Consider the following 115,343-nt stretch of genomic DNA (forward strand, 5'->3'; position numbering starts at 1 on the left):
CGGCCGTCGGCACCGTGACCGGGATCAGGCTCGCGAACCATCCCACCGTCATCGTGTCGACGCCCGGGGTCCGGGTGTCCCGAGCGGTGAACCCGAAATAGGTGTTCTTGCCGGTCAATTCGCGCTCTGCCAGCGCCGTGCAGGCCAAGACGCCTCCGATGAACCGGGCACCGGCCCCGCAGCAGGCGGCGTCGAAGGACTCCGTCCCCGCGGCGTCCAGCAAGTCGACCGTGATCAGGTCACCCTTGCAGCTGGCCCACGTGTCGCCCAGCGGCAGCGGAAAACTCGGCCAGTCACCGTCGGTCTCGCGCGCGAACGCAATCCAGTCCTTGATCTCCGGGGAGGACAGGGACAGGCTCGCCGCCGTCTCGCGCTGCCGCACGGTGTAGTCGCGGTAGCTTCTCACCTCGGGGGGCGGGGGAAGTTCGACACCGGGCGCACCCAGCACCAGTTCCTGGTACGTGAGGTGGATGTCGAGGAAGATCAGCGCGGCGGACACACCATCGATGTGCAGGTGGTCGACGCTGGCGTAGAAGGTGAAGTGGCCCGGTCCCTGGATGACTCCGTAAGTGAAGCAACCCCATCCGAGCGTCTCGGGTGTCGTCGTCAGGACGTGCGCACGCGCCTGCTCGGGGCTCATCGTTCCGAACGCCGTCGGAGCGAATTCGATGACCCCGGGGTCGGCGATCGCCCGGCGGACGATGGCGCCTTCGACGATGTCGAACCAGCTGTGGTAGGTGTCCTGCCCACGGACATGGGCATTGATCGCCGCCGTCATCGCCGGGATGTCACACGTGCCGGGGATGTCCCACGCCACGACCATCAGCCGGGGGAGCTGTCTGTTCATCGTGTTGCCGAGGTGGGCGGTCCAGAGGTGTTGGGTCTGCTGATAACTCGGAACCAAATCGCTCAACGGCGCGGTGCGGGCCGCTTCGTGCGCGGCGGGAGTGGCCGTCCACGTGGTCAGTGGGCCGTGCGGCGGTTCCCATTCGTAGATGTTTCCGAGTGCGACCATTGGTTGATCCTCGCTCTGTAAGGTGCTGATTCCGTTGTGCGGCAAAGAGGTACCGGAAACCCAGTCCGCGAATGGGTTTATGCGCGATATGAATTCAATGTCGTACCAGGGATCTTCGCGAACCGATTTCCGTAGCTGCCGTTGCCTCTACGGTCGTCGCTCGTACCCCCGAGTCGCTGTTGTTGGACGTTAGTACAGGAAAGCGGGGATTACGCGGTTTTTGCCGAGATTCGCAATCCCCCGCGTTCTCGCGGTGACGCCGGTAACCTCTTCTACCCTGACCGCACCACGGCAGGGACTCACGGCAACAGCGGTAGCTGCCACATCCGCATCCCGGGATCCAGCAGCCAGAACCGCTCCATGGTCAGGCGCATGAGCCGCAGCGCGCTGACGATCATAAAGACCGCCAGCGGCAGCTCGACCAGCACCGCGGTGGCCACCGACAGCCAGAGGTCCCTGGGGCCGGCGGTCATCAGGTCGAACCATGCGTCGCAGATCAGGAGCACACCGGTAGTGAACGCGGCCGGGATCAGCACCTGACGGCGCAGGTAGCCGAACGCGGCCGTCGCCGCCATGAAGATCATCAACAGCGCGTCGTAGCCCATCCAGGTGAGGGGCCAGTTGTGCACGACGTAGTTCTCCGGCAGCGTCGTGGACAGATAGCCCAGCCAGGGGATCATCACCGCCGAGCCACCGGCCGTCAGGCTCAACCGGATTCGCCGCACGCGGGCCAGGAATACCGGGTCGACGATGTCGCTCACGGGTTGTTCCAGCCGGGTGATCAGGTCACGCCGCTGGCCGGGCGTCAGGGCCGCGATCTGGGCGTCGGACAGGATGCCGTCGGTCACGGCCGGCCGGCCGGCACGGCGGGCCGCCGGTCGGCCGCAGTCCTCGGCACCGTGCTCGCGTCGCGGGGGCCGAATTCCTTGACCCAGCATGCGAATTCGAGCGTGATGCCGTCGGGGTCCTGGAAGTAGAACGAACGGACGTACACCCCGGGATGCACGGTGGCCGACACCTGCATGGGGCTTTCATCGTGGTTGAGCACCGGCCCCACCCGCACGCCCTTCTCCTTGAGCCGCTGGCGGTAGGCGTCGAACTTCTCGGCCGGCACGTGGAATGCGAGGTGGTTCATGGTGCTCACCGCGCTGGTGATGTCGCCGATGCCGGGGATGGCGGCCGGCGACGAGATGCCCGGCACCCGGTCGGGGGCGTCGGCGAACCAGAAGAAGGCGACGCAGTCGCCGTTGCCCGCGTCGAAGAAGAAGTGCTGGCCCGCGCCCCCGGGCAGGTCCAGCGACTTGATCAACGGCATGCCCAGGACGTTGGTGTAGAAATCCACGGTGCGGGCCATGTCCGAGCAAACCAGCGCGACGTGGTTGATTCCGCCGAGTTCGAATTCCGTGTTGGTGTTGTGGGGCTTGATCATCGCGCGGCTCCCCTCCGTCCCGGCGTGGGAAATCCTGGCCAAGATGTAATTGAAGAATCTAACATCAGCTTCAGTTTTCTCCGAGATCTCCATCGCCAGCAGGGCTGCTGAAATGACTGTTCACACCGGTGCCGCGGGAGTGGTCCGCGAGTTCGTCGGCTTGCCGTCGCCCACCGCCGGGCGCGCCGGCGCGGGCGGGCATCCCTGCCAGGGCCTGTACCACCGCGGGGTGGGGCGCAAGCCCAAGGTGGCGATGATCGCCACCCACTACCAGATCGACTTCTCCGAGCACTACCTCGCCGACTACATGGCGGCCCGTGGGGTGGGCTTCCTCGGCTGGAATACCAGGTTCCGTGGCTTCGAGAGCAGCTTCCTGCTCGACCACGCACTGGTCGACATCGGCGTCGGGGTGCGTTGGCTGCGCGAAGTGCAGGGCGTCGAAACGGTTGTGCTGCTGGGCAACTCGGGCGGCGGATCGTTGATGGCCGCGTATCAGTCGCAGGCCGTCGAACCGAACGTAGCCCCATTGGAGGGGATGCGGCCCGCGACGGGCCTGACCGAGCTGCCCGCCGCCGACGGCTACGTGGCCACGGCGGCCCACCCGGGGCGGCCCGACGTGCTGACGGCCTGGATGGATGCCGCCGTCGTCGACGAGAACGACCCCGTCGCCACCGACGTCGACCTAGACCTGTTCAACGAGCGCAACGGCCCGCCGTTCGCGCCGGAGTTCCTCGACCGCTACCGCCGTGCGCAAACGGCACGCAACCACGCCATCACCGACTGGGCCGAGATGGAGCTCAAACGCGTTCGCGCGGCGGGGTTTTCCGACCGTCCGTTCTGCGTCATGCGCACCTGGGCCGATCCGCGCATGGTCGATGCCAGCATCGAGCCCACGAGGCGTCAACCGAACATGTGCTATGCCGGCGTCCCGGCCAAGGCCAACCGGTCGGCGCACGGGATCGCCGCGGCCTGCACCCTGCGCAACTGGCTGGGCATGTGGAGCCTGCGGGTGGCGCAGACCCGGGCCGAACCACACCTGGCCCGCATCAGCTGCCCCGCCCTGGTGATCAACGCCGAGGCCGACACCGGTGTCTTTCCGTCCGACGCCCAACGGATCTTCGCCGCGCTCGCCGGCCCCGACAAGACGCAGGCGTCGATCGACACCGATCACTACTTCACCACCCCGGGCGCCCGCGGCGAGCAGGCCGACATCATCGCCAAGTGGATCGCCAAGCGCTACCACTGAGAGCCCGCACCGCCCGGCGGCCCCTGTGGTCAACCAACCGACCGGTTGTTAGTTTGGAAGGCGCTTGGCCGAGACGGAACCCGAACGCATGGGAAGGCGACCAATGCCGATCGCTATCACTCCTGAGCATCAAGACCTGGCCGATTCGGCGCGGTCCCTGGTGGCGCGCATCGCGCCGTCCGAGGCGTTGCACGCGGCCATGGAAACACCGATCGACAATCCCCCGCCGTACTGGCAGGCCGCCGCGGACCAGGGCCTGCAGGGCCTGCACCTGGCCGAGTCCGTGGGCGGGCAGGGCTTCGGGATCCTCGAGCTGGCCATCGTGTTGGCCGAGTTCGGCTACGGCGCGGTGCCCGGGCCTTTCGTGCCGTCGGCGATCGCCAGCGCCCTGATCTCCGCCAGCGATCCGCACGCGAAGGTGCTCTCCGAGCTGGCTTCGGGCGCCGCCATCGCCGCGTACGCGATGGACTGCTGCGGGCTGACCGCCACCCGTCAGGGTGACACGCTGGTGCTGCGCGGCGAGGTCCGCGCGGTACCCGCGGCGGCGCAGGCCTCCGTGCTGGTGCTCCCGGTCGCGATCGACAGCGGCGAGGAATGGGTGGTGGTGCGCGCCGAGGAGCTCGAGATCGAGCCGGTGCGAAGCATCGACCCGCTGCGCCCCATCGCCCATGTGCGCGCCAACGCCGTCGAGGTGGGCGCCGACGCCGCGCTGGGCAACCTGAGCATGGCGACCGCGCACGCGTTGATGACCACCCTGCTGTCGGCGGAGGCGATCGGGGTGGCGCGCTGGGCGACCGACACCGCGTCGCAATACGCCAAGATCCGCGAACAGTTCGGCCGGCCGATCGGGCAGTTCCAGGCCATCAAGCACAAGTGCGCGGAGATGATCGCCGACACCGAGCGGGCCACCGCGGCGGTGTGGGACGCCGCCCGCGCTCTCGACGAGGCACGCGAAAACGATTGGGACATCAGCGGTCCCAAAGTGGAGTTCGCGGCCGCCGTCGCGGCGACACTGGCGCCGGCGGCCGCCCAACGGTGCGCGCAGGATTGCATCCAGGTGCACGGCGGGATCGGCTTCACCTGGGAGCACGACACGAACGTGTACTACCGCCGGGCGCTGATGCTGGCCGCCTCCTTCGGGCGCGGTTCGGAATACCCGCAGAAGGTGGTGCACACCGCCACCAGCACCGGGCTTCGGGCGGTCGACATCGACCTCGACCCCGACACCGAGAAGCTGCGCGACGAGATCTGCGCCGAGGTGACCGCGCTCAAGGCGATGGAGCGCGACCAGCGCAAGGTCGCCATCGCCGAGGGCGGCTGGACGCTGCCGTACCTGCCGAGACCCTGGGGCCGCGCCGCCAGTCCGATCGAGCAGGTCATCATCGCCCAGGAATTCACCGCCGGCCGGGTCAAGCGCCCGCAGATGGGCATCGCGACGTGGATCATCCCGTCGATCGTCGCCTTCGGCACCGAGGAGCAAAAGCAGCGGTTCCTGCCGCCGACCTTCCGCGGCGAGATGATCTGGTGCCAGCTGTTCTCCGAGCCGGGCGCCGGATCGGACCTGGCCGGGCTGAGCACCAAGGCAACCCGGACGGACGGCGGCTGGCGAATCACCGGTCAGAAGATCTGGACCACCGCGGCGCAGCTCTCCCAGTGGGGCGCGCTCCTGGCGAGAACGGACCCGAACGCCCCGAAACACAACGGCATCACCTACTTCCTGCTGGACATGCGCAGTGAGGGCGTCGAGGTGAAGCCGCTGCGCGAGCTCACCGGGAACGCGATGTTCAACACCGTCTACATCGACGACGTGTTCGTGCCCGACGAATGCGTGCTCGGCGAGGTGAACCGTGGGTGGGAAGTCAGCCGCAATACCCTCACGGCGGAACGGGTTTCGATCGGCAGCAGCGAGGCCAACTTCCTGGCCACCCTCGGCCAGTTCGTCGACTTCGTGCGCGACGGGCAGTTCGACCCGGTCGCGCAGCACCGGGCCGGTCAGTTGATTGCCGAGGGCCACGCCGCCAAGGTGCTGAACCTGCGCTCGACGTTGTTGACGCTGGCCGGCGGCGACGCCATGCCGTCCGCGGCCATCTCGAAGCTGCTCTCGATGCGCACCGGGCAGGGATACGCCGAGTTCGTGGTGTCCTCGTTCGGCACCGAGGCCGCGATCGGGGACACCAATCAACCGCCCGGCAAATGGGGCGAGTATCTGCTGGCGAGCCGGGCCACGACGATCTATGGCGGCACCTCCGAGGTGCAGCTGAACATCATCGCCGAGCGGTTGCTCGGCCTTCCGCGCGATCCCTAACCGCCGGTTGGCCATTCGGCCTTGGAAGAGGGCCATGCCGACCTGAGGGGTGGTCAGGCCGGCATGGTTTCCCCCCCATCCCGTGGGCCGGTCAGCCTAGAGTGGATCGGCACGTCGAGGCTGGCCGGCTAACACGGGGAGGCTGGTTCACCACCACCAGTTCCACCAGTGCCCGGGGGCCCAGAATCCGCGGTTCCCCCAACCCTGGCCACGGTGCCCCCCGTTCCATCCGTGGCCACCGCCCCATCCGCCATGACCCCCTCCTGGACGGTCGGGAAGGATTCCGGGCCCACCGGGCGCCCCGTGCGGGCCGGCGGTGGTGAAGCTGTTGCCGGTTCCCGGTGCGGGGGCCGCCTGGGCGACGGCGCCGCCACCGAACAGCAGCGCTGCGGCCATGGCCGACGCACCGGCCGCGCTTGCGGCCGCGCGGCGGAGCGATCGCGAAGAGTTCGTCATCGCAGGGCCCCTTCCAGAATTTGATACCGACAAGAAAAACGTTAGCTAGGAGTTTCCCGGCAAACAACCAAACTACACTGAAATTGCGCTGTGAATTATGTAACAACGCTATTTCGCGCACTCATTTAGGCCCGGAATTACCTTATTTACTGAACCTCTGATTTCAGGAAACTGCGCAATACTGATCCGCGCAGCCTACGGATATGTCCTGCTAGAACACGCTTTACTGAGATACTGGCTTACGCGGCCGCGTACCCGCATATTGGCTGAATTAGTCGGTGCAGAATTCTCGTCATTTTCCCGCACGCCGCAATGAGCCCCCTTATGCGTCGCGGCGTCCAGCTACTAACAGTGATTTGCTGCCGAAATCCCCCGGCGGCGGGACCGCCGCCGGGGCGGCCGGGCGGCGGCCCGGTCACGCGACTTACGCCGTAGACGGTGGAAGAATCAGTATTGACACACTCGAGCGCTGATTTACTGATCGGCCACTCATCGGAGGACGACCGCCGCAGTGAACTTCAACCGCAGCCACATCGGACCCGGCGTCGGAGGCTTCCGGGGCCCCGCGCAGTCGGGCGCCGCGGCGGGAGATGCCGCGCCGACCGAGCGCCTGACCGGGCTCGGCCAGCAGTCCCCGCAGCGGATGGTCAGCCCGCCGGCAACCAACCAGGCGGGACGGGTTCAGCGGACGCGGCGCACCGTCGACCTGCCGGCGGCCACCCACCGTGCCCTGGACATCTGGCAGCGGGAGGCGGCCGACCGGTTGGGCGTCGCCCGGGTGACCGGCCAAGAGGTTCTCACCGCGCTCATCGACCAGCTGCTGGTCGACCCGAAACTCGCGGCACAGATCACCCGGGCCATCAAAGACCGGCGCTGACGCCGGGCTAGTCGACCTCCATCTCGCGCAGCTCGCGCTTGAGGATCTTGCCGGTCGGGTTACGCGGCAGTTCGTCGAGGAAGACCACCTCACGTGGCACCTTGTAGCGCGCCAGGTGGTCGCGGACGTAGTGCTTGATGGTGTCCTCGTCGACGTCGGAGCCGTCCTTCTTCACCACGAAGGCCCGCAGCCGGTGGCCCCATTCCTTGTCTTCGACGCCGATCGCGGTCGCCTCGACCACCTCCGGGTGCCCGCTGATGAGGTCCTCGACCTCGGCGGGGAAGACGTTTTCCCCGCCGGAGACGATCATCTCGTCGTCGCGGCCGCTGACGTACAGCAGGCCGTGCTCGTCGAAATACCCGACATCACCCGAGGACATCAGGCCGTCGATGATCTGCTTGTGGCCGCCGCCGGTGTAGCCCTGGAACGGGAACGCGTTGCCGACGAAGATCCGGCCGACCTCGCCCTGCGGCTTCTCCTTGCCGTTGTCGTCGAGGATCTTGACCTTGACACCCTTGACCACCGGTCCGACGGTCGCCGCGTTGCGTTCCAGATCCTGCGGTCCGGCGATGGTGGCGAACGCGATCTCGGTGGAGCCGTACATGTTGTAGATGACCGGGCCCAGATCCTTCAGCGCGCGGCTGGCCAGCTCGGCGCCCAGCTGCGATCCGGAGATGAAGACGATCCTCAGGCTGGACAGGTCGGGCTTTTTGTCCATCTTCTCGATCGCGTCCAGGATCCGCGACAGCATCACCGGCACCACCACCATGGCGGTCACCTTGTACTTCTCGATGTCTTCGAGCACGTGCGGTGGCTTGAACTTGCGGCGCAGCACCAGGGTCGAGCCCAGGAACATCGCGATGGTGCCGTGCAGGTAGCCCAGCGCGTGGAACATCGGGGCGGGCAACGAGGTCACCTCGTTGGCCTTGAACGGAACGTGCGAGAGGATGCCGCCGACCGGCGCCAGGGTCGGCGGGGTGCTGCGGTTCGCACCCTTGGGGGTGCCGGTGGTGCCGCTGGTGAGGATGATGATCGACGCGTGCTTGGACGCCTTCGGGGCGGGTTCTTTGCTGCTGCGCTCGATCAGGTCGGCCAGCGTCTCGTCGGTGCTGCCGGACGGCTCATCCGCATCGGGGTTGGTGCCCAGCGCGCGCAGCTTGCCCAGTTCCGGCTCGGCTTTGCTGACGGCCTTGGTGTACTCGTCGTCGTAGATGATCAGCTTGGCGCCCTCGCGCTCCGACACCTCCTTGATCTGCGGGCCGGAGAATTCGCTGTTGAGCAGGATGATGCGGGCACCCACCCGGGCGGCGCCGTAGTTGGCGATCAGGAACCAGCGGGTGTTGCGCGCCAGGATCGCCACCCCGTCACCGCCCTTGACACCCATCTCCAGCAGGCCGTTCGCCACCGCGTGGGCGGCCTCGTCGAGTTGGGCGAAGGTGAACTCGCCCTCCTCGTCGATGCACGCGGCCCGGTCGGGGTGGCGCCGGGCGTTGAGGGAGGGCAGCATGCCGAACTCGCCCCACTTGTAGATGTCGTTGGCCATCGCGGCGTAGTTCAGCGGCGGCTCCAGCCGGAAGGCGCCCGCCTCGAAGATCTTGCGCACGTAGTGCAATTCGGCTGACCCGCGTTCCAGGTACTGCTGAACCTTGGCAACCGCCTGCCCAGGCAGGCCAATCAGATTAGGCATGAATCCCACCCTATGTGACGTCCGTCGCATTCCGAGGGGTAAGTACCCATCGACTTACGATGATGAACATGGGCCCGGTTTCGCTGGAGGTGGCCGGGCGCAAGGTCACGATCACCCACCCGGACAAGGTGGTGTTCGACGCCCACGGCGGCTCGGGAGCGCACACCAAGCTCGACCTGGTTCGCTACTACCTGTCGGTGGCCGAGGGGGCCCTGCGCGGCGTGGCCGGCCGGCCGATGATCCTGAAGCGCTTCGTCAAGGGCATTTCCGAGGAGGCGGTGTTCCAGAAGCGCGCCCCGAAGAACCGGCCCGACTGGGTGGACGTCGCCGAATTGCGCTACGCGCGCGGCACGTCGGCCGCCGAAGCCGTCATCCACGACGCCGCCGGCCTGGCGTGGGCGGTCAACCTGGGCTGCGTCGACCTCAACCCGCACCCCGTGCTGGCCGACGACCTCGAGCATCCCGACGAGCTGCGGGTCGACCTGGACCCGATGCCCGGGGTCGACTGGCGGCGGATCGTCGACGTGGCGCTGGTGGCCCGCGAGGTGCTGGAGGACTACGGCCTGGTCGCGTGGCCGAAGACGTCGGGCTCGCGCGGCTTTCATATCTATGCCCGGATCGCGCCGCGCTGGGAATTCCGGCAGGTGCGCCTGGCCGCCCAGACCGTCGCCCGGGAGGTCGAGCGCCGAGTGCCCGGCGCCGCGACCAGCCGCTGGTGGAAGGAAGAGCGCGAAGGGGTGTTCGTCGACTTCAACCAGAACGCCAAGGACCGCACGGTGGCGTCGGCGTACTCGGTGCGGGCGACGCCGGACGCCCGGGTGTCCACGCCGCTGTTCTGGGACGAAGTCACCGAGCGCCGCCCCGAGGAGTTCACCATCGACACCGTGCCCGGGCGGTTCGCCGCCATGGGTGACCCCTGGGCGGGGATGGACGATGCCGTCGGCGAGCTCGACCGCCTGCTTGCGCTGGCCGAGGAGATGGGGCCACCCGAGCGCGCGCCGAAGGGATCCGGCACGGCCGACGGCCGGCGCCGGTCGGTGATGCCGCTCATCGAGATCGCCCGCACCAAGACCAAGGACGAGGCGCTGGCCGCGCTGGACACCTGGCGCGGCCGCCACCCCGCCGCGGCGGCCCTGCTGCAGCCGGCCGACGTGCTGGTCGACGGGATGCGGGGACCGAGTTCGATCTGGTATCGGATCCGGATCAACCTGCAGCACGTGCCGGCCGACCAGCGCCCGGCGCAGGAGGACCTGATCGCGGACTACTCCCCTTGGGACGGATACGGCGGCAGGCAGAAGCCGTCACGCTGAATCCGGCTACACCCCGACCCGCGCTCGCACCTGGTAGGGGCTCTTCTTCCGCAGGTAGCAGTGCCAGGTGACCGCGAGCAGGACCAGGAAGAAGGCCACGTAGAACCGCAGCGCGGGCTCGATGCTGCCGAAGTGCGACCTCGACCAGGCGTACGCCAGCGGCACGATGAAGCCGCCGAAGGCGCCGATCGACGAGATCACGCCCAGCGCGCCCGCCGCCTGGCGGCGCATGTGCACCATGGTGTCCGGGTCCCCACCGGCGAGCTCGCCCTTGATCACGAAGATCCTCGAGATCATCCGGTAGGTCGAGCCGTTGCCGATGCCGGTCGCGACGAACAAGAACATGAAGCTGGCGAAGAACACCGGCAGGCTTTTGGCGTTGACCGACCACAGCGCCGCCGCGGCGCCCACGGCGAGCATGACGAAGCTGACGGCGGTGATCCGGGCGCCGCCGATCCGGTCGGCCAGCTTCCCGCCCAGGGGCCGGATGACCGAGCCGATGCCCGCGCCGAGGAAAGCCCACGTCAACGCGATGTCGCCCCGGCCGAACACGGTCTTGAGCAGCGTCGGGAAGGCCGCCGAGTAGCCGATGAACGATCCGAACGTGCCGATGTACAGCAGCGACATGACCCAGGTGTCGGGATGCCGCAGCGACTGCCACACCGGCTTCACGTCGGCCTTCGCTTCGGACAGGTTGTTCATGAATCCAAACGCGCACACCGCGGCCACCACGGCCAGCGGGATGTAGAAGAGGCCGGCCCGCGACAGCGCCACGCCCCCGCCGGCGACCACGATGGGCGGGATGATCTTCTGCACCACCGCGACGCCGATGTTGCCGCCGGCCGCGTTGAGGCCCAGCGCCCAGCCCTTGTCCTTCTCCGGGTAGAAGAACGAGATGTTGGCCATCGACGAGGCGAAGTTGCCGCCACCGAAGCCGGCGGTGGCCGCGATCGCCACCAGCACCGCGAACGACAGGCCCGGATGGCTGACCGCCCAGGCCAGCAGGACGCACGGAATCAGCAGCAGCGCCGCCGAGATGGTCGTCCAGTTGCGCCCGCCGAAGAGCGGCACCGCGAAGGTGTAGGGCAGGCGCAGGAAGGCGCCGACTCCGCTGGGCACGGCGACCAGGCACAGCGCCTGGCTGGCGGTCAGCGCCCAACCGGACGCGGACGGGTGCCCGTGGGAACCGGCGGTCATCTGGACCACCACGATGCTCCACAACATCCACACGCTGAACCCGACGTGCTCGGCGAAGATGGAGAAGATCAGGTTGCGCCGGGCGATCGGCTTGCCGGTCGCCTCCCAGAACGCGGGGTCTTCGGGCCGCCAATCGTCGATCCAGTGCCCGCCCCGATGACTCGGGGGCTGCGGACGCGCGGGGGCGAGGACGGGAGCGGTCGACTCTGGCGTGGTCGTCGTAGTCACGCCCCGACGTTAAGAAGGGACTGTTACCGGGCCGCGTGGGCGCAGTTACGTCGGCGATACGTGGATCTCGCAACGGCGGTTCGTCGCTTGTCAGAACTTTTTACCCCCCGAGTGCGGGAGAATTGCCGCATGCCGGCGACCGATCAGCCCCTGGGGCTGCGCGAACGCAAGAAGATCAAAACCCGCCATGCCCTCCGCCGCGAGGCGTTCCGCCTGTTCGACGCGAACGGCTACGCCGCCACCACCATCGAACAGATCGCCGAGGCCGCCGAGGTGTCGCCCAGCACGTTCTTCCGCTACTTCGGCTCCAAGGAGTCGTTGCTGCTCGCCGACGACCTCGACCCGCTGATCCTGGCGGCGTTCGACGCCCAGCCACCCGACTTGTCGCCGAGCCAGGCGATCCGCCGCGCCTACGCGACGACGATGGCCGGCCTGACGCCCGAGCAGCTGGAGTTCGAGAACACCCGGCAGCGGCTGATCTTCTCGATACCCGAGCTCAAGGCCGCCCTCTACGACGAGTACCACCGCACCGTCAACGTCATGGCGGAGGCGATCGGTCGCCGGATCGGCCGTCCCGCAACCGATTTCGAGGTCCGCGTGTACGTCGGCGCGATGGTCGGCGCCATGATGGCCGCCTACGACAGCGCGCCGAAGACCTCCGACACCATCTATCGCGCCCTGGACTTCCTGGACGCCGGCATGCCGCTGGGCTGAGCGGCGCAACCGCGCGGCGATGTCGTCGCGAGCGCGGAACGCGATAATCTCACGCGATGCCACAGGGTTGGAATCGACGGGGATTCTTGCAGCTCGCAGGGGCTGCGGCCGTCGCTGCGGTCGCCGGCTCCCCGGCGGCGTGCTCGTCGCGCAAACCGTCCCCGGGCACGGGCGGCGGCAAATCCGTGACGATCGACCACCTCTTCGGTCAGACCGTGATCAAGGAGCCCCCCAAGCGCGTGGTCAGCGCCGGTTACACCGAGCAGGACGACCTGCTCGCGGTCGGCGTCGTGCCGATCGCCGTGACCAACTGGTTCGGTGATCAGCCGTTCGCGGTGTGGCCGTGGGCACAGCCCAAACTCGGCGGCGCCCAGCCGGTGGTGCTGAGCCTCGACAACGGCATCCCGGTCGACCAGATCGCGGGGCTCAAACCGGACCTGATCGTGGCCACCAACGCCGGGGTGGACGCCGACACCTATCAGAAGCTCTCCGCGATCGCCCCGACCGTGCCGCAGTCGGACGGCGACGCTTTCTTCGAGCCGTGGAAGCAGCAGGCCACCGTCATCGGCCGGGCCGTGTTTCAGGCCGACCAGATGAAATCGCTGATCGACGGCGTCGACCAGAGATTCACCGCCGTCGCCAGGGAACACCCGAACTGGACGGGCAAGAAGGCGTTGCTGATGGAGGGCACGCTCTGGCAGGGGACCGTCGTCGCGACCATGGCGGGCTGGCGCACCGACTTCCTCAACCAGATGGGGTTGGTGATCGCCGACAGCATCAAGCCCTTCGGCAGCGACCACCGCGCCGTCATCCCGCGCGATCACGTCATAGCGGTGCTCGACTCCGCCGACGTGGTCATCTGGACGACCGAGAGCCCCGACGACCAGAAGGCGTTGCTCGCCGACCCCGACGTGGCGGCGTCCCAGGCCACCGCGCAGAACCGGCACATCTTCACCACGAAGGAGCAGGCCGGCGCAATCGCGTTCTCCTCGCCGTTGAGCTACCCCGTGGTCGCCGACCAGCTGCCCCCGCAACTGGCCAAAATCCTCGGTTAGATGCCCGCCGCGCCAGCGGCGTTTGAGTGTTTGCTAAGGCAGCTCTGGCAGTGTTCGAAAATCCGACGCTCGCCCCTCGCCCGGCCCACGATCGTGCGGTTACCGTCGAGTAATGAGCGTGACGGACCTTACCGGCAACATGGCCAAGGAGCTGCCGACGGAACTGGTCGGCAACACGGTTCTGGACTTCGGCGACAGCGCGCTGATGCTGCAATGCGGCGGCACCGCCGAGGTACTGGCATGGGCGGCGCAGTTGCGGGCCGCGGCGTTGCCCGGCGTGGTCGACATCGTCCCGGCGGCCCGCACGGTGCTGGTGAGGCTCGACGGGCCGCGCCACCAAGGCGTGGTCCGTCAGCGACTGCGCAAGATGCGGGTCACCGCCGAGCGGGACACCGCTGCGCCTCGCCGCGCCGACGTGGTCATCGACGTCGTCTACGACGGCCCGGACCTCGCCGAGGTGGCCGGGCACGCCGGACTGACCATCGCGCAGGTGATCGACGCCCACACCGGTTCGCTCTGGAGGGTCGGATTCAGCGGGTTCGCCCCGGGCTTCGCGTATCTGGTCGACGGGGACCCGCGCCTACAGGTGCCGCGCCGCTCGGAGCCGCGCACGTCGGTGCCCGCCGGCTCGGTCGGTCTGGCCGGCGAATTCAGCGCGGTATACCCGCGCCGGTCGCCGGGCGGCTGGCAGCTGATCGGCCGCACCGACGCGGTCATGTGGGACCTCGCACGGCCCGCACCGGCGCTGCTGATGCAGGGCATGTGGGTCCAGTTCCGGGCCGTCTGAGGTAAGGAGACCGCCGTGGCAACCCTGGAGATCCTCCGCACCGGACCGCTCGCCGTCGTCCAGGACCTGGGCCGGCCGGGGCTGGCCCACCTGGGCGTGAGCCGGTCGGGGGCCGCCGACCGGCGCGCGCACCAACTGGCCAACCGGCTGGTCGCCAACCCCGGTGACCGCGCCACCGTCGAGGTCACGTTCGGCGGTTTCGCGGCCCGCGTCCGGGGCGGCGACGTCGACATCGCGGTAACGGGGGCCGACACTGACCCGACCGTCGACGGAAACAGGTTTGGCACCAACAGCATTCAACACGTTCGCGACGGCCAGGTGATCGCCTTGGGCATGCCCCGCGCCGGGCTGCGGACCTATCTGGCGGTGCGCGGTGGCATCGGTGTGGAGCCGGTGCTGGGCTCGCGCAGCTACGACGTGATGTCGGCCATCGGCCCGGCGCCGCTGCGGGCGGGAGACGAGCTTCCCGTCGGTGAGCACACCCCCGACTACCCCGAGCTGGACCAGGCCCCGGTGGCGGCGATCACCGGCGACCTGGTCGAACTGGCCGTGGTCCCCGGGCCGCGCGACGACTGGTTCGTCGACCCGGATGTCCTGGTGCACAACCATTGGGTGGCCTCCGACCGCAGCGACCGCGTGGGGATGCGCTTGACCGGCCGCCCCCTGCAGTACTGCTACCCGGACCGCCAGCTGCCCAGCGAGGGCACCACCCGCGGGGCAATTCAGGTGCCGCCCAACGGTTTACCGGTGATCCTCGGACCAGATCACCCGGTCACCGGCGGTTACCCGGTGGTGGGCGTGGTCGTCGACGTGGACATCGACAAGATCGCCCAGGTGCGCCCCGGCCAGTCGGTGCGCCTGCACTGGTCTCGCCCCAGGATCCTGGTGGGCGCCCAACCGCGGTCCGGCGCCGCGGGTTGGCCGTTTTCCTAGCAGATCCGGGCCGTTCCCCGGCGAAACGTATTCCAGCTCACACAAAGCCGCGCGACGGCCTCGAATCACGGGAATTCGTCGGTTATTTCGCCGTGGGTCGGCTACAGCGATTTACCAGATAACTGGTAATCAACTTACAGCCGATTCGGACCAAATTGAGTTGACCCATTCCCGCCCCGAATGTGAGCATCGAAATACACGGCGGGGAAAGCCCCTTCATTCGGGGCACCCACCTTCCTTCCCGCCGCGCGGCCCCGGCGTAACGATCGCCAGTGCGGCGGCTGCCGGGTACGCCGGCCAGTGGAAACTGACGAGAGGGAACCGTTATGCGCGTCACCTTGCGGGGTGTCCTGTGCGCGTCCGCGGTTGCCCTTGTTGACGCATCCGAACGCGCGCAACCTGATCCGCCGTCGGGCGGTCGATGATGAGCGCCGCGCCGAGCCGTTCCACAGAAGCATCGCAGTCGACGAAAGGCAACGTTCGGATGGCCCGCAATCACCGCATCGCGGACTGGAATCCAGAAGACGTGGCGGCCTGGGACGCGGGCAACAAGAAGATCGCCCGCCGCAACCTGTTGTGCACCGTCGCCGGCGACCACGTCGCCTTCTCGGTCTGGACGCTCTGGCCGGTCATGGCGTTGTTCATGCCGGAGCAGGTCTACGGCTTCTCCGCCAGCGACAAGCTGCTGCTGGGCGCCGTCGCCACGCTGGTCGGCGGCCTGGCCCGGATCCCCTACACCCTGGGCATCGCCACCTTCGGCGGCCGCAACTGGACCGCCTTTTCGGCCTTCGTGCTGCTGATCCCGACCGTCGGCACAATCGTGTTGCTCGCCAACCCCGGCCTGCCGCTGTGGCCCTTCCTGGTGTGCGCCGCCCTGACCGGGCTGGGCGGCGGCAACTATGCGGCTTCGCTCGCCAACGTCAACGCCTTCTATCCCGAGCGGCTCAAGGGCTCGGCACTGGCCATCAACGCCGGCGTCGGCAACCTCGGCGTGGCGGTGATCCAGTTGGTCGCGCTGCTGGTGCTGGCCACGGCCGGCCACGAGGCGCCGTACTGGGTGTGCGCGGTGTACCTGGTGGCGCTGGTGGTCGTCGGGCTCGCGGCCGCGCTGCTCATGGACAACGTCAGCCACGGCACCGAGCTGAACACGATGCGCTCGATCCTGTTGGAGCGCGACACCTATGTGATCTCGCTGCTCTACATCTGCACCTTCGGCTCCTGGATCGGGTTTTCCTTCGCGTTCGGCCAGGTGATGCAGGTCAACTTCCTGGCCAACGGCGAAGGGGCCAGTCACGCGGCGCTACACGCCGCGCAGGTCGCCTTCATCGGCCCCCTGCTGGGCTCGCTCGCCCGCATCTACGGCGGCCGGCTGGCCGACCGCAAGGGCGGCAGCCGGGTCACGCTCGGCGTGCTGGCCGGCATGACGCTGGGGGCCGGATTGCTGGTCATCATCAGCACCATCGACGATCACAGCGCCGGGGACCGCTCGACCAGCATGATCGGCTACGTCGTCGGCTTCATGGTGCTGTTCGTCCTGTCCGGGATGGGCAACGGTTCGGTGTTCAAACTGATCCCGTCGGTCTACGAGGCGCGCAGCCGCGCCCTGCCGATGGGCGAGGACGAGCGCCGCCACTGGGCGCGCGCCAAGGCCGGAGCGTTGATCGGCATCTGCTCCGCGGTCGGCGCGCTGGGCGGCGTGGGCATCAACATGGCGCTGCGCCAGTCCTACCTGGCCACCGGGGAGGAGACGTCGGCATACTGGGCGTTCCTGGCCTCCTACGTCGTGGCCGCGCTCGTCACGTGGGCGGTGTACGTGCGCCGGCCCGTGCCGCCCGCCGAAGCGGTGGACGGTGAGACGGCAGGCACGCTCGCCGGCGTGTGAGCGCCCCCTCATGGCGGGCAATGCGCAAGCAATTGCCAGGTAACGCAACCGAAATCTGATGGGCATACACAGGTGATATGGGCCAGCCGGACTCCCAGCCGCTGACGGGCTACCGCATCGCGGTGACGTCGGCGCGGCGCTCCGAGGAGCTGTGTGCCCTGCTCAGCCGCCAGGGCGCCGAGGTGTGCAGCGCGCCGGCGATCAACATGATCGCGCTGCCCGACGACGACGAACTGCACCGTAACACCGAGGCGTTGATCGCCGAGCCACCCGACATCCTGGTCGCCCACACCGGCATCGGCTTCCGCGGGTGGCTGGCCGCCGCCGAGGGCTGGGGGCTGGTCAACCCGCTCTTGCACGCGTTGTCGTCGGCCCGCGTCGTCTCGCGCGGACCGAAGGCGACCGGCGCGCTGCGCGCCGCAGGCCTGCACGAGGAGTGGTCCCCGGAATCGGAGTCATCCCAGGAAGTGCTGGAATACCTGCTCAAGTCGGGCGTGGACGGGCTGCGGGTGGCGGTCCAGCTGCACGGCGCCGCGGACGCGTGGGATCCCTTCCCGGAGTTCCTCGGCGGGCTGCGCATGGCGGGCGCCCAGGTGGTGCCCGTCCGGGTATATCGCTGGAAGCCAACGCCGTTGGGCGGCACGTTCGATCAGCTCGTGACGGGCATCGCCGCGCGCCAGTTCGACGCGGTCACCTTCACGTCGGCGCCCGCGGCCGCGGCGGTGCTCGAGCGCAGCCGCGAGCTCGACGTCGAGGACCAACTGCTGGGCGCCCTGCGCAGCGACGTGCACGCGATGTGCGTCGGCCCGGTGACGTCCAAGCCGCTGATCCGCAAAGGCATCCCGACGTCATCGCCGGAACGAATGCGGTTGGGTGCCTTGGCCCGTCACGTCGCCGAGGAGCTGCCGCTACTGGGCTCGTGCACGGTCCGCGCGGCCGGCCACACGGTCGACATCCGCGGCACCTGTGTATTGGTGGACGGCTCGATCAAGGTGCTGTCACCGTCGGGCATGGGCATTCTGCGCGCGCTGGCGAAGCGCCCCGGCGACGTCGTCGCCCGCGGCGATCTGTTGCGCGCGCTGCCCGGCAACAGCAACGACCCGCACGCCGTCGATACGGCCGTGCTGCGTCTGCGAACGGCCCTGGGCGACAAGAACATCATCGCGACGGTGGTCAAGCGCGGCTACCGGATCGCGACCGATCAACGGCCGGATGTCCCATGACGCTGATCCTGGTCGCACACGGCACCCGCCGGCCCGAGGGTGTGTCGATGGCGGAAGACCTTGCCGCACAAGCGGGCTCGCTGATCGGAAGCCCGGTGGAGCTCGCGTTCGTCGACGTGGTGGGCCCCACGCCCAGCGAGGTGCTGTCGCGGGTGAGGGCCACCGGCCGGCCTGCGGTCGTGCTGCCCGCGTTCTTGTCGCGCGGCTACCACGTCCGCGCGGACCTACCGGCCCACGTCGGGCGCAGCGGGCATCCCGACGTCATCGTCACGCCGGCCCTGGGCCCCAGTGGCCAGCTGGCCCGGATCGTCGGCGACCAATTGGTCAAATGCGGCTGGCGTCCCGGCGATTCGGTGATCCTGGCGGCGGCGGGAACCTCGGATGTCAAAGCGCGCGCCGACCTGCACACCACCGCGACGCTGGTGTCGGCGCTCACCGGGTCGCGAGTGAGCCTGGCGTTCGCGGCCAGCGGAGATCCGCAGCTGCCCGAGGCGGTGGACGAGGCGAGGCGCCACGCTCGCCGTAACAACGCGCGCGTCGTGGTCGCGTCCTACCTGCTGGCCGACGGCCTCTTCCAGGAGCGGCTGCACGCGTGCGGTGCCGACCTGGTCAGTCGACCGCTGGGCACCCATCCCGGCCTGACCCGCCTGATCGCCAATCGATTCCGCCGGGCCATGCCGCCGGTGCTCGCCCCCACCATCAGGCACGCTTCGCGCCGGTCGAGCGTGCACCGACTGGTTCACGACCGCCTCGTGCGCCCCAATCCCGCCGCGTGAGGAAAGCCGCGAAGAGCCGGCCGGTGAGGCGCGCCGACGCCGCCCACGCTTGATCTTTGGCCTGATTCCGACGATCCTGGCACCATGTCCCGTCGCGAAGAGCCGTCGCGCGGGCTCCTCGACCCGGTGGCCAAGATGCTGCGGTTGCCCTTCGGCACACCGGAATTCATCGACCGGATCGTGACGGGCGGGGCCAATCAGGTGGGCCGGCAAACGCTGCGCATGCTGATCACCACGTGGGACGCCGCCGGCGGCGGCCCGTTCGCCGCGAGCGCCATCGCGTCCACCGGGATGGTCAAGACCGCCGAAACCGTCCAGAGCATGTTCGTCGGGCCGGTGTTCGGCCCGCTGCTCAAGCTGCTCGGGGCCGACAAGGCCGCCACGCGCGCCTCGTTATGCGCCTCGCAGTTGGTGGGGCTGGGCATCATGCGCTACGGCATCCGCTCCGAGCCGCTGCATTCGATGTCGGTCGACGCGCTCGTCGACGCGATCGGCCCGACGATGCAGCGCTACCTCGTCGGCGACATCACCCGCTAGGCGGCGATCCGGCCGACCTGGACGAAGCCGTCGGCGGTGATGCGCGCCGGATACACCGGCACCGAGAAGTTCGGATCGTCCAGGCATTCACCGTCTTCCAGCGAGAAGGCCTGCTTGAGGATCGGCGATTGAACGGTGACCCGGCCCCCGCGGTCGCCCACGATGCCGCGCGACAGCACGGCCGCGCCGGAGAACGGGTCGACGTTGCCGACCGCGTGCACCGAGCCGTCGTCGAGCCGGAACAACGCCGCCTGGGAGCCGTCGTCGAGCAGCACACCGACTCCCCGGCCCGGGATGAGACGGTCGTACTCGCAGGCCGTCGTCCATACCGCAATGTCGTTGAGAAGCGTCATGATTCCTCTCCAGCTCCCGTACGGATCTTCGGCATCCCAATGGACACCGGGATTTTGCGCCCGGCATGCTCGGTGAATTCCACCGTCGAATCGACTTCGTCCGGGGCGTTGACGAACGAGACGAACCGCGACAGCTTGTCGGGGTCGTCGAGCACGCCCTTCCATTCACACTTGTAGTTCTGCACGTGCCGCTCCATTGCGGCCTCGAATTCCCCGGCCAGGCCCAGCGAGTCCTCGCATACGACCTCGCGCACGTGATCGAGGCCGCCGTCGAGCGAATCGACCCAGGGCGCCGTGCGCTGCAGCCGGTCGGCGGTCCGGATGTAGTACATGATGAAGCGGTCGACGTAGCGGACCAGCGTCTCGGTGTCCAGGTCGCTGGCCAACAGCTGGGCGTGCTTGGGCGTCATGCCGCCGTTCCCGCCGACGTAGAGGTTCCAGCCTTTTTCGGTCGCGATGACGCCGACGTCCTTGGAGCGGGCTTCGGCGCACTCGCGCGCACAACCCGAGACGCCCATCTTGATCTTGTGCGGCGCCCGCAGACCCCGATACCGCAACTCCAGATCGATGGCCAGCTGCACCGAATCCTGCTGCCCGTAGCGGCACCAGTCGGTGCCGACACAGCTCTTCACGGTGCGCAGCGCCTTGCCGTAGGCGTGGCCCGATTCCATGCCGCCCTCGACCAGCCGCCGCCAGATCTCCGGCAGCTGGTCGACCCGCGCGCCGAACATGTCGATCCGCTGGCCGCCGGTGATCTTGGTGTAGAGCCCGAAGTCCTGTGCGATCTGGCCGATCAGGATCAGATGCTCGGGTTTGATGTCACCGCCGGGCACCCGCGGCACCACCGAGTAGCTGCCGTTCTTCTGGATGTTCGCCAGGAAGTGGTCGTTGGAATCCTGCAGCGAGGCCTGCTCGCCTTCGAGGATGTGGTCCGAGCCGGTGGAGGCCAGGATCGAGGCGACCACGGGTTTGCAGATGTCGCAACCCTTTCCGCGGCCGAAGCGCTCCAGGAGGCCGGAGAAGGTCCGGATCTCGGTGGCCGAGATGATCTCGAAGAGCTCCGCCCGGGACTGGCTGAAGTGCTCGCACAGCGCCTTGGACTGTTCCACGCCCTCGGCTTCCAGCAGCTGCTTGAGCAGGGGCACACACGAGCCGCACGACGTGCCGGCCGACGTGCACGACTTGAGCGAGGGCACGTCGGCGCAGCCGTCGGCGATCGCACACTTCAGGTCGCCCTTGGTGACGTTGTTGCAGGAGCAGATCTGGGCGGAATCGGGCAGCGCACCGATTCCCAGCGCCGGAGCGTCGCCGGAGACCGGAGCGATCAGCGCGAGCGGGTCGCCCGGCAGCTCGCTGCCGACCATGGGCCGCAGCACCCCGTACGCCGAGGCGTCGCCCACCAGGACGCCACCCAGCAGGGTCTTCGCGTCGTCGGACAGCACCAGCTTGGCGTAGGTTCGCTTGACCGCGTCGTTGATGGCGACCTCGAGGCAGTTCTCGGTCACCCCCATCGCATCGCCGAAGCTGGCGACGTCGACGCCGAGCAGCTTGAGCTTGGTGGACAGGTCCGCTTCGCCGAACTCCGCGGCGCCGTCCAGCAGGCGGTCGGCCACCACCTCGGCGGAGGTGTAACCGGGCCCCACCAGGCCGTAGCACCGGCCCTGGATCGCGGCCACCTCGCCGACCGCGTAGATGTCCGGATCGCTTGTGCGGCAAGCTAAATCGGTGAGCACACCGCCGCGCTCGGCAAGGTCGAGGCCCGCGGTCCGGGCCAGCTCGTCGCGCGGCCGGATGCCGGCCGCGAAGATGACCAGCCCGGCGTCGATGACCTCGCCGTCGGTCAGGCGCACCCGCACCGACGACACCCCGTCCGGGTGGTCGATCGCTTCGATCGACTCCGTGCCCGTGCCCACGTGCACCGCGATGCCCAGGTCACCGACCATCTTGGCCAGCAGCGCGCCGCCGCCCTCGTCGATCTGCTGGGCCATCAGTCGTGGCATCATCTCGACGACGTGCGTCTGTAAGCCGAACTGGCGCAGCGCATTGGCGGCTTCCAGGCCCAGCAGACCACCGCCGATGACCACACCCGCCGGGGTGCGGCCGGCTTCCACCGTGCGCTGGGCGTCGGCGCGGATGGCGTCGAGATCGTCGAGCGTGCGGTAGACGTGGCACGCCGGCAGGTCGTGGCCCGGCACCGGGGGCACGAACGCGTAGGAACCGGTGGCCAACACCAATGTGTCGTAGCCGCACCGCCGCCCGTCGGCCGTCACCACGGACTTCGCTTCCCGGTCGATCTCGGTCACCCGGGCGTTCAGCACCAGCCGAACCCGTTCGTCACCCGCGTAGTCGTTGCCCGGCAGTGCCAGCAGCTTGCGGTCCCAGCTCTCGGTGTACGAGGTCAGCCCGACGCGGTCGTAAGCCGCGTCCGCCTCCTCGGCGAAAACCGTGATGCGCCACGACCCCTCGGTGTCGCGCGCTCGGAGCGCCTCGACCAGACGGTGCCCCACCATGCCGTGCCCGACTACGACGATGTGACGGCCCGCACAGTGCGCGCGCGAAATCCCGTCTGCAGCCATGGCTTTGAGGTTAGCGGTCAGAAATTACCGCGGTTTCGCCCAATGTGACGGTCCTATGACGAGGATCTCACAACTCACAGGGAGCGTTGTGAATATTCGTTCGCCCAAGGCGAACGCCTAGGTGGAACTTAAGCGTGGTCGACTCATGTTTCTCCTTGTAGCCGGCCGCAACGGCGCCGGACACAGCAAATCCACAACAAAGCTCAAGGAAGTGCAAGGAGATCCCGATGAGTAACCTCGCATTGTGGTCGCGACCGGCCTGGGACACCGACCGGTGGTTGCGCGACTTCTTCGGCCCCGCCGCCTCGGCGGACTGGTACAAGCCCGTTACCAGCGGTTTCAATCCGGCCGCGGAGATCGTCAAGGACGGTGACGACGCGATCGTACGCGTCGAGCTCCCGGGCGTTGACGTCGAGCAGGATGTCAACGTCGAGGTCGACCGCGGCCGGCTCGTGATCCATGGCGAACGCCGCGATCAGTACACCCAAGAGCAGGACGGGCGCACCCTGCGCGAGGTCCGGTACGGCTCCTTCCGCCGCTCGTTCCAGCTGCCGGCCCACGTCACCGGGGACGCCATCACGGCCTCGTACGACGCCGGGGTGCTGACGGTGCGGGTCGCCGGCGCGTACGCCGGAAGCCAGGCGCAGCGCATCGCCATCAGCAAGTAACAGGTGGACAACGGTTCCGGCGGGGCCCGCACCCCGCCGGAACCGCTTGCCGCGCCGCGGTTTTCTCCGGTGACCCGAGCCGGTCAACGATGCGCGCGCTCGGCGGCCACCAGGAAGTAAGAAAGCGAGTCGGCTGACGCCGGGCTGTGCCGTGGATAGGATCGCAAGCGTACTGTGATCCGCAACACCACCCGCCTAGGAGATTTCCCGTTGACACTTCCTACTGACACGACTGAACTCGCCGAACTTCACGACCTCATCGGCGGCCTGCGGCGGTGCGTGGGTTCGTTGAGGAATCGCTACGGGGACACCCCGGCGATGCGGCGCATCGTCATCGACGCCGACCGCATCCTGTCCGACGTCGAATTGCTCGACACGGACGTGTCCGAACTGGACCTGACGCGCGCCACGGTGCAGCATTCCGCAGAGAAGATCGTCATCTCCGACACCCCGTACGACACCGAATTCTGGCGCGATGTCGACGACGAGGGTGTCGGGGGTCACAGCAGGTACTGACAACCCAAGCCCCCCGGAAGTGAGGGGGTGCTCTCTGTGTACCCTTCGACCAACAGCCCGTTCGAAGAGGAACACTAGATGAGCGCACCCACGGCGAACCGTCCTGCGTCCGGTGTCTTTTCACCCACACGCGCCCGCATCCCGCAACGGACCCTACGCACCGACCGGTGGTGGGTGTCGCCGCTGAGGATCGACCTCGGCTTCGCCGCGTTCCTCATCTACGCGACGGTGCGCGCGTTCCAGCAGAATTACTTCTTCGTCCCGAAGTACCACTACCTGACGCCGTTCTACTCGCCCTGCGTGAGCAAGGCCTGCGGTGAGGCCGGCGACTTCTGGCCGCAGATCCTGCCGGACGTGTGGTGGCTGCCGTACGCGGCGCTGACGCTGCCGTTCCTCTTGCTGTTCCGGCTGACCTGCTACTACTACCGTGGCGCCTACTACCGCACGGTCTGGCAGTCGCCCGTCTCCTGCGCCGTGGCCGAGCCGCGCGTCCACTACACCGGTGAGACCCGGTTCCCGCTGATCGTCCAGAACAGCCACCGGTACTTCTTCTACATCGCCGGCATCATCTCGGTGATCAACACCTACGACGCGATCATCGGTTTCCACTCCGACTCCGGCCCGCACGGCTTCGGCTTCGGCCTGGGCAACCTGATCATGGTGGGCAACGTCATCATGCTGTGGGTCTACACGTTGTCCTGCCACTCGTGCCGGCACGTGACCGGCGGGCGGCTCAAGCACTTCTCCAAGCACCCTGTGCGGTACTGGATCTGGACCCAGGTCAGCAAGATCAACACCCGACACAAGATGTATGCCTGGATCACGCTGGGCACCCTGATGCTCACCGACTTCTACATCGCGCTGGTGGCCGGCGGCGCCATCCCTGACCTGAGATTTGTTGGCTGAAAAGCCTTTCGAGGAACAATCGGAACTTAGCGAGCGAGGGTTTTCATGGTTGAGGTCGAGCGGCATGCCTACGACGTAGTCGTCATCGGCGCCGGCGGCGCGGGGCTGAGAGCGGTCATCGAGGCGCGCGAACGCGGCCTCAAGGTCGCGGTGGTGTGCAAGTCGCTGTTCGGCAAGGCCCACACGGTGATGGCCGAGGGCGGCTGCGCGGCGTCGATGGGCAACACCAACCCGAAAGACAACTGGAAGACCCACTTCGGCGACACGATGCGCGGTGGGAAGTTCCTCAACAACTGGCGGATGGCCGAGCTGCACGCCAAGGAGGCACCGGACCGCGTCTGGGAGCTGGAAACGTATGGCGCGCTGTTCGATCGCCTCAAGGACGGCAAGATCAGCCAGCGCAACTTCGGCGGCCACACCTACCCGCGGCTCGCGCACGTCGGTGACCGCACCGGCCTGGAGCTGATCCGCACCATGCAGCAGAAGATCGTCTCGCTGCAGCAGGAGGACTACGCCGAACTCGGCGACTACGAGGCGCGCATCAAGGTGTTCGCCGAGTGCACCATCACCGAACTGCTCAAGGACGGTGACGCGATCGCCGGGGCCTTCGGCTACTGGCGCCAGACGGGCCGATTCATCATGTTCGAGGCGCCCGCGGTCGTCCTGGCCACCGGCGGCATCGGCAAGTCGTTCAAGGTCACCTCGAACTCCTGGGAGTACACCGGCGACGGGCACGCCCTGGCCCTGCGGGCCGGCGCGTCGCTGATCAACATGGAGTTCGTCCAGTTCCACCCGACCGGCATGGTCTGGCCACCCAGCGTCAAGGGCATCCTGGTCACCGAGGGCGTCCGCGGCGACGGCGGTGTGCTGAAGAACTCCGACTCCAAGCGGTTCATGTTCGACTACATCCCGCCGGTGTTCAAAGGCCAGTACGCCGAGTCCGAGCAAGAGGCCGACCAGTGGCTCAAGGACAACGACTCGGCCCGCCGGACCCCCGACCTGCTGCCCCGCGATGAGGTCGCGCGCGCGATCAACTCTGAGGTCAAGGCCGGCCGGGGCAGCCCGCACGGCGGCGTGTTCCTCGACATCGCGTCCCGGCTGACGCCCGAGGAGATCAAGCGACGCCTGCCGTCGATGTATCACCAGTTCAAGGAGCTGGCCGGGGTCGACATCACCAAGGAGCCGATGGAAGTCGGGCCCACCTGTCACTACGTGATGGGCGGTGTCGAGGTGGACGCCGACACTGGTGCGGCCACCGTGCCGGGCCTGTTCGCGGCCGGTGAGTGCTCCGGCGGCATGCACGGCTCCAACCGCCTGGGCGGCAACTCGCTGTCTGACCTGCTGGTCTTCGGGCGGCGGGCCGGCCTGGGCGCGGCCGACTACGTGCGGGCGCTGAGCAGCCGCCCGACCATCTCGGCCGAGGCCGTCGAGACCGCCGCCAAGCGGGCGCTGTCCCCCTTCGAGGCACCGCCCAACGGCGCCGCGGCGGAGAACCCCTACACGCTGCAGCTCGAGCTGCAACAGTCGATGAACGACCTGGTCGGCATCATCCGCAAGGCCGACGAGATCTCCGAGGCCCTCTCCCGCCTGGACACGCTGCGCGAGCGGTTCAAGAACCTGCACGTCGACGGGGGCCGCGAGTACAACCCCGGCTGGAACCTGGCCATCGATCTGCGCAACATGCTGCTGGTCAGCGAGTGTGTCGCCAAGGCCGCGCTGGAGCGCACCGAGAGCCGCGGCGGCCACACTCGCGACGACCACCCGTCGATGGATTCCGGCTGGCGCAAGGTGCTGCTGGTCTGCCAGGCCGCCGGCGGCGACGAGGTGATTCCCGACATCAGCGTCACCCGCAAGGACCAGGTTCCGATGCGGCCCGATCTGCTGGAGCTCTTCGAGATCTCCGAGCTGGAGAAGTACTACACCGACGACGAGCTGGCCGAGCATCCAGGACGGAGAGGCTAATGACCTACAACGCGACCATGCGTGTGTGGCGCGGTGACGATGCCAGCGGCGCGCTGCAGGACTTCACGGTGGAGGTCAACGAGGGCGAGGTGGTGCTCGACATCATCCATCGCCTGCAACAGACCCAGACGCCCGACCTGGCGGTGCGGTGGAACTGCAAGGCCGGCAAGTGCGGCTCCTGCTCGGCGGAGATCAACGGGGTGCCGCGGTTGCTGTGCATGACCCGGATGTCCACCTTCGCCGAGGACGAGGTCGTGACGGTCACGCCGCTGCGGACCTTCCCGGTGATCCGGGACCTGGTCACCGACGTCTCCTTCAACTACGAGAAGGCGCGCGAAATCCCGTCCTTCAAGCCTCCCAAGGATCTACAGCCGGGCGAGTACCGGATGGCGCAGGAGGATGTGCAGCGGTCGCAGGAGTTCCGCAAGTGCATCGAGTGCTTCCTGTGCCAGAACGTCTGCCACGTGATCCGCGACCACGAAGAGAACAAGAAGGCGTTCGCCGGACCCCGTTTCTTCATCCGACTCGCCGAACTGGAGATGCACCCGCTCGACACCGCGGACCGGCGGGATCTGGCGCAGGATGAGGCGGGACTCGGATATTGCAACATCACCAAGTGCTGCACCGAGGTCTGCCCGGAAAACATCAAGATCACCGACAACGCCATCATCCCGATGAAAGAGCGGGTCGCCGGTCGCCGCTACGACCCCGTGGTGTGGCTGGGCAACAAGCTGTTCCGACGCTGAGGCGTTAGCCCGCCCGGCGCGCCGGGTACCCGCATATCGACCCTGTCGGGCGCGAGCCCGACGGTCTGCCCCCAAACTCCGAAGGCAGCGTGGGAGATATGCGAGAAACCACCAGCATCAACGAAATTCGCACCGCGATACGCGAGTTGTCCGCGCGCGCCGATCTTGCGCGCAAGGAGGGCCGCCCCGACGACGCCGCCGAGATCGAGCAGCGGATAGCGGGCTTCCGGGCGGAACTCAGCCGGCGGCCGTAGCCGCGTTCAGGCTCCGAGGCGCCGGAACCCGCTGCGGTGAAACACGATCGGCGCCACCTCGGCGTCGATGGTCACCTCGTTGACCCGCAGCACCACGATGGTGTGATCCCCCGCCGGGATCAGCTGTTCGACCGAGCTTTCCAGCCACAGGCCGGTGCCCTTGATGAACACCGCCCCGCTTTCACTGGACACCGTCTCCAGGCCGGCGAACCGGTCCCCGGTCTTGGCGGCCAGGGTCCGCGCCGCCTCGTCGTGAGCCTCGCCGAGCACGCTGATGCCCAGCATGGGCAGATCCTTGAGCCTGGGCCAGGTCGTCGAGGTGTTCTGGACGCAGAACGACACCAGCGGCGGTTCCAGCGAGACGGGGACAAAGGTGCTCGCCGCGAGGCCGTGCCGCGTTCCCCCGACCTCGGCGGCGATGGCAACCACCCCCGACGGGAAGTGGCCGAAGGCCTCACGAAGTGTGGACGGTGTCAGATTCTTGTTCGAGTTCACCGGAATTCATTCGCCCCTTGAGATTCGCCCCTTGAGCCGAGAACTGGATTCTCGTTCCCCGACCCTACCTGGCCAATACCCGTGCGCTGAAGGCACATCGGGGTCCGCGCGCAGTTCGGCGGCCGGCGTCGGCCCGGCCCCGCATACCGGGCACCGGCAGGGCGGCCACGCTCCCCGGGAGTTGTCAGTCGTCCCACCATCACCGCAGGTGGCGGCGGTGCCATCGGCTACCCAACCGGTTGGTTAATTAGACAATGAAATCTGGCTCACATTGACTTGCGTCGAACAGGTCCGGAGCGATATTTTAGCGGTGTTACTGGTGGGTAACTTAGACCTAGTACCCAACCACTCGAGTGGCATTCTCAACGAGGAGGAACCGTAGTGAGCCACTACAAGAGCAACGTCCGTGACCAGGTGTTCAACCTGTTCGAGGTCCTGGGCGTTGAGCAGGCTTTGGGCTCGGGCGACTACAGCGATCTGGATGTCGACACCGCCCGCGAGATGTTGTCAGAGATCAGCCGGCTGGCCGAGGGGCCCATCGCCGAGTCGTTCGTGGAGGGTGACCGCAATCCGCCGGTCTTCGACCCGAAGACCCACTCGGTGACCCTGCCGGAGTCGTTCAAGAAGTCAGTCCGCGCCGTCACGGAGGCCGGCTGGGACAAGGTCGGCATCGACGAGGTCCTCGGCGGCATGCCGATGCCCCGCGCGCTGGTATGGGCCCTGCACGAGCACCTACTGGGCGCCAACCCCGCCGTGTGGATGTACGGCGGCGGTGCCGGCTTCGCCAACATCCTCTACCACCTGGGTACCGAGGAGCAGAAGAAGTGGGCCGTGATCTGCGCCGAGCGCGGCTGGGGCTCCACCATGGTGCTGACCGAGCCGGACGCCGGTTCCGACGTCGGCGCCGGCCGGACCAAGGCGATCAAGCAGGACGACGGCTCCTGGCACATCGAGGGTGTGAAGCGGTTCATCACCTCCGCGGACTCCGGTGACCTGTTCGAGAACATCTTCCACCTGGTGCTGGCCCGCCCCGAGGGCGCGGGTCCGGGCACCAAGGGCCTGTCGCTGTTCTTCGTGCCGAAGTTCCTGTTCGACTTCGAGACCGGCGAACTGGGCGAGCGCAACGGCGTCTTCGTCACCAACGTCGAGCACAAGATGGGCCTGAAGGTGTCCGCCACGTGTGAGCTGTCCTTCGGCCAGCACGACGTGCCCGCCAAGGGGTGGCTGGTCGGCGAGGTGCACAACGGCATCGCGCAGATGTTCGAGGTGATCGAGCAGGCCCGCATGATGGTCGGCACCAAGGCGATCGCGACCCTGTCGACCGGCTACCTGAACGCGCTGGAGTACGCCAAGTCCCGCGTGCAGGGCGCCGACATGACGCAGATGACCGACAAGACCGCGCCGCGGGTGACGATCACGCATCACCCCGACGTGCGCCGTTCGCTGATGACCCAGAAGGCCTACGCCGAGGGTCTGCGCGCGCTGTACCTCTACACCGCGACCTACCAGGACGCGGCGGTTGCCGAGGCGGTCCACGGGGTGGACGCCGAACTGGCCGTCAAGGTCAACGACCTGATGTTGCCGGTGGTCAAGGGTGTCGGCTCCGAGCAGGCCTACGCCAAGCTGACCGAAAGCCTGCAGACCTTCGGCGGGTCCGGCTTCCTGCAGGACTACCCGATCGAGCAGTACATCCGGGACGCCAAGATCGACTCCCTCTACGAGGGCACCACGGCCATCCAGGCGCAGGACTTCTTCTTCCGCAAGATCATCCGCGACAAGGGTGTGGCGTTGGCCCACGTGTCGGGGGAGATCCAGAAGTTCGTGGACAGCGAGTCGGGCAACGGCCGGCTCAAGACCGAGCGCGAGCTGCTGGCCAAGGCGCTGGCCGACGTCCAGGCGATGGCGGCCACGCTGACCGGTTACCTGATGGCAGCGCAGGAGGACGTGACCAGCCTCTACAAGGTGGGCCTGGGATCGGTGCGCTTCCTGATGAGCGTCGGCGACCTGGTCATCGGCTGGTTGCTGCAGCGTCAGGCCGCGGTGGCGGTGCAGGCGCTGGACGCCGGCGCCAGCGGCGAAGAGCGCTCGTTCTACGAGGGCAAGGTCGCGGTGGCTTCGTTCTTCGCGAAGAACTTCCTGCCGCTGCTGGCCGGCACCCGCGAGGTGATCGAGACGCTGGACAACGACATCATGGAGCTCGACGAGGCCGCCTTCTAGGCCGCTTTCCGAGGTGATGAGCAAAACCCCGCTCCCGAAATGGGAGCGGGGTTTTTATCTACCGCGGTTTTTGCGGACCGCGCGGAAACAAAAAGGCCGCCGCTGGATCCCCTCACTCCAGCGGCGGCCCTTTTCGCACGCCCGGCGCGTTCTTCCGCCGCCCGGGCGACGGACTGGGGATGCCCCGTATTGCCGTCGGGGTCGGGGGGTCAGACCACAACACGGGGTCATCCGCGCACTCGGATACCCCTACGCCCGGATTACTAACCCGCTGTGACCGATGTCATGAAACCGGCGGTTCAGGCCTCCAGGATCGCGGCCACACCCTGGCCGCCGGCGGCGCAGATGGAGATCAGGGCGCGCAGCGGCTTGCCCGCGCCGCCCTTCTGATCCGCCTTCTTCTGCGCGAGCTGCTTGGCCGCCTGGGCGAGGATCCGCCCACCGGTGGCGGCGAAGGGGTGGCCGGCGGCCAACGACGAGCCGTTGACGTTGAGCTTGGCCCGGTCGATCGAACCCAGCGCGGCGTCCAGGCCCAGCCGTTCCTTGCAGTAGTCCTCCGACTCCCACGCCTGCAGGTGCGCCAGCACCACCGAGGCGAAGGCCTCGTGGATCTCGTAGAAGTCGAAGTCCTGCAGGCTCAGGCCGTTGCGGGCCAGCAGCCGCGGCACCGCGTAGGTGGGGGCCATCAGCAGGCCGTCCCGGCCGTTGACGTAGTCGACCGCTGCGGTCTCGGAGTCCACCAGGAAGGCCAGCGGGGTCAGCGAGTGGGCGGCCGCCCACTCCTCGCTGGAAACCAGCGCCACCGACGCCCCGTCGGTCAGGGGCGTCGAGTTGCCCGCCGTCATCGTCGCGTCGCCGGACTTCACACCGAACACCGGCTTGAGCTTCGCCAGCTTCTCGGCCGACGAATCCGGCCGCAGGTTGTCGTCGCGGTAGAGGCCGAGGAACGGGGTGACCAGATCGTCGAAGAAGCCCCGGTCGTAGGCGGCCGCCATGTTGCGGTGGCTGGCGGCGGCGAGCTCGTCCTGGTCGACGCGCTTGATGCCCATCTGCTTGGCGGTGATCGCCTGGTGCTCCCCCATCGACAGCCCCGTACGCGGCTCGCTGTTGACCGGGATCTCGATACCCAAAGTCGCCGGCAGCGTGCCCACCAGCCGCAGCCGCTGCACGTTGGACTTGGAGCGGCGCAACTTGAGCAGCGTGCGGCGCAGGTTGTCACCCAGCCCGATCGGCGGATCGGAGGTGGTGTCGACGCCGCCCGCCGCGGCCACCTCGTAGCGCCCGGACGCGATGCCGTCGGACGCGGCGATCGCCGCCTGCAGGCCGGTGCCGCACGCCTGTTGCAGGTCGAACGCGGGCGTGTACGACGACAGCTCGGAGCCCAGCACGCATTCGCGGGTCAGGTTGAAGTCCCGGCTGTGCTTGAGCACGGCGCCGCCGACCACCACACCCAATCGCTCGCCGGCCAGCCCGAAGCGGTCCACCAGCCCACCCAGTGCGGCGGTGAACATGTCCTGATTGGAGGCCTCGGCATATGCGCCGTCGGACCGGGCGAACGGAATGCGGTTGCCGCCCAGCACGGCGACTCGTCGCCGCTGCGAGCTGCGCTGGTTGCTTGCCTCGGAACTTGCAGGGGCCACTGTCTTCTCCGTGTATCTGCGGTCTGTTGGTTTTCCGGATGCCCGTTGGGGCCATACTACCCACTGTTCTTACTCTGAAGTAAGTTCGACCTCGATACGGTTGTGCTGTAACACACCCCCGACTGAGAAGCAGATGGAAGGTAGCTCCGGTGGCTCCCAAGGTCTCGTCCGACCTGTTCACGCAGATCGTCAACTCCGGTCCTGGATCGTTTCTGGCCAAGCAGCTCGGCGTCCCGCAACCCGAGACCTTGCGCCGCTATCGGCCCGGCGACCCGCCGCTGGCCGGGTCCCTGCTGATCGGCGGTGAGGGCCGCGTGGTCGAGCCGCTGCGCGCCGCGCTGGCCAAGGACTATGACCTCGTCGGCAACAACCTGGGTGGCCGCTGGGCCGACCAGTTCGGCGGGCTGGTCTTCGATGCCACCGGGATCACGACGCCGGAGGGGCTGCGGGGGTTGTACGAATTCTTCACGCCGCTGCTGCGCAACCTGGGCCACTCCGCCCGCGTCGTCGTGGTCGGCACCACGCCCGACGCCGCCGCCGGCCCGCACGAGCGGATCGCGCAGCGCGCGCTGGAAGGGTTCACCCGCTCGCTGGGCAAGGAGCTGCGCAACGGCACCACGGTGGCGCTGGTGTACCTGTCGCCCGACGCCAAACCCGCTGCGACGGGTCTGGAATCCACCATGCGGTTCATCCTTTCGGCCAAGTCCGCCTACGTCGACGGCCAGGTGTTCTACATCGGTGAGGCCGATTCCACTCCCCCGGCCGACTGGGAGCGGCCGCTGGACGGCAAGGTCGCCATCGTGACCGGCGCGGCCCGCGGGATCGGCGCGACGATCGCCGAGGTGTTCGCCCGCGACGGCGCCCGCGTCGTCGCGATCGACGTCGAGTCGGCCGCCGAGGCGCTGGCCGAGACCGCCAGCGGGGTCGGGGGCACCGCGCTGTGGCTCGACGTCACCGCCCCCGACGCCGTCGACAAGATCACCGAGCACCTGCGCGAGCACCACGGCGGGCGCGCCGACGTGTTGGTCAACAACGCCGGCATCACCCGGGACAAGTTGCTGGCCAACATGGATGACGCCCGGTGGGATGCCGTGCTGGCCGTCAATCTGCTTGCCCCGCTGCGCCTTACCGAGGGCCTGGTGGCCAACGGCACGCTCGGCGAGGGCGGCCGGGTGATCGGGCTGTCCTCGATGGCCGGCATCGCGGGCAACCGCGGGCAGACGAACTACGCCACCACCAAGGCCGGGATGATCGGCCTCACCCAGGCACTGGCGCCCGAGCTCTACGGCAAGGGCATCACGATCAACGCCGTCGCGCCGGGGTTCATCGAGACCCAGATGACGGCCGCCATCCCGCTGGCCACCCGCGAGGTGGGCCGCCGGCTGAACTCGTTGTTGCAGGGCGGCCAACCCGTCGATGTCGCGGAGACGATCGCCTACTTCGCCAGCCCGGCGTCAAACGCGGTGACGGGCAACGTCATCCGCGTCTGCGGCCAGGCCATGCTGGGCGCATAGCTGCGACGGGAGAACGCGATGAACCAGCCAAGCGGCCTGAAGAACATGCTGCGCGCGGCGGCGGGTGCCCTGCCGGTGGTGTCCCGCGGCAACCACCTGCCGACGCGCACGGTGGACATCGAGGAGCTGCCCATCGACCGCACGAACGTGGCCGAGTACGCCGCGGTCACCGGCCTGCGATACGGCAACGCGGTGCCACTCACCTACCCGTTCGCGTTAACCTTCCCCGCACTGATGTCGCTGGTGACCGGGTTCGATTTTCCTTTTGCCGCAATGGGTTCGGTGCACGTCGAGAACCACATCACGCAGTATCGGCCGATCGCGGTCACCGACACCGTCGGCGTGCGCGTGCACGCCGAGAATCTGCGCGAGCACCGCAAAGGCCTGCTGGTCGACCTGGTGACCGAGGTGAGCGTCGGCGTCGACACCGCCTGGCATCAGGTCACGACCTTCCTGCACCAGCAACGCACCAGCCTGTCCGACGAGCCCAAGCCGCCACCGCAGAAGCAGCCCAAGCTGCCCCCGCCCAGCGCCGTCCTGCGCGTCAGCCCCGGGCTGATCCGGCGCTACGCCGTCGTCGGGGGCGATCACAACCCCATCCACACCAACCCGATCGCGGCCAGGTTGTTCGGCTTCCCGACCGTCATCGCGCACGGAATGTACAGCGCCGCAGCCGTACTGGCGAACATCGAAGCCCGACTCCCGGACGCGGTGAAGTATTCGGTGAAATTCGGCAAGCCGCTGGTGCTACCCGGCACCGCGGGTCTCTACATCGACGAAGGCCATGACGGCTGGGACATCTCGCTGCGCAACGTCGCCAAGGGCTACCCGTATCTGACCGGCACGGTCCGGGCGCTGTAGGGCGCTTCAGCCCGAGTGCGTCGCGCCGTTCCCGCTGACCAGAAGCTTCAGGCCGTGCGCACCGACCGCGGCGGTCAGGAAGACCGCGAGCAGCCAGAGCGGCGGGCGGGCGAGCTCCCAGACGAAGATCGACGCCCAGATCGGTGAGCCCTGCGTCACGGCGAGCACCCCGGCGGCGCCCGCCAGGGAGACCGTCGGCTCGTGCAGATGCGTCCCGGCTGCCGTGTTGATCGTCAGCGCCAGCAGCGATCCGGCCGCCGCGCCGGTGGCCAGCGACGGCGTGAGCATGCCGCCGGCACCGCCCGCACGAAGGAACAGTGCGGTGAGCAACGGCTTGAGGGCGAGGATCGCGGCCGCGGCGGCCAGCGTCAGCCCGCTGGCCAGGCCGACGGTCAGGATGCTGCGGCCGTTGCCGGGCAACTCCGGCCACCAGTGCGAACAGATGCCCATGACCAGACCGGCGCCGGCGAGCGCGGGGACCAGCACCCAGGTCCGCATCTGCCTGGCCGGCCGCGCCGCCGCCATCAACCTGTTGAACGCCCACCCCACCACGACCGCCAGCGGCGCCAGGATCAGCGCCTGACCGGTCAGTTCGAAGGACAGGTTCGCGTTGGGCCAGTCCAGGATGGGCTCATCGTGCGTGGCGGCCGAGCAGACGGCCACCGCCAGGCTGGACGTGACGAGCGCGGCGCCCAGCGCCCGCGGATGCCAGGTTCTCAGCATGATCCGGGCGGAGAACAGCGCGCCGGCCACGGGAACGGCGTAGACCGCGCCGAGCCCGGCGCCGGCCGCGCACGCCAGCAGGATCTCGCGATCGCGGGTCGTCAACCGTCCCAGCCACGCCGTGCCCCAGTCACCCAGGGCGGCGGCGAACTGGCGGGGCGCCCCCTCGCGGCCCAGCGACGCGCCGGAGCCGACCAGCAACACCTGCAGCAGCGCGTCGACGCTCCAGGAGAGCCGCGGTATCGGTTCCCGGCGGGCGATGGTTTCCGCGAGCGGGGGCACCGCGGCCCTGCGCCGCAACGCCCACCAGCCCAGCCCCGCCAAGGCGCCGCCGATCATCGGCCCCACCACACGGCGCACCGGGCTGCTTGCGGCGACGCCCGCGAGCAGCGCGCCAAAGGTGTAGTGGTAGGTGAGGTGCTCGACGTAGCGCAGCACGAACGTCGCCGCCAGCCCGGCGACCCCGGCCAGCAACCCGACGATGACTACGGCGCAGAAGAAGTTGACGTTGCGGCGGGCGGGTGGTCGAGCCACATGACGAATCTAGGGGTTAGCGACCGCCGGCGGTGCGGCCGCCCTTGCCGGGTCGCACCGTCGCGGCGGCCTCCCGCTCCTCCGGCGCGCCGCGCAGGCCGTGCCAGAACAGGTTGATCATCAGCTCGGCCGCCTCGTCGGCGTCGATGTCGCCGGTGGACAGCTGGTTGGCCATCGCCTCCCCCGCACCCACCAGCGCCACCGCCATCATCTCGTTTTCGCGCTCGGTCCGCGGGGTGCGGCTGCCGGCCCGCACCAGCCCGGCGACCAGTTCGATGATCTGCTCGCGGCCCTCGCGCACCATGTGCGCGAACGCCTGCGAACTGGTGGCCTGGGTGTACATCACGATCCACGACGCCCGGTTGGCGTCGATGTATCGCATGAACGACACGATGGTGTTGCGCAGCAAGTCTTTCGGGCTCTGCGTGAAGTCGATGTCGGCGCGCACCGCGTCGATGAACCGGCCCATCTCGCGGTTCAGGCAGGCACCGAACAGGTCCTCCTTGGAGCCGTAGTACAGGTAGAGCATCGGCTTGGAGATCTGCGCTTCGGCGGCGATGGCGTCCATCGAGGTCTCGTGGTAGCCGTTGACCGAGAACATCTGCACCGCGGCGTCGAGCATTTGCTGTTCGCGAACAGCGCGCGGTAAGCGCTTGGTGCCACCCGCCATCGCATGCCTCTCTTAGCCCCGCTATCTGACTCCAGGGTAAGCAACGCGCCGCACGCGCACAGGCGTTCTAGTGGCCGCAGGCGGGGCTGCGGCCTTTCATCGTCGCCACCCGCCCGAGCGCCTCGTCGACCCGCTGGGCGGGCAGTTCGCCGGCGGCCACCGCCTTCTGCAGCCGGTCCAGGACGGCGGGCACCTCGTCGGTGGTCACCCACAGCGCGACGTCGGTCCCGGCCTGCAGGGTGCGCAGCACCGCCTCGGCGACGCCGTACCGGTCGGAGATGGCGCCCATGCTGGACAGGTCGTCGGTGAACACCGGGCCGTTGAACGGCGGGCCGCCGTAGCCGACGCCGTCCCGCAGCAGCTGCACGGCGGCGCGGCTCAGGCTGGCCGGCTCGTCGCCGGTCAGGCCGGGCACCTGCAGGTGGCCCAGCATCACCGCCACCGGGGATGCGGTCACCAGCGTGCGGTAGGGCACCAGGTCGACGTTCTGCAGGTCGGCCAGGGGCGGCGTCACCACGCCGCCGGTGTGCGAGTCGCCCGAGCCGTGCCCGTGGCCGGGGAAGTGCTTGAGCACCGGCAGCAGCCCGGCGTCCCGCAACCCCTGCGCGTACGCGCCGGCGTAGGCGGTGACCGTGTTGGGGTCGCCGCCGAACGAGCGGTCCCCGATCACGCCGCTGGTGGCGTCGGTGACGTCGACGACGGGGGCGAAGTCGACCGTGATGCCCAGGTCTTTCATCTTCTTGCCGCGCTCGGCCGCCAGGTCGTGGACCTGGGCCACGGTCTGGGTCTGGGCCAGTTCCCGCGGTGACGGTGCCGCGCCGATCAGCGACCGCAACCGCGACACCCGGCCGCCCTCCTCGTCCACGCTCACCGCCAGCGGGAGCGGCCCGGCCTTCGCCGCGATGTCGGCCAGCGGCCCCTTGAAGATCGACAGGTCCGTCCAGCTGCCGATGAAGATGCCGCCGACGTGGTAGCCGTCGACCACCGACCGGGCGTCATCGGCGTTCTTGACACCCACCATCAACAACTGGGCCAGCTTGTCGCCGACCGGCAGCTTGGTGAGGTCACCGCATGCCGGCGGTACGGGCGCGGCCGACGGCTTGCTGACCGAGGCCGACGGGCCCGGAGGCCGCGCGGCGTGGTGAGCGCAGCCCGCCAGCAACGCCGACACGGACGCGAGCACGGCCAGGGTGCGCGAAAATGACATCGGGCCATGTTTTCATGGCGCTATCCGGGCCCGCGGAGCTGGGGAGCGACGGGGTCTTCGTCGGGGGTTTCCTTCTTCGGGCGCGGGGGCATTCCTGGGCTGGTGCCAGCGGGGCTAGGGGGCAAGATGCCAGCGATGACCGGTTTCACCCTGGCCGCCGCGGCCAGCATCGCGGTCGGTCTGTCGGTCGGTTTCGCGACGACCGTCGGCGTCACGCTGGCCGTCGCCGAGCATGCGGCGCCGGTGCGGGGCCGCCCGGCGCTGCCGATCCCCCTCGGCCCCGGTCAGGTGCAGTACGGCGACCGCTGCTTCCACGGGCACTGCCTGCCCTGACCAGGGCACGGGGGCCGCGAACGCGCTTCTGCTAGGTTGTCGCTAGGCCGTCGCCACGTATCCCGATGCTTGAAGGAGCCGTTGATGAACCGGATCATTGCGCCCGCCGCCGCGAGCGTGGTGGTCGGGCTGTTGCTCGGCGCGGCGGCGATCTTCGGGATCACCCTGATGGTGCAGCAGGACACGAAACCGCCACTCCCCGGGGGCGATCCGCAGTCGTCAGTGCTCAACCGGGTCGAGTACGGCAACCGTAGCTAGCGGGCGCAGCGGGTCGCCGCCACCGGATCCGGCGGCCATAGCGGAGGCCGGCCCGCCCGTCTCGTGTTCGCCGGCCGCGCCCCTTTCGCGCCGGTGGATGTGGGTGGTCGGTGCGATCGCCCTGCTGCTGACCTTCGCGCAGTCGCCCGGGCGGGTCTCCCCCGACACCAAGCTCGACCTCACCGCCAACCCGCTGCGCTTCCTGGCCCGGGCCACCAACCTGTGGAACAGCGAGCTGCCGTTCGGGCAGGCGCAGAATCAGGCCTACGGGTACCTCTTCCCGCACGGCACGTTCTTTGCGATCGGCCACCTGCTTTCGGTGCCCGGGTGGGTCACCCAACGGCTGTGGTGGGCGCTGCTGCTCACCGTCGGCTTCTGGGGTCTGTTGCGGGTCGCCGAGGCGCTGGGGATCGGCAGCCCGGCGTCGCGGGTGATCGGCGCCGCCGCGTTCGCGCTGTCGCCACGGGTGCTGACCACGCTGGGCTCCATCTCGTCGGAGACGCTGCCGATGATGCTGGCGCCGTGGGTGTTGCTGCCCACGATCCTGGCCCTGAAATCGGGGGGGCGGGTGTCCACCGACCGGTCGGTCCGGGCGCTCGCCGCGCGGGCCGGCGTGGCCGTCGCGTTGATGGGCGCGGTGAACGCGATCGCCACCGTGGCCGGCTGCCTGCCCGCGGCGATCTGGTGGGCCTGTCACCGGCCGAACCGGCTGTGGTGGCGCTACACCGGCTGGTGGCTGGTGGCGCTGTTCCTGGCGACGCTGTGGTGGGTGGTGGCGCTGGTGCTGCTGCGGGCCATCAGCCCGCCCTTCTTGGACTTCATCGAGTCCTCCGGGGTGACGACGCAATGGTCGTCGCTGACCGAGATACTGCGCGGCACCGACAGCTGGACCCCGTACGTCGCGCCGACCGCCACCGCGGGCGCGCCGCTGGTGACCGGCTCGGCGGCCGTGCTGGCCACCTGCCTGGTCGCGGCGGCGGGGCTGGCGGGGCTGGCCAGTCCGGCGATGCCGGCCCGCGGCCGGCTGGTGACGATGCTGCTGGCCGGCGTGCTGTTGATCGCGGCCGGCTACAGCGGCGGGCTGGGCTCGCCGGTGGCGCACGCGGTGCAGGCGTTCCTGGACGCCGGCGGCGCGCCGCTGCGCAACGTGCACAAGCTGGACTCGGTGGTCCGTATCCCGATCGCGCTGGGCCTGGCCCAGGTACTGGGCCGCGTCCCGCTGCCCGGCCGGGGGCCCGCCTCGGCGTGGCTGCGCGCGTTCGCCCACCCCGAGCGCGACAGGCGGGTGGCGGTCGCGATCGTCGTGCTGACGGCGCTGATGGTGAGCACCTCGCTGGCGTGGACCGGGCGGCTGACCCCGCCCGGCACCTTCAGCGCGATACCCCGGTACTGGCAGGAAACCGCCGACTGGCTCGACCGGCACAACACCGGGACGCCGGTCCCCGGCCGGGTGCTGGTGGCCCCGGGCGCGCCGTTCGCCACGCAGGTGTGGGGCACCAGCCATGACGAGCCGCTGCAGGTGCTCGGCGGCAGCCCGTGGGGCGTGCGCGACTCCATCCCGCTGACCCCGCCGCAGACCATCCGGGCGCTGGATTCGGTGCAGCGCCTGTTCGCCTCCGGGCGGCCCTCGGCGGGTCTGGCCGATACTCTTGCGCGGCAAGGCATTTCGTATGTGGTGGTGCGCAACGACCTGGACCCTGACACGTCGCGGTCGGCCCGCCCCCTGCTGGTGCACCGCGCCGTCGCCGGATCTCCGGGGCTGCAGAAGGTGGCGCAGTTCGGCGAGCCGGTGGGACCGGGCACCCTGGCGGGCTTCGTCGCCGACAGCGGGCTGCGTCCGCGGTATCCGGCCGTCGAGATCTACCGGGTGGCGGCCGCCGGCGATCCGGGCGCGCCGTACTTCGCCGACGTCGACCGGCTGCCCCGGGTGGACGGCGGACCGGAGGTCCTGCTGCGCCTCGACGAGCGCCGCCGGCTGCAGGGCCGTCCGCCGCTGGGTCCGGTGCTGATGACCGCCGACGCGCGCGGCGCCGGTCTGCCGGTGCCGACGGTGACCGTCACCGACACCCCGGTGGCGCGCGAGACCGACTACGGCCGGGTGGACCACCATTCGTCGGCCATCCGGGCCGACGGCGACGCGCGGCACACCTACAACCGGGTGCCCGACTATCCCGTCCCCGGGGCCGACCCGGTCGTCGGTGCCTGGACGGGCGGACGCGTGACCGTGTCGAGCTCGTCGTCGGATTCCACCGCGATGCCCGACGTCGCGCCGGCGACCTCCCCCGTCGCGGCGGTCGACGGCGACCCGGCGACCGCGTGGGTGTCCAACTCCCTGCAGGCCGCCGTCGGGCAGTGGCTGCGGGTCGATTTCGACCACCCGGTGACCAACGCGGCGATCACGCTGACCCCCAGTGCGACCGCCGTCGGCGCGCAGGTGCGCCGCATCCTGCTGGAAACGGCGACCGGCAGCACGACCCTGCGCTTCGACGAGCCCGGCAAGCCGCTCGCCGCGGCGCTGCCCTACGGCGAGACGCCGTGGGTGCGGATCACCGCCGCGGGCACCGACGATGGCTCTCCCGGCGTGCAATTCGGCATCACCGACCTGTCGATCACCCAGTACGACGCGTCCGGGTTCGCCCACCCGGTCGAGCTGCGGCACACCGTGCGGGTCCCCGGGCCGCCGCCCGGTTCGGCCGTCGCGGGCTGGGACCTGGGTTCGGAATTGCTCGGCAGACCGGGTTGCGCGCCGACGCCCGACGGCGTGCGCTGCGCGCCATCGATGGCTCTGGCGCCGGAAGAGCCGGTGAATCTCAGCCGGACGCTGACCGTTCCGGCCCCGGTGGCGGTGACCCCGCTGGTGTGGGTGCGGCCCCGACAGGGCCCCAAGCTGGCCGACATGGTCGCCGAGCCGAACACCACCCGGGCGCGGGGCGACTCCGACCTGGTCGATGTCCTGGGCTCGGCGTACGCGGCGACCGACGGCGATCCGGCCACCGCGTGGACCGCGCCGCAACGGGTGGTGCAACACAAGAGCGCGCCCACGCTGACGCTGACCCTGCCGCGGCCCACCGAGGTCACCGCGCTGCGGCTGGTGCCCAGCCGGTCGGCGTTGCCCGCGCACCCGAGGATGGTGGCCGTCAACCTGGGTGACGGCCCGCAAGTGCGCGCGTTGAAGCCCGGTGAACCGCAGACCATCCCGCTCAACCCCCGGGTGACCGACACCGTCACCGTCAGCCTGCTGGACTGGGACGACGTCATCGACCGCAACGCGCTCGGCTTCGACCAGCTCAAGCCGCCCGGACTGGCCGAGCTCGCGGCGCTGGGCGCCGACGGCAACCCGATCGCGCCGGCCGACGCCGCCCGCGACCGCGCGCGAGAGATCGCCGTCGACTGCGATCACGGCCCGGTGATCGCAGTCGCGGGCCGGTTCGTGCACACGTCGATCCGCACCACCGTCGGCGCGCTGCTCGACGACGAGCCGATCGCGGCGCGGGCCTGCGACCGCGACCCGATCGCGCTGCCGGCGGGCCAGCAGGAGCTGCTGGTCAGCCCGGGCGCGCAGTTCGTCGTCGACGGCGTCGACCTGTCACCGGCCGGCCAGCGCGGTACCCCGCCCGCCGCCGCCACGGTGCCGGCCTGGCGGGCGTGGGGCCCGGACCGTCGGGAAGTGCAGGCTCCCCCGTCGACCACGTCGCGGGTGCTGGTGATTCCCGAAAGCATCAACCCCGGATGGGTGGCGCGCACCGCCGCCGGAGCCCGGCTGACGCCGGTGGCCGTCAACGGCTGGCAGCAGGGCTGGGTGGTGCCGCCGGGCGACCCCGGCACCATCACGCTGACCTTCCCGTCCAACGCCCCGTACCGGGCGGGGTTAGCGGTGGGGCTGGCCTTGCTGCCGCTGCTGGCCCTGCTCGCGCTGTGGCGCACCCGGCGCGGTCGAGTCGACGACCCGCCCGCCCGGCCGTGGCAGCCGGGGGCATGGGCGGCGGTCGGGGTGCTGGCCTGCGGGGCGGTGATCGCGGGCGCGGCCGGGGTGGCCGTGGTCGGCGCCGCCCTGGGCCTGCGGTACGCGCTGCGGGGTCGGCGCCTGGACCGCGCGACCATGGCGCTGAGCGCCGGCGGGCTGATCCTGGCCGGGGCCGTGCTGTCCCGGAATCCCTGGCGGTCGGTCGACGGCTATGCGGGACATTCCGCGAATGTTCAGCTGCTGGCGCTGATTTCGCTTGCGGTGCTCGCCGCTTCGGTGGTGACCATGCCGGCTCGGCCACAACGCGACGCACGCTGACCTGATGCACCCAGACCATCGCGGTGCCGCCCGCCCACTCGGGGCCACTTTCACCCGATACAGCTAGTATCGTTGAAGTGACGAATCCGCAGGAGGCACCGCAGGAGCCGTCGGTATGGGCGCGTCCGGGCAGTACGAGTTCTGCGGCCCAACCTGCGGCCCCGGCCGAGCCGCCGACCACGGAGATCCCTCCGGCTTACGCCGATGGCACGGGTGAACCACCCGACCGGCTCACTATCCCGCCAACCGCACAGCCCTATTCGGCCGTGCCGCCGTACGCCCGGCCGCCGTCGCAGGTCATGCCGGCCTCACAGAAAACCGGACACCGCTTCATCCGCCGCCTCATCGGCGACCCGCTGTCGATCACCTTGATTCTCGTCATCGTGCTGGCGCTACTCGGAATAGGCCTGATCGGAGCCGAACTCTACGTCCGCAAGCGCGTCGGCGACGCGGTGGCCGCGGCGGTCGAATGCGAGGTGAAGGACACGGCCACGGTGTCCTTGGGCCCCACCCCATTCCTGTGGCAGCATTTGACCGGCCACTACACCGGCATCTCCATACACACCGCGGGAAACCAGATCCGCGGCGGCAAGGGCATGAAGGCCGATATCACCGTCAACGACGTCGACCTGCATGGCAACGCCAAGTCGAAAGGAACCATCGGCGCGCTGGACGCCACGGTCGCCTGGACGTCGGATGGCATCAAGGAAACCGTGGGGGACGCGGTTCCGGTTGTGGGCGGCCTGATCGACAGCATCAAGACCGACCCCAGTGCCGACACGATCCGGCTCAGCGGTCCGCTGGGTCTGGGCAGTATCACGCTCAAGCCGCGCAGTACCGGCGGCAAGCTGGGGCTGGAAGTCGTGAAAATCAACGCGATGGGCGCCCCGCTGCCCCGCGAGAGCGTGCAGACGGCGCTCGACGTCTTTACTTCGCGGCTGACGAAGGCCTATCCCCTGGGTGTCCGTGCCGACAGCGTGTACGTCACCGATGACGGTGTGCTCGGCCATTTTTCGGCGCGCAATGCCGCGATCCCGGCAAGCAAGTGTTTGGCCCACATTTAGCGCGGATACCCGCGGCCGCAGCGGTCGTGACACGGCGCGACCGATTCAATCGTCGTCAATGGTGACAAGCGCTCCGCACCGGCGCCGTAACAAATTACTCTCGGGTGTTGGCTACCGGTTTACCGGCTGGTTGACTGGATATGCGGGTCTGAGTGACCGCCACCGTCCGAGGAGTTACGGCCATGGGCTGGTTTTCCGCACCCGAATATTGGCTCGGCAGACTAGTGCTCGAGCGCGGTGTCGCCGTGGTGTACCTGCTGGCCTTCGTCGCGGCCGCGGCCCAGTTCCGCGCGCTGATCGGGGAGCACGGGATACAGCCGGTCCCCCGGTTCCTTGCCCGGCAGTCGTTTTGGCGGGCGCCGAGCCTGTTTCACCTGCGCTACTCCGATCGGCTGTTCGCGGCGGTGTCGTGGTTCGGTGCCGCGGTGTCGGTGGCGATCGTCGCAGGCGGGGCCGACGCGGTGCCGCTCTGGGCGGCGATGCTGATGTGGCTGACACTGTGGGTGCTCTACCTCTCGATCGTCAACGTCGGGCAGACCTGGTACGCGTTCGGCTGGGAGTCGCTGCTGCTGGAGACCGGCTTTCTGATGATCTTCCTCGGCAACGACCGGGTGGCGCCGCCGCTGCTCACGCTGTGGATGGCCCGGCTGCTGCTGTTCCGGGTCGAGTTCGGTGCGGGGCTGATCAAGATGCGCGGCGACCCGTGCTGGCGCGACCTGACGTGTCTGTACTATCACCACGAGACGCAGCCCATGCCGGGGCCGTTGAGCTGGTTTTTCCACCACCTGCCCAAGCCGCTGCACCGAATTGAGGTGGCGGGCAACCACTTCTCGCAGCTGGTGGTTCCGTTCGGGTTGTTCGCGCCGCAACCGGTCGCCAGCATCGCCGCGGCGATCATCGTGATCACCCAGCTGTGGCTGGTGGCGTCGGGCAACTTCGCCTGGCTGAACTGGGTGACGATCCTGTTGGCGTGCAGCGCGATCGACGACTCATCAGTGACCGCGTTGGTGGGCTTGCCCGCCCATCGCGCGTTTTCGTCGACGCCGCTGTGGTTCGCGGCGGTGGTCATCGTGTTCGCGGCGGCGGTGCTGTTCATGAGCTACTGGCCGGTGCGCAACATGCTGTCGTCGCGGCAGCGAATGAACATGTCGTTCAACTCTTTTCATCTAGTCAACACCTACGGTGCATTTGGCAGCATCGGGCGCGTCCGCCACGAGGTGGTGATCGAGGGCACCGAGGACACGCGGCTTACCGAGCAGACGGTGTGGAGGGAATACGACTTCAAGGGCAAGCCGGGCGCCGTGCGCCGGCTGCCGCGACAGTGGGCGCCCTATCACCTGCGCCTGGACTGGATGATGTGGTTCGCGGCCATCTCTCCCGGCTACGCACAGCCCTGGCTGACCCCGTTCCTGGAGCGCCTGCTGCGCAACGACCGGCCCACGCTGCGCCTGTTGCGGCACAATCCGTTTCCGGATGCCCCACCGCGGTATGTGCGCGCACGGCTCTACGAGTATCGCTTCACCACACCCGCCGAGCTGCGGCGCGAGCGGGCCTGGTGGCATCGGACCCTGATCGGCGGCTACGTCCGACCGATGGCGCTGCCGACGGCGACGTCACAGCGCGGCTGAGCTAGGCCGCGTCGTCGTCATCGTCGTCGTGGCGGAGGAGTTTCTCGGGGTGGTGGTAGGTGTTGGTGCGGGGTTGGCCGTTGTCTTGGTGGGGTGGGGGGATCCATTCGGTGTCACCTTTGGTGTTTTTGCGGGTGGTCCAGCCGTCGGGTTTGAGCATGCGGTGGTGGGGTCCGCAGGCGAAGGTGAGGTTGTCGATGTCGGTGCGTCGGCACTGGGTCCAGTCGGTGACGTGGTGGACTTCGGAGAAGTAGCCGGGCACGGTGCAGCCCGGGGCGGTGCAGCCGCGGTCCTTGGCGTAGAGCATGATTCGTTGGCCGCGGGTGGCCAGGCGTTTGGTGTGATACAGGGCTAGCGGTGTGGCGTTGTCGAAGACCGCCAGGTAATGATGCGCGTGGCGGGCCAGCCGGATCACGTCACTGATCGGGAGCCGGGTGCCGCCACCCGTGCGCCCGGTGCCGGCGGCGGTCTGCAGCTCAGCCAACGTGGTGGTGATGATGATGGAGGCCGGTAAGCCGTTGTGCTGGCCCAGTTTTCCCGAGGCCAGCAACCCACGCAGGCCGGCCAGCAGCCCGTCGTGGTCGCGTTGCGCGGCGCTGCGGGCGTCGTGGTCGATGGCCTCTTGGCTGGGGGCGCCGTCCGCGCAGGGCGTGTCGTCGAGGGGGTTGCACATGCCCGGGGCGGCGAGTTTGGCCAGCACCGCCTCCATGGTGGCGCGCAACTCCGGGGTGAGCAGGCCGCGTAGCTCGGACATGCCATCGGGGCCTTGCTTGCCCAGTGTGAGGCCGCGGCGCCGGGCGCGGTCGTCGTCGGTGTAGGTGCCGTCGGGGTTGAGGCAGTCGGCGACGTGGTCGGCGAGTTCGGCCAGTTGTTCGGGGCGGTACTGCGTTCCGTGGGCGGCCAGGTCGGCCTCGACGGCTTGGCGGGTGGCGACGTCCACCCAGCCGGGCAGGTGGTGAAAGAACCGGCGGATCACGGCGACCTGGCCGGTGCCCAGTGTCCCGGCGCGTTGGGCGGCGGCGGTGGCCGGCAGGATCGGCGCCAACGGTTCGCCGGTCAACCCGTGCCGCGGGCCCAGATCACTGGCTTCTTTGACCCGCCGGGAGGCTTCGGCGCGGCTGATCAGCGTGGCCTCGGCGATCGCGTGGGACAGCTTGCCGCCGAGCTCTTCTGGCGTGGCCTGGCGGGAAAGGGAATTGATGACCGGATGTTCGATGGCCGGCAGTTGGCGGCGCGCCTTCTCGCAGCGCTCCAGCACCGCCAGCTGTTGCTGGACGTTCATCGCGTCGACCGGTAACGCGCGAGCGCGAGCCAAGACGGCATCGAGGTCGTCGAACACCGCGACGGCCTCGGCATCACCACCCGAACTCATGCTCCCAAACTAGCCACCCCCACCGACAAAAAGCGGTCCGAAATCGCCATAGATGCACACTCGGCAAAAGCGTCCGAAATCTGGCCCCTCTCGGGGCCGCCCCGAGGACGCGTGACCACACGACGCTGGCCTGCGTGATTATAAGGACCTAAGCCCCTCTTCACCTCCGGGCTGCTACACCTCACATATCTGCAGCCAGAGATCCAGGGACAGCCGCCGGGGTTGCGGCTGCCGCCGAACACCGGCGTCTGCCCGCCCTTGGCCTGGATGTGTCCGTGAATTACAGCGTCTCGTCCAGCTCGCCGAGCCGGTCGGTCAACCGCAAATTCTCCGAGTAGTCGACCGGGCAGGCGATCACCGAGACGCCGTCGTCGTCGAGCGCGGCACGCAGTGTGGGTAACAGTTCCTCGGCGCTGTTGATCCGATATCCCTTGGCGCCGAAGCTTTCCGCGTACTTCACCACGTCGGGGTTGCCGAACTTCACGTAGTAGTGCGCGCCGAGCTCGAGGTCCATCTTCCACTCGATCAGCCCGTAACCGCCGTCCTCCCAGATCAGCACCACCAGCGGTATCCGCTCGCGGACGGCGGTCTCGATCTCCTGCGAGTTCATCAGGAACGCGCCATCGCCGACGACGGCCAGCACCTTCGTGTCGGGCCGCGCCAGCTTCACACCGAGCGCGCCGGGTAGGGCAAAACCCATGGTGGACAACCCGTTCGACACCAGGCAGGTGTTGCACTCATACGTCGGGTAGAGCCGCGCCATCCACATCTTGGTCGCGCCGGTGTCGACCAGGACCACGTCGCTGCGCCCCAGCGCCGCGCGCGTGTCGGCGACCACCCGTGCCGGGGCCAGCGGGTAGCGCGAATCCTGTTCCCCGCGCGAGAATTCCTCTTCGAGCAGGCCGTGGCCGGGAACCTCCGGATCGGCCTCGTAGGCGTGGCCGTCCAGCCCGACGGTCAACGCGTCCAGCGAGGCGCTGATGTCGCCGATGATCCCGACGTCCACCGAATAGTGCGCGTCGACCTCGGCCGGGAACCGGTGGATGTGGATGATCTTCTTGTCGGCCTGCGGGTTGATCCGGACGGGGTCGAACTCCTGCAACTCGTAGCCGACGGCGATCACCACGTCGGCGTTGTCGAAGCCGAAGTTCACGTAGTCGTGGCGCATGAAGCCGATGGTTCCGATGCTGTTGGGATGGTCGTCGGGCATCACGCCCTTGCCGTGGAAGGTGTTGGCCACCGGGATGCCGAACTGCTCCGAGAACCGGACCAGCGCCGCCGTGGCGTTGCCGCGGGCGGCGCCGTGCCCGGCCAGCACCACCGGCCGCTTGGCCTTGCGCAGGATGTCGACCGCACGCTCCACCTGGCCGGGCGCGGGCGCATCCGGGCGAACGACGTTGCGCGGCAACGGTGTCAGGTCGTAGTCGGTCTCGTCGGCGTCGATGTGCTCGGGCACCGCGAGATAGACCGCGGCCGGGCGTTCGGTCTCGGCGACCTTGAACGCCTTGCGGAACATCTCCGGGATGGCCCGCGCGGTGGGGACGCCGGCGGCCCACCGGGTGATGGGCGCGAACATCGACACCAGGTCGACGTACTGGTGTGACTCCTTGAACTCCCGGTCGTGACCCACCTGCGCGGAGATCGCGACCAGCGGGGTGCTGTTGGTGGTGGCGTCGGCCACGCCGAGTTGCATGTTGATCGCGCCCGGCCCCAGGGTGCTCGACACCACCGCCGCCCGCCCGGTCACCCGCCCGTACATCTCGGCCATGAAGGCCGCGCCCTGCTCGTGCCGGGTCAGCACATAGCGGATGCTCGAGGCGGCCAGCGCCTGCACGAACCGGATGTTCTCCTCTCCCGGCAGGCCGAAGACCACGGAAACACCCTCGTTTTCCAGGCACTTGACCATCAGCTCGGCGGCTTTACTCATCCGGCACCTCCCTTGAGGGAACGATAGTGGCAGGCTGGATGTTGGACCTTTCACCAACCCCGAAGCGAAGGATGTCAGCGTGCCCATCGCGACCATCAACCCGGCCACCGGCGAGACAGTAAAAACCTTCACCCCGGCAACCGACGAAGAAGTCGACGCGGCCATCGCCCGCGCGTACGCCCGGTTCCAGGACTACCGCCATAACACCACCTTTGCCCAGCGCGCGCAGTGGGCAAACGCGACCGCCGACCTGTTGGAGAAAGAGGCCGACGACGTCGCCGCGATGATGACGTGCGAGATGGGCAAGACGCTGAAGTCGGCCAAGGCCGAAGTACTCAAGTGCGCCAAGGGCTTTCGCTACTACGCCGAGAACGCCGAAAAGCTGCTGGCCGACGAGCCGGCCGACGCGGCCAAGGTCGGCGCGTCCAAGGCATATATCCGCTACCAGCCCCTCGGCGTGGTCCTGGCCGTGATGCCATGGAACTTCCCGCTCTGGCAGGCCGTCCGGTTCGCCGCGCCGGCGCTGATGGCCGGCAACGTCGGCATCCTCAAGCACGCCTCCAACGTGCCGCAGACCGCGCTCTACCTCGCCGACGTCATCGCGCGCGGCGGCTTCCCGGAGGGCTGCTTCCAGACGCTGCTCGTCTCGTCCAGCGCGGTCGAGCGCATCCTGCGCGACCCCCGCGTCGCCGCGGCGACCCTGACCGGCAGCGAGCCGGCCGGGCAGTCGGTCGCCGCCATCGCCGGCGACGAGATCAAACCCACCGTGCTCGAGCTCGGCGGCAGCGACCCGTTCATCGTGATGCCGTCGGCGGACCTGGACGAGGCCGTCAAGACCGCGGTCACCGCGCGGGTGCAGAACAACGGGCAGTCCTGCATCGCCGCCAAGCGCTTCATCGTCCACACCGACATCTACGACGCGTTCGTCGACAAGTTCGTGGAGCGGATGGCGGCGCTCAAGGTCGGCGACCCCACCGACCCCGACACCGACGTGGGCCCGCTGGCCACCGAGTCCGGTCGCGACGACATCGCCAAGCAGGTCGACGACGCCGTCGCGGCGGGCGCGACACTGCGCACCGGCGGCAAGCCGCTCGACGGGCCGGGCTGGTTCTACCCGCCGACGGTGATCACCGACATCACCAAGGACATGGCGCTCTACACCGAGGAGGTGTTCGGCCCGGTCGCGTCGATGTACCGGGCCGAGAGCATCGACGAGGCCATCGAGATCGCCAACGCCACCACGTTCGGGCTGGGCTCCAACGCCTGGACGCGGGACGAGGCCGAACAGCAGCGCTTCATCGACGACATCGAGGCCGGCCAGGTCTTCATCAACGGGATGACGGTGTCCTACCCGGAGTTGGGCTTCGGCGGCGTCAAGCGCTCCGGCTACGGCCGCGAGCTCGCGGGCCACGGGATCCGCGAGTTCTGCAACGCCAAGACCGTCTGGGTCGGGTAGTGGCGATCGCAAGCGCGGCGTAGCCGGGCGCTGGGGCACGCCCCCAGGGGGTACCCCCACCCGCTTGCGGGGGACGGGTCGCCACCAACGGGGGTGAGACCGACACCGGGGACGCGGCCGGCGGCAGCAAGGTCGAGTAGTCGCGTCAGGCCGACGCGGCGGCCAGGGCCCTCTCGTCTTCGTCGGCGAAGGTGTCCTCCAAGTGCAGCGGCGAGTAGTCGAGGTCGATCTCGGCGACCGGCCGCCCGCGGGCGCTGGAGATGGTGCCGAAGCGCCGCATGCCCTTGTCGGACGCGTACTGCATGAACTCGTCCACCGACAGGCCGAACGGCATCGGGTCATACAGGGTGAAGCCCTCCTCGATGAGGCGCAGCCCCAGCGGCATCAGCTCGTTCATCCGGGTCTCGAAGACGCCCCAGTTGGCGTCGTCGGCGGCGACGTGGCGGCGGCAGGTGAACGTCCCCCACGCCATGTGGCGCCGCTCGTCGTCGCCGATGCGCCGGACCAGTTCCTGCATGCCGGGCAGGATGCCGCGCTCCACGCAGATCTTGTGCCAACCGAAGTAACCGGTGAGCGCCAGCATGCCCTCGACCATGTGGTTGTAGGTGACCGACGCCCGCACCTGGGCGGCCGGCGACGGGTCCACCGACAGCGCGTTGAGGCAGTCCGGCAATTCCTCGTAGAAGATCGTCCGGTAGGTGGGGATGGCGTCGAGGTAGCGGTGCAGGTCGTCGGTTACCCCGACCGCGTCGAGCCACATGCGGAACACCTGGACGTGCTTGGCCTCCTCGAATGCGAATTGCGTCAGGTACATCTCGTCGCCGAGCCGGCCCTCGGCCCGCATCGCGGACATGAACGGCTGAATGTCCTCGGTCACGGCTTCCTCGCCGGCGATGAACTCCGCGCACAGCCGGATGGCGTAGTCGCGTTCGTCGTCGGTCAAGGTCTCCCAGTCGGCGCGATCGCGGGAGAAGTCGATGTCGGCCGGATCCCAGAATTTCGCGTTGCCGCCGGCGAACAGCCGCAGCGGCAGGCTGTCCCAGTTGAGGCCCCCTCGAACCATCGAGCCCGAATGTGTGCGTGTCATGTGACCTCCTCGGATCGTTGTGGGGCTGAGTGCACGGGCGGCTGGGCGTGCGTAGGCGCCGCGAAGGCGGCCGCCAGCACCGCGACGAGCCGGCGCACGGCGAGCGCCGGCTGCTCCGGTGTGTGTTCGTCGAGCCCGAGAACGGGATCCAGACCGCGCATGTACGGCGCGAGTGCCAGGTGCGGAAAGATCAAGAGCAGCAACGACAACAGCGCATCGGTGTCGGAATCGGCGCGCAGGTCGCCGCGCGCCTTCGCGTCGCGCACGAGCGGCCGCATCACCTCGAGGTAGTGGCGGTGAATGACGTTCTGCACACTGACGCGGGCCTCGGTGTCGACCTCGAGCGTCGCCGCCGCGTGCAGCGCGCGTTCGTGCGGGTGGTCGGCGAAGTAGGCCACCCACGCATCGAGCCAGTCGGTGAGGAAGTCGAAGAACGGCCGGCTCGGGTCCAGCTCGCGGATGCGGTCTTCCATGTAGGCGCGCACCCGCTGGCTGCCGATGTCGGCGATGAAGGCGTACAGGTCGCGTTTGTCCGCAAAGTATTGGAACAGGCTGCCTTTGGCGACGCCGGCCCGGCGCGCGATGACGTTGAGGCTGCCGCGGGAGAACCCGTGCGCCCCGAATTCCTGTTCGGCGGCGTCGATGATGGCGGCGCGACGACCGGGGTCGACCCGGGCCCAAGTCACCGTTGGCAAATGCGGCCTCCTAGCAATCGATGACCACTGGTCATATTACGGTGATCTGCATCACAGTCAAGGGGCCGGCGGGCACGGCCCGCGCAGGCCTGCCTAGGGCCGCATCTCGTACGCGCCGTTGAGCGGAAGGATGTGCTCCTTCCAGATCTGGGCGTACCGCGAGGGGTCGTGGGCCGGGCGGCGGATCATCCGCGTCGCGAACCGGGCCTGGTCGTCCGTCGTCGCGGGCTTGTCGCTCAGCTCCACCGCGTAGCCGTTGAAGTCGCGGACCAGCACGGCGAAGATCCCGTCGATCAGCGTCTCGTCCACGTCCGACAGCGCGGCCTCCTCGAGGATGAGCTGCGCGTAGGGCACCGTCGCGAACAACTGGCCCACGGCGAACGCGAAGTCGACGTCCTTCTGCTGCGCGGCGTCGGGGGTCGCGCTGGCCAACATGTCGGCGAGCACGTCGATCTGCTTGCGCAGCAACGCGACGTTGGGCAGGTGCGCGTACCCGTCGAACATCGCGCGCCAGTCGTGGAAGCGCACCTTGCCCAGCCCGCCGGTCGGACCCTGCGCGAACAGGAAGGTGTCGTCCGACGCATCGTCGCGGCGGCCGATGATCGGCAGCTCGCTGGTGGGGGCGAACAGGAAGTTGGGCATGAACTTGCCGAGCAGCCCGATGTTGATGTGCACCGTGCCTTCCAGCCTTGGCAACAAACCGATCTCGCGGGTGACGGCCTCGAAGAAGGTGTCCTTCTTGACGCCCTTCGCGGCGATGACGTCCCAGAGCGCGATGACGACCCGCTCCCCCTCGCTGGTGACCTTCCCCTTCGTGAGCGGGCTGTACAGCAGGTAACGCCGGTCGTCGGCCGATGCGCTGCGCATGTAGTCGCAGGCGCGGGTGGTCACCAGCCGCATCGCGACCAGCCGCAGGTAGGCGTCGGTGAGCAGCCGCCGGACGTGGGTGAAGTCGGTGACGACGGTGCCGTAGAGGACGCGGTTGGAGGCGTGGGTGACCGCCTCGTACATGGCGTGTGTGCACATGCCGACGGCGCCCCAGCCCAGGTTGTACTTGCAGACGTTGACGGTGTTGAGGGCGGCGTGGAACGCCTCGGGGCCGCGGTGCAGGATGTCGGCCTCGCTGACCGGGTAGTCGCGCAGCGCGTAGTTGGCCACGTAATTCTGCGAGTTCACCACGTTCTTGATCAGGTCGTACCGATCGTGCTGGGAGTCGGCGGCGAAGAACACGTACTCGTCGGTGCCGGCGATCTTGCCGAAGGTCGACACCATCCGCGCCACGTTGGCGTTGCCGATGTAGTACTTCTCGCCGCTCGCGGTCCAGCCCCCGAGACCAGCCCCGTCGGACGGCGTCAGGATCATGTCGGTCTGGTAGACGTCGGCGCCGTGGGTCTGCTCGGACAGCCCGAAGGCGAACACCTCCCCGGCCTCCAGTTGCGCGGCGGCCTTGCGCTTGGCGTCGGAGTTGCCGCTCATCCAGATCGGGCCCAGGCCCAGCGCGGTGACCTGGAAGGGGTACCAGTAGCTCAGCCCGTAGAAGCCCACGATCTCGGCGAACTCGCTGATCCGGTAGGTGTCCCAGCGGCAATCGCTCGCACCGTACTCCGACGGTGTCAGCAGCGACGCGAAGATGCGCTCGCGTCCGATGTGGTCCAAAAACTCGGAGTACCACACCCGTTCGTGGTCGTCGGACTTCAACCGCGCCTTGCCCCGCGATTCGAAGAAGTCCACCGTCGCGGCCATGATCTCCGCCGAGCGCCGGTCTGGGTATTGACGTTGCAGGTGGTTGGGATTGAGCAACATGACGCGACTCCCGCGGGTTCCGGTTCGGACGAGGGTGACGGTACTGCAACCTCGGGCGCGCCGGAATAAATCGGCACTGTTGTGCGACCACCGAGTCGACCTAGCATCAGTCTCGTGTCAGAACTCAATACCGCCCGCGGCCCCATCGATACCGCCGACCTCGGCGTGACGCTCATGCACGAGCACGTGTTCATCATGACCACCGAGATCGCCCTGAACTATCCCGAAGCCTGGGGCGACGAGGAACGGCGGGTCGCCGACGCCATCGACCGGCTCAACGAACTGAAGGCCCGCGGCGTGGACACCATCGTGGACCTCACCGTGATCGGACTGGGCCGCTACATCCCCCGCATCGCGCGCGTCGCGGCGGCCACCGAGTTGAATATCGTTGTGGCGACCGGCCTTTACACCTACAACGACGTGCCGTTCCGGTTCCATTACGAGGGCCCGGGAGGGCTGCTGGACGGCCCCGAGATCATGACCGAGATGTTCGTCCGCGACATCGAGCAGGGCATCGCCGACACCGGCATCAAGGCCGGCATCCTCAAGTGCGCCACCGACGAACCCGGCATCACACCGGGCGTCGAGCGGGTGCTGCGGGCCGTCGCCCAGGCACACAAGCGCACCGGGGTGCCGATCTCCACGCACACGCACGCGGGGCTGCGCCGCGGGCTCGAGCAACAACGCATCTTCTCCGAGGAGGGGGTCGACCTGAGCCGGGTGGTCATCGGCCACTCGGGTGACAGCACCGACGTCGGCTACCTCGAGGAGCTCATCGCCGCGGGTTCGTATCTGGGGATGGACCGGTTCGGCCTGGACGTGATCTCGCCGTTCGAGGAGCGGGTCAAGATCGTGGCGACGATGTGCGAGCGCGGGCACGCCGACAAGATGGTGCTCTCGCACGACGCCAACTGCTACTTCGACGCGCTCCCCGAAGAGCTGGTGCCCCAGATGGCGCCGAATTGGCATTACCTGCACATCCACAACGACGTCATCCCCGCCCTCAAAGAGCGCGGCGTCACCGACGAGCAACTGCACACGATGCTGGTCGACAACCCGCGCCGCATCTTCGAGCGGCAGGGCGCATATGAGTGAGCCGGTCCCGCCGATCGGCACCCAGATCGCGGCGCTGGCCGAACTCGCGCCCGACGAGCCCGCCGTCACCTGTGACGGACTCACCCTCACCCGCGCGGAGCTCGACGCCTCGACGAACCGGTTGGCCTGCGCCTACGCGGAGCGCGGCGTCGGGGTCGGCGACTACGTGACCATGGTGCTGCCCAACTCCGTCGAGTGGATCCAGGCCGCGGTGGCGTGCTGGAAGCTGGGCGCGGTCCCCCAGCCACTGTCGGCGCGGTTGCCGGACGCGGAGCTGCGGGGCCTGCTGGACCTGCGACCGCCCGCCCTGCTGGTCGGCCGCGAGCATCCCCAAATACCCAGTCTTCCGGCCGGTTTCACGCCCGGCCCGGAGCATTCCGACGCGGCGCTGCCGGAGGCGGTGTCGCCGGTGTGGAAGGCGATGGGATCCGGCGGCAGCACCGGCCGGCCCAAGCTCATCGAATCCGGCGGCGACAGCCGGATACCGGCCGCCATCGGATATCCGCTCGGCGCGCAGGAGGGCGACACGACGCTGGTGCCAATTCCGTTGTCGCACAACACCGGTTTCACCACCGCGACGCTCGCGCTGCTGATGCGCCACCACCTGGTCCTGATGAGCCGGTTCGACCCGGAGCGGTTCCTGCGGCTGATCACCGATCATCGCGTCACCTTCCTGACGACGGTGCCCACGATCATGCAGCGGGTGCTGCCCGTGTATCACGCCGACCCGGAGTCCTACGACCTCTCGTCGATCCGGCGCTTCTGGCACATGGGCGCCCCGTGTCCGCCCGCCGTCAAGCAGGCGTGGATCGACCTGCTGGCCCCGGAGAAGGTGTGGGAACTCTACGGCGGCACCGAATTACAGGCGCTCACCTTCATCTCCGGGGACCAGTGGCTGACCCACCGCGGATCGGTGGGGGTGGTGGTCGCCGGGGAGATGAAGGTGCTCGACGACGATGGCAACCCCTGCCCGCCCGGCGTGGTCGGCGAGATCTTCATGCGCCCGGCCCCGGGCAGCGCGCCGACCTACCGCTACGTCGGCGTCGAGGCGAAGAGCCGGGATGGCTGGGACTCCCTGGGCGACCTCGGCCACTTCGACGCCGACGGGTTCCTGTACCTGTCCGATCGTCGGGTCGACATGTTCACCGTCGGCGGCCGCAACGTCTACCCGGCCGAGATCGAGAACGCGCTCTCGGCACACCCCGACGTGCTGTCCTGCCTCGTCGTCGGTGTTCCGGATGACGATCTGGGTCAGGTGCCCTACGCGCTGGTGCACACCGCCGACGGGTCCACACTCGACGCAGAGGGCGTGAAAGAGTTTCTGCGCGAACACCTTTCACCGTACAAGTTGCCGCCCTCCCCCGATTTCATCGAGTTTGTCGACGCTCCCCTGCGTGACGACGCCGGCAAGGCCCGGCGGTCGGCCGTGCGCGCCGAGATCATCGCGCGGCTGCGGGCGCCCGAGCCGGCCTGACGCCCACCAACGATCCTCCAAGGCCGCGGCCGCACCATCGGGTTACGTCTTCGAGTCGACCGGCTAAGGCGCGATCGCGTCGGCCTCGGCGTCGACGGCATCCGGCGTTTCGTCCGGCTTCTCCCGTTTCTCCCAGCGCCGCAACGCTTCCCGGCAGGGTGACTCGACCAGCCCGTAGCTGACCGCGGCGATCGCCCACCCGAAGATCAGCGTGAGCACCAGCACCGACGGCATCCGGCCGGTGAACGCGAAAGTTCCGAGCACCGGGAACACCATGGCCAGCGCGGCCAGGTGCCACACGAACAGGCCGTAGGACCACCGCCCCAGCGTCACCATGGCGGTGCTGCCCAGCAACCGGTGCGGGGTGTCGACCCGGTCCAGCACCAGCGGGGCGACCAGCGCGAGCGCCACCAGCGAGCCCGCCGCCGTCTTCACGGCGAACTGGGTGGCCGTGCCGGGAATCAGGCCCTCCGGTCCGGCCAGCGGGGACGCCGCCAGCAGGTAGGCCAGCACGGCGACGGCACCCATCGCCACGCGCCGGCGCGCCCACCGGTGCGGCACACCGATCGGGTCGTGCACCCATTCGGCCAGCAGCATGCCGGCGGCGAACCAGGAGAAGAAGGCCGGCGGCCAGTTGAGCGGGTTGGTGCCGGATCCCGTGTGGATGGGCGCCCAGCCCCAGGCCCAGCTCAGCGCGGCCAGGGCGGCGATGGCCGGCACCCGCGCGCCGACCGGCAGCCGCCGGGCCAACAACGCCAGGATCGGCAGCGCGAGGTAGAAGCTGACCTCGACGGAAAGGCTCCACATCTGGGTCAGCCCGCCGGTCAGGGTGAGCGGCACATAGATCTGGGTCAGGGTCAGGTTCGCCAGCCACACCGTCGGGCTGGCGTGATCCGCGTCGGGCAGCAGCGTCAGGATCACGACGACCGCCACCACATAGGCGGGCATGATGCGCACCACCCGGGACCGCAGATAGTGGCCGGTGCGCGGGCGCGGCGCCAGGCCACGCGCCGCCGCCGCGTGGCCGCGCCACAACAGGAAGCCCGACAACGCGAAGAACACCGCGACGGCCAGATCGAAGCGGCCGAACAGCCGGCCGGTGACGCCGCTGGAGTGCCCGGTCTGGAAGGCGACGTGCGTGACGACCACACCCATGGCCGCGCACGCGCGCATCCCCTCCACCGCGGGCAGGAAGCTGCGAACGCCGCCCGCACGCTGGCCATCCGTCACCCCCACAGTCTGCATCTGATGGGCCGGCAGAACGAATGGGTACACCCGAAGGACCCGCGTGCGACGGCGACAGGTTCGCAAGCCGCGGGCTTACGTTCGGCTGTTAGGGTCAAACGGGTTTGCGGCTGACGGCGCAAGAGAGCACTAGGAGGGCACAGCAACGTGAACCGAGCAGTCATGTTGCGGTTCGCCGCATGCGGGGTCATCGGACTCGGAGCCGCCCTGCTGATCGCCGCGCTGCTGTTGTCGACGTACACCACCAGCAGGATCACCAAGGTCCCGCTCGACATCGATACCACGCTGATCAGCGACGGCACCGGAACCGCGCTCGACTCCGCCTCGTTGTCGACCGATCACGTCGTCGTCAACCAGAACGTGCCGCTGGTGTCCCAGCAGCAGATCAGCGTCGAATCGCCCGCCAACGCCGACGTCGTCACGCTGCAGGTCGGCAGCTCGGTGCGGCGCACCGACAAGCAGAAGGACAGCGGCCTGCTGCTGGCGATCGTCGACACCGTCACCCTCAACCGCAAGACGGCGATGTCGGTCTCCGACGACACCCACGCCGGCGGCTCGGTCCAGAAGCCGCGCGCCTTCGGTGACGAGAACCCGCCCACGGCGATGCCGCTGCGGCACGACGGCCTGGCCTACCGGTTCCCGTTCCACACCGAGAAGAAGACGTACCCCTACTTCGATCCGATCGCCCAGAAGGCGTTCGACGTCAACTACGACAGCCAGGACGACGTCAACGGTCTGACCACCTATAAGTTCACCCAGAACGTCGGCTACAACGCCGAGGGCAAGCTGGTGGCACCGGTGCCCTACCCGTCGCTGTACGCCGACCAGGCGACGGACTCCAAGTTCACCGCCTCGGCGGCGATGTGGGGCCTGCAAGGCGGCGACCCCAACGAGCAGATCACCATGACCCGCTACTACGCGGCGCAGCGCACCTTCTGGGTGGACCCGGTGTCGGGCACCATCGTCAAGGAGACCGAGCACGCCAACCACTACTTCGCCCGTGACCCGATGAAGCCGGAGCTGACGCTGGCCGACTACAAGGTCACGTCCAACCAGGACACGGTCGAATCGCAGGTCAACGCCGCCCGCGACGAGCGCGACCGGCTGGCGCTGTGGTCGCGGGTGCTGCCGATCACCTTCACCGCGGTCGGGTTGATCGCGCTGGTCGGCGGTGGGGTGCTCGCCTCGTTCAGCCTGCGCACCGAGAGCGCGCTGACCGATCCCGGCCTGGACCGGGGTGACCAGGACTTCTTCGGCCGCAGTGGGCTCGAGGAGCCGGTGCCCGGCGCCGAGGCCGAGACCGAGAAGCTGCCCACGCAGCACCCCACGTCGCGCGATGATCCCGACGCGCCCACCCTGGGTGCCGACGAGCCGCCCGACTCCGGGCCGCCCGAGCCCACCGGTCCACCCGAACGGGAATAGCCCGCCGCGTGCGCTGGACCCGGCCCGGGTACGCCCTGGTCTTGGCGCTGCTGGTGGTCGGGCCGCTGCTCAGGCCCGGTTACCTGCTGCTGCGCGACGCGGTGTCCACGCCGCGCTCATACGTGTCCGACACCGCGCTGGGCCTGACGGCGGCCCCGCGCGCCACGCCGCAGGATTTCGCGGTGGCGCTGGCCTCGCACGTGCTGGACGGCGGCGTCGTGGTCAAGGCGTTGCTCGTGCTGGGGCTCTGGCTCGCGGGATGGGGCGCTGCCCGGCTGGTCGCCACGGCGCTGCCCGACGCGGGTGCGCCCGGGCAGTTCGTCGCCATCACCCTGGCGATCTGGAATCCCTACGTCGCCGAGCGGCTGCTTCAGGGGCACTGGAGCCTGCTGGTCGGCTACGGCTGTCTGCCCTGGGTCGCGACGGCGATGCTGGGGCTGCGCACGGGCTCCGGCCCGTTCTTCGGGTTGACCTTCTGGATCGCGCTGGCCGGGCTGACACCGACCGGCCTGCTGCTCGCCGCGACGACGGCGCTGGTCTGCGTGGGCGCGCCCGGCACCGGCCGGTCGCGCCGGCTGTGCGCGGCGGTGACGCTGGGCGTCGCGCTGGTGTCCGCGCTGCCCTGGCTGACCGCGTCGGCGCTGGGCGCCTCGTTGACCGCGCACACCGCGGCGAACACCCTGGGGGTCGCCGCGTTCGCGCCGCGCGCCGAGCCGGGGCTGGGCACGCTGGCCAGCCTGGCCGCCCTGGGCGGGATCTGGAACGGCGAGGCCGTGCCGATCTCGCGGACCACGATGTTCGCGGTGGCGTCGGCCGCGGTGTTGCTGGGCGTAGTCGCGGCCGGGCTGCCGACGGTGCTGCGCCGTCCCGCGGCGCGGCCGCTGTTGGCGTTGGCGGCGGTGGCCGTGCTGGTTCCGGCGGCGCTGGCGACCGGCCCGGGCCTGCACCTGCTGGCCGCGTTGGTGGATGCCGTGCCCGGCTTCGGTGTCCTGCGCGACGGGCAGAAGTGGGTGGCGCTGGCCGTGCCGGGCTACGCGCTGGCGGGCGGGGGCGTGGTGGTCACGCTGCGCAGGTGGGTCCCGCCGCCCGCGGACATGGTGGCGGCACCGGTCTGCTGCCTGGCGCTGGTCTTCGCGCTGCCGGACCTGGCCTGGGGGGTGTGGGGCCAGGTGTCGTCGGTGCAGTATCCGCGCGGCTGGGCGGCGGCGGCGGCCGCGATCAACGCGCAGCCCGCGACGGTGGCGGTGCTGCCGGCCGGCACCATGCGGCTCTACTCCTGGGCTGGTCGCGCGCCGGTCTTGGACCCGTTGCCCCGCTGGGTGCGCGCCGACGTGCTGAGCACCGGCGACCTGGTCATCTCGGGGACCGTCATCCCGGGCGAGGGCGCTCAAGCCCGCGCGGTGCAGCAGTTGCTGCTGGCCGGGCCCGCGCCGTCCGCGCTGGCGCCGGCGGGCGTGGGCTGGCTGGTCGTGGAGTCGGACACCGCCGGGGACATGGGGGCGTCCGCCCGCACCGTCGACGCGCTGAACCCGGTCTACCGGGACGACGACCTCGCGCTCTATCGGATCGGCGGCGACACCGCCGGGGTCTCCGCCACGGCGCGCACGGTGACGTTGCTCGCGCACCTGGCGTGGCTGGCGGCGCTGCTGGTGGGCGGCGCCGGCGCCTTGGTCGGCCGTGTGCGGCGCGCTGGCTTCCCGCCGCGGCCGCACGACACATAAACGGCTGCGACGACACGCCGCGACGCGGCTCGCAACGCTTTATGTCTCGCGGCGACGCCGACGCCCGTGGCTAAACCACGCCGCTCAGGTACCCGCCCGTGCGCACGGCCTCCAGCACCGTGCGCATGGCGTCGGCGCTTTGCCGCCACGAGAATTCACCGCTTCGGGTGTGCGCCTTGGCGCCGAGTTGCTCGCGCAGCACCGGGTCGGACAGCAACTCGCCGAGACGATCCACCAGCTCGGCGTGGGTGTCCACCAGGATGCCGGTGACCTCGTCGACGATGGAATCCGACAAGCCTCCCGAGGACCGGTAACCGATGGTCGGCACCCGGTGCTGAGCCGCCTCCACGACCGCCAGGCCCCAGCCCTCCTTGCGCGAGGGCAACAGCTGCACCCACGAGCTCTGCAGCACATGGTGTTTGGTCACGTCGTCGACGTGACCGTGGAACGTCACCGCGTCGGGGATGCCGAGCCGGCGGACGTGGTCGACGAGCCGCCGGCGCCACCACCCGTCGCCCACGATGTCGAGGTGCAGGCCCGGCATCCGGGGCCGCAGCCGCGCCACGGCCTCCAGCGCGTCCTCGATCTGCTTGTGCGGCACCAACCGCGACAGCACCACCACCCGCGGCGCCGCGGCGCGCGGGCCGGTCAGCGAGCGCGCCGGGGCCTCGTCGAGCCCGTTGCGCACCACCGCGATTCGCGCGTTGTCCACGCCCAGCGCCAGCAGGTCGCGCGCCGACGGCAGCGATACCGTCACGTACTGGTTGCGCCGGTTCAGCCACGGCGACAACGTCGACTCGACGAACCAGCCGAGCCGGCCCAGTACGGGCCCGGCCACCGGCCATTGCTCGCGGTGACAGTGGTGTACCAGGACCACCACCCGGCGGCCGTAGACCAGCCGGGCGAGGAAAGGCAGGCCGTTCTGGGTGTCGACGACCACGTCGGGCCGCACCCGCCGCAGCGGTCCGAGCCCCAGCCGGGCCGCCGCCATCGCGAGCAGGGCCCAGACGTAGACCGAGTACCGGCCGCCGGCCCGGTCGATCCGCACGCCGTCGACCATCTCGCGCCGGGGCGCGCCGGGATAGCGGGCGGTGCGCAGCGTGACGGCGACACCGGAGGCGGCCAACTGCGCGCCGATGCGCTGCAAGTAGGCCTCGCTGCCGCCGCCCTGGGGGTGTCCGGTATCGCGCCAGCACAGCAGGAGCACGGAGCGCAGACCAGACATCACTGGTCAGCCTAGCTCGGCGACGATGCACGCCGCGGCGCGGCGCGAGGTGGGGGCACCCCCAGCCGCGTTAGCGGCGAGGGGGCGAGTCGGGCAGTCAAGCACAGCTCGGCGACGATGCACGCCGCGGCGCCCCGCAACCGCGCTGCGTAGGGTTGGCCGGTGCCCGTGACCCCGCCTTCCACCCAAGTCTTCGCCCGGCGGGCGACCCTGGCCCGTGCGGTGCGGCTGCTGTCCGAATTCCGCTTCGAGCAGTCCGACCCGGCCCGGTTCTACGGCGCGCTCGCGGCGGACACCGCGGCCATGGTGTGCGACCTGTGGCTGGCGGCGCGCGGCGGACCCGCCGCCGGCCGCACCGTGCTCGACGTCGGCGGCGGCCCCGGCTACTTCTCGGCCGCGTTCGACGACCTGGGTCTGCGCTACATAGGCGTCGAACCCGACCCCAGCGAGATGCACGCGGCCGGCCCCCCGCTCGCGGCAGGTCCCGGAGACTTCGTCCGCGCGTCGGGCATGGCGCTGCCGTTCGCCGACGACTCGGTGGACATCTGCCTGTCGTCCAACGTCGCCGAGCACGTGCCGCGGCCGTGGCAGCTGGGCAACGAGATGCTGCGGGTGACCAAGCCGGGCGGGCTCGCCGTGCTCTCCTACACCGTCTGGCTGGGCCCGTTCGGTGGGCACGAGACCGGCCTGGCCCACTACCTCGGCGGTGCCCGCGCCGCCGCCCGGTACGCCCGCAAACATGGGCATCCGGCGAAAAACAACTACGGGTCGTCGTTGTTCGCCGTATCCGCGGCCGAAGGGCTCGACTGGGCCGCGAGCACCGGGGCGGCGGTGGCGGCATTTCCCCGCTACCACCCGCGATGGGCATGGTGGCTGACGTCGGTCCCGCTGCTGCGGGAGTTCGCGGTCAGCAATCTGGTGCTGGTGCTGCGGCCCCGATAATGAAACATGTTCTCGTTTTGTCCCGGCTTGGGTAGGGTGGCGCCATGCGCGCCGGCGACGATGCAGCGCGGAGCAATGAGGAGGAGCGGCGCAGATGCCAGAGAGCCAAACGACGGAATACGACAAGCTTTTCATCGGCGGCAAGTGGACCGCGCCGTCGACTGACGAAGTGATCGAGGTGCACTGCCCGGCCACGGGCGAGTATGTCGGCAAGACGCCCATGGCGGCGGCCGCCGACGTCGACGCCGCGGTCGCCGCGGCCCGCGCGGCCTTCGACAACGGACCCTGGCCCACGACGCCGCCCAAGGAGCGCGCGGCCGTGATCGCCAACGCGCTCAAGCTGATGGAGGAGCGCAAGGACCACTTCACCCAGCTGCTGGCGGCCGAGACCGGCCAGCCCCCGATGGGCGTCGAGACGATGCACTGGATGAGCTCCATCGGGGCGCTGAACTTCTTCGCCGGCCCCGCCGTCGACCAGGTCAAGTGGAAAGAGATCCGCACCGGCGGCTACGGGCAGAGCATCGTCTACCGCGAGCCCATCGGCGTGGTGGGCGCGATCGTCGCGTGGAACGTGCCGCTGTTCCTGGCCGTCAACAAGCTGGGCCCGGCCCTGCTGGCCGGCTGCACCGTGGTGCTCAAACCGGCCGCCGAAACCCCCCTGAGCGCAAACGCTTTGGCCGAGGCCTTCGCCGAGGCGGGGCTGCCCGAGGGGGTGCTGTCGGTGGTGCCCGGCGGGATCGAGACCGGACAGGCGCTGACCTCCAACCCGGGCGTCGACCTCTTCTCGTTCACCGGCAGCTCGGCCGTCGGCAAGGAGATCGGCAAGCGCGCCGCCGACATGCTCAAGCCGTGCACGCTGGAACTCGGCGGCAAGTCCGCGGCCATCGTCCTCGAGGACGTCGACCTGGCGGCCGCGGTCCCGATGCTGGTGTTCTCCGGGATCATGAACACCGGGCAGGCCTGCGTGGCCCAGACCCGCATCCTGGCCCCGCGTTCGCGGTACGACGAAATCGTGGATGCCGTAAGCGCTTTCGTGCAGGCCCTGCCGGTAGGCCTGCCGTCGGACCCGGCCGCCCAGATCGGTTCGCTGATCTCGGAGAAGCAACGTGCCCGGGTCGAGGGCTACATCGCCAAGGGCGTCGAGGAGGGCGCGCGGCTGGTGTGCGGCGGCGGCCGGCCCGAGGGCCTGGACAGCGGCTTCTTCGTGCAGCCGACGGTGTTCGCCGACGTCGACAACAAGATGACGATCGCCCAGGAGGAGATCTTCGGGCCCGTGCTGAGCATCATTCCCTACGACACCGAGGAGGACGCGATCAAGATCGCCAACGACTCGGTGTACGGCCTGGCCGGCAGCGTGTGGACCGCCGACGTGGAGCGCGGCATCGCGGTGGCGGAGAAGATCCGCACGGGGACCTACGCGATCAACTGGTATGCCTTCGATCCCTGTTGCCCCTTCGGCGGTTACAAGAACTCGGGCATCGGGCGCGAGAACGGCCCCGAAGGCGTGGAGCACTTCACCCAACAGAAGAGCGTGCTCATGCCCATGGGCTACACGATCGAGGGCTAGCGCCTAACCCCGAACGCGCACCCACCGCGAAAAATCAGCAGCTCGCGGTGGGTGCGCGTTCGGCGTTTCCGGCCACCAGGTGCCAAAGATTATGCAAAAGGGCATAGAAACCAGCCGTGTTACTAGCGCGTAAATTAGGCGGCAACGGACCGGTTTCGGACTTTTCCGTGCGTCTGAGCTTACCTAGCCAATAAAACTTGCTTACTGGACCGTTGTCTTATATGCTTCTCAGCATAATCATCGGCGGCGCTCAGGCCGGGAGAGAATCATGTGGATCATCGAGCTGAACATCGGCGGCTATCAATTCACCCGCGAGATGCCCGACCTCAAACGCCGGAGTTTCCGCTTCAGCCCGCGAAGCATGCACTGGCCGGTCCCCCGGCACTCACACGCTGCATGACGTCAGCCACGGGAGGCACGAGAGTGGCGACCACGAGCGAAACACTGCGGGACCACACCGCGACGAAGCGCGGCGGTACGCGCAAGAAAATGCTGGCCAGCGCCGCCGAGGTGATGCGTGAACGCGGCGCCGCGGGGGTGACCATCGACGCGGTGCTCGCCCGCAGCGGCGCCCCGCGCGGCTCGGTCTACTACCACTTTCCCGACGGCCGCAATCAGATCCTGATCGAGGCGCTGCGGTATTCCGGTGACGCGCTCACCGCGATGATCGACGACGCCGCCGAGCAGGGTGCCCGGGCGTTGCTGGGCAAGTTCGTCGAGTTCTGGGAGCGCCTGCTGACCGAGGGCGGCTTCAGCGCCGGTTGCCCGGTGGTGGCCGCGGCAATCGGCTCGGACGACGACGACGCCAAGCTCTCCGCCGAGGCCGGCGCCATCCTTGGCCGCTGGTGCGCCGCGCTGACGCGGGCGTTCACCCACGACGGCTTCGACGAGCCCTGCGCCGCCTCGCTGGCGGTGACGTCGATCGCCGCCCTGGAGGGCGCCATCGTGTTGTCCCGCTCGACCGGCAGCATCGACCCGTTGCGCCAGGTCGGCGATCAGCTCGAATTCCTGATCAAGGCAAGGGAATTCGTGGTCCGCAACAAGATCGCGGAGTGATCCTCAGTCGCTGGCCGGCAGCGGCTTGACCTCTTTGAGCTGCAGCGCGGTCGCCCCCACGCTCAAGCTCCCGGCGCCCGGCTTGGTCACCAGCACCTCGGCGCCGGTCTCGTCGACGTAGCGCTTGCCCATCACGGTGCCGTCGGCGAACGCCGGATCCGGCTCCCCCGAACGCTCTCCGCCTATCGGCACCATCGGCGCACCGCCGCAACGCAAGTCGTCGAGGCTGTCGGCGCTCCTGACGACGATCACCTGCGTGTCACACACCTGGCTGGCCAGGCGGGTTCCATTCTTGATCATGCACGTAGCCCTTCCAGCGTCTCGATGATCTCCCGGCGAAGCACTTTGCCGGTGGGGGTCGTGGGCAGCTCGTCGCGAAACACCACCCGGTCCGGGGTTCGTGACCCGCGCAGGCTTTTTCGGACGTGCTCGCGCAATTCCTCGGGATCGGGATCGGCACCGGGCCGGGGTACCACCACCGCGACGATCGCCTGTCCCCACTGCGGATCCTCCACGCCGACCACGGCGACGTCGCGCACGTGCGGGTGCTCGACGAGGACCTCTTCGAGTTCGGCGGGCGCGATGTTCTCACCGCCGCGGATGATGGTGTCGTCGCTGCGGCCGCCGATGAACAAGTACCCGTCCTCGTCGAGCATGGCGACATCCCTGGTGGGAAACCAACCATTCTCGTCGAGCACCGAACCGATGCCGGTGTAGCGGCCGGAGACCTGCTCGCCCCGGACGAACAGCTCACCGGTCTGCCCGGGCCCGAGCACGTTGCCGTCTTCGTCGCGGATCTCGATCTCGATGCCGGGCACCGGCCGTCCCACCGAGGCCAGCCGCCTGGCGACTTCCGGCTCCGCGGCGGCGTGCGCCGCCCGGTGATCGTCGGGGGTCAGCACCGCGATGGTCGAGCTCGTCTCGGTCAGGCCGTAGGCGTTGACGAAGCCCACGCCGGGCAGCAGTTCCAGTGCGCGGCGGACCAGCGGCAGCCCCACCTTCGACCCGCCGTAGGCCAGGTTGCGCAGCGAGGGCAGCTCGTGGCCCTCGGCCTCCAGCGTGGCGACGATGCGGTCGAGCATGGTGGGCACCACCGTCGCGGTGGTCACGTTCTCGGTGTTGACCAGCCGAACCCATTCCCGCGCATCGAAATTCGGCAGATAGACCATCTTGCGCCCGGCGTACAGGTTCGACAGCGCGGCGCCCACCCCGGCGATGTGATAGGGCGGCACGCAGATCAGCGCGGCGTCGCTCTCGGCGGCCGACTCGAACTCCACCGTGCCGGTGACGTAACTGGTCAGGTTGTTGTGCGAGAGCTCGACGGCCTTGGGCTGCGACGTGGTGCCCGAGGTGAACAGCACGATCGCCACCGAGTCCGGGTCGGGGAATTCGGCGGCGGGCTCGCTGTCGCGCGCGGCCGCGAGGAATTCGTCGGTGGTCATCAGCCGGCCGGGGGCGCCGCCGACCATGTCGCGGTAGCGGCCGTCGACGATCACCAACGGCTCCGGCAGGCGCTCGATCAGCGCCCGGATGGCGTCGGCGGACAGCCGGTAATTGAGCGGGGTGAAGGGCAGCCCGGCCCGCGCGGCGGCAAAGATCAGCACCGGCAGCATCGCGCCGCCGGTGCCCACGTAGACCACGTGTTGGGCGTTCGTGCCCGCGATCACCCCGGCGCCACCGTCGGCGAGATCGCTGAGCTGCTGCGTCGTCAGCCGCAGGGCGCCGGAGGAGCCCTCGGATACCACGGCCGTGCGATCGGGATTGCTCGACGCGGCCATCTCCAGCAGCAACGAAATACTCACGCTTGCACTTTCTGCGGTATCAACGCGTTACAAAGCTGACCAAAAGTGTCATGTTCGACTGTAGTTTAGATCACGCGACACCGTCGAAGCCGGGGGCCGGGCTCAGCTGCCCGTCCAGCGCGGGGGGCGCTTCTCCGCGAAGGCGATGGCGCCCTCTTTGGCGTCGTTGGACGCGAACACCGGAGCCAGGATCTTGTTCTGCTCGGCGAACATCTCCTCGGGGCTCCAGCCGCGGGACTCGACGATGATCCGCTTGGTGGCGGCCACCGCGAGCGGCCCGTTGGCGGCGATCTTCTCGGCGAGCGCGATCGCCTCGTCGAGCGCCTTGCCGGGCTCGGCCAGCACGTTGACCAACCCCAGCTCGTGGGCGCGCTCGGCGGACAGGTTGTCGCCGGTCAGGGCGAGCTCCATGGCGATGGCCGGCGCGATGCGCTGCGGCAGCCGCAGCAGGCCGCCGCCGCCGGCGACCAGGCCGCGCTTCACCTCGGGGATCCCGAACGCGGACTCCCTGGACGCGACGATCAGGTCGGTGGCCAAGGCCAACTCGGTGCCGCCGGCCAGGGCGTAGCCCTCGACCGCCGCGATGAGCGGCTTGACCGGCGGACGCTCGGTGAAGCCCATGCCGCGGCCCTCGACGATGGGCAGCTCGCCCCGGGCGAAGGCCTTGAGGTCCATGCCCGCGCAGAACGATCCGCCGGCCCCGGTCAGGATGCCCACCGAAAGACCCGCGTCGCCGTCGAGCCGGTCGACGGCCTCGGCCAGGCCGTTCGCCACCGCGGCGTTGACCGCGTTCTTGGCCTTCGGCCTGTTGATCGTGATGATCAGGATCCGATCCCGTTGTTCGACCAGGACTTCGGGTTCTTCGGCTGCTTCGCTCCCAGTGCTCACGTGCCGCACAGCTCCTTCGGGGTCGGGGTGGCTGTTGTCCGACCGATGGTAGCGGTCGGCCAGAATGCGATTAACGTCAGGCGAGAGTGCCGTTTTCCTCCGCGCGGCTCAGGCCGGCGCCATCGCGGCTTCGACGACAGTCAGCTCCTCGGAAAGACCTGCGGCCCTGCGTATTTCGACAAAGTCGGCGACCATGGCCTCGGTCACCTCATGTGGGTCCTTAAGCGTGGCGCCGTCGGAGAGCACCGAGATGTTGAGCTGATCGACGTAACTCCACACCGTGATGTTGAGGCCGCTGCCTGCGGTCAGCGGGCCCACCGAATAGATCTCGGTGACCAGGGCCCCGCCGACGCGGCCGCGTTCCCGTGGACCCGGAACGTTGGAGATGTTCAGGTTGAGGATCTTGTTGTGGCCGTCGCGCCCGGACGCCCACCGGAAGAAGGCCTGGGTGGGCGCGGGCGGCATGTAGGCCGCCCACCGGCTGACCAGTTCCGGCCCCATCAGCTGGTTGCTCTCCTTGGCGGCGATGGCGTTCTCGTGGCTGCACCGCACCCGCTCCAGCGGGTCGTCGGAATCGGTCGGCAGGCCCACCAGGACGCCGGTGAAGCGGTTGCCGGAGATCCGCTCGGGCGAGAAGTCGAAACTCATCGGCACCGATGCCAGCAGCGGTTCGGCCTTGCCGTCGTAGCGCAGCAGCAAGGTGCGCAGGGCGCCGGCCGACATGGCCAGCACCATGTCATTGATGGTCGCGCCGAGCCGCTTGCCGGTCTCCTTGACGTCGGCCAGGGCCAGCGTGGCGGTGGCGAACCGGCGTTCGGGCGTGATCTTGTGGTTCATGAACGTCGGCGGCGGCTCGAACGGCCGGGTCAGCTCGGGCGAGAGCTTGCGCGAGCTGCGCCGCACCCGGCCCAGGCCCTCGACCGTGTAGCGGATCGTGTGCGGGATCCGGCCGACGTGGCGCAGGTGATCGGCGAAGGCCGAACTCATCAACTCCCGCGTGGTGGGCGCCGGGTCGCACAGGTACGGGCCGCCCTCGGGCCCCGGCTGCAGGTCCATGCCGCGGGCCATCAGGTTGGCCGAGGCGACGCCGTCGGCCAGCGCGTGGTGGATCTTGCCGACCACCGCGATCCGGTTGTTGGCCAGGCCCTCGATGAAGTACATCTCCCACAGCGGGCGGCTGCGGTCCAGCGGTGCGCTGGCGATGCGGCCGATCGCCTCGTCCAGCTCGCGCCGGCCGCCCGGCGCGGGCAGCCGCCACGGCCGGATGTGGTAGTCCAGGTCGAGATCGCAGTGCTCCCGCCACATCGGATGGTGAAACTTGAACGGGATCTCGACCAGCTGGTAGCAGAACGGCTCGAGCTTGTTCAGCCGGCCGCGGATGACTTCGCGGAACGCGCCGACGTCCAAGCCACGCCGATCGGAATCGAGTTCGATCACAGCGGCTTTGATCGTGTGCATGTGCACGTTCGGCGTTTCGCTGTACAACAGGACCGCGTCCCACCCGCTCAGCCGTTTCACCGCTGCCCCTTACCCATAAAGGGACCATACTCAGCGGCGGCTGCTCAGATAACCTCTTTTGCCGCGTTTGCCTTGGTGCGATACACCTGGTTGAGGAACAGCGAAGTCGCGTGCGCGGCAGCGCCCGCCCGCTCGCCGTCGATGAGGTCGTAGCCGTGGCCCGCGCCGGGCAGCTCCAGGTAGCCCACCATCGAATGCGAGACCGCCCGCATCCGGTCGACGAAGCTGCGTGCCTGCTCGACGGGGATGACGCTGTCCCTGCTGCCGTGAATCACCAAGAACGGCGGCGCATTTCGGTGCACGCGTGCCATCGGCGACGCGGCGCGGAACACCTCGGGGTGGCGGGCGATCCGGCGCTTGACCACCACCCGCTCCAGGAACTCGACGAACCGGTCGCGCTCGGGCGTCGAGCGGTCCTCCCAGTCGTAGCGGCCGTAGATGCCGACCACCGCGTCCACCGAAGTGTTGGCGCCCTCCGGCAGCTTCGCCTGATACTGCGGGTCGTCGGGGGTGAGGCCGGCCAGTGCCGACAGGTGACCGCCGGCCGAACAACCCGCCACCGCGACGAAATCGCGGTCGCCGCCGAACTTGTCGACGTTGGCGCGAGCCCAGGCGATGGCGGTCTTGACGTCGATGATGTGCCGCGGCCAGCGGTGGTGCGGGGCGACGCGGTAGTCGATCGCCAGGCAGACCCAGCCCTGCTCGGCCAGGCGGGACATCAGGGCGGAGCCCTGGCCCATGGCCTTGCCGTGCACCCAGGCGCCGCCCGGGACGAAGATCAGCACCGGCGCGGGTTGCGCGGGCAGGTCCTTGCGGCGCCAGACGTCGAGCACCTGCGCGGGGTGGTCCCCGTAGTGGACGGCGCGCCGGTGCAGGTACCGGCGCTGGCGCATCGCATCCCAGATCGGCGGCGTCCGCAGCGCCGCGGGCCACTCCAGCTCGAGCTCCGCGGCCGACACGATCCCGCGCAGCGCGGCGATGGACACGTCTTGTGCGCTCAACCCGTCGGGCAGGCGGGCGTCGTCGTCCGGCGAGCGTCGGGGCTTGGTCAGCCCGGAGAAGAACTCGGGGGCGTGCCGGGCGCCCCAGATGCCCATCGCGGTGAGGCCGCCCAGTGGCTCGAGGTGCTTGCCGACCACCGGCAGCGAAGCGCCCGCGGCACTCAAGGCCAGCGCGTAGTCGCCGGGACGCGCCCGCAGCAACCATTTCGCGCACGATGTCATAGCCGGCCTCCTTGCCGTGGTGTGAGGGCAGCGTACCCCCGCCCCCCGCTCCGAAACGGGCGTTTGTGTTCGCGCCGCGTCAGCCGTCGGCGGCGCGGCGCGACCCGCTCAGATCGCCGCCAGGCACGCGATCACCCGGCCGCCGATCAGCCGGACACCGGTCAGCGTCAGACCGACCTGCGCGGCCAGCGCGGCGGCACTGTCGACGCCGACGGACGCCCACCGGAACCAGGGTCCGACCTCGCAGGCGGACTCCAGCCGGACCCAGCGGGAACGGATGCCGATGTTCTCGGCGTCGAATTCGGCCACACACCGCCCGCCCCGCGCCAGCAACTCGGCGGCCCGCCCCAGGATGCGGCGCGGGTCGCCGCCCAGGCCGACGTTGCCGTCGACCAGCAACACCGTCTGCCACAGACCCATCGCGGGCAGCGGGTCGAACACGTCGCCGAGCAGGACCGGAGCGCCGCCGCGCCCCGCCAACCGAATCGCGGTCACGGACCGGTCGATGCCCAGGGCCGGTACACCCCGCTGAATCAGCCGGGCCACCAGCCGGCCCGGCCCACACCCCAATTCGATCGTCGGCCCGGTGCACATCCGCGTGACGGCTTCGTCGAAGTCCTCGTCGAAGGCGTCACCGGGACATCCGTCCCCGGGACTTCGCACGCCCAACCAGCGGTGCGCCGGTAGCGGCCGCAACTCGCCGTCGTCGTGGCGAATCCAACATCGCTCGCCGCCCAGCGCCCGATCGTAAAGATGCCCCAGCATTCACGTCCCTCGCGTCCTGCCCACCGGGCGGCCCAACGCGCGGTCCCGGTAGGGGACGTTGCGACGCCGAACCAGCAACAGCTTGCACGCTAACGCATGCCGTGCTCGCCAGCATTGCACCGATACCCCGATCTTCGTTCGGCTAATCCACCGCCATTGGTGCACGCACGCGGCGGCGCAATGGTTCAGTCGCCGCCCGTGTCCGCCGGTGCGGTGTCGGTGATACTGATGCGGTGCCGAACACCGATGTTCACCCTGACCTGCACCGAGTCGCCCGTTTCGCCCCACGCCGACTCGTCGGACCCCGGACGCTGGCGATCATGCGGGCGGGGATCGCGCTGCGCGAGCGCCTCGCCAAGCCCGTTCCCGGTGTCGAGGAGATCACGCTGGGTTCGGGAACCGGTGTCCGGCTGTTCCGGCCGGCCGGTGTGGCCGAGCCGACGCCGGCGCTGCTGTGGATCCACGGGGGCGGTTACGTGATCGGTGCCGCCCGCCAGGACGACCGGCTCTGCAGCGGGTTCAGCCGGCGGCTGGGCATCACCGTCGCATCGGTGGATTACCGCCTGGCGCCCGAACATCCGTATCCCGCGCCGCTGGAAGACTGCTATTCGGCGTTGACCTGGCTGGCCGGCCTACCGTCCGTGGACCGGTACCGGGTGGCCATCGGCGGTGCCAGCGCCGGCGGCGGCCTGGCCGCGGCCCTGGCCCTGCTCGCCCGCGATCGCGCCGAGGTGAGCCCCGCGTTCCAGCTGCTGACCTATCCCATGCTCGACGACCGCAGCTCGGCGACCGCCCACAACCCGAACTACCGCCTGTGGGACACCCGCAGCAATCGGTTCGGCTGGTCGGCGTACCTCGGCGGCGCCGACCCACAGGTCGCCGTGCCCGGGCGCCGCGAAGACCTCAGCGGCCTGCCACCGGCCTGGATCGGCGTCGGCACCCACGACCTGTTCCACGATGAGGACCTGGCCTACGCGGAGCGCCTGACGGCTGCCGGGGTGCCGTGCGAGGTGGAGACCGTGCCTGGAGCCTTCCACGGATTCGACCTCTGGGCACCCAAAGCCCAAGTGTCGCAGCGGTTTTTCGACAGCCAGTGCGCCATGTTGCGCGCGGCGCTCGCCCTCGCGCCGTGATCGCCGGTCACATCGCGAAGTAAACGAGTTCCCCGCCGATGATGGTGGCCGCCACCATGCCGGCGTCCAGCTCCGCCAGCGCCGTAGCCGGCGGCTCGCTGAGCACGCACAGGTCCCCCGGCTCTCCGGTCGCCACCGTCCGCGGCCGGGCCGGCCGCTCGGGCCGCCCCAGGAACATCGTCAAAGCGTCTCGGGCAGAGACACATTCGTCGGCGTTGAGGACGACACCGCTCGGGGTGGTGCGGTAGACGGCGGCGCGCATCGTCGTCCAGGGATCGCCGTGGCCGAACGGCATGTCGGTGGACAGCGCCACGGGCACCGCCGCCTTCAGCAGGGAGGCAACGCGCCACAGCTGATCGTGCTCGGTGCCGGGGACGTCGGCGAGGTAGTGATCGCCGCGCTCGGCGACGAAGTTGGGCTGCGTCACCACCGTGACCCCCAGCTCGGCAAGATCGGCCAGGTTGTCGTGGGGCACCACGGCGGCGTGCTCGATGCGGTCCTGCGGATGGCTGCCGGCCGCCCGCAGGGCCGCGACGGTCACCACGAGTTGGGCGGCGGTCACGCAGTGCACGGCGACCGGGCGGCCCGCGTCGTGCCGGCCGGCGATCCAGTTCGCCAGCCCGTCCACGTCGAGGCGGTCGTCGTGCAGGATCTTCTTGCCCGGGGACAGGAAGCTGGGCCGCGGCCGGAACTCGCCGCGCCGGTGGGCGACCACCAGCGACACCATGTCGTCGGCGTCGAGGTCGGGGGTGGCGTCGGTGACGCCGGTGATGCCGGTCGCGGTGATGCGCCGGCTCAGTTCCGCCAGATCGCTTTCGCGCCGCTGCAGCAGGTCGGACCAACCGTGGTCCGCGCTGCGCAGGCGCCCGTCGGGGTGCTCGGCCAGGCCCACCCGGCCCAGCGCCTCGGAGTTGAGGATCCACAGCGCACCGCTGCGGTGCTGGATGCGCACCGGGACGGTGCGCACGATGGCGTCGAGCGCGTGCCGGTCCAGGTCGCCGGCCACCGATTCGTGGTAGCCGACGGCGCGAATCCACCCGTCGGGACCCGGCGTCGCGTTCGAGAGCAGTTGCGTCAGCTCGGTTTTGGTGCAGACCCCGGGCGGTCCGACGAGGAACGAATCGAGCGCGGAGGCCGCCGAGCGCACGTGCACGTGGTGGTCGTGCAGGCCGGGCAGGACGGTTCCGCCGCCGGCGTAGAGCACGCCCTCGCCGGGTTCGGCAACCAGGCCGTCGCCCATCTCGTCGATCCGCTCGCCGACCCGGATATCGGTGGTGGTCCCGTCCAGCAGGGTGGCCCGCCGAATCAGCATGGCCGACAACTCCGTTGAGCGACCAGTTGGCGCACCGCCTCGTTGTGTGCACCCAGCCGGGCCGCGGGCCGGGCCGGCGGCGGAACCGGCGGGGGCGGCGCGAGCAGGTTTGCGACCGATGCCTGCGTGGGCAGCTCCGCATAGCCGGCGGCGACCGCGGCCATCGAAACCTCGATCAGCTCGCCGCCGCCCCGGCCCAGCGAGTCGGCGACCAGCCGGGCCGCCTCCAGCCCGGTCAACGGATCGGCGATGGCGTCGCCGCAGAACACCGGCCCGTCGGCCGCGACGCCGACGAGGCCGCCACCGACCGCGGCGTCGTCGCCGAACGCCGGGCGCTCATCGAGGTATCCCTTGACGCGCAACCAGATTCGCCCTTTCCCCCCCGGCACGTCGTCCGGTCCCAGCCGGCGCCGCGTGAGCGCCGCGGGGCGCGAGCCTTCGATCACCACATCGGCCACGGCGAGCAACTGGCGCAGCTCGTCCTCCTGACGGTCGAAATCGACGCAGTACGAAAGCTTTTCACCGTTCATCCAGTCGAAGAAGCTTTGGTTGCCCGCTCGGGTACCGTCCGGGCGGGCCGGGCTCTCGACCTTGACGACGGACGCCCCGGCGCGTGCGAGCAGCTGTCCGCACAGCGGGCCCGCCCACATGGCGGACAGGTCGGCGACGAGCAGTCCCGCGACGCCGTGTGCCGGTGCGCGGGTCCCGCGGGGTCGTATTCGCGGGGCGGTGGCGGTGGCTTGGCCCAGGGCGGCCGCGGGGATGTCGAGCAGCGTGGTGCGCTCGATGACCGCGGCCAGCGGTTGGGTTGCGACCCAGCGCCGCAACGCCCCCCAGGGGTCGCCCGTGTCGTCGTCGCTCTGCACCAGCGCGGGGACGGCGGCGGCGTCGTCGGGGCGCGACAGCGTGATCGCGCACCAGCCGTCGGCGGCCACCAGTAGCCGGGTCGCCCCGCCGGCGGACACCCGGCCGCGGCGGGTCAGGCCCAGCAACGCGGCGCGGCCGGTCAACAGGCCGGCCGCATCGATGGTCACACCCAACCGCTCGCCGACGGCCGCGGCCACCCGCTGGGCGTGGGTCAGCACGGTCGCCCGGGAGAAGTCGGGCGGCCCGTCGGGCAGGCCGGTCAGGTAGGCCAGCCCGCTGCTCCCCCACGCCGACGTAGCCGAGCTCACGCCCCCATTGTGCTCGTGCCGCGCCTCGTCAGAAGTGCAGCGCGCGGAACCGCCAGTCCAGCACCGCGCGGTCAGCCTCGCCCGGCCCGTCAGCGGCGGCGTAGACCAGCGACCGCAGCCCCAGCACACCGCCGCGGCCGGCCGGTTCCGCGGATTCGACGTGCAGCTCGCTGTACAGGGTGTCGCCCTCGTGCACGGGGCCGGTGTGGTCGCAGGACTCCCAGCCCAGCACCGTCGCCAGGTTCGGCAGCAACCTGGACGCCTGAGCGAGGGCCAGCCCGATGGTGTGCCCGCCGTACACCAGCCGCCGCCCCGCGACCCGCGAATCATGGTGTGTGGCGGCGATGTTCAGGGTGAGCCGGGCGAGCTCCGGCGCACCGCTGACCACGTCGCCCGTGCTGTGCAGCACGGCGCCGGCCAGGCCCGGGTCGAAGTGCGGGCCGGGCACCCGGTGGCGGAACACCTCGCCGTCCCACTGCGCGGCCGGGTCGTGGGCCGGGCCCGGCGCACCGACACCGACCGTCGAAAGATCGTCGTGCGGCGCCTGGTCGGGCCGCCAATCCGGGCCGGCGGGCAGCATGCCACACCGGTAGAAGTCGAGTACCAACCGGTCGTCCTGGTCGACGGTGGTCATCCGCAGCGCCGCCAGGCCGGTGGGCGCCCGGCCCGGCTTGAGCGAGTTGGCGCGCAGCCCAACCACTTCCGTGCGGGTGTACAGGGTATCGCCGATGACGGGGAAACGGTGGAAGGTGAGCCCGCGGTAGAACAGGTTGGCCTTGACCCGCTGGGTGGCCAGCGTCGACTGCCCGATCGCCACGTCGCAGACCAGCGCCGGATGCGCCAGCGGAGCGGGCAGGCCCGTCACGGCCGCGCACAGGTCGGCGTCCAGGGCGAGCCGCAGCCGGTCCCCCACGATCGCCTGGTGGGCGGCGGCCAATCCCGGCGACAGGGTCACCGCGGGCGCCCAGTCGAAGACCTGGCCGACCGAGAGATCGTCGAAGTACGGCCCGCCGGCACGGATTCGCGCATACCCCTCGCTGGTCACAACGCCACATGCTGGCAGGCTGTCGGATCGGGGGTCAACTTCGTGGCGATCGCGAGCGCGGCGAAGCCGGGCGAAGCGGGTCTGCCACCATCAACACCCGTGGCGATCGCGAGCGCGGCGAAGCCGGGCGAAGCGGGTCTGCCACCATCAACACCCGTGGCGATCGCGAGCGCGGCGAAGCCGGGCGAAGCGGGTCTGCCACCATCAACGCTGGGAGGCGGTCATCCGTGAACGACGAAGAAGAGATGCTGGTGGCGACGGTGCGGGCGTTCATCGACCGCGACGTCAAGCCGACCGTCCGCGAGGTCGAGCACGCCAACACCTACCCCGAGGCGTGGATCGAGCAGATGAAGCGGATCGGCATCTACGGCCTGGCGATTCCCGAGGAGTACGGCGGGTCGCCGGTTTCCATGCCGTGCTACGTCCGGGTCACCGAAGAGCTGGCCCGCGGGTGGATGAGCCTGGCCGGCGCGATGGGCGGGCACACGGTGGTGGCCAAGCTGCTGACGCTGTTCGGGACCGAGGAGCAGAAGCGGACCTACCTGCCGGCGATGGCCACCGGCGAGCTGCGCGCCACCATGGCGCTGACGGAACCGGGCGGCGGCTCGGACCTGCAGAACATGACGACGACGGCGCTGGTGGACAGCTCTGGCGGCTTGCGGATCAACGGTGCCAAGACGTGGATCAGCAACGCGCGGCGGTCCGGTCTGATCGCGCTGCTGTGCAAGACCGATCCGAACGCCACGCCGCGGCACCGCGGCATCTCGATCGTGCTCGTCCAGCAGGGTCCCGGCCTGACGGTGTCACGGGACCTACCCAAGCTGGGCTATAAGGGCGTCGAGTCCTGCGAGCTGTCCTTCGACGACTACCGCGCGCCCGAGTCGGCCGTGCTGGGCGGCCGCATGGGCGAGGGGTTTTCGCAAATGATGAAAGGCCTCGAGACGGGCCGCATCCAGGTGGCCGCCCGCGCCCTGGGCGTGGGCACGGCGGCGCTCGAGGATGCGCTGGCGTATGCGCAGCAGCGGGAAAGCTTCGGCCGGCCGATCTGGCAGCACCAGTCGGTCGGCAACTACCTGGCCGACATGGCGACCAAACTGACCGCCGCCCGGCAGCTCACCCGCTACGCCGCCGAACGCTACGACAGCGGCGAGCGCTGCGACATGGAGGCCGGCATGGCCAAGCTGTTCGCCTCCGAGGTGGCGATGGAGATCGCCCTGAACGCCGTGCGGATTCACGGCGGCTACGGCTACTCATGCGAATACGACGTGGAGCGCTACTTCCGAGACGCGCCCCTGATGATCGTCGGCGAAGGCACCAACGAGATTCAGCGCAACGTGATCGCCGCGCAACTGGTCGCGCGGGGCGGCATCTGAGCGCGAGCCCGAATGTGCGGGCTCGACGTCGATGGGTCCTGTATCCTTGCCTGACTTCTCCCACCAGCAAATCGGTTCGGGAGTAAAAGCTACTGCAACGAAAGAAAGTCGGCTGCCATGAGTTATCCCCCAGGGCCGTACGAAGGCTCGCCGGAGTGGCAGGGTCAGCCGCCGGAATGGCAGGGTCAACCGCCGGCATGGCCGGGCCAGCCCCCGGGCTGGCCGGGTCAGCAACCGGGTCAGCAGCCCGGTTGGCCGCCGCCTCAGCCGGGCTGGCCGGGCCAGCCGGAACCGGAGAACTACCTCGTCTGGGCCATCCTGTGCACCGTGCTGTGCTGTCTGCCGCTCGGAATCGTCTCGATCGTCTACTCCACCAAGGTGTCCGGCCTGTGGACCCAGGGCCGGTATGCCGAGGCCCAGGCGGCGGCCGACAACGCCAAGAAGTGGGCCATCATCGGCGCCATCGTCGGCGCGGTGTTCGCGGTGATCATGGTGATCCTCTATGTTGCCATCGGCGTGATCGCCGTCTCGAACCTGCCGTCGACCACGACCACCACGTATTCGGGCATCTGACAACGCTTTAGGCGATTCTCAGGCGCCGGTCGCGTCGACCAGTCCCCAGGCCAGGGCGGTGCCGGCGTCGATGATGCGGCCCGACAACACCAGATAGGCGGTGCGCCATCGGCCGATCCGGCGGGTGACGCTGAGCGTTCCGCCGGCGCCGGGAATCAGCCCCAGGTGCAATTCGGGCAGGCCGAACACCGAATCGTCGCGCGCGCTCACCCATCCGCAGAACGCCGCCATCTCGAGCCCGCTGCCCAGCACGCGGCCGTGCACCTCCGCCTTGCAGGCCGGGCCGAGCCGGGCGGTGAGCGCGTCGAGGGCCAGGGCGGGGCTGTGCCGGGTGCGGGCCAGGTGCGCACTCGCCGGGTCGGCGAAGGTGCCGAATTCGGCGAGGTCCCCCCCGCTGCAGAACGACGGGCCGTTGCCGCTCAACACGATTCCGGTCACCGACGGGTCCAGTTGCGCGACGGTCAGCGCCTCCAGCAGGGCGGCCCGGGCGTCGGTGGAAAACGCGTTGTGCCGCTGCGGCCGGTTGAACGCGATGCGCAGCGTGTCGCCGTCGCGCTCGGCCCGCACCGGGTCGGCGATGTCGGGCATCCGGGCCGGGCCTCGCTCGGTCAGCCAGCGTGCGAATTCGGGGCCGGCCTGCAGGGTCGAGTACGCCAGCGATTCGGTCACCACCGCGGGCAGCGCCGGGCCGCCGGGCTCCACCGCGCGCAACACGTCGTCACAGACGCTGCTGGCCTGCGGCCAATGCCGACACCGCGCGGTCAACTCGGCGAGCGCGTCGGGCACCGAGTCGACGGTGACGACCCGGCGATCCTCGTAACGGTCCTCCGTCAACGTGAAAGTCGCCGCGTTCAACCATGATTCGCAGGCCGCCAGGTCGTCGGCCCGGCCGTGCGCCACGATCACCCCGGGTGGGGCCGCGGCGCCGGTCCCGGGGCCCGCGCCGGGTGCGCTCGACAGGTCCACCACCTGCAGCATGGATCAGACCGAATACTTCTCGATCAGCCCGTTCTTGTAGAGCTTGCCGGTGTCGGTGCGCGGCAGCTGCGCCTCGAAAGTGATCGACCGCGGACATTTGTAGTGCGCGAGCCGATCCCGCAGCCAGGTGAGCAGCTCGTCGGCGAACTCGTCGGTGGCGTCGGCGGGGTCGACGGTCTGCACGGCCGCCACCACGCGTTGCCCCATCTCGTCATCGGGAACGCCGAACACCGCCGCGTCCAACACCTTCGGGTGGGTGACCAGAAGGTTCTCGGTCTCCTGCGGGTAGATGTTGACCCCGCCCGAGATGATCATGTGGTGGCGACGATCGGTCAGGTACAGGTAGCCATCGTCGTCCACGTAACCGACGTCGCCGACGGTCACCCAGCCGTGGGTGTCACGGGACGCGGCGGTCTTCGCCTCGTCGTTGAGGTACTCGAAGGAATAGCCGCCCGCGAAGTAGATTTCGCCGGCCTGCCCGGGAGGCAGCTCGTTGCCGTTCTCGTCGAGGATGTGGATCTCGCAGGCCATCGGCTTGCCGACCGAGCCCGGGTGCGCCAGCCACTCCTCGGCGCTGATCAGCGTCGACCCGATCGCCTCGGAGGAGGCGTAGTACTCGTCGATGATCGGCCCCCACCAGTCCATCATCTGCTTCTTGATCTCCACCGGGCACGGCGCCGCCGCGTGCATCACCCGCTGCAGGCTGGACAGGTCGTACGAATTGCGCACGGCCTCGGGCAGTTTCAGCATCCGGGTGAACATCGCCGGGACGAACTGGCCGTGCGTGACGCGGTAGCGCGCGATGGCGTCCAGGCAGCCTTCGGGATCGAATTTCTCCAGCACGACGGTGGTGATCCCGCCGGCCTGCGCGCTCATCGACCACACCGACGGCGCGGTGTGATACAGCGGGGCCGGGCTCAGGTAGACCGAATCGGGGGTCATCCAGAGGCTGACCAGGGCCGACATCATTCCGGGCGCCTCGGACGGCGGCACGTGCGGCAACTCGCGTTTGATGCCCTTGGGCCGGCCGGTGGTGCCCGACGAATACTGGAGCAGGTCGCCCTCGCGTTCGTCGTCGATCGGCGTGTCCGGCTCGGCGGCAACGCATTCGGGGTAGCGCTGCCAGCCCTCGAGATCGTCGTTCGCGATCATCAGCAGGCCGGGCAGGCCGCCCGGCAGGTGCTCGGCCAGGTTCTCGCAGGTTTTGCGCAGCGCCGCCGACCCGATGATCGCCTTGGCGGCGCTGTTGTCGATGATGTAGGCCGCCTCGGCCGGGGTCAGGTGCGTGTTGATCGGCACGTAGTACAGACCGCTGCGGCGCGCCGCCCACATCACCGCGTGCATGTGCTCGTTGTTCTCCATGAGGATCGCGACGACGTCGCCCTCGGTGAGGCCGGCGCGCCGGAAGTGATGCGCCAGCCGGTTGGCCCGCGCCTCCAGCTCGTCGAAGGTGACGACGGTGCCGGACGGGTGAAGAATGACGGCGGGCTTGTCGGCGCCGCAGTGCTCACGAATCTGCATGCGCAGACTGTACCGCCGAAAAACTTGACGGGTGTCAAGTGGTCACCCGTCCGGCGGCGTCAGCCGGCCCGACGGGCCCGCGGGGCCGGCCGCGGGTTCATGCCGACTCCTGCTGCCCGTCCTCCATGAACCCAGGGCCGGCACCGAATCGCGGCGCCGCCGCCGCGTGCTTGCCGACAGCGCTCTGCCAACCGGCGAATCGCAGCCAGGCGTCGATGTAGTCGTTGCTGATGGGGGCGCTCATCGGCGGAACGTCGAAGGCCTCCGCCAGGGTCGGCAGGTGAGCGATCAGGGCGGTATAGCGTTTGGTGAGTTCGGCTTCGGCCTGTGCGGCGCGCTGCGGTGTCAGCAGCCCTGCCGCCGCGTACCACCCGGCGTTGGCGAGGCCCCGTTCCAGTGCGTAGACGGCGGCGAGGTCCTCGATGACCGCGCGGGCGGACGGATCGGCTTCGCGCACCGCGGCGGCGAACAGGGACTGGGCGGCGAGCCGTTCGGCCGTGGCACTGCTGAGCACGATGGCAAACGAGTCCGGGCCGATCGCGCCGACACCGGAATGCGTGCCCTGCCGACCGGCGGCAGCGATGGTCGATTCGCGTTCACAGAGCATCGCGATCCACCAGGGCGACTCCTCGGGCATGCCGGCAATCCGTAGCAGTGCCGGATCCATCCGGCCCAGGACGCGGCCGGTCGCGACTTGCAGCGACTGGTTTTCGCCCTCGGCGGTGATGATGCCCTGTGCGCTTCCGATGTAGTCGGTGATCAGGTTGTCGCGGAACATGCCCTGCGCCCCCAGCCGCTGGCGACACGTCTGCAGCACGTCGTGGGCGGTGTAGCTCAGCAGCGGTTTGGCCAGCATCGCCCTCAGATCGCGGTCGGAGGGATCGGCGGCGGCATCGGCAAAACGCGCGCGCACGTCGTTGGCGAAAGCCGTCATGGCATAGATCCGGGCCATGCTGGAGATCAGATCGCGCTGAACGCCGTCCCGGGCGCTCATCAGCACCTTGCCCGAGGTGAGTCGCTGCTGGGCGTAGCGCAGAGTCAATGCGAGGGCGGCCCGCGCCGAGGCAACGCTGGCCGCCGCCAACAAGATGCGGCCCGTCTGCAGTTGGCCGATGCTGCGGTGGAATCGGTCGCGCAGGGGCAGGTCGCAGGTGAAGGTGCCGTCGTCGTCGATGCGGGCGAAGTCGCCGCACAGCAACGCGTCCTCGGGGAGCACCACGTCGGTGAACCGGATCATCGCGTTGTCCATCGGTGCGTAGCCCTTCTCCGGCAGCGGCACGACGTCGACCCCGGGCGCGAGCCCTTCTTTTGTCCGCAGCCGGACCAGGAAGGGAAAGACGCCCTCGTCGGTTCCGTCGACGATGAGTCGAGCGGTGACAATGGTGGTCTTGGGGACTTCGGGGTCTGCGACATTGGGCATCCACTTGCACGCTTCGCCGCTCGGGGTGCTCAGCGTGAACCGACGTTCCTCCCGGTGCCACACCGCTCGGGTCTGCTGGTCCAGAACGTTGGTGCCATAACCCAATTCGGTCAACAGCATCACGCCAACCGCCGCCGTCGTGTCCAGCTCATCGAGGCACTGCCGTTGATATGCCGTTCCCCGTCCGAGGCGTTCGATGGCCCCGATGGTCAGGCTGAAGTGACCACTGAGAACCGGTAGCAGCCGCGGCGCCAGCGCCGCCGACCAGTCGAAGATGGCGGCGAGCTTGTGGTGATCCGCGGCGAGCTGACGCGAGGATCCGCCGAGTTCCTCGACGGTGGTGCACAGCAGCTCATAGCTTTTCCGCGCCTGTTCGGCGTACGCCGCGTGCGACTGCGGGGTGTCGTTGAGTGCGACGACGGCGTCGCGCACCCGCCGCTGCTCATGGTATTGATCGCCGAAAACGACGTGCCTGAGTGCGCGACGCACGCCTTGCCTGCCGGCTTCGTCGCCGTCGCCGCCCACGCCCCGCTCTCCCCCCGCCGAATCCTCAACTTGTGCAACGACGTAACGGCTTGCCGATCGATCGGTGTTCATATTGTGCCCCCCTCGACTCATTCACACGGCCATGATCACGACGCGACGCAATTGCGCCCGCCCTGCTTCACTGGTGATTCTTGAATGCGCGACTTTCGTCGGAATACACTGCGATCCAACGGTTCCGGCGAGTTACGGAACTGCCACGCGCCACGCGTCAGGCGAATCGCATCGCGAAATCGCTTGGACTGAGCCGCAAACCCGTCGACGATCGATCACCCGAAGCCATCCTCAATACGCCTTCAGCACGTGACATGCCAACCTTTGAGAACGGGTATGCATGCCCCGTTCGGTTGTGCTGTCCAGTCTGTAAGAGCGTCGAACCGCAAGCAACGCCTTGCAAATGAACGGGCGCGGACGATCCCGGAAACCTTGTCTCCGAACGGAATTCAGCGGCCGTCAGGACTCGGGCGGTTGGGAGGCCGACAGCAAAGCGGCCGCGGTCGACCGCAGCCGCCCGCGGCCGGGATACGACTGTTCACCACCCGGCATCTGACCGGTCGCGCCATCGCCTGAAAAGAGCTGCACGGACTCCTGGCCGGTCCTGGCCAGTTCGCAGCATGTGGCGGCCAACCGCCGCGCGAACCGCTCCGGGGTTCGCGCGGCAAGCTAATCGCGGGGAGCTAACCGCGCCGTCTAGCCGGCGTCGGCCAGCCGCTGCTTGAGCGCCTCGAACTCGTCCTTGACACCGGTGGGCAGGCGCTCGCCGACGAACTCGAACCACTCCTCGATCGACGGCAGTTCCTGGCGCCACTCGGCCGGGTTCACCGCCAACGCTTTCGCCACGTCGTCGCTGTCGACGTCCAGGCCGTCCAGGTCCATGTCTTCGGGGCCCGGCACGATGCCGATCGGGGTGTCCTGGCCACCGGCGCGGTGCTCGATGCGGTCGACGATCCACTTCAGCACGCGGCTGTTCTCGCCGAAGCCCGGCCACAGGAAGTCGCCGTCCTCATTGCGGCGGAACCAGTTGACGAAGAACACCTGCGGCAGCTTGGACTCGTCGGAGTTCTTGCCCAGGTCGAGCCAGTGCTGGAAGTAGTCGCCGACGTGGTAGCCCAGGAACGGCAGCATGGCCATCGGGTCGCGGCGCACGGTGCCGACCTTGCCCTCGGCGGCCGCGGTCTGCTCGCTGCCCATGGTGGCCCCCATGAACACGCCGTGCTGCCAGTCACGGGCCTGCGTCACCAGCGGCACCGTGGTCTTGCGGCGGGCGCCGAACAGGATGCCCGAGATCGGCACGCCCTGCGGGTCGTCCCACTCCGGCGCCAGGATCGGGCACTGCGACATCGGCGTGCAGTACCGCGAGTTCGGGTGCGCGGCCGTGGTTTCCGTCTCGCGGTAGTACCAGTCGTTGCCCTTCCAGTCGATCAGGTGCTCCGGGCTGCCCTCGAGGCCTTCCCACCACACCTCGTTCTCGTCCGTGAGCGCGACGTTGGTGAAGACGGTGTTGCCGGCCTCGATGGTGCGCATGGCGTTCGGGTTGGACTTCCAGTTGGTGCCCGGCGCGACCCCGAAGAACCCGAACTCGGGGTTGACGGCGTAGAGGCGGCCGTCCTTGCCGAACCGCAGCCAGGCGATGTCGTCACCGAGCGTTTCGGCGCGCCAGCCCGGGATGGTCGGCTGCAGCATGGCCAGGTTGGTCTTGCCGCACGCCGACGGGAACGCCGCGGCGAAGTAGTAGGCCTTGTTCTCCGGCGAGATGAGCTTGAGGATCAGCATGTGCTCGGCCAGCCAGCCCTCGTCGTGGGCCATCGCCGACGCGATGCGCAGCGAGTAGCACTTCTTGCCCAGCAGGGCGTTGCCGCCGTAGCCCGAGCCGTAGCTCATGATCTCGCGGGTCTCGGGGAAGTGGGTGATGTACTTCGTGTCGCTGCACGGCCACGCCACGTCCTTTTGGCCCGACTCGAGCGGGGCGCCGACGGAGTGCAGCGCCTTGACGAAGAACCCGTCGTCGCCCATCTTCTCCAGCGCGGCCTTGCCCATCCGGGTCATCACCTTCATCGAGACCACGACGTACTCCGAGTCGGTGATCTCCACGCCCAGCTTGGGGTCCTCGGCGCCCAGCGGGCCCATGCAGAACGGCACCACGTACATGGTGCGGCCGCGCATGCAGCCGCGGTACAGGTCGGTCAGGGTGGACCGCATCTCGGCGGGGTCCATCCAGTTGTTGGTGGGTCCGGCGTCTTCCTTACGTTCGGAGCAGATGAAGGTGCGGGACTCGACGCGCGCCACGTCGGAGGGGTCGGACAGCGCCAGGAAGGAGTTCGGGTGCTTGTGCGGGTTCAGCCGCTTGAACGTGCCCGCCTCGACGAGCTGATCCGTCAGCCGCTGCCACTCCTCGTCGGAACCGTCGGCGAAAACCACCCGCTCGGGCTGGGTGAGCTCGGCGACCTCCTGCACCCACGCCAGCAGCCCCTGATGTTTCGTGGGCGCGGTGTCCAAACCGGGAATGGTCGCTGAGGTCATCGAAGTCTCCTGAATTCTTCGTCGTACTCGGGCTTCTCTGGGTGCCTAATCGCCTATGCGGTCGCCCACACAACGCTTGACATGGTGGCGTTAACTACAGGTTATCGCGAGGATCTTGTCGGGGAAGTCTCGGGCAGGTATAAGCCTTCTCACACCAACGATTCAGAAGCGCCCGCAGCATCGGCATCGCCGCTCCTAGAAGGCGGTTTTTCGGTCGCTTCGGCTGCGCCGTCTTTCTTCGCGTCCGAGACGGTGTCACCGGCTGCAGGAGTACCCGCTTCACCGAGTTCTGCACGTACCGCGTCGAGGGCGGCCCGCACCGTGGGCATCTCGCGGTCCCGCGCGGCGGCGGCCCGCGACGCGGCGGTGGCGTAGGCGCGCAGCTCGCGGTCGATGGCGCTGACCTTCTCGCTCACCTCGGCGTTCTCCACCTCGTCCTGGGCCAGCACCGCCTTGCTTAGCACGGACTCGGCCACCAGGACGCGGGTGGCGACCAGTTCCTCGGCCACCGAACGCAGCGAGGAGGTCACGTCGCCCGCCCAGCGGTCCAGCAGCGCCCGGTCGCGCAGCAGGCTCCGGATGTTGATCACCAGGAGGGTGACCGCCAGCCCGATCGCCACACACGTGACCGCCGCGACGACGGACAGCGCCGGGCTCAGTCGCGCGGCCAGCCCGCTCATCAGGCGGCTCAAGGTGAGCGCCACCCCCAGGCCGAAGCCGGCGCCCAGCAGCGTCAGCAACCAGGTTTCGTGCCGGCGCGACTTCAGCGGCGGCGCCGGGACGTCGACCGTCGGCAGCTCCTCGGGGGCCGGCAGGGTGGTCGCAACCCCCACCACCTGCGCGACGTCGGCGAGGTGGGTGGTGGTGCCCTCGTTCACCTCGGCGACCACCTCGCCCAGCCGGTCGCGGGTGTGCGTTGCAAACCGGGGCATGTCACGCCGGGACAATCCCGCGACGTCCTCCTGCAGCTCGCTGCGCACCGACGAGCAGCGGTTGCGCGCGAAGTGAGACAGCTGGACCCGCGCCTGCTGGATCTGGCCGCGCAGCGTGACCGTGCGCTCGGTCTTGGCCTCCCGCCGCTGCCGCAGGGCCGTGCTGCGCTCGTCGCGCAGCGCGTCGACCCGGGCCCGCCGCCCGGCGCCGTCGGCGTCGCGGTCGAACCGCTCCGCGACGGTCTTGAGCCGGAACTCCCAGGCCCGCAACCTGTTCCGGCGCGCCAAGGCCGGGTCGGCCAGCTGCGCCGAGAGGGTCTCCACCAGCTCGTCGACGTCCGGCTCGCCGACGTCGGGCAGGGCGGCCGCGCCCACCCAGGGCACGCGGCCGTACCGCCCGGCGTGCGCGCCCAGCGAACCGCGGTTGGCGGCCAGCACCTCGCGCCACGCGCGGTGCACGTCGGTCTTGGACACCACCCCGACGACCGCGTCGGTGTGCGCGGCGGCGGCGTCCAGCAACGCGCAGTCCGACGGCGTGAGCTGGGCGGCCGCGGAGACGACGAACACCACCGCGGCCGGCACCTCGCCGGGACCCAGCTCCGCCGACTCGACGAACTTCTGCTCCGGCAGCCGTTCGGTCAGCACCGCCGCCACCGCGCTGACCCCGGCCATCCACGGCCCGGTCACCAGCACGACGTCGCGGCGGTGGACGGCGGGGGCGTCCAGCTCCGGTCCGATGCGCGCCACCAGCGCGTCGACCGCGGCGACCGGATCGTCGTGTTGCTCGCCGTTCACGGCCAGCCCCCCGGAGGCTGAGCGGGCAGCGATCCGCAGGCCTGCGACCACAGCCGCATCGATCCCCGGGCGATGTCGGCGCCGCAGGCGCGGTGCAGGTCGCTGACCGACGCGCGGCTGTAGCGCTGCCAGCGCACCGCGCGCGGCAGGTGCGCGGACGGGTCGCGGTCCCAGTCGGCGGGTCCCGAATTGTCCGGGTCCAGCCCGGCCGCCTCGGCCAGGTCGACGGCGGCCGCCATCCGCGCCACCACGGTGTCGTCGTGGGACAGGAAAGCACCGATCCGCTCCGCGGCTTCACCCGCGCCGACGGCCAGCGCCTCCAGCTCCGCGACGGCGTCGAGCACCCGCTGGTAGCGCGCCTCGGCGCCGGCGATCGAGATGCGGGACAGGACCGCGTCGACCCCGCTCGTCCTGCGCAGCAGGGCGCGCACCTGGGTGGCCGTTCTGCCCTGCCGGATCGCCGCGACGGCGAGCGCGATGCCGAACAGGTCCAGGGTGTCCAGCAGGCGCGTTCGCACGTCGGCCGGCACCGGGTTGTCGGCCGCCAGGAAACCGGCGAACGAACCATCGAGCGCGGCGGCCACACCGGGGTGCGCGGCCAGCGTCCGCAGCGCCGCCCACAGCCCGGCGTCCAGGTCGTCGAGCGCGGCGACCGCGAGCAGGCCCGTCAGCGGAACCATCGGCGCGCCCAGTGCGGCCCCGAGTTCGGCGCACCGCGTTCGCGCCGCCGCGATCGGCCCGTCCCCACGGCACAGGGATCCGGTCAGGTCGGCCTTGTTCAGCACCGCCACCACCGGGCGTCCGGCGCCGGCGATCGCGGCGACGTCTTCGGGCTTGACCACCTCGGCGGTCACGTACACCACAAGGTCGACATCGCGATCGTCGGTGGTTGTCACCGAGACGCCCGCGGCGGATCCGGCGCCGCGCAGCGCCCGCTCCACCGTGCCGCGGCCCACTCCGGGGCGCCCCGCGACGAGCACCCGCAGCGCGGCGGCCGTTCGCTCCGCGATCGCCGTGACCCGCGGGTCGGCGTGGCCGGCGGCGAATCGCGCCAGCTCATCGACGAAATCCCGGTGTCCTTGACCCCTCATGGTCCCCCTCATGCCCTCCCCGTTCGATTCGATGGGTCCGACCCGGGGGCCGATCGAGTCCCACCGAATGGTGACACCCGCGTCACTTTGATGCGAGCCACCGTTTGACTGTTACCAGCTGAAGGCAACTGTTGGGTATCAATCTGGACCAGGGGCGGCTACATCAATGGTTTATGGGCCACCATGGACAAATGCATGCGCAACCCGGGGTGGAAGTGTGTCCCGACGCGCCGGAGCAGTCGGACGGGACGCGCAACCAGCGTCATCTTCCAGCATCGACCTTTCGCTCCCGACGTTCCACCCTCTCCGACGCCCAGCGGCGGACCTGGGACCGGCGGTGGCCGGAGCTGGGCCTGTCCCTGGGCGCTTCGGCCTCCGAAGGCGCCGAGCCGCCGCTGGACACCCGGGCGTGGTTCGGACGCCAGGCGCCGCTGGTGCTCGAGATCGGTTGCGGCAGTGGCACATCAACCTTGGCGATGGCGACCGAAGAGCCCGAGGTGGATGTGCTCGCCGTGGAGATCTACAAGCGGGGCCTGGCGCAACTGCTGTGCGCGATCGAACGTGAGGGAGTGGGCAACATCCGATTGATCCGCGGCAACGCCCTCGATGTGTTGCAGCGGCTGATCGTGCCGGGTTCGCTGACCGGGGTGCGCGTCTTCTTCCCCGATCCCTGGCCGAAGGCCCGCCACCACAAGCGCCGGTTTCTGCAGACGGGCACGGTTGGCCTGATCGCCGACCGGTTACTCCCCGGTGGTGTCCTCCACGTCGCGACGGACCACCCCGGCTACGCCGAACACATCGGCGCCCTCGGCGACGCCGAGCCACGGCTGCGTCGCGCCGGCCCCGGCGACGCGCTGCCGATCTCGGTGGTGCGGCCGACCACCAAGTACGAGTCGAAGGCCCACGAAGCGGGCAGCGCCGTGACCGAATTCATCTGGCTACGACATGAGTAGGCGATGACCATGAGCCTGGCGGAAGAACAGACCGTAGCCCCCGTGGCGGCGTTGCCCGACGACGCGCTGGGCAGCTTCCCGCCCCCGGGCGGGCGCGTCTTGCTGGTGTGGGACGCACCCAACCTCGACATGGGTCTCGGCTCGATCCTGGGCCGGCGCCCGACCGCCCTGGAGCGGCCCCGATTCGACGCCCTGGGGCGCTGGCTGCTGGCGCGCACGGCCGAGGTCAGCGCCGGCCGGCCCGGTGCCGTGGTGGAGCCCGAGGCCACCGTCTTCACCAACATCGCACCGGGCAGCGCCGACGTCGTGCGGCCCTGGGTCGACGCCCTGCGCAACGTCGGATTCGCGGTGTTCGCCAAGCCGAAGATCGACGAGGACAGCGACGTCGACCGCGACATGCTCGCCCACATCGAGCTGCGGCGCAGCGAAGGGCTGGCGGCGCTGGTGGTGGCCTCGGCCGACGGGCAGGCGTTTCGGCAACCGCTGGAGGAGATAGCGCGCACCGGGGTCGCCGTCCAGGTCATCGGATTTCGCGAACATGCGAGTTGGGCGCTAGCGTCGGATACCTTGGACTTCGTCGACCTGGAAGACATCAGCGGTGTGTTCCGGGAGCCACTGCCGCGAATCGGCCTGGATTCGCTGCCTGACCAGGGAGCGTGGCTGCAGCCGTTCCGGCCGCTGTCCGCTCTGTTGACCGCGCGTGTGTGACACTGGAAAACCGATGCGCGGGTCGTTAACGATCCAGTAAGGAGCTTGCGTGTTCGCCTGGTGGGGTCGAACTGTGTACCGCTACCGGTACATCGTGATCGGGGTCACGGTAGCTCTGTGCCTGCTGGGTGGGGTTTTCGGGATGAGCCTCGGTAAGCATGTCACACAGAGCGGCTTCTACGACGAGGGCAGCCAATCCGTGAAGGCCTCGGTCCTGGGCGACCAGACCTACGGCCGCGACCGCACCAGCCACATCGTCGCCACCTTCACCGCCCCGCCGGGCAAAACGGTGGAGGACCCGGCATGGCGCAACAAGATCGTCGCCGAGCTCAACAAGTTCAAGGCCGACCACCCCGACCAGGTCGTCGGCTGGGCCGGCTGGCTCGCGGCCCCCGACAGCACCAACCCGGTCATCAAGGGCATGGTCAGCGAGGACAAGAAGCACACCTTCGTGTCCATCCCGCTCAAGGGCGACGACGACGACACCATCCTCAACAACTACAAGGCCATCGCGCCCGACTTGCAGAAGCTCGACGGCGGCACCGTGCAGCTGGCCGGCCTCGAACCCATCGCCAACGCGCTGACCGGCACCATCGCCACGGACCAGCGCCGCATGGAAGTCCTGGCGCTGCCCTTGGTGACGGTCGTTTTGTTCCTGGTGTTCGGCGGTGCGGTCGCCGCCGGCCTGCCGGCCATCGTGGGCGGGCTCAGCATCGCGGGCTCGCTGGGCATCCTGCGCCTCGTCGCCGTGTTCGGGCCGGTGCATTTCTTCGCCCAGCCGGTGGTGTCGCTGATCGGCCTGGGTATCGCCATCGACTACGGGCTCTTCGTGGTCAGCCGGTTCCGGGAGGAGATCGCCGAGGGCTACGACACCGAGGCCGCCGTCCGCCGAACCGTGATGACGGCCGGGCGGACCGTGACGTTCTCGGCGGTGCTGATCATCGCGTCGAGCGCCAGCCTGTTGGTGCTGCCCCAGGGATTCGTGCACTCGCTGACCTACGCGATCTTCGCCGCGGTGGGGCTCGCCGCGCTGCTGTCGATCACGTTCCTGCCGGCCTGCCTGGGGATCCTCGGCCGCCACGTCGACGCGCTGGGCGTGCGGACCGCGTTCCGCGTGCCGTTCCTGCGGAACTGGAAGTGGTCGCGGGCCTACCTGAACTGGCTGGCCGACCGGCTGCAGAAGACCAAGACCCGTGAAGAGGTCGAGGCCGGCTTCTGGGGCAAGCTGGTCAACTGGGTGATGAAGCGGCCGCTGGCCTTCGCCATCCCGATCGCCGTCGGCATGATTCTGCTCGTCATCCCGCTGGGCAACCTGTCGTTCGGCGGCATGAGCGAGAAGTACCTGCCCCCGGACAATCCCGTGCGCCTGGCGCAGGAGCACTTCGACAAGCTCTTCCCCGGCTACCGCACCGAACAGCTGACCATGGTGATCCAGAGCACCAACGGCAGCAAGGTCACCGACCAGCAGGTGGCCGACATCCGTAACCGGATCTCCTCGATCGGCGGCTTCACCGACAAGACGTGGGAGGAGCGGGCGTGTCCGACCATCGCCGGCAACCCGTGCGTCGCCGGGCCGAACGGGACGACGGTGCCCAAGGACGGCTCGGTGCGGGTGATCCAGAACGGGCTGGTCAACAAGAGTGACGCGGCGAAGAAGCTCGCCGAGCTGCGGGCGATCAGCCCGCCGAAGGGTCTCAACCTCTATGTGGGCGGCACCCCGGCGCTGGAGCAGGACAGCATCCACAGCCTGGCCGAGAAGGGGCCGTTGATGCTGGTGCTGTTGCTCAGCGCCACGCTGTTGTTGATGTTCCTGGCCTTCGGGTCGGTGGTGCTACCGGTCAAGGCCGTGCTGATGAGCGCGCTGACGCTGGGCTCCACGCTGGGCATCCTGACGTGGATCTTCGTCGACGGGCACCTGTCGGGAGTGCTGAATTTCACGCCGACGCCGCTGATGGTGGTGCTCATCGCGCTGGTCGTCGCCGTGGGCTTCGGCCTGGCCACCGACTACGAGGTGTTCCTGGTGTCGCGGATGGTCGAGGCGCGCGAGCGCGGCATGTCGACGGCGGAAGCGATCCGGATCGGCACCGCGACGACCGGGCGCCTGATCACCGCCGCCGCCCTCGTGCTCGCGGTGGTCGCCGGCTCGTTCGTGTTCTCCGACCTGGTGCTGATGAAGTACCTGGCATTCGGCCTGATGGCGGCGCTGCTGTTGGACGCGACCGTGGTCCGCATGTTCCTGGTGCCGTCGGTGATGAAGCTGCTCGGCGACGACTGCTGGTGGGCCCCGCGCTGGGCCCGCCGGCTGCAGAACAAGATCGGGCTGGGCGAGATCGACCTGCCCGACGAGCGCAAGCGGCCGACCCTCAACGGCCGGCCCGCGCGGCCTCCGGTCGGGGCCAGCCTGGTCGCCGCCGCACCGCGCCCGTCGCACGACCCCACCCACCCCGCCGCCCTCGAGCCGTCGCGCGCGACGCGCCCGGGACCGGCCGAGCCCAAGCCCGCTCCGGACGCGCCGGCGCGCGCCGCGGCACCCCCGGCCGACACCGCCACCACCCACATGCAGTCCCGGCCCGGTCAGCCGACGGAGGCGAAGACGGCGCGCCTCTCGGTGCCCACCGCGGCGCCGGCCCGTCCCCCCGCGCCGGGCCCGGCGGCGCCGCCACCACCGCCGTCGGGTGGCCAGACCCGGGCGATTCCGGTGCCCACCACCCGCTCCGACGATCAGGGCGACGCGGCCGAACCCACCACCGCCTTCCCGTCGATGCGGCCCGAGGGCGACGACTCCGACCCGGCCACCGAGAAGCTGAACTCCCACGAGCAGGTGGACGGCGGCGACGCGCGCCAGCGCCGCCGCTCCGGCGGCGGCCTGTCCGCCCAGGACCTGCTGCGCCGCGAGGGGCGGCTCTAGGCTTCAGGCCGCTTCAGGCCGCGCTAGCGGCCCGAATCCGACTTGGTTTCCGGTTCGTCGGGTTCCGCCTGCAGGATCGCGCCGCCGCCGTCGGCCTCCTCGGCCTGTTTCTCGGCTTCGGCGGCAGGATTCGGGGCGAGCAGCACCTGCATGGCGTTGTTGAGGAAGGCGACCGTCGGCACGGCCAGCAGCGCGCCGACTATGCCGGCGAGCACGCCGCCGGTGGAGATCGCCAGCACCACCCCGAGGGGGTGGATCGAGACCGCGCGGCCCATCACCAGCGGCTGCAGCACATGGGCCTCGAGCTGGTTCACCGCGATCAGCAGGCCGAGCGTGATCAGCGCGTACACGATGCCCTTGGCCAGCAGGGCGACCACCACCGCCAGCAGGCCCGAGATCAGGGCACCGACGAGCGGGATGAACGCGCCCAGGAACACCAGCGAGGCCAGCGGCAGCGCCAGCGGGATGCCCATGATCGCCAGGCCCGCGCCGACGCCGGCCGCGTCGGTCAGGGCCACCAGGAACGTCGCCCGCACGTACCCGGTCAGTGACCCGTAGCCGGCGCGGCCCGCCTCGCTCACCCGGTCGCGGACGTCGGCCGGGAAGATCTTGGACACGTAGGCCCAGATGTTGCGCCCGCCGTAGAGGAAGAAGATGAGGGTGAACAGCACCAGCACCGCCGCGGTGACCAGCTCGGTGATGGTGGCCGCGGTGGACAGGGCGCCGCTTTCCAGCTTCGCCTGGTTGTTGCGCAGCGCCTCGATGGCGGCGTTGCCCGCGTTGTCGATCTGTTCGCTGCGCAGGTGCGCCGGCCCGTGGATGAGCCAGTGCCGGGTGGACTCGATGCTGCGGGTCACCTGTTCGGTCAGGCCCGGCACGCCGTCGATGAACTGGATGACGACGAACGCCAGGACGCCGCCCAGGATCGCGAACCCGCCCAGCAGCACCAACGCCACCGCCCCGCCGCGGGGCAGGCCGCGCCGGTCGAGCCAGTCCACCACCGGCAGCAGCAGCGCGCTGAGCAGCAGCGCCACCAGCACCGGCACCACGATGACCTCGAGCCTCTTCACCACCCACAGCAGCGCGATCAGCGCCGCGAGGATGACCAGCAAACGCCAGGCCCAGGCTGCGGTCTTACGGACAAGGGGTTCGACCGAAGCGTCGTCGGTGTTTGCCGGCATTGGGTGAGCCTATCCGGCGGGGGACACCGCCAAACCTGCGTGGACCTGCCCGCCCACCGATGCGGGCGGGCCCGCGTCGGCACGATCCGGTTACGACGGCGACACGGTCGGCGCCGCGCGGCGATCCCCGCGCCACCTGCACCGTTACCCTAAATCACGTGTCGCACGACGCACCCGCCCGCAATCTCGACTTCCCGCGCGAAGAGGCCCCGCGCGGGAAGTACTGGTGGTTGCGATGGGTGATCCTCGGCTTCGTCGCGATCGTGCTTGCCGTGGAGGTCGCGCTGGGCTGGCATCAGCTGGCCAAGGCCTGGATGAGCCTGTACGAAGCGAACTGGTGGTGGCTGCTGGCATCGGTGGCGGCGTCGGCCGCGTCGATGCACAGCTTCGCGCAGATCCAGCGCACGCTGCTGCGGTCGGCCGGCGTGCACGTCAAGCAACTGCGGTCCGAGGCCGCCGTCTATGCCGCCAACTCGCTGAGCACCACGCTGCCCGGCGGTCCGGTGCTGTCGGCTACGTTTTTGCTTCGCCAGCAACGGATTTGGGGCGCCTCGACGGTGGTGGCGTCGTGGCAGCTGGTGATGGCGGGCGTCCTGCAGGCCGTCGGGCTGGCGCTGCTGGGGCTGGGGGGCGCCTTCTTCCTCGGTGCCAAGAACAACCCGTTCTCGTTGCTGTTCACCCTGGGCGGCTTCGTCGCGTTGCTGATCCTCGCCCAGGCGGTCGCGTCGCGACCGGAGCTGATCGACGGGATCGGCTGCCGGGTGTTGTCGTGGGTCAACTCCGTGCGCGGCCGGCCCGCCGACACCGGCCTGGACAGGTGGCGCGAGACGCTGATGCAGCTCGAATCGGTGAGCCTGGGCCGCCGCGACATGGGGGTGGCGTTCGGCTGGTCGATGTTCAACTGGATCGCCGACGTGGCCTGCCTCGGCTTCGCGGCCTATGCCGCGGGCGATCACGCGTCGGTCGCCGGGCTGACGGTGGCCTACGCGGCCGCCCGCGCCGTCGGCACGATACCGCTGATGCCCGGCGGGCTGTTGGTGGTCGAGGCGGTGCTGGTGCCGGGGCTGGTGTCCAGCGGCATGTCGCTGCCCAACGCGATCTCCGCCATGCTGATCTACCGGCTGATCAGCTGGTTGTTCATCTCGGCCATCGGCTGGGTGGTGTTCTTCTTCGTGTTCCGCACGGAGAACGTCGCCGTCCCCGACGACGAGGAGGCCGCGCCGGCGGTGCAGCAGGGTCAGCCCGCCGGCGATCCGACCGAGACCGCCCTGCAGGGCCCGCTGCCGCCCGATCGGGACGCGGAAACCGACAGCTAACCGGCGGTGTTGCCCCGCGGCGGACCCGACAGCGGGTTGGCCGGCGCCGCAGCGCCGGGCCCGGTGGCGACCGGCGGCAGTGCCCCCGCCGCGTTGCCCGGCAGGGCGGGCAGCCCGCCGGCCGCGCCCTGCGCCTGCTGCATCATGCCCATCGCCTGGGACGGCGAGATCGGCAACTTGCACTGCAGCGACAGGTTGGTCAACGGCTGGGCGATCGACGTCATGTCGCCGGCCACCTTGGGGTGGGCCTCGAAGTAGGACTTCAGGCCGGTCATCGACTGCGGGCCCGCCTGCTGCTGCAGCATCGAGGTCATCGTCTGGTTGGTCTCCGGGTGCGAGTCCAGGTAGTCGCCCATCGACTTGGACACCGAACCGATCGTCCGGGCCACCTCGCTGGCCGCGCACGGGTCGTTCGCGCCGGTCGCCGGCGGACCCGCCAGGACCGCCAGCGCGGCACCCGGCAGGGTGGCGGCGACGAGACCGGCGAAGATTCTGCGGCGCCCGGTCGCGGTGGCTCTCGTCATGGAAACTCCTTCACGGTTTGCCGGCGTCGCGCGCAGCACTGACGCCCCGCAAACGGCTGCAGTAGACAGGCCCATCGATCGCGGAGTTCCCCATGGCCCCCGCGGGCCATCCGACATCCTGCCATCGCCGGTGACGGCCCTGCCAGCCCACGTGAGCACGTGTGAGGAAAATCCCGCCCGGTCACCGCTTCACAACGACTTGGCAGCGTCTTGGCAACAAGGCCGTCGCTGCAGCTCAGGAACCAGAAAGCACACATGATCCACAGGCCGCTGCGGTATTCTCGCCAGCACGCGTAAGCGCGACACACGGGGAGTGGAAGAAATCCAGCAGTTAATGATGCGCCTTAGCCGCAGCCTGCGTAAGTACCGCTGGTTGGTCTTCACCGGCTGGTTGCTGGCTTTGGTCCCGGCCGTCTATCTGGCCCTGACGCAGTCGGGGAACCTCACCGGCGGCGGATTCGAAGTGGCCGGTTCGCAGTCGCTGCTCGTGCACGACCAGCTCGAGGAGCTCTACCACGACCAAGGGTCCTCCTCGCTGGCGTTGGTGGCCGCCCCCCGCCCGGACGCCAGCTACTCCGACATCAACGACGCGGTGGCGCTGCTGCGGCGGACCGCCGCCGAGGTCCCCGGCGTCTCGGAGGTGCCCAACCCCACCCAGCGGCCGCCGCAGCCCGATCGGCCGTACGTGCTGTCGCTGCGGCTGGATTCGCGGAACACCAGCGACGTGGCCAAGCAGCTGCGCAAGAAGGTCGGCGTCAACGGCGATCAGGCCGGCCAGACCGCGAACGGCCGGGTGCGGCTGTACGTGATCGGGCAGGGCGCCCTGTCGGCGGCCGCGGCGCAGAACACCAAGCACGACATCGCCGCCGCCGAGCGCTGGAACCTGCCGGTGATCCTCATCGTGCTGCTCGCCGTGTTCGGCTCGCTGGCCGCCGCGGCGATCCCGCTGGCGCTCGGGGTCTGCACGGTCGTGGTCACCATGGGCCTGGTCTATCTGCTGTCGGCCTACACGACGATGTCGGTGTTCGTGACGTCGACGGTGTCGATGTTCGGGATCGCGCTCGCGGTGGACTATTCGCTGTTCATCCTGATGCGCTTCCGCGAGGAGCTGCGGTCCGGCCGCGAGCCGCGGGAGGCCGTCGACGCCGCCATGGCCACCTCGGGGCTGGCGGTGGTGCTGTCCGGGATGACCGTGGTCGCCTCGCTCACCGGGATCTACGTGATCAACACTCCGGCGCTGAAGTCGATGGCGACCGGAGCGATCCTGGCCGTCGCGGTCGCGATGCTGACGTCCACCACGTTGACACCGGCCGCGCTGGCGACGTTCGGCCGGTCGGCCGCCAAGCGGTCGGCCCTGCTGCACTGGTCGCGCGGGCCGGAGGGGGGCCAATCCCGGTTCTGGAACCGCTGGATCGGCTGGGTGATGCGGCGGCCGTGGATGTCGGCGCTCGCGGCGTCGCTGGTCCTGCTGGCCATGGCCGCGCCGGCCTCGTCGATGGTGCTGGGCAACAGCCTGCTGCGCCAGTTCGACTCCGCGCACGAAATCCGTGCCGGGGTGGGCGCCGCGGCCGAGGCGCTCGGTCCCGGCGCGCTCGGCCCGATCCGCGTGCTGGTGACCTTCCCGGACGGCGGCGCCGCCTCCCCCGAACACGGCCAGACCATCAACGCGATCCGGCAGCGGATGGCGCAGGCGCCCAACATCGTTTCGGTCGCGCCGCCGCAATTCGCCGAGGACAACGGCAGCGCCCTGCTGTCCGCGGTGCTCTCCGTCGACCCGGAGGACATGCGCGCCCGTGAGACCGTCGGCTGGATGCGCGCGCAGCTGCCCAAGGTGCCCGACCGCGGGACGGCACGAGTCGACGTCGGCGGCCCGACCGCGCTGATCAAGGACTTCGACGACCAGGTGTCCAAGACCGAGCCGCTGGTGCTGGGGATCGTCGCGCTCATCGCGTTCGTGATGTTGCTGGTCTCGGTCCACTCGATGTTCCTGGCGCTCAAGGGCGTCCTGATGACCTTGCTGTCGGTGGCGGCCGCCTACGGCAGCCTGGTGATGGTGTTCCAGTGGGGCTGGCTGAAGGACCTCGGGTTCGCCCAGATCACCTCGATCGACAGCACCGTCCCCCCGCTGGTGCTGGCGATGACGTTCGGGTTGTCGATGGACTACGAGATCTTCCTGCTCACCCGCATCCGGGAACGCTTCCTGCACTCCGGCAACACCCGCGACGCCGTGGCGTACGGCGTGAGCACCAGCGCCCGCACCATCACCAGCGCGGCCCTGATCATGATCGCCGTCTTCGTCGGCTTCGCCTTCGCCGGCATGCCGCTGGTCGCCGAGATCGGCGTGGCGTGCGCGGTGGCGATCGCGGTGGACGCCACCGTGGTGCGGCTGGTGCTGGTGCCGGCGCTGATGGCGATGTTCGCCCAATGGAACTGGTGGATCCCGCCGTGGCTGTCGCGGGTCCTGCCGTCGGTCGACTTCGACCGGCCGTTGCCCGCGGTCGACCTGGCCGACGTCGTGGTGATCCCCGACGACATCTCGGCGCTGACCGCGCCCAACGCCGACCTGCGGATGGTGATCAAGTCGGCGGCCAAGCTCAAACACCTGGCGCCCGACGCCATCTGCGTGACCGACCCGCTGGCCTTCACCGGCTGCGGCCGCAACGGCAGCCAGCGGCAGGGCACCCTGCTGCAGTCGCCCGAGCAGGACCGGGGCCGAGATCCCGGGCAGATTCCGCATCAGGTCAACATCGAGGACGAGAAGGCGGGCGCCGGCGACCGGAAGATCAACGGCCACACCATCGGCGCCTCGGCGGCCAAAAAACGGGCCGGCGGGCTGGCGTCACGCAACGGCATCGCCAAGGCGATCGTCGGGGCAGACCGGCCCGTCCATCCGGTCACGTTGTGGCGGGGCCGGCTCTCGGTGGCCATCGACGCGCTGGAGAACGGCACCGGCGCCGAGGACCGGCCAAGATACGAGCGCCTGTGCCCGGTGGAGACCACCCATGTGCAGCTGCCCACGGGCGACCGGTTGCTGGTCCCGACCGGCGCCGAAACGCTGCGGCTCAAGGGCTACCTCATCATGTGCCGTAACAGCCGCCGCGATTACGCCGACTTTGCCGATATGGTTGAAACGTTGGAGCCCGAGACCGCCGCCGTGGTGCTGTCCGGAATGGACAGGTATTACTGTTGTCAGTCGCCCAGGCGGCAATGGATCGCCAGCCAGTTGGTGCGTCGACTCGCTGATCCCGATCCCTGGGATTTCAACGACGAGCAGGGGTCTGAGGCCGACGCCCACTCGGACTGGGAGGAGATCAGGCAGCGCTGCCTGTCGGTGGCCGTAGCGATGCTGGAGGAGGCGAGGTGACGTTGGCACCTGACCGACGCCCCGCGCCGCCGCAGCGGCCGGCCACCGACCCGCGCGGTCGCGACACCGCACCCAACCCGGATCTCGACCAGCCGGTGGAGTTCTGGCCGACCTCGGCCATTCGCGCCGCGCTACAGGGCGGCGACATCGCCACCTGGAAGCGCATCGCCGCCGCGTTGAAACGCGATCCGTACGGCCGGACCGCGCGGCAGGTCGAAGAGGTGCTCGAGGGCACCCGGCCCTACGGCATCTGCAAGGCGCTCTGGGAGGTGCTGGAACGGGCCCGCACCCACCTGGAGGCCAACGAACGGGCCGAGGTGGCCCGCCACGTGCGGCTGCTCATCGACCGGTCGGGCCTGGTGGAGCAGGAATTCGCGTCGCGCATCGGGGTGGCCGCCGAGGAACTCACCGCCTATCTGGACGGCAGCACCAGCCCGTCGGCCGCGTTGATGATCCGGATGCGCCGACTGTCGGACCGGTTCGTCAAGGTGAAGTCGGCGCGTTCGCCCGAATCCAACTGATCATCACCTGATCGGCAGCACGTCCGACACCAGCCAGGCGTCGTTGTGCTTGGTCAGCGCCACCCGCAGCGCCGGCGCCGACTGGCTGGGCGCTTGCCCCGGCGCGTTCTGGGTGACCCGCAGGATCACCGCCACGCTGGCCGCCGACGGCCCCAGGGCCTCGACCCCGGCCGACAGGGTGGCGGCCTGCGCGGTGACGTTGTGCTGGGCCAGCTCGGCGCTGGACTTCGCGTACTGCTCTTTGAAGGCCGCGGCGTGCTCCGGGACGATCAACGCGGTGGCCCGGTCGATGGAGGTGTCCGGCGCCCCCGGGGTGAACGACGCCATCGCCTCCGCCATCCCGGTGGCGACCCGAACCACGTCGCGGGAGTCGTCCTTGAACTGGCGGTCCACCCGCGTCCAGTGGGTGTATCCGGTGACCACCGCGGCCACCAGCGCGGCCGCGCACAGGAAGACGACGGCCAGTCGCAGGCCCGGCGCGTCGTCGTCGGTGCCGACGCTGACCGAATCGCGGCGCAACAGCCAGAAATTGACGCCCACGCCCTCGACGATCAGCAGCACCAGCACCGAGCAGACCGACACCCACCACAGCGGCCAGCCGAGCACCAGCCCGATCGCCAGCAACGCCGCGATCGCCGCCAGCGGCGCCAGGATGTCGAACGCGAGGAGCCGCCAGATGTTTCTCATCGGATCGACTCCAGACCGGAGATCATCAGCTTGCCGTCCACGTTGCACACGTCGAGCCGCAGATTCCAGTGCACCGTCTGCGGTTTGGCGCCGGCGTTCTCGCTGACCGACGTCGCGACCAGCAGCACCGAGTCCATCCGGCTCGCGAACGGCGGCAGCTTCGTGGTGACCACTTCTCTTGGGGGCCTCGCACGCTCCGGTTGGGTGTCCAGGTCGCGGTGCACGGTCTCGACGGCCACCGCGTCGATGCGCCCGGCGCTCTTGGACTGCAGCTTCTGCACCACCTGGCGGTAGGGCTGCATGGCGGCGTCGAAATCGGTGTTGAGTTCGCCGACCGTGCCGTCGTGCAGGCGCTGCAGGCTGGCGTCGACGTTGCCGCTGTTCATGTTGATCAGCACCCCCGTCCAGTCCGCGGCGGTCTGCATGACGCGGGTGAGGTAGCGGCGTTCGGCGATGTCGTCGCGGTGCGCCGACCACAGGAAGAACCCGAACACGACGGCGGCCACCGACAGCACCCCCAGCACGGCCGACGCGATGCCGTACGGGGAGAACATCGGGCCGCCCGCGGCGGCGGGCTCCTCGGAGTCGTCGTCGGGGGCTTCGGCGGGTTCGGCGACTTCCGCCGCTGCCGCTTCCGGGGTCGCTGGCTCGGTTGGCTGGCCGTCGGACATGGCCCGATCGTTGCATCCGACAAAGATGGAAGGATGGCGGGGTGACTGTAGAGGCCATTCGCTCGGGCATCGACCTGAGCTACGTCGACGCCGAGACCCGCCCCCAAGACGACCTGTTCGGTCACGTCAACGGCCGCTGGCTGGCCGAATACGACATACCGGCGGACCGGGCGACCGACGGCGCGTTTCGTCACCTGTTCGACCGCGCCGAAGAGCAGGTGCGCGACCTGATCATCGAGGCCAGTGAGACCGGCGCCGCGCGGGGCAGCGACGAGCAACGCATCGGCGACCTGTACGCCAGCTTCCTCGACGAGGCGGCCATCGAGCGCCGCGGGCTGCAGCCCCTGCTCGACGAGCTGGCCACCATCGACGCGGCCGTCGACGCGGACGCGTTGGCGACCGCGGTGGGCGCGCTGCAGCGCACCGGGGTGGGCGGTGGCGTCGCGCTGTACATCGACACCGACGCCAAGAACTCGGCGCGCTACCTGGTGCACGTCACCCAGTCCGGCATCGGCTTGCCCGACGAGTCCTACTTCCGCGACGAACAGCACGCCGAGGTGCTCGCGGCCTACCCCGGTCACATCGCGCGGATGTTCGGCCTGGTGTTCGGCGGCCCGCCCGAAGCGCACGCCGAAACCGCGGCCCGCATCGTCGCGCTGGAGGCCAAGCTGGCTTCCGCGCACTGGGATGTGGTCAAGCGCCGCGACGCCGACCTGTCCTATAACCTGCGCACCTTCGCGGATCTGCAGAGCGAGGGCAAGGGTTTCGACTGGGCCGGCTGGGTGAACGCGCTGGGCGGCACGCCGCAGGCGTTGGCGGAAGTCATTGTCCGCCAACCCGATTACCTCACCGCGTTCGCCGCCCTGTGGTCCGCCGGCGACCTGGCGGATTGGCAGGATTGGGCCCGTTGGCGGTTGATCCGCGCCCGCGCCCCCTGGCTGACCGACGACCTGGTCGCGGCGGACTTCGACTTCTACGGCCGCCTGCTCACCGGCGCCGAGCAGATCCGGGAACGCTGGAAGCGGGCGGTGTCCCTGGTGGAACACCTGATGGGCGACGCCGTCGGAAAGCTGTACGTGCAGCGGCATTTCCCGCCGGGCGCCAAGGCCCGCATCGACGCGCTGGTCGACAACCTCAAGGCGGCGTACCGCCAGTCCATCAACGAGCTGGACTGGATGACGCCGCAGACCCGGGAGCGGGCGCTGGCCAAGCTGGACAAGTTCGTCGCCAAGGTCGGCTACCCGGCGAAGTGGCGTGACTACTCCCGGTTGGTGATCGACCGCGACGACCTCTACGGCAACTTCCAGCGCGGCTACGCGGTCAACCACGACCGTGAGCTGGCCAAGCTGGGCGGACCGGTCGACCGGGACGAGTGGTTCATGACGCCCCAGACGGTCAACGCCTACTACAACCCCGGGATGAACGAAATCGTCTTCCCCGCAGCGATTTTGCAGCCTCCCTTCTTCGACCCCGAAGCGGACGACGCCGCCAACTACGGCGGGATCGGCGCGGTGATCGGGCACGAGATCGGGCACGGTTTCGACGACCAGGGCGCCAAGTACGACGGCGACGGCAACCTGGTGGACTGGTGGACCGACGCCGACCGCACCGAATTCGGCAGCCGGACAAAGGCTTTGATCGATCAGTACGGCGCGTACACGCCCCGCGCGCTGGACCAGAGCCACCATGTGAACGGTGCGTTCACCGTCGGGGAGAACATCGGCGACCTGGGCGGGTTGTCGATCGCCCTGCTGGCCTACCAGCTGTCGTTGAACGGCCGGCCCGCGCCGGTCATCGACGGCCTCACCGGGGTGCAGCGCGTGTTCTACGGCTGGGCCCAGGTGTGGCGCACCAAATCCCGCCAGGCAGAGGCGATCCGGCGGCTGGCCACCGACCCGCACTCCCCGCCGGAGTTCCGCTGCAACGGCGTCATCCGCAACATGGACGCCTTCTACGAAGCGTTCGACGTCGCCGAGGACGATGCGCTGTTTTTGGAGCCGCAGCGGCGGGTCAGGATCTGGAACTGACGGGTACTTCCACCGGCTCGATTCGCGCGGGCACGTGCTTGTGCCACGGCGTGCCCGCATAGGGGTCGCGCCATTCCGTCGAGGTGAGGGCGTTCGGGGCGACGCCCGGAATCACGGTATGCCCGTCGCCGTCGACGTAGTCGAGCCCAAACCCGTTGGGCAGGGCCGCATGTCCGGCCAGCATGGTCTCGGTGATCTCGACGGTGGCCTCGGCGCTGCCCGCCGCGGTGCTGATCCGGGCGCGGCATCCGTGGACGAGTCCGAGGGTCTGGGCGTCCTCGACGCTGACGCGCAGGGCCCCGTCGGTGTCGCGTTTGCGCCAGGACGGGTCGCGGATGATGTCGTTGGCAGTGTAGGCGCGGCGCTCGCCCACCGACAGCACGATCGGGAAGTCCGGCGTGGTCAGCCGCGGCGGCGCTGCGGCCAGCGCCCGCAATTCGTCGAGCATCTCGGGAATTTCCAGCGCGATCTTGTGATCGGCGTGGCTGATCAACGCGAAGTCATCCTCGTAGTCGTGCACGGTGAACGTCACCCCGGACGGGGTGTCGAGGATCGCGTCGAACAGCGCGTTGCCGTCGGCGTGACCGGCGCGCCGCACGGCGTCGGGATAGGTCATGGCCGTCTTCTGGGCGAGCCCCCACAGCGCGGCCGCGCCGCGCAAACCGTCGGGCAGCGTGGGCCCGAGCGTCTCGTACAGCACGTAGGGCAGCAGCTTCGCGAGCGTCGGATTGGTGGCGGTGGCGGCCAGGAACGCTTCGGTGTAGTCCTCGCGGTCGCGTTGGGCGGCCTCGTGCAGCGGACGCAGGTCCGCATCGTCCACCACGCCCAGCGCCCGCACCAGCCGCGCCCAGATCTCCGGCTCGGGCAGGGTCCCGGGCAGCGGTTCGAGGAGCGGCCGGCGCAGCTGAAAGGCGTTGCGTGGGAACTCCAGGTTGAAGAACGTGGCTTCCGGCTTCTCGAACTGGGAGGCCGCGGGCAGCACGTAGTGCGCGAGCCGGGCGGTCTCGGTCATCGCGACGTCGACCACGACCATCAGTTCCAGCGCTCCGAAGGCCTCCCGGCAGGCGGCCGAGTTGGCCAGCGAGTGCGCGGGATTGCTGCTTTCCACGATCATGGCCCGGAAACGGTCGGGGTGGTCGGTGAGGATCTCCTCGGGCACGACGTTGCTGGGCACCAGGCCCGAAATGATGGGGGCACCGGTGACCGGCGTGCGGCCGGAGAACTGCCCGAACAGCGGCCCGAACGACGAATGTAGATGCTGCCCACCCTTTTTGGCGAAGTTGCCGGTGAAGATCCACAGCAGCTTGTTCAGATACGAGGACAGCGTGCTGTTGGGCGCCTGCTGCACCCCGAGGTCCTCGAACACCGACACGCTGGACGCGGCGCCGATGCGCCGCGCCGCCGCACGCAACAACTCCTCGTCGACGCCGCATCGTTGCGCGTAGTCGGCCACCGGGACCTCGCGCAGCTCGGCGCGGACGGCATCGGCACCGCGCACACGCTCGGCGAGAAACGCTTCGTCACAAAGGTTTTCCTGCACCAGTACGGCCGCCAGCGCCGCCAGGCACCACGCGTCGGTGCCCGGCCGCACCCGCAGGTGGAAGTCGGACATCTTGGCGGTGTCGGTGACGACGGGATCGATGACGATCATCGACCGGTTCGGGTCCTTGGCGATCTCGTTGAGCACCGCCCGGGCGCGGGGGAAGCTCTGCGACATCCACGGGTTCTTCCCGACGAACACCGACACCTCGGCGTGTTCGAACTCGCCGCGGGTGTGGCCGCCGTACAGCTGCCCGTCGATCCAGGCCTCGCCGGTCTTCTCCTGCGCCAACGCGTTTGACCGGTAGCGCGACCCCAGGGCCTTGAGGAAGGCGCCGCTGTAGGCGCCCCCGAGGTGGTTGCCCTGCCCGCCGCCGCCGTAGTAGAAGATCTTGTCGCCACCGTAGGCGTCCCGGACGTGCTTGAATCCCTCGGCGATCTCGACGATCGCGGTGTCCCAGTCGATCTCCTCGAAGCCGCCGTCGGCGCGGCGGCGCAGCGGCGAGGTCAACCGGGCGCCGCTGTTCTGATAGTGGTCCAGCCGCAGGGCCTTGTTGCAGGTGTATCCCTGCGACGCCGGGTGCGCCTTGTCGCCGCGGATGCGGGCCAGCCGGCGGCCCTCGACCTGGACGACGATGCCGCAATTGCATTCGCAGAGGATGCATGCCGTGGGCTGCCATTCAGCGGTCATCGCGGGACGTCCTTTCTGGTCGCCTCGGCCGCCAGCAGGTCGCGTAGCTGGCGGTGTACGACGTCGAGTGGGGTGAGGTCGCGGCGCACCCGGGCCAGCACGATCGCGCCCTCGAGCGCCGTGGTGGCCAGCACCGCCAGGTCGGAGGCGCGGTCGCGCGCGATCCCGTCGGCGATGAAGCGCTGCGCGATCAGGTCGGTCCAGCGGTCGAACACCGACGCCGCGCGCTCCGCGAGCGGCGCCATCCGCTCTTCCTCACCGGCCTCCACCGAGACCGCGACCACGGGGCAGCCCGCCCGGAAGCCGGTGTCGAGCAGCTGGCGGCGGTATTTGTCGATCAACGTGTCCATGAGTTCGGGCCCGCTGCGGGCCTCGGCGATGATCGCCGCGACGTGCTCGCCCGCGTAATCGACCGCCTCGCAGAGCAATTGGGTGCGCCCGCCGGGGAAGTAGTGATAGGCCGATCCGCGCGGCGCGCCGCTGTGTTCCAGGACGTCCGAGATCGCGGTGGCGTGCGCTCCGCGCTCCCTGATCAACAGCGCGGCGGAGATCACCATCCGCTCGCGTGGACTGCGCATCACCACTCCTCAGGGCCAAGGGCTTATGTATGATGCTATACATAATCGCCGCGCCCGCGAAAGGGCCACACGCTTGCACGCGCGAACAGACGCAAAATCGCCCATTCCGGAATCGGAATGGGCGATTTTGCGTCTGCTGGGCTGAGGGCTAGTTCATCCAGTCGGCGGAGCCGTCGTTCTTCTTGTAATTGCCGCCGCTGGAGTTCTTCACGACGATGGGATCACCCGGGCCGAAGTTGTCGAAGAACCACTTGGCGTTGGTGGGACTGATGTTGATGCAGCCGTGGCTCACGTCGCGCTTGCCCTGATCGTCCACCGACCACGGCGCGCTGTGCACGTAGTCGCCGACGTTGTCGAAGCGCACCGCGTCCTCGACCGTCACCTTGTAGCCGTAGGTCGAGTTGACCGGGACCCCGTAGGTCGAGGAGTCCATCACCACCGACGCCTTCTTGTCCTGCACGTAGTAGGTGCCGTTGGGGGTCTGGTGGTTACCGGCGGTCATGCCCATCGACATCGGGAAGGTCTTCTCGACGGTGCCGTTGCGGGTGACGGTCAGCTGGTGGGTGGCGTCGTCGGCCGTGGCGATCAGCGTGTCGCCGGTCTGGAAGTTGGTGACGGTGCCGCCGGCGTCGACGGTCACCGCGGTGTGGGCCGGCCAGAAGCTGAGCGGGCGCCAGCGCAGCTGGGTCGGGGTCATCCAGTAGAACTTGCCCGGCACCGGCGGCACGGACGACACGTGCACGGCGTCGATCGCCGCGCCTGCGTCGTCGACCGGGCCCGGGAAGTTGATGATGATCGGCTGGCCCACCCCCACCGTCGAGCCGGTCTTCGGGACGAACGAGGGCGGCCCGAAGGGCGGCGTGCCGGTGAACGGGGCGGGGTTCTGCCCGGCGGCCGAGGCGGCGGCCGGCTGCGCCATCGGGGGCATCCACGGCGGCGGTGGCGCCGGCTGCGCGGGCGGGGGCGGCGGCGCGAACGGGTCGGGCGGCGCGGGCGGGCCGGGCGGGGCCGCCACGACACCCGGATCACCGGGGGCCGGATCCGGATCCGCCAGCGCCGGAGCAGCGCCCAACACCAGCGCCACGCCCATCACAGAAGCCAGTCCGGCTGCGTTCAGAGCGGCCCAACGCCTCCCTCGGGTCCAGCCCGACATATGCATCCCTCCACGCTCGAGTCCCTGACACAGTGTGGCACAGGGGGCACGCCAGCTAACAAATTCGACACCACGCGGCCGGCCGCAAAACCCGCGTTTGCGCCGTTGAGCTGGCCAGCTATGAATCGCGTGAGCTTGTCGGCGCAACGTCGAACGCCTGGCAGTTGGCCGCCGTGCCGACCAGCGCCAGCGCCATCAAACCGGCCGACGCGGCCAGCATCAGGACGACGTTGCGTTCGTAGAGCAGGCCGCCCGCCAGCGCCCCCGCCATGATGCCCACCTGGAACGCCGTCACGTACAGCCCCGACGCCCCGTCGGGGTCGTCGGCCCCGCTGCGCATCGCCGCGGACTGCATCATCGGCGAGACCGCGGTGGCCATCGCCCCCCACAGCACGATCGAAGCCGTCCCGATCAGTGCCGCCGCCGCGGCGGGCCGGCCCCCGAGGGCCAGCGCGGTCAGCACGACGAACGCGGCCGCCAAACCGGCCATGCAACCGACGATGGCCCCCTTGGGTCGCCGGTCGAGGGGCCGCGCCACCAAGCCGACGGCCAGCACGCCCGCGGCGCCGTAGGCGGCCAGCACCCACGCCAGGTTCGGTCCGCGGACCCCGACGACTTCGCGGATGATCTCCACGATGTAGGTGTAGGAGACGAAATGGCCGGTCACGCCGACCATCGTGATGATGCTGACGATGATCAGCCGGCGGTTGCGGTGGTGACGCGACCGCGGGCCCACACACTTGAGCTGGTCCTCGGTGAGCACCATCTCCGGCAGCATCACCCGGGCCGCCACCGTGACGGCGGCGGCCGCCACGGTCACACACACCACGGCCAGGCGCCAGCCCCACATCAGGCTCATGGCCGCGGTCAGCGGGCTGCCCACCACCAGGGCCAGGCTGGTTCCGACGTAGATCGACATCGTCGCGCGGCCGGCGTGGCTGGGCGGCACCAAGCGGGTCGCGATCGGGGCGATGACCGACCACAGCAGGCCGTGGGTGATCGCGCAGAGCACCCGGCCGGCGGCCAGCACCGCGAAGTTGGGCGCCACCGCGGAGATCAACTGCGAGACGGTCAGGCAGGTCAGGCTCGCCACCAGCACCCGGCGGCGCGACAGGTGGGCGGTCCAGCGCACCAGCGGGATCGTGGTCAGGGCCGCCACCAGGGCGTACCAGGACAGCAGTGTGCCCACCACGACCAGGCTGACGTGCAGGTTGCGGGCGATGGCCGGCAGCGCGCCGACGGGCAGGATCTCGGCGGTGACATAGGTGAAGGCCGCGGCGGCCAGCACAACGAGCTGAGCCGCGATCCGTGGGGTCCACGTTCGCGCGGCGGCGTTGGTTTCGGCTGTCATGGGGTCGGTGTCGGCCGGGTTACCCAGTTCTTGGGTTGTCGCGCCTAATGCGATCACACTGCCTTACCGTACGGACCGCAACCGCGGCTCCCCCCGTATCAGGGCCGGAATCCGGGTCTCAACTATGTCACCAATCAGGAACGAACGAGGCGCGCGATGGCGGCAGAGGCCTCGGCGAGCTTCTCATCGGCGTCGTCGCCGCCCTCCGCCACGGCGCGGGTGACGCAGTGGTTGAGGTGCTCGTCGAGCAAATTCAACGCGACCGAACGCAGCGCGCTGTTGACGGCGCTGATCTGGGTGAGGACGTCGATGCAGTACTTGTCTTCCTCGATCATCCGCGCGATGCCGCGCACCTGTCCCTCGATGCGCCGCAGCCGCTTGGCGTAGTTGTCCTTCTGCTGCGAATATCCGTGCGCGTTCGTCATGCGTCCTTCACCTCTGCCCGTACACCCCGCCGCGCGTGGCCGGGCGGCGTCCCGAATCCACTTTATACCCCGCCCGGGTATGACCCGCGCATTTGCCGTCCGGCCAGGTCACGCATACTTGCACGATGGCCACAACACCCGATACAGCCGCAGTCACCGACATCAAACCCCGCAGTCGTGACGTCACCGACGGCCTGGAGAAGGCCGCCGCGCGCGGCATGCTGCGGGCGGTCGGCATGGGCGACGAGGACTTCGCCAAGCCGCAGATCGGGGTGGCGTCGTCGTGGAACGAGATCACGCCGTGCAACCTCTCGCTGGACCGGCTCGCCACGGCGGTCAAGGAAGGCGTCTTCGCCGCCGGCGGCTACCCCCTCGAGTTCGGGACGATCTCGGTGTCCGACGGCATCTCGATGGGCCACGAGGGGATGCACTTCTCACTCCCGTCGCGGGAACTGATCGCGGACAGCGTCGAAACCGTCATGCAGGCCGAGCGCCTCGACGGCTCGGTGCTGCTGGCCGGCTGCGACAAGTCGCTGCCCGGGATGTTGATGGCCGCCGCGCGGCTGGACCTGGCGGCGGTGTTCCTCTATGCCGGCTCGATCCTGCCGGGGGTGGCCAAGCTGTCCGACGGCAGCGAGCGCGAGGTCACGATCATCGACGCGTTCGAGGCGGTGGGCGCCTGCGCCCGCGGACTGATGCCCCGCGAGGACGTCGACGCCATCGAGCGGGCGATCTGCCCCGGCGAGGGCGCCTGCGGCGGCATGTACACCGCCAACACCATGGCCTGTTCCGCCGAGGCGCTGGGCATGTCGCTGCCGGGCAGCGCGGCGCCGCCGGCGACCGACCGCCGCCGCGACGGGTTCGCGCGCCGCAGCGGTCAGGCCGTCGTCGAGCTGCTGCGGCGCGGCATCACCGCCCGCGACGTCCTCACCAAGGAGGCCTTCGAGAACGCGATCGCGGTGGTGATGGCGTTCGGTGGCTCGACCAACGCGGTGCTGCACCTGCTGGCCATCGCCCACGAGGCCGACGTCAACCTGTCGCTCGACGACTTCAGCCGGATCGGGTCGAAGGTGCCGCACCTGGCCGACGTCAAGCCGTTCGGTCGCCACGTGATGTCCCACGTGGACCACATCGGTGGCGTGCCGGTGGTGATGAAGGCGCTGCTGGATGCGGGCCTGCTGAACGGGGACTGCCTGACGGTGACGGGCCAGACCGTGGCCGAGAACCTGGCCGAGATCGCCCCGCCGGACCCGGACGGCAAAGTGCTGCGTGCGCTGAACAACCCGATCCACCCGACCGGGGGCATCACGATCCTGCGGGGATCGCTGGCGCCCGAGGGCGCGGTGGTCAAGACGGCCGGCTTCGACTCCGAGGTGTTCGAAGGCACGGCAAGGGTTTTCGACGGCGAGCGCGCGGCGCTGGACGCCCTCGAGGACGGGACGATCACCAAGGGCGACGTCGTGGTGATCCGCTACGAGGGCCCCAAGGGCGGGCCCGGCATGCGCGAGATGCTCGCCATCACCGGCGCGATCAAGGGCGCCGGCCTGGGCAAGGACGTGCTGCTACTGACCGACGGCCGCTTCTCCGGCGGCACGACCGGCCTGTGCGTGGGCCACATCGCGCCCGAGGCGGTCGACGCCGGACCGATCGCGTTCGTGCGCGACGGCGACCGGATCCGCCTGGACGTCGCCAACCGGGTGCTCGACGTGCTGGTCGATCCGGCCGAATTCGATTCCCGCCGAGAGGGTTTCACCCCTCCCCCGGCGCGTTACACGACCGGCGTACTGGCCAAGTACGTCAAGCTGGTGAGTTCGGCGGCGATCGGCGCGGTCTGCGGTTAGGCCCGATCGCCGCCTGGCTCAAGGGATTTGGCGACTATGCGTGGGCGGCCGCCGCGCGGATGCGCCTGCCGAAGTAGGCGGCGTTGAGGCCCAGGACCGTCAGCAACGCACCGGCGACGACGTTCGACCACATCGTGCCGGCGGTCAGCGCGACGCCCGGCAGGACCCACGGCGAGACGATGGCCCACACGCCGAGCACCGGCATCGTCCAGGTCAGGCCGTGCGCGCGGTCGAGAGCCGTTGCGAACCCGTACGCCAGGAACGCCGCCGCGATCCCGACGATCAGGTTGGACGTGGCGAGCGATGCCGTCGCGCCGAATCCCACCATCCACGGTGACGCGGCCACGTACAGGCCCGTCAGCAACGCCAATCCGAAGGTGACGTGCGCACTCATCGACTCGGCGGCGCGGTCGTAGTTCGCGCGCAGAGCCAACAAATCCGGGTGGTGATCGATTGATGAATGGACTGTACTCATTTTGTGACCTTTCTGTTATGCAGCAAGCCTTTTGAGCCGACTGCACCCATCCATCTGCCGTCAAGGTTACGCCCGGCCGCCGCGCGGCAGCAACGAAATGCAGACCGTCCGGAACCGGCACCCGGGGCGGGATTGACCGGCCGCGTAGCGTCGTAAGACATGGACATCGCGGATCGCCTGCGCCTCGACGTCCCGGTGGCGCAGGCCGGCATGGGCGGTGGGCTGGCGGGTGCGGCGCTGGCGGCGGCGGTCGCCGCAGCGGGCGGCCTGGGCACCCTGGGCCTGACCACGCCGCGCCAGCTACGCGCGGCCATCGACGAGGTCCGCGAACGGGTTCCGGGTCGCGCGGTCGCGGTCAACCTGTTGATGCCCTTCGTTCGTCGCGCACACGTCGCGGTCTGCGTCGAGGCCGGCGTCGACGTGGTCGTGCTGGCCTTCGGGGAAAAGCGCGGGCTGGTCCGCGAGCTTCACGAGTCCGGCATCTTCGTGTTCGTAATGGTCGGCACCGCGGCGCAGGCGAGCGCCGCGATCGGCTGGGGCGCCGACGGTTTGATCGCCCAGGGCCGCGAGTCCGGCGGCCACCTCGTCGGGACCATGCCGGCGCTGCGGTTCCTGCCGCAGGCGCTGGCGGCGGCCGGCCGCCGCCCGGTCCTGCTCGCCGGCGGTATCGCCACCGGCGCCGACACCGCGGCCGCCCTGGCCGCCGGTGCCGCCGGGGTGGTCGCGGGAACGCGGTTCCTGATGACGCACGAGGCCAACGCCGACCGGGAGTACCAGCGGCGAGTGGCCAACGCGGACAAGACGATCGAGACCAATCTGTTCGGCCTGAGCTGGCCGCTGCGGCACCGCGTCGTGCCCAACGCCGCGACGCGGCGCTGGTGCCGCGACGATGGCTGGGCGAAGGCCTTACCGGCGGCCATCAACTCGGCGAGCCGCCCCCTGGCCGCGCTGGGCTACTTCGACGCCGGCGCCTTGATGCGCCTGCAGTCGCCGCGCCGGCCGTGGTTCACGCCGCTCGCGCCGCTCGCCGCGATGCCCGATGCCTGGGTGGACCGGTCGGCGCTGTACGCGGGCGAGACGGCGCTTCGCATCGGCGAACTCACCTCGGCCGCGCGGGCGGTGGCCGACCTCAGCCCGCGCTGACGGGCTAGCGCACCAGCGCGAGCGCGAAGCCGTCCCAGCGCTTGGCCCCGACCGTCTGGATCACGGCGGTGTCCAGCCGTGGGTGCTCGCCCATCAGCTGCAGCGTCCGGCGCACCGCCTCCGCCTGGGCGTCGTGTTGGGGTGCGAGGATCTGGCCCTCCCGAATCACGTTGTCCGCCACGATGAGTGCGCCGGGGCGGGCCAGCCGGACCGCCCACTGCAGGTATGCGACGTAGTTCTCTTTGTCGGCGTCGATGAACACCAGGTCGAAGGGCTCGCCGTCCAGCGTGGGCAACGTGTCCAGCGCGGCGCCGACGATCACGTCCACCCGGTCGGCCAGGCCCGCCCGCTGCAGGTTGGCGCGCGCGACCTCGGCGTGCCGGGGCTCGTATTCCAGGGTCACCACCCGGCCCCGCGGGCCGGCGCCGCGGGCCAGCCAGATGGTGCTGTAGCCGCCCAGCGTGCCGATCTCGAGGATGCGCCGCGCCTGGACGGCACCGGCCAGCAGGCTCAAAAACTTGCCCTGCTGGGCCGACACGGCGATCTGCGGCAGGCCGGCCGCGTCGCTGGCCTGCGCCGCCGCGCTGATCACCGGATCGTCGCCGACCACGGTGGTGTTCAGGAAATCGTCGACGTCTTGGGGCGTTGGATTCTGGGTCATGCCGCCAACGCTAGCCGCGCCGGGCCGCCCGGGGCGGCGGCGGTCCGATCGCTATCGGTGCGGTCACGGTCGTTTACTTGATACCCGTAGGGGGTATATAGTGGCGTGGTGGTCGATCACAGCCGCAGAAGTCCACGACAAGGAAATGGTGAGTGAAATGGCAAATTACGAAGCAGGCACGGAGCTGACGTGTGGCCACGAGGGCTGCGGGTGTCGAGTTCGGATCGAGGTTCCCTGCCACTGCTCCGGTGCGGGCGAGCCGTACCGCTGCACCTGTGGCGACGAGCTGACCCCGGTCAAGTAGTCCCGCACGCCGGTCGTCCGTTCGGGCCTTGATCCCTGCCGCTCGAACGTCGGGTGTGCGTCACGCCGGGGAACCCCACCCTGAGCGCACAGCCAAAGCCGTGCACGCACACCCGACGGCCGGGGCGGATCAGCGCCCGAACGCACGGCCGGCGAGCTCGACCGTCGCCTCCAGCCGCGGCGTGACCGCCGAGGCGCTCACCGCCACCGAGTGATCGCCCGCGGTGATGCGCCAGCCGCCGACGCCGCGGTCGTAGCGCGCGAGCAGGCGCGGGTCCGCCTCGATGGTGACGTGGCGGCTGGCGCCCGGGTCGAGCTCGACCCGGGCGAACCCCAGCAGCCGCAGGCATCGCCCGCCCGGCGCCGCGGTCAGGTACAGCTGCGGGACGTCGGCGCCCGCGCGGTGACCGACGTTGACCACGGTGAAGCTGGCGGTCACCGTGTTCCCGCCGGTCACGGCCAGGTCGCGGTAGTCGAAGTCGGTGTAGGACAACCCGTGACCGAACGCGAACATCGGGGCCGCGCCGGTGGCGGAGAACCAGCGGTAGCCGACGTCCGATCCCTCGGCGTAGTCGATCGTGGTCGGCTGCCCCCACTCGGCGCCGAGCCCCGGCAATTCCGGGCGCGGCGTCTGCGCCAGGTCCACCGGGAACGTGACCGGCAACCGGCCCGACGGGTTGACCTGTCCGGCAAGGGTTTCCGCGATGGCCCGGCCGCCGGCCTGCCCCGGATACCAGGCCTGCACGATCGCTTGCACCGAGTCCCGCCAGGGCATGGTCACCGGATTACCGGTCTCGAGCACCACGACGGTGTTGGGGTTGGCGACGGCCACGGCGGCGATCAAGGCGTCCTGGCCCCACGGCAGCGTGAGGTCGGGGATGTCGAACCCCTCGCCTTCGGCGCGCACGGCGAACACGATCGCGATGTCGGCGTTGCGCGCGGCCAGCACCGCCTCGGCGGGGTTGATCCCGGGGTCGAAATCGATTCGCGCATGCGGGAACTGCTTGCGCAGCTCGGCCAGCGGGCTCGACGGCAGCAGGTGCAGCTTACGTAGCCCGGCCTCCAACCCCGAACCGCCGATCGGGACCACGGCCGCGTAGCCGCCCGGCGGGACGACGGCGCTCGAGCCGTAGCCGGCCGGCACCCCGACGTGGGCATATCCGCCGATGACGGCGATCCGGGCGGCCGACTCCGGCGCCAGGGGCAGCAGCCCGCGGTTGGCCAACAGCACGATCCCCTGCCGGGCGATCCGCAGCGCGATCTCGTTGTGCGCGGCCATGTCCGGTGCGGGTGCGGCGTCGGCCCGGTCGATGCCGACCGCGAACATCGATCGCAGAATCCGCCGGACCATGTCCGAGAGCCGCTCACCGGTCAGCCTGCCGTCGGCGCGGGCGCCGCGCAGGGGCGCACCGAACGCCTCCGCCTGCCACAGCAGCGCGTCGAGTTGCGCCCCGCATTCCTGGTCGAGCCCGCCCAGCGCGCACTCCCACGAGGGTGTGGCCCCCCAATCGGACATCACCCAGCCGGGGTACCCCCAGGCATCCTTGAGCACCTGGTTGATCAGGACGTCGTTGGCGGCGGCGTAGGTGCCGTTGACCTTGTTGTACGCGGTCATCACGGCGCCGGGCCGCGAGCGCTCGATGGCGAGTTCGAACGCCAGCAGGTCCGATTCGCGATGCGCATCGGGGTCGATGACCGCGTCCAAGAAGTGCCGGTTGGTCTCGTTGCAGTTCAGCGAAAAGTGCTTGACCGTCGAGATGACGTGCTGTTGCTGGATCCCGTTGACCGATTCCGCGGCCATCGCCGCGGTCAAGAGCGGATCCTCGGACAGGTATTCGAAATTGCGCCCGTTGCGCGGGTCGCGCGCGAGGTTCATGGCGCCGGCCAGCTGCACGTTGAACCCGCGGCTGCGGGCCTCCCGGCCGATCACCTCGCCCGCGGCGCGCGCGAGGGACGGGTCGAAGCTGGCCGCGAGCGCCAGCGCGGCGGGCAGCGCCGTCGCCGTGTCGTCGGGGCGGTAGCCCGGGTTGGTCACGCCGAGGCCGGCGTCGCTCATCAGCAACGCCGGGACACCGAGCCGGGGCACGCCGGGGACGTAGCCGGCGCTCATCGGGACGTCCGGCGGGATGCGCGCGTCGCGCACCGGCCACATCTCACCCGCCCCCATCACCCCGACCAGCAGGGCGAATCGTTCGTCGTCGGTCAGCTGAGCCTCGACCTCGCGCGCCCGCGAATCGGGATCGTTCACCGCACACCCTCTTTCGCGTACACGACACGCAGCACGTGCCCGAGTTCGGGGCCCATCACCAGCTCCGCCAATTCGCCGAAGGTCGCGACGAACTCCGGCCCGTGTGGCGGCTCGGCCTGGCACAGGTGGTGCGCGACCTCGTGCAGCACCACTAATTCGCGCAGTGCCCAGTCGGCGGTGTCGCGGTCGGGAACGGCGATAACGCCTGCGCCGTCGCGGAATTGGTAATGGGCCGCGGTGGCGGCCCGCCGCGGCCGCACGCGCAGCGGCGCGACGGAGGGCCACCGCCGGCGCACCGCCGGCAACGCAAGCACCTC

At 69.5% G+C, this 115,343-nt stretch carries 93 protein-coding genes and 2 pseudogenes (2 of these 95 cut by a window edge); 47 read left to right on the forward strand and 48 right to left on the reverse strand.

Annotation, left to right across the window (positions count from 1 at the left end):
* The 3 genes from U8D42_RS20000 to U8D42_RS20010 all read right to left on the reverse strand — a co-directional run.
* Positions 1-1,015: the 5' portion of a condensation domain-containing protein gene (locus tag U8D42_RS20000; RefSeq protein ID WP_322858483.1), read on the reverse strand. 407 nt of this gene lie to the left of the window's left edge; 1,015 of the gene's 1,422 nt are visible here — the first part of the coding sequence; the start codon lies at positions 1,013-1,015; its stop codon lies beyond the left edge, outside the window.
* A gap of 299 nt (positions 1,016-1,314) precedes the next feature.
* Positions 1,315-1,863, reverse strand: a complete 549-nt coding sequence (locus tag U8D42_RS20005; RefSeq protein WP_090419998.1) for a hypothetical protein — start codon at positions 1,861-1,863, stop codon at positions 1,315-1,317.
* The gene (locus tag U8D42_RS20010) at positions 1,860-2,444 is read right to left on the reverse strand and encodes a VOC family protein (RefSeq protein WP_085242560.1); all 585 of its coding nucleotides are present in this window, start codon (positions 2,442-2,444) and stop codon (positions 1,860-1,862) included. The genes U8D42_RS20005 and U8D42_RS20010 overlap by 4 nt, the downstream gene beginning before the upstream one ends.
* A gap of 112 nt (positions 2,445-2,556) precedes the next feature.
* Here U8D42_RS20010 and U8D42_RS20015 point away from each other — a divergent pair, with 112 nt between their 5' ends.
* Positions 2,557-3,690, forward strand: coding sequence for an alpha/beta hydrolase (locus tag U8D42_RS20015; protein ID WP_322858482.1), 1,134 nt, complete (start codon positions 2,557-2,559; stop codon positions 3,688-3,690).
* A 103-nt stretch (positions 3,691-3,793) separates the two neighbouring features.
* The gene (locus tag U8D42_RS20020; protein WP_322858481.1) at positions 3,794-5,995 is read left to right on the forward strand and encodes an acyl-CoA dehydrogenase; all 2,202 of its coding nucleotides are present in this window, start codon (positions 3,794-3,796) and stop codon (positions 5,993-5,995) included.
* A 147-nt stretch (positions 5,996-6,142) separates the two neighbouring features.
* Here the strand turns inward: U8D42_RS20020 and U8D42_RS20025 are convergent, their stop codons facing one another.
* Positions 6,143-6,451: a hypothetical protein gene (locus U8D42_RS20025; RefSeq protein WP_085242563.1), complete on the reverse strand. Its 309-nt coding sequence runs from the start codon at positions 6,449-6,451 to the stop codon at positions 6,143-6,145.
* A gap of 511 nt (positions 6,452-6,962) precedes the next feature.
* On the opposite strand from U8D42_RS20025, the gene U8D42_RS20030 reads away from it, so the two are divergent.
* Entirely contained in the window at positions 6,963-7,328 is a 366-nt protein-coding gene (locus U8D42_RS20030; protein ID WP_085242564.1) for an ATPase, read from the forward strand.
* A 7-nt stretch (positions 7,329-7,335) separates the two neighbouring features.
* Here U8D42_RS20030 and fadD2 read toward each other — a convergent pair whose 3' ends face one another.
* Positions 7,336-9,015, reverse strand: a complete 1,680-nt coding sequence (fadD2, locus tag U8D42_RS20035; protein WP_090421482.1) for a long-chain-fatty-acid--CoA ligase FadD2 — start codon at positions 9,013-9,015, stop codon at positions 7,336-7,338.
* Between the two features lie 59 nt (positions 9,016-9,074).
* Between fadD2 and U8D42_RS20040 the strand changes: the two genes are divergently transcribed.
* The gene (locus U8D42_RS20040) at positions 9,075-10,325 is read left to right on the forward strand and encodes a DNA polymerase domain-containing protein (protein ID WP_431523797.1); all 1,251 of its coding nucleotides are present in this window, start codon (positions 9,075-9,077) and stop codon (positions 10,323-10,325) included.
* A gap of 6 nt (positions 10,326-10,331) precedes the next feature.
* Here the strand turns inward: U8D42_RS20040 and U8D42_RS20045 are convergent, their stop codons facing one another.
* The gene (locus U8D42_RS20045; protein ID WP_322858479.1) at positions 10,332-11,750 is read right to left on the reverse strand and encodes an MFS transporter; all 1,419 of its coding nucleotides are present in this window, start codon (positions 11,748-11,750) and stop codon (positions 10,332-10,334) included.
* Positions 11,751-11,879: 129 nt separating this feature from the next.
* On the opposite strand from U8D42_RS20045, the gene U8D42_RS20050 reads away from it, so the two are divergent.
* The 8 genes from U8D42_RS20050 (at position 11,880) to U8D42_RS20085 (ending at position 19,657) form a co-directional block, all read left to right on the forward strand.
* Positions 11,880-12,464, forward strand: coding sequence for a TetR family transcriptional regulator (locus U8D42_RS20050; RefSeq protein ID WP_322858478.1), 585 nt, complete (start codon positions 11,880-11,882; stop codon positions 12,462-12,464).
* Between the two features lie 56 nt (positions 12,465-12,520).
* Positions 12,521-13,519 (forward strand): ABC transporter substrate-binding protein, encoded by a 999-nt coding sequence (locus U8D42_RS20055; RefSeq protein WP_322858477.1) that lies wholly within the window; start codon positions 12,521-12,523, stop codon positions 13,517-13,519.
* Positions 13,520-13,631: 112 nt separating this feature from the next.
* The gene (locus tag U8D42_RS20060; protein ID WP_322858476.1) at positions 13,632-14,306 is read left to right on the forward strand and encodes a 5-oxoprolinase subunit B family protein; all 675 of its coding nucleotides are present in this window, start codon (positions 13,632-13,634) and stop codon (positions 14,304-14,306) included.
* 15 nt (positions 14,307-14,321) lie between these two features.
* Positions 14,322-15,239 (forward strand): 5-oxoprolinase/urea amidolyase family protein, encoded by a 918-nt coding sequence (locus tag U8D42_RS20065; RefSeq protein ID WP_090419979.1) that lies wholly within the window; start codon positions 14,322-14,324, stop codon positions 15,237-15,239.
* Positions 15,240-15,723: 484 nt separating this feature from the next.
* Positions 15,724-17,121 carry a nitrate/nitrite transporter gene (locus U8D42_RS20070; RefSeq protein WP_322858475.1) on the forward strand — a complete coding sequence of 466 codons (1,398 nt, stop codon included), beginning with the start codon at positions 15,724-15,726 and terminating at the stop codon, positions 17,119-17,121.
* Between the two features lie 77 nt (positions 17,122-17,198).
* Positions 17,199-18,344: a uroporphyrinogen-III synthase gene (locus tag U8D42_RS20075; protein WP_085242571.1), complete on the forward strand. Its 1,146-nt coding sequence runs from the start codon at positions 17,199-17,201 to the stop codon at positions 18,342-18,344.
* On the forward strand, positions 18,341-19,120 hold the full coding sequence (locus U8D42_RS20080) for a sirohydrochlorin chelatase (RefSeq protein WP_322858474.1): 780 nt from the start codon (positions 18,341-18,343) through the stop codon (positions 19,118-19,120). The genes U8D42_RS20075 and U8D42_RS20080 overlap by 4 nt, the downstream gene beginning before the upstream one ends.
* A gap of 84 nt (positions 19,121-19,204) precedes the next feature.
* A complete protein-coding gene (locus U8D42_RS20085; RefSeq protein WP_322858473.1) occupies positions 19,205-19,657 on the forward strand; it encodes a hypothetical protein in 453 nt (150 codons plus the stop codon).
* On the opposite strand, the gene nirD is transcribed toward U8D42_RS20085, so the two are convergent.
* Both nirD and nirB read right to left on the reverse strand, forming a co-directional pair.
* Positions 19,654-20,010 (reverse strand): nitrite reductase small subunit NirD, encoded by a 357-nt coding sequence (gene nirD / locus U8D42_RS20090; protein WP_085242574.1) that lies wholly within the window; start codon positions 20,008-20,010, stop codon positions 19,654-19,656. The genes U8D42_RS20085 and nirD overlap by 4 nt on opposite strands.
* Positions 20,007-22,586: a nitrite reductase large subunit NirB gene (gene nirB / locus U8D42_RS20095; protein WP_322858472.1), complete on the reverse strand. Its 2,580-nt coding sequence runs from the start codon at positions 22,584-22,586 to the stop codon at positions 20,007-20,009. Before nirB ends, nirD begins: the two co-directional genes overlap by 4 nt.
* A gap of 227 nt (positions 22,587-22,813) precedes the next feature.
* Here nirB and U8D42_RS20100 point away from each other — a divergent pair, with 227 nt between their 5' ends.
* The 6 genes from U8D42_RS20100 (at position 22,814) to U8D42_RS20125 (ending at position 27,638) form a co-directional block, all read left to right on the forward strand.
* Complete coding sequence (locus U8D42_RS20100) at positions 22,814-23,254, forward strand: Hsp20/alpha crystallin family protein (RefSeq protein WP_322858471.1); 441 nt, start codon at positions 22,814-22,816, stop codon at positions 23,252-23,254.
* A gap of 210 nt (positions 23,255-23,464) precedes the next feature.
* Complete coding sequence (locus tag U8D42_RS20105) at positions 23,465-23,770, forward strand: hypothetical protein (RefSeq protein ID WP_322858470.1); 306 nt, start codon at positions 23,465-23,467, stop codon at positions 23,768-23,770.
* 78 nt (positions 23,771-23,848) lie between these two features.
* A complete protein-coding gene (locus U8D42_RS20110) occupies positions 23,849-24,676 on the forward strand; it encodes a hypothetical protein (RefSeq protein ID WP_322858469.1) in 828 nt (275 codons plus the stop codon).
* Between the two features lie 45 nt (positions 24,677-24,721).
* Positions 24,722-26,638, forward strand: a complete 1,917-nt coding sequence (locus U8D42_RS20115; protein ID WP_085242579.1) for a fumarate reductase/succinate dehydrogenase flavoprotein subunit — start codon at positions 24,722-24,724, stop codon at positions 26,636-26,638.
* Positions 26,638-27,384: a succinate dehydrogenase/fumarate reductase iron-sulfur subunit gene (locus U8D42_RS20120; RefSeq protein WP_085242580.1), complete on the forward strand. Its 747-nt coding sequence runs from the start codon at positions 26,638-26,640 to the stop codon at positions 27,382-27,384. Before U8D42_RS20115 ends, U8D42_RS20120 begins: the two co-directional genes overlap by 1 nt.
* Positions 27,385-27,482: 98 nt before the next feature.
* A complete protein-coding gene (locus U8D42_RS20125) occupies positions 27,483-27,638 on the forward strand; it encodes a hypothetical protein (RefSeq protein WP_169716541.1) in 156 nt (51 codons plus the stop codon).
* A 6-nt stretch (positions 27,639-27,644) separates the two neighbouring features.
* Here U8D42_RS20125 and U8D42_RS20130 read toward each other — a convergent pair whose 3' ends face one another.
* The gene (locus U8D42_RS20130; RefSeq protein ID WP_085242581.1) at positions 27,645-28,133 is read right to left on the reverse strand and encodes a flavin reductase family protein; all 489 of its coding nucleotides are present in this window, start codon (positions 28,131-28,133) and stop codon (positions 27,645-27,647) included.
* Positions 28,134-28,514: 381 nt separating this feature from the next.
* On the opposite strand from U8D42_RS20130, the gene U8D42_RS20135 reads away from it, so the two are divergent.
* A complete protein-coding gene (locus U8D42_RS20135; protein ID WP_085242582.1) occupies positions 28,515-30,350 on the forward strand; it encodes an acyl-CoA dehydrogenase in 1,836 nt (611 codons plus the stop codon).
* A 299-nt stretch (positions 30,351-30,649) separates the two neighbouring features.
* On the opposite strand, the gene U8D42_RS20140 is transcribed toward U8D42_RS20135, so the two are convergent.
* A complete protein-coding gene (locus U8D42_RS20140; protein ID WP_085242583.1) occupies positions 30,650-31,990 on the reverse strand; it encodes an acetyl-CoA C-acetyltransferase in 1,341 nt (446 codons plus the stop codon).
* Positions 31,991-32,139: 149 nt separating this feature from the next.
* Between U8D42_RS20140 and U8D42_RS20145 the strand changes: the two genes are divergently transcribed.
* Both U8D42_RS20145 and U8D42_RS20150 read left to right on the forward strand, forming a co-directional pair.
* Entirely contained in the window at positions 32,140-33,504 is a 1,365-nt protein-coding gene (locus U8D42_RS20145; RefSeq protein WP_090419963.1) for a 3-oxoacyl-ACP reductase, read from the forward strand.
* 18 nt (positions 33,505-33,522) lie between these two features.
* Positions 33,523-34,365 (forward strand): MaoC/PaaZ C-terminal domain-containing protein, encoded by an 843-nt coding sequence (locus U8D42_RS20150; protein ID WP_322858468.1) that lies wholly within the window; start codon positions 33,523-33,525, stop codon positions 34,363-34,365.
* A 6-nt stretch (positions 34,366-34,371) separates the two neighbouring features.
* Here U8D42_RS20150 and U8D42_RS20155 read toward each other — a convergent pair whose 3' ends face one another.
* The 3 genes from U8D42_RS20155 to U8D42_RS20165 form a co-directional block, all read right to left on the reverse strand.
* Positions 34,372-35,622, reverse strand: coding sequence for a chloride channel protein (locus U8D42_RS20155; RefSeq protein WP_322858467.1), 1,251 nt, complete (start codon positions 35,620-35,622; stop codon positions 34,372-34,374).
* A gap of 16 nt (positions 35,623-35,638) precedes the next feature.
* Positions 35,639-36,292, reverse strand: a complete 654-nt coding sequence (locus U8D42_RS20160; RefSeq protein ID WP_085242587.1) for a TetR/AcrR family transcriptional regulator — start codon at positions 36,290-36,292, stop codon at positions 35,639-35,641.
* 67 nt (positions 36,293-36,359) lie between these two features.
* On the reverse strand, positions 36,360-37,499 hold the full coding sequence (locus tag U8D42_RS20165) for a glycoside hydrolase family 3 N-terminal domain-containing protein (protein WP_085242588.1): 1,140 nt from the start codon (positions 37,497-37,499) through the stop codon (positions 36,360-36,362).
* A gap of 135 nt (positions 37,500-37,634) precedes the next feature.
* Between U8D42_RS20165 and U8D42_RS20170 the strand changes: the two genes are divergently transcribed.
* The 5 genes from U8D42_RS20170 (at position 37,635) to U8D42_RS20190 (ending at position 45,064) form a co-directional block, all read left to right on the forward strand.
* Positions 37,635-37,832 (forward strand): DUF2613 domain-containing protein, encoded by a 198-nt coding sequence (locus tag U8D42_RS20170; protein ID WP_085242589.1) that lies wholly within the window; start codon positions 37,635-37,637, stop codon positions 37,830-37,832.
* Positions 37,833-37,916: 84 nt separating this feature from the next.
* On the forward strand, positions 37,917-38,090 hold the full coding sequence (locus U8D42_RS20175) for a DUF2613 domain-containing protein (protein ID WP_065443914.1): 174 nt from the start codon (positions 37,917-37,919) through the stop codon (positions 38,088-38,090).
* Between the two features lie 97 nt (positions 38,091-38,187).
* Positions 38,188-42,372 carry an alpha-(1->3)-arabinofuranosyltransferase gene (locus tag U8D42_RS20180; RefSeq protein WP_322858466.1) on the forward strand — a complete coding sequence of 1,395 codons (4,185 nt, stop codon included), beginning with the start codon at positions 38,188-38,190 and terminating at the stop codon, positions 42,370-42,372.
* A gap of 266 nt (positions 42,373-42,638) precedes the next feature.
* Positions 42,639-43,436: an LmeA family phospholipid-binding protein gene (locus tag U8D42_RS20185; RefSeq protein WP_322858465.1), complete on the forward strand. Its 798-nt coding sequence runs from the start codon at positions 42,639-42,641 to the stop codon at positions 43,434-43,436.
* A 182-nt stretch (positions 43,437-43,618) separates the two neighbouring features.
* On the forward strand, positions 43,619-45,064 hold the full coding sequence (locus tag U8D42_RS20190) for a lipase maturation factor family protein (protein WP_322858464.1): 1,446 nt from the start codon (positions 43,619-43,621) through the stop codon (positions 45,062-45,064).
* Position 45,065: 1 nt separating this feature from the next.
* Here U8D42_RS20190 and U8D42_RS20195 read toward each other — a convergent pair whose 3' ends face one another.
* Together U8D42_RS20195 and U8D42_RS20200 are read right to left on the reverse strand one after the other, a co-directional pair.
* Complete coding sequence (locus tag U8D42_RS20195; RefSeq protein WP_322858463.1) at positions 45,066-46,436, reverse strand: HNH endonuclease signature motif containing protein; 1,371 nt, start codon at positions 46,434-46,436, stop codon at positions 45,066-45,068.
* A 280-nt stretch (positions 46,437-46,716) separates the two neighbouring features.
* Positions 46,717-48,363: an acetolactate synthase large subunit gene (locus U8D42_RS20200; RefSeq protein WP_322858462.1), complete on the reverse strand. Its 1,647-nt coding sequence runs from the start codon at positions 48,361-48,363 to the stop codon at positions 46,717-46,719.
* Positions 48,364-48,442: 79 nt separating this feature from the next.
* Here U8D42_RS20200 and U8D42_RS20205 point away from each other — a divergent pair, with 79 nt between their 5' ends.
* Positions 48,443-49,819 carry an NADP-dependent succinic semialdehyde dehydrogenase gene (locus U8D42_RS20205; protein ID WP_322858461.1) on the forward strand — a complete coding sequence of 459 codons (1,377 nt, stop codon included), beginning with the start codon at positions 48,443-48,445 and terminating at the stop codon, positions 49,817-49,819.
* Positions 49,820-49,964: 145 nt separating this feature from the next.
* Here the strand turns inward: U8D42_RS20205 and U8D42_RS20210 are convergent, their stop codons facing one another.
* From U8D42_RS20210 to U8D42_RS20220, 3 genes are all read right to left on the reverse strand, one after another.
* Positions 49,965-50,906: a R2-like ligand-binding oxidase gene (locus U8D42_RS20210; RefSeq protein WP_085243536.1), complete on the reverse strand. Its 942-nt coding sequence runs from the start codon at positions 50,904-50,906 to the stop codon at positions 49,965-49,967.
* Complete coding sequence (locus tag U8D42_RS20215; RefSeq protein WP_322858460.1) at positions 50,903-51,601, reverse strand: TetR/AcrR family transcriptional regulator; 699 nt, start codon at positions 51,599-51,601, stop codon at positions 50,903-50,905. The genes U8D42_RS20210 and U8D42_RS20215 overlap by 4 nt, the downstream gene beginning before the upstream one ends.
* Positions 51,602-51,694: 93 nt before the next feature.
* Positions 51,695-53,404 (reverse strand): acyl-CoA dehydrogenase family protein, encoded by a 1,710-nt coding sequence (locus tag U8D42_RS20220; RefSeq protein ID WP_322858459.1) that lies wholly within the window; start codon positions 53,402-53,404, stop codon positions 51,695-51,697.
* Between the two features lie 114 nt (positions 53,405-53,518).
* On the opposite strand from U8D42_RS20220, the gene U8D42_RS20225 reads away from it, so the two are divergent.
* Together U8D42_RS20225 and U8D42_RS20230 are read left to right on the forward strand one after the other, a co-directional pair.
* Positions 53,519-54,499 carry a phosphotriesterase-related protein gene (locus U8D42_RS20225; protein ID WP_322858458.1) on the forward strand — a complete coding sequence of 327 codons (981 nt, stop codon included), beginning with the start codon at positions 53,519-53,521 and terminating at the stop codon, positions 54,497-54,499.
* Positions 54,492-55,973, forward strand: a complete 1,482-nt coding sequence (locus tag U8D42_RS20230) for an AMP-binding protein (protein ID WP_322858457.1) — start codon at positions 54,492-54,494, stop codon at positions 55,971-55,973. Before U8D42_RS20225 ends, U8D42_RS20230 begins: the two co-directional genes overlap by 8 nt.
* A gap of 63 nt (positions 55,974-56,036) precedes the next feature.
* On the opposite strand, the pseudogene U8D42_RS20235 reads toward U8D42_RS20230, so the two are convergent.
* A pseudogene (locus U8D42_RS20235) lies at positions 56,037-57,276 on the reverse strand (acyltransferase family protein).
* Positions 57,277-57,365: 89 nt separating this feature from the next.
* On the opposite strand from U8D42_RS20235, the gene U8D42_RS20240 reads away from it, so the two are divergent.
* Together U8D42_RS20240 and U8D42_RS20245 are read left to right on the forward strand one after the other, a co-directional pair.
* Positions 57,366-58,640, forward strand: a complete 1,275-nt coding sequence (locus U8D42_RS20240) for a DUF3068 domain-containing protein (protein ID WP_322858455.1) — start codon at positions 57,366-57,368, stop codon at positions 58,638-58,640.
* A gap of 8 nt (positions 58,641-58,648) precedes the next feature.
* Positions 58,649-60,435, forward strand: a pseudogene (locus tag U8D42_RS20245) (hypothetical protein).
* On the opposite strand, the gene U8D42_RS20250 reads toward U8D42_RS20245, so the two are convergent.
* Complete coding sequence (locus tag U8D42_RS20250; RefSeq protein ID WP_085243543.1) at positions 60,432-61,586, reverse strand: glycosyltransferase family 4 protein; 1,155 nt, start codon at positions 61,584-61,586, stop codon at positions 60,432-60,434. The pseudogene U8D42_RS20245 and the gene U8D42_RS20250 sit on opposite strands and share 4 nt — an antisense overlap.
* Before the next feature lie 168 nt (positions 61,587-61,754).
* Here U8D42_RS20250 and U8D42_RS20255 point away from each other — a divergent pair, with 168 nt between their 5' ends.
* The 3 genes from U8D42_RS20255 (at position 61,755) to U8D42_RS20265 (ending at position 65,151) form a co-directional block, all read left to right on the forward strand.
* A complete protein-coding gene (locus tag U8D42_RS20255) occupies positions 61,755-62,528 on the forward strand; it encodes a class I SAM-dependent methyltransferase (protein WP_322858806.1) in 774 nt (257 codons plus the stop codon).
* A gap of 94 nt (positions 62,529-62,622) precedes the next feature.
* The gene (locus U8D42_RS20260) at positions 62,623-64,095 is read left to right on the forward strand and encodes an aldehyde dehydrogenase (RefSeq protein ID WP_085243544.1); all 1,473 of its coding nucleotides are present in this window, start codon (positions 62,623-62,625) and stop codon (positions 64,093-64,095) included.
* A gap of 489 nt (positions 64,096-64,584) precedes the next feature.
* The gene (locus U8D42_RS20265; protein WP_085243573.1) at positions 64,585-65,151 is read left to right on the forward strand and encodes a TetR/AcrR family transcriptional regulator; all 567 of its coding nucleotides are present in this window, start codon (positions 64,585-64,587) and stop codon (positions 65,149-65,151) included.
* 3 nt (positions 65,152-65,154) lie between these two features.
* Here U8D42_RS20265 and U8D42_RS20270 read toward each other — a convergent pair whose 3' ends face one another.
* The 6 genes from U8D42_RS20270 to U8D42_RS20295 form a co-directional block, all read right to left on the reverse strand.
* Positions 65,155-65,451 (reverse strand): hypothetical protein, encoded by a 297-nt coding sequence (locus tag U8D42_RS20270; RefSeq protein ID WP_085243545.1) that lies wholly within the window; start codon positions 65,449-65,451, stop codon positions 65,155-65,157.
* A complete protein-coding gene (locus U8D42_RS20275; protein ID WP_085243546.1) occupies positions 65,448-66,953 on the reverse strand; it encodes a class I adenylate-forming enzyme family protein in 1,506 nt (501 codons plus the stop codon). The genes U8D42_RS20270 and U8D42_RS20275 overlap by 4 nt, the downstream gene beginning before the upstream one ends.
* 102 nt (positions 66,954-67,055) lie before the next feature.
* Entirely contained in the window at positions 67,056-67,841 is a 786-nt protein-coding gene (locus U8D42_RS20280; protein WP_322858453.1) for a crotonase/enoyl-CoA hydratase family protein, read from the reverse strand.
* 108 nt (positions 67,842-67,949) lie between these two features.
* Positions 67,950-69,359 carry a WS/DGAT/MGAT family O-acyltransferase gene (locus tag U8D42_RS20285; RefSeq protein ID WP_322858452.1) on the reverse strand — a complete coding sequence of 470 codons (1,410 nt, stop codon included), beginning with the start codon at positions 69,357-69,359 and terminating at the stop codon, positions 67,950-67,952.
* Positions 69,360-69,403: 44 nt separating this feature from the next.
* Positions 69,404-70,582: an alpha/beta hydrolase gene (locus U8D42_RS20290; RefSeq protein WP_090419927.1), complete on the reverse strand. Its 1,179-nt coding sequence runs from the start codon at positions 70,580-70,582 to the stop codon at positions 69,404-69,406.
* A gap of 108 nt (positions 70,583-70,690) precedes the next feature.
* The gene (locus U8D42_RS20295; RefSeq protein WP_085243549.1) at positions 70,691-71,347 is read right to left on the reverse strand and encodes an SAM-dependent methyltransferase; all 657 of its coding nucleotides are present in this window, start codon (positions 71,345-71,347) and stop codon (positions 70,691-70,693) included.
* A 233-nt stretch (positions 71,348-71,580) separates the two neighbouring features.
* Here U8D42_RS20295 and U8D42_RS20300 point away from each other — a divergent pair, with 233 nt between their 5' ends.
* A complete protein-coding gene (locus U8D42_RS20300; RefSeq protein ID WP_322858451.1) occupies positions 71,581-72,480 on the forward strand; it encodes an alpha/beta hydrolase in 900 nt (299 codons plus the stop codon).
* 7 nt (positions 72,481-72,487) lie between these two features.
* Here U8D42_RS20300 and U8D42_RS20305 read toward each other — a convergent pair whose 3' ends face one another.
* From U8D42_RS20305 to U8D42_RS20315, 3 genes are read right to left on the reverse strand one after another with little or no spacing between them, the layout of a single operon-like run.
* The gene (locus U8D42_RS20305) at positions 72,488-73,792 is read right to left on the reverse strand and encodes an amidohydrolase family protein (RefSeq protein ID WP_322858450.1); all 1,305 of its coding nucleotides are present in this window, start codon (positions 73,790-73,792) and stop codon (positions 72,488-72,490) included.
* On the reverse strand, positions 73,786-74,967 hold the full coding sequence (locus tag U8D42_RS20310) for a CoA transferase (RefSeq protein WP_322858449.1): 1,182 nt from the start codon (positions 74,965-74,967) through the stop codon (positions 73,786-73,788). Before U8D42_RS20310 ends, U8D42_RS20305 begins: the two co-directional genes overlap by 7 nt.
* Positions 74,968-74,995: 28 nt before the next feature.
* Positions 74,996-76,012 carry a MaoC family dehydratase gene (locus tag U8D42_RS20315; RefSeq protein WP_322858448.1) on the reverse strand — a complete coding sequence of 339 codons (1,017 nt, stop codon included), beginning with the start codon at positions 76,010-76,012 and terminating at the stop codon, positions 74,996-74,998.
* A gap of 245 nt (positions 76,013-76,257) precedes the next feature.
* Between U8D42_RS20315 and U8D42_RS20320 the strand changes: the two genes are divergently transcribed.
* Together U8D42_RS20320 and U8D42_RS20325 are read left to right on the forward strand one after the other, a co-directional pair.
* Positions 76,258-77,385 (forward strand): acyl-CoA dehydrogenase family protein, encoded by a 1,128-nt coding sequence (locus U8D42_RS20320; protein ID WP_348636982.1) that lies wholly within the window; start codon positions 76,258-76,260, stop codon positions 77,383-77,385.
* Positions 77,386-77,502: 117 nt separating this feature from the next.
* Positions 77,503-77,958, forward strand: a complete 456-nt coding sequence (locus tag U8D42_RS20325; protein WP_322858446.1) for a CD225/dispanin family protein — start codon at positions 77,503-77,505, stop codon at positions 77,956-77,958.
* 18 nt (positions 77,959-77,976) lie between these two features.
* On the opposite strand, the gene U8D42_RS20330 is transcribed toward U8D42_RS20325, so the two are convergent.
* The 6 genes from U8D42_RS20330 to U8D42_RS20355 all read right to left on the reverse strand — a co-directional run bounded on the left by U8D42_RS20330 (position 77,977) and on the right by U8D42_RS20355 (position 87,758).
* Entirely contained in the window at positions 77,977-78,936 is a 960-nt protein-coding gene (locus U8D42_RS20330) for an enoyl-CoA hydratase/isomerase family protein (protein WP_322858445.1), read from the reverse strand.
* Between the two features lie 3 nt (positions 78,937-78,939).
* Positions 78,940-80,457, reverse strand: a complete 1,518-nt coding sequence (fadD4, locus tag U8D42_RS20335; protein ID WP_085243557.1) for a fatty-acid--CoA ligase FadD4 — start codon at positions 80,455-80,457, stop codon at positions 78,940-78,942.
* Between the two features lie 97 nt (positions 80,458-80,554).
* On the reverse strand, positions 80,555-82,474 hold the full coding sequence (locus U8D42_RS20340; RefSeq protein ID WP_322858444.1) for an acyl-CoA dehydrogenase family protein: 1,920 nt from the start codon (positions 82,472-82,474) through the stop codon (positions 80,555-80,557).
* 636 nt (positions 82,475-83,110) lie between these two features.
* Positions 83,111-84,940: a phosphoenolpyruvate carboxykinase (GTP) gene (locus tag U8D42_RS20345; protein ID WP_322858443.1), complete on the reverse strand. Its 1,830-nt coding sequence runs from the start codon at positions 84,938-84,940 to the stop codon at positions 83,111-83,113.
* A 149-nt stretch (positions 84,941-85,089) separates the two neighbouring features.
* Positions 85,090-86,667 carry a hypothetical protein gene (locus tag U8D42_RS20350; RefSeq protein ID WP_322858442.1) on the reverse strand — a complete coding sequence of 526 codons (1,578 nt, stop codon included), beginning with the start codon at positions 86,665-86,667 and terminating at the stop codon, positions 85,090-85,092.
* Positions 86,664-87,758 carry a hypothetical protein gene (locus tag U8D42_RS20355; RefSeq protein ID WP_322858441.1) on the reverse strand — a complete coding sequence of 365 codons (1,095 nt, stop codon included), beginning with the start codon at positions 87,756-87,758 and terminating at the stop codon, positions 86,664-86,666. Before U8D42_RS20355 ends, U8D42_RS20350 begins: the two co-directional genes overlap by 4 nt.
* A 173-nt stretch (positions 87,759-87,931) precedes the next feature.
* Between U8D42_RS20355 and trmB the strand changes: the two genes are divergently transcribed.
* From trmB to U8D42_RS20370, 3 genes are read left to right on the forward strand one after another with little or no spacing between them, the layout of a single operon-like run.
* Entirely contained in the window at positions 87,932-88,711 is a 780-nt protein-coding gene (gene trmB / locus U8D42_RS20360) for a tRNA (guanosine(46)-N7)-methyltransferase TrmB (RefSeq protein ID WP_322858805.1), read from the forward strand.
* Positions 88,712-88,714: 3 nt separating this feature from the next.
* Positions 88,715-89,419: an NYN domain-containing protein gene (locus U8D42_RS20365; protein ID WP_322858440.1), complete on the forward strand. Its 705-nt coding sequence runs from the start codon at positions 88,715-88,717 to the stop codon at positions 89,417-89,419.
* Positions 89,420-89,468: 49 nt separating this feature from the next.
* Positions 89,469-92,327, forward strand: a complete 2,859-nt coding sequence (locus U8D42_RS20370) for an MMPL family transporter (protein ID WP_322858439.1) — start codon at positions 89,469-89,471, stop codon at positions 92,325-92,327.
* Between the two features lie 23 nt (positions 92,328-92,350).
* On the opposite strand, the gene U8D42_RS20375 is transcribed toward U8D42_RS20370, so the two are convergent.
* Entirely contained in the window at positions 92,351-93,508 is a 1,158-nt protein-coding gene (locus tag U8D42_RS20375) for an AI-2E family transporter (protein ID WP_322858438.1), read from the reverse strand.
* A 158-nt stretch (positions 93,509-93,666) separates the two neighbouring features.
* On the opposite strand from U8D42_RS20375, the gene U8D42_RS20380 reads away from it, so the two are divergent.
* Positions 93,667-94,824, forward strand: a complete 1,158-nt coding sequence (locus U8D42_RS20380; RefSeq protein ID WP_322858437.1) for a lysylphosphatidylglycerol synthase transmembrane domain-containing protein — start codon at positions 93,667-93,669, stop codon at positions 94,822-94,824.
* Here U8D42_RS20380 and U8D42_RS20385 read toward each other — a convergent pair.
* Entirely contained in the window at positions 94,821-95,348 is a 528-nt protein-coding gene (locus tag U8D42_RS20385; protein WP_085243577.1) for a hemophore, read from the reverse strand. The genes U8D42_RS20380 and U8D42_RS20385 overlap by 4 nt on opposite strands.
* Positions 95,349-95,682: 334 nt before the next feature.
* Between U8D42_RS20385 and U8D42_RS20390 the strand changes: the two genes are divergently transcribed.
* Both U8D42_RS20390 and U8D42_RS20395 read left to right on the forward strand, forming a co-directional pair.
* Positions 95,683-98,712, forward strand: coding sequence for an MMPL family transporter (locus tag U8D42_RS20390; RefSeq protein ID WP_322858436.1), 3,030 nt, complete (start codon positions 95,683-95,685; stop codon positions 98,710-98,712).
* Positions 98,709-99,233 carry a transcriptional regulator gene (locus U8D42_RS20395; RefSeq protein ID WP_085243565.1) on the forward strand — a complete coding sequence of 175 codons (525 nt, stop codon included), beginning with the start codon at positions 98,709-98,711 and terminating at the stop codon, positions 99,231-99,233. The genes U8D42_RS20390 and U8D42_RS20395 overlap by 4 nt, the downstream gene beginning before the upstream one ends.
* 3 nt (positions 99,234-99,236) lie before the next feature.
* On the opposite strand, the gene U8D42_RS20400 is transcribed toward U8D42_RS20395, so the two are convergent.
* Both U8D42_RS20400 and U8D42_RS20405 read right to left on the reverse strand, forming a co-directional pair.
* A complete protein-coding gene (locus U8D42_RS20400; protein ID WP_085243566.1) occupies positions 99,237-99,920 on the reverse strand; it encodes a hypothetical protein in 684 nt (227 codons plus the stop codon).
* Positions 99,917-100,591 carry a hypothetical protein gene (locus U8D42_RS20405; RefSeq protein ID WP_085243567.1) on the reverse strand — a complete coding sequence of 225 codons (675 nt, stop codon included), beginning with the start codon at positions 100,589-100,591 and terminating at the stop codon, positions 99,917-99,919. Before U8D42_RS20405 ends, U8D42_RS20400 begins: the two co-directional genes overlap by 4 nt.
* Positions 100,592-100,632: 41 nt before the next feature.
* Between U8D42_RS20405 and U8D42_RS20410 the strand changes: the two genes are divergently transcribed.
* Positions 100,633-102,618 (forward strand): M13 family metallopeptidase, encoded by a 1,986-nt coding sequence (locus U8D42_RS20410; protein WP_322858435.1) that lies wholly within the window; start codon positions 100,633-100,635, stop codon positions 102,616-102,618.
* Here U8D42_RS20410 and U8D42_RS20415 read toward each other — a convergent pair.
* The 5 genes from U8D42_RS20415 to U8D42_RS20435 all read right to left on the reverse strand — a co-directional run bounded on the left by U8D42_RS20415 (position 102,602) and on the right by U8D42_RS20435 (position 108,355).
* Positions 102,602-104,848, reverse strand: a complete 2,247-nt coding sequence (locus U8D42_RS20415) for a molybdopterin-dependent oxidoreductase (protein WP_322858434.1) — start codon at positions 104,846-104,848, stop codon at positions 102,602-102,604. The two genes, U8D42_RS20410 and U8D42_RS20415, sit on opposite strands and share 17 nt — an antisense overlap.
* Positions 104,845-105,426 carry a TetR/AcrR family transcriptional regulator gene (locus U8D42_RS20420; RefSeq protein ID WP_322858433.1) on the reverse strand — a complete coding sequence of 194 codons (582 nt, stop codon included), beginning with the start codon at positions 105,424-105,426 and terminating at the stop codon, positions 104,845-104,847. Before U8D42_RS20420 ends, U8D42_RS20415 begins: the two co-directional genes overlap by 4 nt.
* 148 nt (positions 105,427-105,574) lie before the next feature.
* On the reverse strand, positions 105,575-106,579 hold the full coding sequence (locus U8D42_RS20425) for a L,D-transpeptidase (RefSeq protein WP_322858804.1): 1,005 nt from the start codon (positions 106,577-106,579) through the stop codon (positions 105,575-105,577).
* Between the two features lie 118 nt (positions 106,580-106,697).
* A complete protein-coding gene (locus tag U8D42_RS20430; RefSeq protein WP_322858803.1) occupies positions 106,698-107,930 on the reverse strand; it encodes an MFS transporter in 1,233 nt (410 codons plus the stop codon).
* 134 nt (positions 107,931-108,064) lie between these two features.
* Positions 108,065-108,355: a metal-sensitive transcriptional regulator gene (locus tag U8D42_RS20435; protein WP_067925010.1), complete on the reverse strand. Its 291-nt coding sequence runs from the start codon at positions 108,353-108,355 to the stop codon at positions 108,065-108,067.
* Between the two features lie 125 nt (positions 108,356-108,480).
* Between U8D42_RS20435 and ilvD the strand changes: the two genes are divergently transcribed.
* Positions 108,481-110,196 carry a dihydroxy-acid dehydratase gene (ilvD, locus tag U8D42_RS20440; protein ID WP_322858432.1) on the forward strand — a complete coding sequence of 572 codons (1,716 nt, stop codon included), beginning with the start codon at positions 108,481-108,483 and terminating at the stop codon, positions 110,194-110,196.
* Between the two features lie 34 nt (positions 110,197-110,230).
* Here the strand turns inward: ilvD and U8D42_RS20445 are convergent, their stop codons facing one another.
* Positions 110,231-110,671 (reverse strand): SPW repeat protein, encoded by a 441-nt coding sequence (locus U8D42_RS20445; protein WP_085243205.1) that lies wholly within the window; start codon positions 110,669-110,671, stop codon positions 110,231-110,233.
* A gap of 159 nt (positions 110,672-110,830) precedes the next feature.
* On the opposite strand from U8D42_RS20445, the gene U8D42_RS20450 reads away from it, so the two are divergent.
* A complete protein-coding gene (locus tag U8D42_RS20450; RefSeq protein WP_322858431.1) occupies positions 110,831-111,814 on the forward strand; it encodes a nitronate monooxygenase in 984 nt (327 codons plus the stop codon).
* A gap of 4 nt (positions 111,815-111,818) precedes the next feature.
* Here the strand turns inward: U8D42_RS20450 and U8D42_RS20455 are convergent, their stop codons facing one another.
* Entirely contained in the window at positions 111,819-112,475 is a 657-nt protein-coding gene (locus U8D42_RS20455) for an O-methyltransferase (RefSeq protein ID WP_322858430.1), read from the reverse strand.
* 157 nt (positions 112,476-112,632) lie between these two features.
* On the opposite strand from U8D42_RS20455, the gene mymT reads away from it, so the two are divergent.
* Positions 112,633-112,779, forward strand: coding sequence for a metallothionein MymT (gene mymT / locus U8D42_RS20460; RefSeq protein ID WP_007167279.1), 147 nt, complete (start codon positions 112,633-112,635; stop codon positions 112,777-112,779).
* Between the two features lie 129 nt (positions 112,780-112,908).
* Here mymT and U8D42_RS20465 read toward each other — a convergent pair whose 3' ends face one another.
* A complete protein-coding gene (locus U8D42_RS20465) occupies positions 112,909-115,026 on the reverse strand; it encodes a glycoside hydrolase family 3 protein (protein ID WP_322858429.1) in 2,118 nt (705 codons plus the stop codon).
* On the reverse strand, positions 115,023-115,343 hold the 3' portion of the coding sequence (locus tag U8D42_RS20470; RefSeq protein ID WP_322858428.1) for a TIGR04338 family metallohydrolase. Its footprint extends 192 nt past the window's final position; only the last 321 of its 513 coding nucleotides appear in the window; the start codon falls outside the window, past its right edge — the gene reads right to left on this strand; it ends in the stop codon at positions 115,023-115,025. The genes U8D42_RS20465 and U8D42_RS20470 overlap by 4 nt, the downstream gene beginning before the upstream one ends.

Origin of the sequence: Mycobacterium europaeum, assembly GCF_034555895.2 — a bacterium.
Classification (GTDB): domain Bacteria; phylum Actinomycetota; class Actinomycetes; order Mycobacteriales; family Mycobacteriaceae; genus Mycobacterium; species Mycobacterium europaeum.

What these genes read in the sequence shown, in the direction of transcription:
- U8D42_RS20210 (WP_085243536.1), bottom strand. Translation starts at nt 50,906, where the DNA reads ATGACACGCACACATTCGGGCTCGATGGTTCGAGGGGGCCTCAACTGG.
- U8D42_RS20170 (WP_085242589.1), top strand. Translation starts at nt 37,635, where the DNA reads ATGACCGGTTTCACCCTGGCCGCCGCGGCCAGCATCGCGGTCGGTCTG.
- trmB (WP_322858805.1), top strand. Translation starts at nt 87,932, where the DNA reads ATGGGCCACCATGGACAAATGCATGCGCAACCCGGGGTGGAAGTGTGT.
- U8D42_RS20120 (WP_085242580.1), top strand. Translation starts at nt 26,638, where the DNA reads ATGACCTACAACGCGACCATGCGTGTGTGGCGCGGTGACGATGCCAGC.
- U8D42_RS20015 (WP_322858482.1), top strand. Translation starts at nt 2,557, where the DNA reads ATGACTGTTCACACCGGTGCCGCGGGAGTGGTCCGCGAGTTCGTCGGC.
- U8D42_RS20385 (WP_085243577.1), bottom strand. Translation starts at nt 95,348, where the DNA reads ATGACGAGAGCCACCGCGACCGGGCGCCGCAGAATCTTCGCCGGTCTC.
- U8D42_RS20020 (WP_322858481.1), top strand. Translation starts at nt 3,794, where the DNA reads ATGCCGATCGCTATCACTCCTGAGCATCAAGACCTGGCCGATTCGGCG.
- mymT (WP_007167279.1), top strand. Translation starts at nt 112,633, where the DNA reads ATGGCAAATTACGAAGCAGGCACGGAGCTGACGTGTGGCCACGAGGGC.
- ilvD (WP_322858432.1), top strand. Translation starts at nt 108,481, where the DNA reads ATGGCCACAACACCCGATACAGCCGCAGTCACCGACATCAAACCCCGC.
- U8D42_RS20195 (WP_322858463.1), bottom strand. Translation starts at nt 46,436, where the DNA reads ATGAGTTCGGGTGGTGATGCCGAGGCCGTCGCGGTGTTCGACGACCTC.
- U8D42_RS20390 (WP_322858436.1), top strand. Translation starts at nt 95,683, where the DNA reads ATGATGCGCCTTAGCCGCAGCCTGCGTAAGTACCGCTGGTTGGTCTTC.
- U8D42_RS20400 (WP_085243566.1), bottom strand. Translation starts at nt 99,920, where the DNA reads ATGAGAAACATCTGGCGGCTCCTCGCGTTCGACATCCTGGCGCCGCTG.
- U8D42_RS20455 (WP_322858430.1), bottom strand. Translation starts at nt 112,475, where the DNA reads ATGACCCAGAATCCAACGCCCCAAGACGTCGACGATTTCCTGAACACC.
- U8D42_RS20340 (WP_322858444.1), bottom strand. Translation starts at nt 82,474, where the DNA reads ATGAACACCGATCGATCGGCAAGCCGTTACGTCGTTGCACAAGTTGAG.
- U8D42_RS20415 (WP_322858434.1), bottom strand. Translation starts at nt 104,848, where the DNA reads ATGACCGCTGAATGGCAGCCCACGGCATGCATCCTCTGCGAATGCAAT.
- U8D42_RS20180 (WP_322858466.1), top strand. Translation starts at nt 38,188, where the DNA reads ATGTGGGTGGTCGGTGCGATCGCCCTGCTGCTGACCTTCGCGCAGTCG.
- U8D42_RS20320 (WP_348636982.1), top strand. Translation starts at nt 76,258, where the DNA reads ATGCTGGTGGCGACGGTGCGGGCGTTCATCGACCGCGACGTCAAGCCG.
- U8D42_RS20075 (WP_085242571.1), top strand. Translation starts at nt 17,199, where the DNA reads ATGGGCCAGCCGGACTCCCAGCCGCTGACGGGCTACCGCATCGCGGTG.
- fadD4 (WP_085243557.1), bottom strand. Translation starts at nt 80,457, where the DNA reads ATGCAGATTCGTGAGCACTGCGGCGCCGACAAGCCCGCCGTCATTCTT.
- U8D42_RS20165 (WP_085242588.1), bottom strand. Translation starts at nt 37,499, where the DNA reads ATGTCATTTTCGCGCACCCTGGCCGTGCTCGCGTCCGTGTCGGCGTTG.
- U8D42_RS20200 (WP_322858462.1), bottom strand. Translation starts at nt 48,363, where the DNA reads ATGAGTAAAGCCGCCGAGCTGATGGTCAAGTGCCTGGAAAACGAGGGT.
- U8D42_RS20070 (WP_322858475.1), top strand. Translation starts at nt 15,724, where the DNA reads ATGGCCCGCAATCACCGCATCGCGGACTGGAATCCAGAAGACGTGGCG.
- U8D42_RS20420 (WP_322858433.1), bottom strand. Translation starts at nt 105,426, where the DNA reads ATGCGCAGTCCACGCGAGCGGATGGTGATCTCCGCCGCGCTGTTGATC.
- U8D42_RS20430 (WP_322858803.1), bottom strand. Translation starts at nt 107,930, where the DNA reads ATGACAGCCGAAACCAACGCCGCCGCGCGAACGTGGACCCCACGGATC.
- U8D42_RS20160 (WP_085242587.1), bottom strand. Translation starts at nt 36,292, where the DNA reads ATGGCGGGTGGCACCAAGCGCTTACCGCGCGCTGTTCGCGAACAGCAA.
- U8D42_RS20050 (WP_322858478.1), top strand. Translation starts at nt 11,880, where the DNA reads ATGCCGGCGACCGATCAGCCCCTGGGGCTGCGCGAACGCAAGAAGATC.
- U8D42_RS20355 (WP_322858441.1), bottom strand. Translation starts at nt 87,758, where the DNA reads ATGAGGGGTCAAGGACACCGGGATTTCGTCGATGAGCTGGCGCGATTC.
- U8D42_RS20150 (WP_322858468.1), top strand. Translation starts at nt 33,523, where the DNA reads ATGAACCAGCCAAGCGGCCTGAAGAACATGCTGCGCGCGGCGGCGGGT.
- U8D42_RS20055 (WP_322858477.1), top strand. Translation starts at nt 12,521, where the DNA reads ATGCCACAGGGTTGGAATCGACGGGGATTCTTGCAGCTCGCAGGGGCT.
- fadD2 (WP_090421482.1), bottom strand. Translation starts at nt 9,015, where the DNA reads ATGCCTAATCTGATTGGCCTGCCTGGGCAGGCGGTTGCCAAGGTTCAG.
- nirB (WP_322858472.1), bottom strand. Translation starts at nt 22,586, where the DNA reads ATGGCTGCAGACGGGATTTCGCGCGCGCACTGTGCGGGCCGTCACATC.
- U8D42_RS20220 (WP_322858459.1), bottom strand. Translation starts at nt 53,404, where the DNA reads ATGTTGCTCAATCCCAACCACCTGCAACGTCAATACCCAGACCGGCGC.
- U8D42_RS20325 (WP_322858446.1), top strand. Translation starts at nt 77,503, where the DNA reads ATGAGTTATCCCCCAGGGCCGTACGAAGGCTCGCCGGAGTGGCAGGGT.
- U8D42_RS20125 (WP_169716541.1), top strand. Translation starts at nt 27,483, where the DNA reads ATGCGAGAAACCACCAGCATCAACGAAATTCGCACCGCGATACGCGAG.
- U8D42_RS20230 (WP_322858457.1), top strand. Translation starts at nt 54,492, where the DNA reads ATGAGTGAGCCGGTCCCGCCGATCGGCACCCAGATCGCGGCGCTGGCC.
- U8D42_RS20295 (WP_085243549.1), bottom strand. Translation starts at nt 71,347, where the DNA reads ATGCTGGGGCATCTTTACGATCGGGCGCTGGGCGGCGAGCGATGTTGG.
- U8D42_RS20305 (WP_322858450.1), bottom strand. Translation starts at nt 73,792, where the DNA reads ATGCTGATTCGGCGGGCCACCCTGCTGGACGGGACCACCACCGATATC.
- U8D42_RS20175 (WP_065443914.1), top strand. Translation starts at nt 37,917, where the DNA reads ATGAACCGGATCATTGCGCCCGCCGCCGCGAGCGTGGTGGTCGGGCTG.
- U8D42_RS20115 (WP_085242579.1), top strand. Translation starts at nt 24,722, where the DNA reads ATGGTTGAGGTCGAGCGGCATGCCTACGACGTAGTCGTCATCGGCGCC.
- U8D42_RS20270 (WP_085243545.1), bottom strand. Translation starts at nt 65,451, where the DNA reads ATGATCAAGAATGGAACCCGCCTGGCCAGCCAGGTGTGTGACACGCAG.
- U8D42_RS20260 (WP_085243544.1), top strand. Translation starts at nt 62,623, where the DNA reads ATGCCAGAGAGCCAAACGACGGAATACGACAAGCTTTTCATCGGCGGC.
- U8D42_RS20345 (WP_322858443.1), bottom strand. Translation starts at nt 84,940, where the DNA reads ATGACCTCAGCGACCATTCCCGGTTTGGACACCGCGCCCACGAAACAT.
- U8D42_RS20250 (WP_085243543.1), bottom strand. Translation starts at nt 61,586, where the DNA reads ATGTCTGGTCTGCGCTCCGTGCTCCTGCTGTGCTGGCGCGATACCGGA.
- U8D42_RS20025 (WP_085242563.1), bottom strand. Translation starts at nt 6,451, where the DNA reads ATGACGAACTCTTCGCGATCGCTCCGCCGCGCGGCCGCAAGCGCGGCC.
- U8D42_RS20265 (WP_085243573.1), top strand. Translation starts at nt 64,585, where the DNA reads ATGCTGGCCAGCGCCGCCGAGGTGATGCGTGAACGCGGCGCCGCGGGG.
- U8D42_RS20010 (WP_085242560.1), bottom strand. Translation starts at nt 2,444, where the DNA reads ATGATCAAGCCCCACAACACCAACACGGAATTCGAACTCGGCGGAATC.
- U8D42_RS20080 (WP_322858474.1), top strand. Translation starts at nt 18,341, where the DNA reads ATGACGCTGATCCTGGTCGCACACGGCACCCGCCGGCCCGAGGGTGTG.
- U8D42_RS20450 (WP_322858431.1), top strand. Translation starts at nt 110,831, where the DNA reads ATGGACATCGCGGATCGCCTGCGCCTCGACGTCCCGGTGGCGCAGGCC.
- U8D42_RS20100 (WP_322858471.1), top strand. Translation starts at nt 22,814, where the DNA reads ATGAGTAACCTCGCATTGTGGTCGCGACCGGCCTGGGACACCGACCGG.
- U8D42_RS20330 (WP_322858445.1), bottom strand. Translation starts at nt 78,936, where the DNA reads ATGCTGCAGGTGGTGGACCTGTCGAGCGCACCCGGCGCGGGCCCCGGG.
- U8D42_RS20375 (WP_322858438.1), bottom strand. Translation starts at nt 93,508, where the DNA reads ATGCCGGCAAACACCGACGACGCTTCGGTCGAACCCCTTGTCCGTAAG.
- U8D42_RS20060 (WP_322858476.1), top strand. Translation starts at nt 13,632, where the DNA reads ATGAGCGTGACGGACCTTACCGGCAACATGGCCAAGGAGCTGCCGACG.
- nirD (WP_085242574.1), bottom strand. Translation starts at nt 20,010, where the DNA reads ATGACGCTTCTCAACGACATTGCGGTATGGACGACGGCCTGCGAGTAC.
- U8D42_RS20405 (WP_085243567.1), bottom strand. Translation starts at nt 100,591, where the DNA reads ATGTCCGACGGCCAGCCAACCGAGCCAGCGACCCCGGAAGCGGCAGCG.
- U8D42_RS20190 (WP_322858464.1), top strand. Translation starts at nt 43,619, where the DNA reads ATGGGCTGGTTTTCCGCACCCGAATATTGGCTCGGCAGACTAGTGCTC.
- U8D42_RS20425 (WP_322858804.1), bottom strand. Translation starts at nt 106,579, where the DNA reads ATGTCGGGCTGGACCCGAGGGAGGCGTTGGGCCGCTCTGAACGCAGCC.
- U8D42_RS20435 (WP_067925010.1), bottom strand. Translation starts at nt 108,355, where the DNA reads ATGACGAACGCGCACGGATATTCGCAGCAGAAGGACAACTACGCCAAG.
- U8D42_RS20445 (WP_085243205.1), bottom strand. Translation starts at nt 110,671, where the DNA reads ATGAGTACAGTCCATTCATCAATCGATCACCACCCGGATTTGTTGGCT.
- U8D42_RS20365 (WP_322858440.1), top strand. Translation starts at nt 88,715, where the DNA reads ATGACCATGAGCCTGGCGGAAGAACAGACCGTAGCCCCCGTGGCGGCG.
- U8D42_RS20110 (WP_322858469.1), top strand. Translation starts at nt 23,849, where the DNA reads ATGAGCGCACCCACGGCGAACCGTCCTGCGTCCGGTGTCTTTTCACCC.
- U8D42_RS20040 (WP_431523797.1), top strand. Translation starts at nt 9,075, where the DNA reads ATGATGAACATGGGCCCGGTTTCGCTGGAGGTGGCCGGGCGCAAGGTC.
- U8D42_RS20290 (WP_090419927.1), bottom strand. Translation starts at nt 70,582, where the DNA reads ATGACATCGTGCGCGAAATGGTTGCTGCGGGCGCGTCCCGGCGACTAC.
- U8D42_RS20085 (WP_322858473.1), top strand. Translation starts at nt 19,205, where the DNA reads ATGTCCCGTCGCGAAGAGCCGTCGCGCGGGCTCCTCGACCCGGTGGCC.